Source organism: Desulfobacter hydrogenophilus, assembly GCF_004319545.1.
GTDB lineage: Bacteria > Desulfobacterota > Desulfobacteria > Desulfobacterales > Desulfobacteraceae > Desulfobacter > Desulfobacter hydrogenophilus.
The window spans coordinates 2,475,245-2,590,587 of record NZ_CP036313.1; the positions used below are offsets into that span (position 1 = coordinate 2,475,245).

Genomic DNA, 115,343 nt, shown 5'->3' on the forward strand with positions numbered 1-115,343 from the left:
TAACCCAAAAGACCCAAAATATTTAATGATATTATCAGATCCTGCTGTTTTTCCGCAATGCTTTTTTAAGAAATACTACCTGGCTTATGCTTTGGCCGTGTTTTATATCAGATTAGCGACTATCTATCACATTCGGGAAGAAGAAAATACTGGTTGCTACTTTCCTTGACCGCTACCCGGGGAATGGGTTTGATGAATTGCTGGCGAAGGCTATAGGTGTAGGCCCCCTGGGCCGGAATCATGAGGATATCATTTTCTTTAATGGCCGAACCGAAATAGGCATATCCCCAGACATCATGAGGGGTGCAAAGGGAACCCAGAATATGGCACTTTTTTTCGGACAGGCTGGGCCGGGTTAAATTGAGCACCGGACAGTAATCGGTTTCATACCGTTCCCAACCCACCGCGTTGCCGCCGGCATCGGTGATGACCAGATTTTTTTCCTTGCAGTCCACCACTTGGATGAGGATGTGCATGGCGTCATTGCAGATCCAGCGGCCCGGCTCAAAACAGATCCGGCATTGGGTCAAAGGCAGGATGTGCTCTTTAATGGCACTTGACAGCTCTTTTGCAAACAGATTAATGGGGACCCCCGGGTCAATAATATAGTCCTGGGGCACATTCGATAAAAGCCACTCCCCTTGGGCTGGCCAGTAGCCGCCGCCAATATCAATGAATTGGATCGCATCCAGGAACTGTTTTGGCATGACGGAAAGAATTTCTCCCAGTGTTTTAATAAACGCTGTCTGTCTGTCCGGGTTAAGATTCCAGGACGAGTGAAACTGCAGTCCCTGGAAATCCAGCAGGTCAAGGGCCTGGATCTCTTTGAATGCAGACAACAGGTTTTCCGGCAGCACACCGAATTTGCGCCACAAGCCTTCGGGATTGTTATTTAGCCGCAGTCCAACGGGCATGCGGGTTTGCTTTTCTTCAAGCACGGATGCCAGCCGTTTTGCCTCTCCGATGCTGTCCAGAAGAATCACCACCCGGTCCGGGTATCGGGCCGCAAGTTCTAATTCTGGGATGGTTTTGCCCGGTCCGCTGAACATAATGGATGACGCGCCCAGTTCCAGGGCTACGGACAGTTCTATTCCGCTGGACACATCCAGCCCGAATCCGTGTTTGAGCAGATGCCCGGAAAGATGGGGCAGGTTGTTGCTTTTCATGGCGTAAAAAAAGGCTGTTTCCGGCAGACGATGGCTGAATGCCGCCCTGAACTGGGCTGCTTTTCTTGCCAGGATATCGGTTTCCAGAACATATAGAGGAGACCCGAACGCCTTGGCCATATCCAGGTACACCCCCTTGTTTTTTAAGTACGGGGTTATAAACTCAATTAGTTTTTCCCTGGGCAGAAGGGGAGTTGTGCTTGTTATCTGTGTATTGGCTGTGAGCATTCTAAGTCTAATCCATTTCAATGTCGATACGTTTGGCAAGCAAAAGACACTCTGTTTCGAAAAATCTGTGCCTGTGCGGTTCTATAATCATGTGCCCTAAAAGCCATGAATCATAGTCCTGAGGCGGCATGGTCACCCTGTGCCCCGGGGGATGAATCAGGTGTATTTTTTTTATCCGTTTGTCGTTTTCCACGGCAGCGGTGTTGATGCGTTTTAATACGCCATTTCTGCGGGCATGAATACGAAACGCCACCAGGGGGCTATAGTGACCAGTTTTTTCATTTTTCCAGGCAATGCCTTGTGCCGCATCCAGGGTCAACCCAATTATATCGATGTTGCCTGCCTCCTTGAGCAAAAAGGGCAGGCAGTCTCCACCGGGTCGCGGGGTCATCTCTATGAGCACAGGGTTTTTGTGTCGCAGGATAAAATCCACCATGCAGACGCCGGTCTTAATGCCCAATGTCCTGGCTGCCCTGTGGAACAGGTTTGAAAGTTTTTCATTTGAAGGCATTTTTTCATCATCATCGGTTTCCGGGCAGATCGCATACCCGGAAATGGTACCGAAGGGCCGGCTATCCACTTTTATTTTCTGGGTTTTGCGCAGGATAACAGCCCGGTCTTTTTCCATGAGAAAGTCACAGGAAAATTCAGGGCCTGCGACCCATTCCTCGGCCAGCATCTGGAATGAGCCGGCATCCGTGGGTTTAAACAATGGATTGCCGGTTCGTGCCGCAAGCCCGTCTGTTACCGCATTGAATGCGGTATCACACTGCCTTCGGGTGACGCATTTGAATACAAGTTCGCTGCCGGAACCGCAGAAGGGTTTGAGTACAATACCCGCCGGTACCTGGTCCAGAAAGTTTAATACCTCTATTTCGGTGTTGACCGGGCAGGTTTGGGGACAAGGGATTTGACATTGCCGCCACAATTGTTTTGAGATATATTTATCTCTGCTGTTCCTGATTGTCTCAATATCGGGATAGGGCAGGCCCATCTTTTCTGCGAGAATGGATGTGGTCTCCATGGATTCGCAGTCAAAGCAGGCAATGCCGGAAAGGGTAACCCCGAAGATTTTTTTGTGGTGGTTTAATGCCTGAACTGCGGCGTCAATATCGCAGATGGGGCATAAAATTTCTTCTCCATTGTCCGGACAGGGCTCGGTAGCTTTTTCACGAACCTTGGGTTCTGTCAGAAAAAGTGCCTGTCCGGGACGGATTTTTCTGATCCATTCAATGTAGTCAGATGTGGTACCCACCACCAGTACCTGATTTTTGTCAGGCTCAGACTGCTTTTCGCCCATAATGGCTCCCATGGAAAACCTCCGTGTCCGGCTGGGTGTGAATCTCATATGACGGTCTGGGGCTTAGGCGAAACCGCTCTTTCCAGTTGAAACTGCCACACAGAAAATCCACGGCTTCCATGCGGTTGTGGCAGGCCCATTCCAGGTGGTGCAGGTTAATCACCTTGGCAATACCGGCAAACTCCGAGTGGGTTCCCCCGGCCACAACCGTGTAGGTATTATTGAAAACGGCACCCATATCCACGGCCGCAATTTTTCCTTCCACAATGGCTGTGGTGACCCTGAGCATGCCCATATCCTTCAGATACGCTGCAAACCGTTCAAAGGACCGGTAAAACCGTGCATCGCTGAAGTAGGAATCCGATGTAAATGCTGCCATGTTCAAACGGAACATCTCAGATAGATCCGGCAGATGATTGTATCGCCAGGTGAGTTGCCGCGCCTCAATTTTTTTTACATCTGCCTTGAGTTTTTTTCTGGTTTTCCCCGGGAATGTCAGCCAGAAATTATCCATGGAAAAATCATAAATCCGGGGGTAAAACAGGTATCCGGTTTCATCCGGCCGGGCCTGGGTCAGGCCGTCCATGAATGGGTGCCGGCGCAGGTATCTTAAGTTTAAAGGACCTGGTACCGAGTCGCACAATGCGTTGAACACTTCCGGGGATTGGGCTATGATCCGGTTTTGCTCCAGCCAGGTTTTACCTCTCCAGGTTTCCCCGGGAAAAAATACATATTCCCCGGTTTCTTCGACTATACTTAAGGGAAGAAATCCCACAACCCGGCCCTTGTCTTCGATAAGATGGAAGCTTAAAGGTCTTTTGAATGCGGTGTTAAAACATTGTCTGACGGCCCATAGATCAAATATGTCCTGGACTGGCCAGTATTTTTCCCAGGCCTGCCGGCAACGTTCCGGATCTGTAATGATAATGGTTTTCATTGTTCTCCCACCTAATGCCGGTAAGTCACGTTAAGCCGGGATGTTTTCCCACCGAAATAGTTTTGGGAAAATTCTCGGACCACTTCAGGGTCGTAGACCTTGCATGAAAACACATCCAGATAGGTGACATTGCTCTGGTTGGCAAAGTGTGCGGATATCAACGAGGTTTCAATGAGCTGGACCATTGAAAATCCGGCAACTTTTTCATCTTCTCCAAAATGGACCACCTGGGTTTCGCCGAAGCGCTTCATTTCAATCAGGTCACACAGCTCAACAACAAAGCGTTTGATCAGTTCTGCGTCTCTGATTTTTTCAGGATCGCAGTCGTAGATGTCGATTGCGGAGGCAATGCCCCATACATCAGGGGCGGTTTCAAGTTTGATTACTTTTGCAGCGGTCATTGTTTTTTCCTTTAAATGTAGTCTACCATTTGTCTCTGGTTTCAGTCGGGCGTTTTGATTGTTTGTTCATTTTTTTTCGGCGTTTCTGATCTTCCTGCTTATCTTCCCAGCCATAATCTTCGTCGTAGCTCTCTTTGAATTTTGGGCTCTTGCCTTTGTTCCGGCTGATCTTTTCCTTGGTCATGACTTTTTTCCTCTTTGGTTTTGGACCGGCTGTTTTGGCCGGGTGGAATTTTATGTTTGTATAGCAACCTGTGTGCCAGTGTTATTATAAAAAAATAATATCTATTAATTCAGATAGTTATCGTGTGTGATGTAGTTCTTATACTGGGTTTTTCGGAAAATTTTTGCTGAAATATAAAAATGGTGGCATTTTATGGTTAAATTGGTAATTTTTAGCCGATTTGTAATGTGGATGATTATGGTGTGCCAAGATTTTACATCGGTTATAAAAGTATGTTGCTTGTTTTTTAGAATTTATATATACTTCAGCATCTTATGAAAAATAGTAATATTTTACCGGAAATAAAACGAGCTTTTTATGTTGATTCGCCTGGCATGTGCCATTAAAGAGACAAAGATACGCACCGAGCTTGCGAACAGACTGGCGGAACAGGATGTTCAGCTTCAGTTTTTTAAGCCCAGTACCCTCTTCTGGCAGGCCCTTGCCAGAAGCTGCGCCGACGTGTTTATTGTCAGCAGCTCCACAATTCCCAAGCCTGTTGAATCAAGTATTTCCCTGCTCAATGAATTGCCTGAAGCGCCCATGACCGTCGTGCTGCATAATCGGGAGTCCTCGGAAGAACATGCCAATCTTCTGGCCGCCGGTGTTGATGTAGTGCTTTATTCGGGTATCCCAATAGACAGTCTTTTTGAAGCCCTTGAAACCACACTGGAATCCCGCCGTCAGTTCTATTATGCGGAACGGTTTGACCGGCGGGGGCGCTTTCTGCCCCGGCTTAACGATTTTACCTCCAACAGCCGGGATATGCAGGCGTTTCTGGATGAAACCCGGCAGGTGGTGTCCAGTGACGCCACCATACTGCTGCTTGGTGAGACAGGTGTGGGCAAGGAACATCTGTCCAAGGCCATCCATGCAGACAGCCATAGATCCACAGGTCCTTTCATTGCCATAAATATGGCAGCCATTCCGGAACAGCTGATGGAAAGCGAACTGTTCGGACATGAGCAGGGGGCCTTTACCGGGGCCGTGCGCTCCCGGCGGGGGGCATTTGAACTTGCCCATGGCGGCACTATTTTTCTAGACGAAATTGGGGAGATGCCCCTGCAGATGCAGACCAAGCTGCTTCGGGTGCTGCAGGAACTTGAATTTACGCCGGTGGGTGGTGAAAAACCGGTATGGGTGGATGTCCGGGTGATTGCGGCCACCAATAAAGACCTCGAAGAGGAGGTTGAAAAGGGAACCTTCCGAAAAGATCTTTATTACCGGCTTGGGGTTATTTCATTAACGCTTCCCCCCTTGAGAAAGCGTAAAGAGGATATCCCCTCACTGACCAACCATTTTTTGACCATGAACCAGCAGAAATTCGGCAGAAACCTCAAACGATTTTCCCAGCCGGCCATGGAGGCTTTGTGCAATTACCACTGGCCGGGCAATATCCGTGAATTGATGAACGTTATTGAGCGGGCTGTTCTGCTGTGCAAGTCAGATATGATGACTCTGGAAGAGCTGCCGTCGGTTTTCCATAATGCCAAACCCGTCCGGGTGGGCGATGGTGACTCGACGCTTTCGTTGCCCCGGGAATGGGAATCCATGGCCCTGCCCCAGATCCGGGACGCCGTTTATGATCAGGTGGAAGCGTTGTATCTATCCATGGTGCTCAAGAAAACCCGAGGTAAAATCGGAGAAACCGCTAAAATTGCAGGCATTCATCCCAGGGGCCTGTATGCCAAAATGAAAAAACTGGGACTGGATAAAGCTGAGTTTAAAGCCAAAGGATAAGTGTTCATGTATTCGCCCTTTCATTACCAGATTTCTGAGTATGACTGTGTGCCCACAGCCATTACCAATGCCATTTCCTTTTTGTTTCACCGTAAAGAAATCCCCCCTATGGTTCTTCGGCATCTTTATCTTTATTGCCTTGATACGGTGGGACAAGACTCCCGATTCGGTCTTGGCGGTACCAGTAAATATGCCGTACGTATGGTGGGCAACTGGCTTAATTCTTACCGTAGGAAGTCTTTTTCCGTTGCCACACAGTTCCTGGAAAAAGAACAGGTCTCCCTGGAATCGGGTGGGCAGATCGAATCCTGTCTGTCAGAGGGCGGGGTGGTGCTGTGTAATATCCTTTTGACCCCCCGTGATGAACATTATCTTATGGTCATGGACATGGATGACGAGTGGATATACTGCTTTGATTCATACCGCAGGCAATCCATCCGTGGCATGAAGGGAATGGCCCGGGTGATCAATGACGGTGACGGCCGGTCACCCAATCTGAAAATAAAGCGGGACTGGGTCGGGCAGGGCCAGGTGAAACGGTTTTGTTTGGGACCCATACCGATGCGTGAAAGTCTTTTAATCTGGCGGACATCCTAGTAGAGACATTGATTTTTAATGATATAAAAATATCAAAAAGTAAGGATTTTTCCGATAGATACCTGTCCCAATTGTTGCTATGGATTTGAACAAAAGTTAAGCTCTAAATAAATAACAAAAACAGCAGGGTATCGTTTTGGCTGTATAGAGGATCTGAGTTTCAGTGATGTGACAATAATCACAAAACACCGTTGCACTACCGATATAGCCTTTGCCTCCATCCGACCGAGCCTAAGACTTGCCAAATGTTTGCAAATCCATTAGATTTTACTCATTTTATATAAAAGTTTCAATTGGTTAGTGACTTACTTTCATGTTTCGTTGTGGGTTGAGCTTTGGTATTGATAGATCAAGTCAGCCCATGGCTGTTATTAAGAATACATGCCGTGTCCGGCTCACACAAAACGCTCCAACCGAGGGTGTTTCCGCACGGGAAACGCCACCGCAATACTGGGGTGATATCACGCTTTGGGAGCAAATCAATGCATTGGCAGATAGAGAACCACCGCTGGTCAAAATTGAAGGGCCAAGCCCAAGATTGCCCCAATGGGAAGGTCTTGCAGATTTAAAGCTGTTTCGAGTGCACTCAATGTAACAAAGATAATAGATGAATTGAGTGCACTCATACTCAAATTTGTTTAAGAATTTTTTTTGCCTCATCCGCCCCTTTAAAGTCTTCCTTTAGCTCAAGCGCCTTTTTCAGGTATCGTTTAGCATTTATGTAATCCCACTTTTTGTTGTAGGCCAGGCCTATATGAAAGTTGAAAATCGGGTTTTCAGGTTCTTTTTCAATGCAGTTGGAGAACTCTTGAATGGCAGAATCATAGAGTTCTTTTTTGTAGTAGATCCAGCCCAGGGTATCCATGATGGCCGGGACTTCCCCGCTGAGTTCCTTGGCCTTTCTGGCCAGATCCAGGGCTTTGTTCATTTCTATGTTTTGCTCGGCATAGAAAAAAGCCAGGTTGTTCAAGGCGGGAATGTATTCCGGATTTAGTTCAAGTACTTTTTCGTAATGGGCCTTTGCCTGTTCATTTTTGTTCCTTTTTTCGTAGAAAAGGCCAAGCTGGAAATGGGGTTCGATCTGTTCCGGGCGCTGGGCCAGCAGGCTTTGATAAATCTCAAGCTCTTTCTTATTATTTTCTTCCCGGTGGTATATCCTGGCCAGGGCAAGGTAGGGTTGAGTATATTTGGGATTCGACTGGATGGACAGTTCAAAGGCTTGCTTTGCAGCATCCGAATTCCCAAGGGCCATGAAAAGGTTACCCCTGATGCCCTGGATAATGGAGACCACAACAGGCGAGGGGTCCTGAAGGGCTTCAAGATGGGCATCACACCTGTCAAGGGCAGTCTGATACTCTTTCTCGGCGCTGTACAGCCGGATTATGTTGATGAAAACATCCATAAGGTTTGGGTTAATGGCCAGGGCTTTGTCATAGACCGCCAATGCCTGGTTCGGTTTTTTGTCCATCATAAAAAGATTGCCCAGCCTGAACAGTGCCGCCGGATTTTTGGGATGGTCCTGGATTAAAGCCTCATAAACAGCCTGGGCTTGTTGTGTTTTCTGCTGGGCTGCGTAAATGTTTGCCTTCAGCAAAAGGGCCTCATAGTTTTCAGGTCTCAGGTTTAATGCCTTGTTAATTTCAGACTCGGCCAGAAAATAGTCGGCCTGTTTGAAATAGATATCCGCCATGATGATTCTTGCTTTGAGATGAGAGGGGTTCTTTTCCAGGGTTTTGGCAATATAGGCCATGGCCTGATCTGTTTTTTTGTCTTCCAGGAGCACAGATCCCATCAAAAAATTGTATCGGGCTGAGTCCGGCTCCTCTTCCAGCAGGGACAAGAGAACTTGCTTGGCCTGGGTCAATTTTTTTCGGGAGGTCAAAAGCTTTGCCTTGAGGACTTTTGCCTGGGGAAAGTCGGGCCGGGTTGCCAATACCTCATCAATCATTTCTTCAGATTTTTGATATTCCTGGTGACGGAAATAAAAGTCGGCATAGGCGGTTTTCAAGCCCGCATGTTCCGGATGGATGGCCAGGGCTTTTTTGATAAACTCTTCTGCCTTGTCCGGCTGTTCATTGGCATTGTAGAACCGGGCAATGAGCATGTAGGGCAAAGGATTGTCCGGGGCCAGTTCAATCGCTTTTAAAAAGGATTGCTCTGCCTGACTGTTTTCATCTAGGCCGGCCTGGAAGTTGGCCAGCATGATTCTGGGTTCAACCGCCTTCGGTTTTTGGTCCACCAGATCGTCAAGAACAGCCCGAGCTTTGTCATCGGCCTTTTGGGACAGGTAATACCTGAAGACAACTTGGTTGATGTTTAAGTCATCTGGCGCCGTTGCCAGGGCTTTTTTCAGCATGGCTTCGGCTTTGTCAGAATCCTTTTGGGTCTGGTAGATCCTTGCAAGGACCAGCATGGCTCTGGTCTGTTCGGAATCCAGCGCAAGAATTCGTTCATAAATACCCGCCAGGGTCTCCAATGTTTCTTTTTTGCTGCCCAGGATTCCGGCTTTCAGATAGAGTCCTTTGATGTTGTCCGGGTCAGCAGTAAGGACCTGTGCCACTTTCTTTTCCGCGTCAGACCATTTTTTGGCCAGAAAATAGAACGAGGCCAGTTGGAGTTTGGTATCAAGATTGTCCGGCTCCAGTTCCTCCAGCCGTAAAAATGCATTAAAAGCCTCCTGGGCTTTTTTTCCTTCCATGTAGGTGCGGGCCAGAAGATGGTACGCCTCTGCTGAATCCGGTATCAGGCTTATTGCGTTCTTCAGCTGTATTTCAGCCTTGGCATATTCTTGCTTGTCAAAATACGCTTTTCCTTCCTGGATATAGGTCATAGCGTTCTGCTGGTCAGAGGCGCAGCCTCCAAGGACGAGAATTAGAATTAAAAAAAAAGATAAAAAACGACTCATGTTTTCCTCCTGAAAGGTTGCCCCCTATTATTTTATGAGAAAGTTTGTGTAATTTGCGCGAATCATTCAATTTTTGTTGTGAGTTGAGTCTGGGTGTCGATAGATCTGCTCAGTCTATGATTGTTATATAAGCCTTAATGGCTTTAACAACAAGGTCTTTTATCAGTTTTTCGTATATTGTGGGGGCACGGGGGAGGGCAGGAGAAAAAAAACAGCGGCGGTGCTGTCTGCATCGCCGCTGTTAAAAGTTAACTTTTTATTATTTATCCGTACCGTCGTTTCGGGCGATTGATTTTCACCTCATTGGCGTCGCGGATATCTGATCGTTTAGTTCTTTAATATGTTCGGTACTGAAAGCGATCCCAATGGAAGTACTGTTATTTTGGCATCTTTACCTTTTTCTTCAAGGGCTTTTTCCACAGCCGCTTCTACACTCTCAAAAGGTTTAATGTGTACGGCTTTGATCTCGTCTTCCGGTAGTTCTGTCACGCCCCAAGTCTGAGCCCAGGTATTGATCTCAGCCATTTTACCGGCTTTATGATAACCTAACTTATATTCGATTTTTATTTTCTCAAGAACCTCTTGGGGGGTATCACAAGACGCCATCAGGTCAAAGAAAGTTTTCCCGCCTATGCCCATTCTACATTGTGATACAAATATTAATATGCCGCCCTCTTTAAGCGCAAGTTTACCATTGTCTATCGCTTTTTGAGACTGGTAAAGGTCTATATCCATAGGATAAGGCGCTACAGAAATTACAATGTCAGTTTTTTCTTCTATGTCAACACAAAACACTTTTTTAGCACTGTCTATTGCAGCATAAAATGCTTCTACAAGATCTCCACATGTGGTTTCATATACATTATGGTCTTTATCTAAAATAGTCATAATGGAAAACACTTGAATGTCTTTTAATACATTCATGGCATCCATCATATCTTCATGGACGGGATTGCCATCTAATGCAAGTGCCTTTGCACTTTTATTTAAAGCTAATTTATGGTTTTGCGTTATTGTCTCATAAGATGCTACGCCAGGTAAGAAGCCTTTTCTGCCACCGGTATATCCCGCAAAATAATGAGGTTCCACAGAACCGATAACGATAGTTTTTTTAGCTTCTGCTACAATTTTATTCAGATACATCTCAGTACCGTTTGTAGATTTGCCTAAATATACCATCTCATCATTTTTGGCATCATGTGCCCATATTCTATCTTTTGCTTTCAGGTCTTCATAGATCTCTTTTCCAAAAATGTATTCATATTCTTCATCATTTGGGGCTCTATGGGCACCGGTCGCGATAATGAAATAGATATCTTTATCTTTGATATCATCATAAATTACGCGAAGTACTTTTGCTGTAGGCGTAGGGCGAGTTCCGTCATTGACGATGAAGACGACTCTCTCATCACCTTCCATAAACTCTGCAAAGTTTGCGTTTTCCAAATTTTTTGAAAATTCAGAAGCAAACTCTCTTTTTTCAACATCGTTTGGAAAATATACACCTTGCAGGTTATTATCATTAATTTCAACTTCAATTTTTTCCTTACCGTACGGTATCAGTACTTTTGCCATTATTTTCTCCTTCCTGGAGTTGTTTTAATAATTTCGTCTCGGATTCCCTCTATGACCTATCTGCCTGGCTTTTATTTCGACATCTTTTAATTTGCGTTCTTTGTTCATAAATGGGGGCGTTTACGTTTACGGCGGATAAAAATTAAAATCTTCGGCATATATTAAATATTCCGGGGATTAAGATTCTTATCCGCCGCAGATTCCAAGAAGAGCATCAGCTCATTATTGGACGAAAAGACCATCTATGTGTGGGCTTAATAAAGTTTAGCGTATTGGGCCCATTTGATTTATTTTTTCCATAAAGGTATCAATTTCTGCCTGGCACAACTGTTTGTCGCCATTAGGGATCTGAACCAGATGGATTCTTTCGGGATTTATATCAAGCGTTTCAAGGGTTTCCTTCATTCTTTGTACCCGTTTTTTAGCTGCTTCATTGCCGTTATGGTTACATTCCCCATCCGGACAAACGCCTACCAGAACGCCCCATGCCTGATTAAGGAACGGGGTCAATAAAAGATTTTGATCAAGGCGGCCGCCACACAGATTTACCAGGATTTCATATTCCTTCTCTTCGAGTTCCGATTCCGGCAATCTGGAGTTCTGAATGTCAGGATGGTATGACCAGTTACAGGCATACATAATGACCTTGGCAGACTCACGGGAGTTGAGGAACGCAGCAGCTCTCTTCCCCAGGTCTTCTTTGTCGGTGCCGAATGATAATGGGATGCTTATCGCTTCAATGGGGCAGATTTCAACACAGATGCCGCAGGACTTGCATTTTACCGGATCCACGACAATACCTTTACCGTCAATAAATTCTCTGGCATCGTGGGGACAGGCCCTGACGCACTGCAGGCACCTGGCACAGGAAGGGTCGGTAATCGATGTGGTACCCGGAGTATAGTATCCCAGCTCGACCAGATCCCTTCTGAGGTCCAGCATAATGTCCGTTATTTTAACCCCGGACGAACAGGCTGCTTCACACCGTTTGCAGAAGAAGCAACTGAACGTTTTTTCTGCAATTTCCTGTGTCAATTCAACCTCGCCGCTCAAAAGTCCGTGGGCTAAAATGTTTTTACCCCTGGGTGCATCGGATTCCCACCGGGTGTATTTAAACATGGGGCAGTGCTCGTAGCAGTATCCGCACCGAATGCACTTGGATAGCATGCCTTCCCATTTTTCTAGATTTTTAAATTTTGTTTTTTCTGTCTGCATAACAATAGTCCCTGTGATCCTTTATCAGCTGTTGACAGCATATCTAAGGTTAGTAGCCGTGACCCAGTTATCCGGAGCCTGCTGCAGTTTGCCTGGATTGAGAATGTTGTTGGGGTCCAGAGCCGCTTTGATGGCAGCCATCATTTTCAAGGAATCGTGCTTCTCTGTCTTGAAGGCTTTGGCTTTGGAAATGCCGATACCGTGTTCAGCAGAAGTGGTGCCGTTGACGGAATCTACATATTCATAGATCTCGGCAATGGCTCTCTGGGCGCCCTCCCATTGCTTTTTCTTACTGGTGTCCATCATGATTTTGGTGTGCATGCACCCGGATCCGCAATGGCCATATGCCGTCATAATGATGCCGTTCTTTTCGGCTGCTTCATGGATTTTGGCGGCCATATCCGCCATTTTAGAGTAGGGTACTGCCATGTCGTCAGCCAGGGATGTGGAAGCCATACTGGCGTCAAATTGTGACAGGGCAGGGAATAATTTCTTACGGCCCATGAAGATCTGTTCGCGCTCTTTGGCATCAAAGCTGTACCAGAGGTCGGCACCGTTGTTCTTTTTGCAGATCTCTTCCATTTTTTTAACTTCGTAATCCACGGCTTCCATAACTTTTCCGTCGGATTCAAAAAGCAGGGAGGCTGCCACTTCCTTAAGGCCCAGGTTCATGGTTTTATTTACTGCCTTGATTGCAACGTCATCCACTAACTCGAGCATGGAGGGGATGGTGCCCGAGGCCATGATGTCAGCGATGGCATTGCCGGCATCCCTGAGACTGTCAAAATTGGCAACGCCCAGGCATCTGAATTCGGGGATGGGTACAAAACTTATAGTCGCTTCCACCACAACACCCAATGTGCCTTCCGAACCCACAATGAGTTTTTCAAGCTGGTAACCGGACGCCTCCACCCGGGTATGGGAACCCAGGGTTACCAGGTCGCCATTGGCCAGCACCACTTTCATGCCCAGCACAGCATCCCGGGTAGCGCCGTATTTTACGGAACGAACTCCCGAGGCATTGTTGCCGATTTCACCGCCGATGGTGGCGATACGTGAAGAGGCCGGTGTCGGGGGATAGAAAACCCCGTAAGGTTTAAGTGCTGCGTTGAGATCATCATCCACCACACCCGGTTGCACCCGGCAGTAAACATCGGGCATGTTGATTTCAAGTATTTGGTTCATGTTCTTCATGTCCAGAAGAATGCCGCCCTTGGACGACACTGTCTGTCCGCACATGCCCGAACCGCCGCCCCTGGTGACAACCGGTATTTTTGCTTCATTGGCATAGACCATTACTTTTTGAACCTGACCGGTATTGTCAGGTCTGACAATAACCCATGGTGCGGCATGGTAAACAGATGCGTCTGAGCCGTAAATATACAGGTCAAGCGGATCTATCTTTATGTTTTTTTCCCCGACTATTTGCTTAAGTCTGGGGATATCGACCGTCTTCATTTGATATCCTTTCCTGATGAAATTGTTAAAACCAGTGGGCCTAAAAAGTTTCTATTCTAGTTAATTTACTAATATTTTCACAACTGTTTTAAAAATTCAATCCCCTTTACCTTTACGGGATTAATAAGTATTTGCTTTTCTAAAGAGTTGAATTATTAATCCGATTTTTTTTTGCGTTGGTGGGCGTGCACTAACCTCCCTTTTTTATTAAAATTTTTTGATTTTTGGGGATATGTCATACGCCTGTATCACTAAATTCCCGCCATGGGATATTACCGTTAATGTAGAAGAAAATGCAAGTCTTATCCGCGCGGCTACGGGGCCCGGTGCCTGATATTCTTAATTGAATCGTTTAAAAGAAGGTGTTGAAGGCTCGATTAATTTAATAATACCGGTCGCATGGCTTTGTATTATCGCCGGGGAATCAGGCAAATGCCGTGTATATAAAAATTGGTGGTTTTATGATAATGAGTGGTAAAAATGATGGAAAGTTATTCATTGGAAACGGAGATGTATATAATGGATAAAATCATTGAATGTGTGCCCAATTTTTCCGAAGGAAAAGATAAACAGACGATTGAAGCCATTGCCGATGCCATCGCAGCAACACCCGGGTGCCGCTTGCTGGATGTGGATTCGGGCAAGTCCACCAACCGGACGGTATATACCTTTGTGGCAGACTCTGATTGTGTGGTGGAAGGGGCTCTAGCCGCTGCAAGAGTGGCCCGGGAAAAAATAGATATGCGCCGGCATCATGGGGAACACCCCCGCATGGGTGCCCTGGATGTCTGCCCCTTTATTCCGGTGGCTGGTGTGACCATGGACGAGTGTGTGGAAATTTCAAAACGGTTTGGTAAACGTTTGGCCGATGAGTTTGGCGTTCCTGTCTATTTGTACGAGGCATCTGCCACCCTGCAGTATCGCAGAAAACTGCCTCAGATCCGAAAAGGCCAGTATGAAATCATTCCCAAGCGTATTGTCCAGGAAAAATGGAAGCCTGATTTCGGTCCGGCCCGGTTTGTACCCGAGTGGGGGGCCACAGTAACAGGCGCCCGGTTTTTTTTTATTGCATATAATGTTAATCTCTTAGGCACACCCAATCAGGCCCACCGCATTGCACTGAATCTGCGTGAAGCCGGCAGAGGCCCTGAACAGCCTGGTCGGCTTAAGGAGGTCAAGGGGATGGGCTGGTATGTCGATGACTATAACTTAGCCCAGGTTACGGTGAACCTGAGCAATTATTTGGTCACGCCGCCCCATATCCTGTTTGAAGCTGTTAAAGAGGAAGCTGCCAGGCTTAACGTGGCGGTGGCTGGGTCAGAAATTGTAGGTGTTGTTCCCCTTCGGGCAATTTTACAAGCTGCCGAGTATTATATCGAAAAAGAAGGTCTTTTTATCCTTGACGAAGACCAGAAGGTTCGGCTGGCTGTTGAGCGTCTGGGATTAAATTCCGTTGCCCCCTTTGATCCCAAAACCAAGATTATAGAGTATATTGTTGCTACGGCGCCCAATGAACCCCTGGCTGGTATGAGTGTCCGGGCTTTTATTGAGGAAGTTGCCGGCAGAAGTATAGCACCTGGCGGCGGTTCCGTGTCGGCAGTCATTGCCGCCTTGGGCGCAGGGCTTGATGCTATGGTGGGTAAGCTGACTCTGGGGGTCAGAAGGTTTGACGCTGTTGACGCTGACATGAGAGCGTTGATTCCACCGCTGCATGAAGCAGCTCATGCCCTGATACCCCTGATTGATGCAGATACCGATGCCTTTGCCGATTACGTGGCCGCCCTGGGGCTGCCGGAACATACGGATGAAGAGAACCGGTTCAAAAAGGCGCAGCTCCAGCAGGGCCTGAAAAAAGCCATTGAGGTGCCCTTGTCCATCATGACCCTGGGGGATAAGGTCTGGGACGCCATGATGGGGGTGACGCAATACGGTAATATTGCGTCTCGATCAGATCTTGAGGTGGGTGCACGGGCCCTTGAGGTGGGTATTTGGGGTGCTTATAGAACCGTGGTAAATAATATGGGCGAGATCAATGATCCCGAATACCGTAAAAAAATCATGGAAAAGGCTGATGCCATCAGGGTCAGGGCAGTCGAAAACTGTCAAAAGATACTTGATATCCTTGAAAAAAGACCTGTTTGAATCTCATACGCCTGATGTGGGGCAATGATTTATTTAGTGTCTGAGCGAAAACCTGGAAATTCTGTCGAGTACGAGGCGGGCGCAAATTTTAAGCGGAGTAATACATAGCGTATTTTGAGGCTTAAAATTTTCGTCCAACGAAGTAATCGGCAAAATTTGTGGTTTTCGGTCAGGCACTATTTGGGCCGGGCCGGCATGAGCATGTCTTCATTGATTCTGAAAAAACCTTTAAAGTGCTCCAGCCAGTAAGCGTGGTAAACGATATTATCACTGTTGAAAATCGTAACTTCTCCACGTTTTTTTGACGCATAGATAAAATGCATCCGGCCGCTGGGGTCCACCTGGTAAACCATGGCGGCAAGATCATTTTTCAGCACGATCAGGTCTCCATTTCTAACATCATCCGCCTTAATACGGTGTGTGTTGCCCAGCAAAAGGTCCATTGGCATAAAGGTCTTGTAAATCAAGCCTGCTTTGGTTGCAGCCCCGGCGTAAATGGAGTAAAACAGCCAGGAATTATCCGTGCTTCCTGTCAGTTTAGGGCGTCCACCGACGACAACAGGGATACCAATGAACTGTTCCGCAATTGATGGGATAAACTGGCAGAAAATTACGGCAGGGGGAGAGTCCACTGGTTTCTGAGGATGCTGTGTCTCTATGACGTGGGAGTGGCTGGCCAGGGTCGGAACAGTCCAGATCAGAACCAGAACCAGTATCAGATGTATGGTTGATCTTTTCATTTTTTTTTGTCCAAACGGGAAAACGTGGTTATATGGTTTTAATATCGTTAAAATATGTCGGAAGGTTTGTTTACACTACTTGTTTTTGAAACCTTTCGTCAAGAAAGAAAGTGTAGTTGCGATTAACGCCTTGAGATAATTCTATTGGGTAAACCTCCACCTCCGGTGGAGGACTCGAAAAGTTTGACAGTTCCGGGAGTTGAAAATAAACAACCTTCCTTAAGTTAGCCGCTCAAAGCTATTAAAGGAAGGTTGTATGAAAGATTATAAAAGTTTAAAGCATTCAAAGTGGTATTGCAAGTATCATGTGGTTTGGATTCCAAAATATCGGAAGAAAGTTATTTACGGGCAATTACGTCGGGAACTGGGGTCAATACTACATGGTTTGGCAAAACAAAAAGAATGCGAGATCGAAGAAGGACATTTGATGACAGACCATGTTCATATGCTGATCTCCATTCCACCCAAATTTGCCGTGGCTCAGGTAGTTGGGTTCATCAAGGGGAAAAGTGCTATTCAGATAGCACGTCAGTTTTGTGGTAAAAAAAGGAACTATAATGGTGAAAAATTTTGGGCCAGAGGTTATTTTGCATCAACAGTAGGAATCGACGAACAAATTGTTCGAGCATATATCCGGCATCAAGAAAAAGAGGATCAACGTTGCGAACAGATGAACTTGTTTGATTAAACCGCGCCTTTAGGCGCTTTTAAAAGACCGCTTTGAGCGGTTAACAATCAAGCCCCCAGTTTCACTGGGGGTCATGACTTATAGTGAGTGTAAAATTGATCCTTACTGAAAAAAAGGTTTTTAAAATGAGTTCACATCCAGGCACGAATCCTGCTGTGCTTGCTTGTCGTATTTGTGCTCAACCCGATAAAAAGTCAGAAAGGATAAAAAATGACTTGTATTGATGACATTCAGACCCTTAGAAACCAGGTGATTCCGAACGGCCATGCCTCCGGTACCACTTGCTATGTTGATTCGGCCAAAGGCGCCATAATCACTGATGTTCAAGGTAAACAATATATTGATTTTGCCGGCGGCATTGCCGTGATGAACGTGGGGCACAGTCACCCCAAGGTGGTGGCGGCCATTAAAGCCCAGGCCGAAAAATTCACCCATACCTGCTTTATGGTGAATCCCTATGATGTTGCAGTGCGCCTGGCCGATCGGTTGTGTAAGATCGCTCCGGGCACCTTTGACAAAAAAGCCCTTTTCGTTAACTCCGGTGCCGAAGCTGTTGAAAACGCGGTGAAAATCGCTCGTTATTATACCAAAAGACAGGGCGTTGTGGTGTTTGACGGTTCTTACCATGGCCGTACCTATCTCACCATGGCCATGACCACCAAGGTAAAGCCTTATAAATGCGGGTTTGGCCCCCTGGCCCCTGAAGTGTATCGGGCTCCCTTTGGCGATTCTAAGGCCTTTACTGATTTTTTTATCACCGGTATTAATCCCGAAAATACCGCAGCTGTTGTTATTGAGCCCATCCAGGGCGAAGGCGGGTTTATCGCCCCGCCCGCGGACTTTTTGCCCCAGGTGGCAAAGTTTTGTAAAGATCAAGGCATTGTTTTTATTGCTGATGAAATTCAGTCGGGCATGGGCCGGTCCGGCAAGATGTTTGCCGTTGAGAATTTTGGCGTGGAACCGGATTTGATAACCGTGGCTAAAAGTATTGCTGCGGGGCTGCCTTTAAGCGCGGTGGTGGGCAGAAAAGAGATCATGGATTCCGTACATCCCGGTGGCCTGGGTGGCACATATGGTGCCAATCCCGTGGCTTGTGCCGCTGCCCATGCGGTGCTGGATATTTTTGAAGAGGAAAATCTTCTGGAAAAGGCGCAAGTCATCGGCGAAAAGCTGGGTGCGACCTTTGGCGCCTGGATAGAAAAATTTGATCATGTGGGTGAGATCAGAGGTATTGGCGCCATGCGGGGATACACCATTGTCCATGCCGACGGCACCCCTGACCCGGATGCAGCCAAAAAGTTGTCTGCGTACTGTTTTGACAACGGTTTGATTTCTCTGGTCTGTGGTATTCAAGGCAATGTTATCCGGGTGTTGATGCCCCTGGTCATTGAAGATGATCAGCTGCAAAAGGGGCTTGATATAATGGAAGCGGGCCTGACTGGCCTGGCCGGCTAACAAAGGGAATTAACATGTTAAAATTAAAAAATCCGGATCTTTTATGCCCACAATGTTTTATCCAGGATGAGTGGGTAGACGCAGATAGCGGCAAAACTGTTGACGTGACCAATCCTGCCACAGGAGAGGTGCTTGGTACGGTTCCCTTTTGCGGGGCGGATGAAACGAAAAGGGCCATTGATGCGGCTAATGAAAGCCTGGATGCCTGGCGGTCCAAAACCGCCGGGGAACGTTCGGTTATCCTTCGACGGTGGCATGACCTGCTTATGGAAAACCAGAAAGATTTAGCCCTGATCATGACCGCGGAACAGGGTAAGCCCCTGGTGGAATCCCAGGGAGAGATCGCCTATGCCGCCGCCTTTTTTGAATGGTTTGCCGAAGAAGCCAAGCGGGTATACGGGGATGTGATCCCCCAGACCGTGGCCTCCCAGCGCCTGGTGGTAATCAAGCAGCCTGTGGGCGTGGTGGCCGCCATTACCCCGTGGAATTTCCCCAGCGCCATGATCACCAGAAAAGCCGGTGCCGCTTTGGCCGCCGGCTGTACCATGGTGGTGAAGCCGGCAACAGCCACCCCGTTTTCAGCTTTGGCCATTGCAAAACTTGGGCAACAGGCCGGGGTGCCCAACGGGGTGTTTAATGTGGTGACTGGCTCCTCTTCGGCCATTGGCGGGGAACTTACAGCCAACGCAACAGTCCGCAAACTGACCTTCACCGGCTCCACCCAGGTGGGTAAAAAATTGATGAGGGACTGCGCGGGTACCATGAAGCGGCTTTCCATGGAACTGGGCGGAAACGCCCCGTTTATCGTGTTTGACGATGCAGATATTGATGCCGCCGTGGAAGGCGCCATGGCCTCCAAATACCGCAACTCGGGTCAGACCTGTGTGTGCGCCAACCGGATGTATGTCCAGGCCGGTGTGTATGATGAATTTTGCCGGAAGCTGACAACGGCTGTGGAAGGCCTTAAGGTGGGCAATGGGTTTGATGACGGGGTTCAGCAGGGTCCGCTCATCGATATGGCTGCTGTGGAAACCGTGGAAAGTCACATCAACGATGCGGTGAGCAAGGGCGGAAAAATCCTGATCGGCGGCACACGCCATGCCCTGGGCGGCAGTTTTTTTGCGCCCACCATTGTTGCGGATGTCACCGATGATATGCGGGTGGCCAAAGAGGAAACCTTTGGTCCCCTGGCCCCGATTTTCAGGTTTGATACGGAAGAAGAAGTGGTCCGTAAAGCCAATGATACGGAATTTGGGCTGGCCGCTTATTTTTACACCCGGGATCTGGGCAGAAGCTGGCGCATCGGAGAAAAACTGGAATATGGCCTGGTGGGCATCAATTCCGGTATTATCTCCAACCCGGTGGCCCCCTTTGGTGGTGTCAAAGAGTCGGGCAACGGCCGGGAAGGCTCAAAATATGGGTTAGATGATTACCTGGAAATCAAATACATGTGTATGGCAGGTATCTAATATAATACAGGAATAATCGCCCCATGACGCTTAAAATAAACATAGTGCTGGCGTCCATCCTGGTGGCGATTATTCTTGTTCTGGGGGGGATCACCTATACCTACACCCAGACCATCAGCCGGCACACGGTGGAACGTCACCAGCAGGCCCTGACCAAAGAGGCGGCCAAGATGGTCCAGATGTGGCTGGACCATCGGTTTAAGCTCGTCGATGCATTGGCGCGCACCCTGGAGGATCTCTATTTGACCCAGGGGCAGGATCCAAGGCCCATTTTAAGAATGACCATGGCCGCCGGGGATTTTTCCGATGTTTATCTGGGGCTTTTTAACGGCACCATGATAGATGGGGCCAAGTGGCATGCACCGGCTGATTATGATCCCCGGACCCGTCCCTGGTACAGGCGGGCCATGGAAGAACAAAAATTGACATTAACCCGGCCTTTTATGGATGCGGGGTTCTGGAAGATGGTTATTGCCGTCGTGGTACCCCTGGTCCATAACGAGCAGGTGGTCGGAGTTTTAAGTGCCAATATCATTTTAGATACCCTGCAGGCTTCGGTCATGGATCTGCGTATCGGCAGATACGGGTCTGCCTTTATCATTGACAGTCAGGGCACCGTGCTGGTTCACCAGAACAAAAGCCTGATGATGAACACCAAAATTCAGGAATCCGATCCCGGCCTTTCAACCTTCGGTTCATATTTTCCCGGACGGGATGCGGGCTCTTTCTCCTACAGGGATCGAATGCTGAGTTTTCACAAACTTACGGATACCGGATGGTATCTTTGTACCAACGTGGATCAGGAAGAGGCCATGGCCCTGGCCAAAAACAAGGACATGCTTTTTGCCATGGCCATGGTCCTGAAAATTTTAGGTATTCTGGCCCTGCTGTTGTTTCTCACTGTGGGCGGATCTGCCTTGATTTTGTTTATCTCCAAAAACAGGTTTGAGGCCATTGTATCGGGAAAAGATAAAGATCTGCGAGGGGAAATCATACGCAGAAAAGAGCTTGAGACCCGGTATCGGACCCTTTTTAATATGGCCACCAACGCCATTATGCTCACAAGAAACGGGATCTATATCGAATGTAATCAAAAGGCCTTGGATATGTTTGCGCTTGTCGAAGATAAAATTATCGGCCGGACCATGCTGGATCTCTCCCCTAATACCCAGATGGACGGTACTGCCACAAAGCTGAAATTGACCCAGCTTGAGCAGTCTCACGCGCTGGGTAAATCCGATGTGTTTAAATGGACATTCAACCGGGCGGATGGTTCGGAGTTCCCGGTCGAGATCGGGATCTCAACGTTGAAACTGGACCGGGAAATGGTCAAAGTGTACAGCATCTGGGACATTTCAAAACGGGTGAATGCCGAGCAGAACCTGCGCCAGGCACAGAAAATGGCAGCCATGGGTGAAATGCTGTCTGCCATTGCCCATCAGTGGCGCCAGCCGCTGAATGCCCTGTCATCGTATATTGCCTCCTTGACCCCGGCTTTTTATAACCAGATGATTTCTGCCGCGTTCATTGAAAAACTGGTCCGGGAGTCCGATGCCCAGATTCAGTTTATGTCAAGAACCATCAACGATTTTAGGGAATATTTCAGGCCGTCCAAAAATAAACACACCTTTGAAATCATGGATGCGATCCAAAGTGCCATCAAATTGGTCAAGCCCCAGTTAAGACAGAATAATATCACCCTGGATCTCGATTTGGACGACCCGGCGGTTTCCATGCCTATTTGGGGGTATAAGAATGAATTTGTTCATGTCCTGGTTAATATTATTTCCAATGCAAAAGATGCTATCAATGAGCGTCAGGCCAACTCCCGGAACCGTTCGGTTCACAAGTTAATCAACCTGGCTGTTTTTAAGAACCGCAAAGAAATCTGTCTGGAGATCCAAGACACGGGCTGTGGGATTCCCCCTCATTTGATGGAAAAAATATTTACGCCCTATTTTACCACCAAGGGGACAGCTACAGGCACCGGCATTGGCCTGTACATGGCCAAAATGATCGTGGAAAAGGAGATGAAAGGTAATATTCATGTAGAAAATCGGTCCATGGGTGTCATGTTCCGGATCTGGCTCCCTTTGGCCCTTGGTGAAAACACCCAAAAGGACAACAAAAAGAATCATGATTAATTTCAGCCATTCAAAGGTTCCGGTGGTTCTGGTGGACGATGAATCATCAGAACTGGATGCGTACGGATTTTTGCTCACCTCCATGGGCGTCAACCAGGTGGTTCAGGTCCAGGACAGTCGACGGCTGCCTGGTGTGATGGCCGACCTGGGTGTGTGTGTCCTTTTTCTTGACCTGAATATGCCTCACAAATCCGGTCTTGAGGTCTTAAAAGAGCTCCGGGTGACCCATCCCCACATTCCAGTGGTGATTATCACGGCCAATTCCGAGATCGAAAGTGCTGTTGAATGTTTGAAGCAAGGCGCCCATGACTATCTGGTCAAACCCATCAACATGAACTCCTTTGCCTCGGCACTGCGAAATGCCCTGGAAATCTGCGCATTGAGGAATGAGGTTCTCACCCTTAAAGGGGTTTCCTTTAATCGGAATCTTAAATATCCGGAACATTTCCAGGATATTATCACCCAAAATCCCACAATGATCGGTCTTTTCCAGTATATTGAGTCCATCTCCACCAGCCGGGAGCCGATTTTGATCCTTGGCGAAACCGGCACCGGCAAAGAGCTTATTTCACGCGCCATCCATGACGTATCCGGGCTTGGCGGCCCTTTTGTTACGGTGGATGTGGCCGGACTTGATGACAACCTGTTTTCAGACACGCTTTTCGGTCACAGTAAAGGCGCTTATACCGGGGCCGATAAACACAGGGAGGGCCTGGTGGAAAAGGCGGCGGGCGGTTCCCTGTTTTTAGATGAGATCGGGGACCTTTCTGCCGCCTCCCAGGTCAAGCTGTTGCGGTTAATCCAGGAGGGGATTTTTTACCCTCTGGGATCGGACCGGCCCCGGACCTGCCGGGCGCGGATTATATCCGCAACCAATAAATCCCGCAATGCCCTTGCGGCTGTAGATCAGGACCAGTTCAGGTCCGATCTTTTTTTCAGGCTTTCCACTCATCTGATCCAGGTTCCGCCGTTGCGGGAACGCAAAGAGGATATCCCCCTGATTACCGCCTATCTGAGGGATCAGGCCGCTAAAGCCATGGGCAAACCCGTTGTTGAGACCGGAAAACAGTTTTCGGCTGCTCTGGCAGCCCACCCGTTCCCGGGAAATATCCGGGAGTTGAAAACCTATATCTATGATGCCGTGGCACAAAGTACGGACACAAGTCTTCGTGTTGACACAATTCTGGATCGGCTGACAGATGTTTCAACCGTCTCCCAGTCCCAAGCCGCCAATGCCGCGGCCACCCCTGGCATCACCCTGGAAGATTTAATGGGTGGGTTTCCCACCCTGGCAGCGCTGACCGAATATGCCATTGACCAGGCCCTGGAACGTAGCAATCATAATCAAAGTCAGGCAGCCAGGCTTTTGGGGCTCTCAAAGCAGGCGCTAAGCAAACGATTAAAAAAACGGGACAAAAGTTGACTCTGTCTGTCAACTATAATTGACGACGTCAACTTTGGTTGACTTCAAGCCATTCTTTAACTTTGGAGGTCAGAGAAAGCGCTCACCGACTCTCAACCGATTTCGAACGACTCATTCAGATTATAAAGTTGAACTCTTTTTTTTCGCTTTTTTTACCACGAAGAACACGAAGACATTAACCCTTCGTGTTCTTCGTGAACTTCGTGGTAAATTAAAAGATCAAAATTATTGGCCTCTTGATTTTCAACAATTCGAAGCTTTTGGCACACGCCTTGCTCATGCCCTATTATTACGTTTATGAAACCACGTGCGAAAGATTTAATGATTTGCGCACTATTTTAACATCCAAAAGGAGGAAAAGATGAAATTTAATCGTTTTTGGACCGCAACGGCCGCCGCCGGGCTTTTAATCAGCGGACTTATGTTTACAGGCCCTGCCACGGCAGAAGAAACAACCATCAAGATCGGCAACATTATCCCTTTGTCAGGTCCCTCGGCCTCTGTGGGGCAGCAGGGGAAAAATGCAAGGGAGATGGCCGTTGAGGAGATCAATGCCGGCGGCGGCATCAAATCCTTAGGAGGCGCCAAACTTGAAATGCTCTATGCCGATTCCGAATCCAAGCCGGAAAAAGGCGTATCCGAGGCTGAACGGATGATTAATACCGAAAAGGTCAACGTTCTCACCGGATGCTGGAACTCTGCGGTAACCTATCCCACCACAGCCGTGGCTGAACGCTACGGGGTGCCTTTTATTGTTCCGGTCTCCGTGTCCGACAAAATCACTGAACAGGGGTTTAAAAACGTATTCCGGATTGCTGCCAAGGATTCTTGGTGGACCCGGGATCAGTTCGCCTTTTTAAAGGATATGCAGGCTGAATTCAACACACCCGTTAAAAAACTTGCCTTTGTTTATGAAAATGGCGACTGGGGAAAAGGCATGGCAAGCCAGTGGAAAAAACTGGCTGAGAAAGACGGATATGAGGTGGTAATGGACGAACCCTATCCTTCCACCGCCACCGACCTGAGCCCTGTGGTTCAGAAGATCAGACGTTCCCGGGCAGATGTGCTTTTACTGGTTTCCAATGCCGCGGACGCCATCCTTTTGACGAACACACTGGCTGAGTACAAGGTACGCTTAAAAGCCATTGTGGCCACCGGCGGCGGACATGCTGATCCGTTTTTTATCAAGGCTGTGGGTAAGAATGCCCAATACCTTTTTGATATTGTGGAGTGGGAAGCCGACATCAACAAGCCCGGTGCCAAAGAGACCAACGCAAAATACAAGGCCAAATACGGCTATAACCTCACTGGCGAGGCTGTGGACGCCTATCTCTCCATGTACGTGATCAAAGATGCCCTGGAACGTGCCGCAAGCTTCGACAAAGATGCCATACGCAAAGCCCTGGCCGAAACCAACCTCACCTCGGGTGCCGGCATGATCGTGGGTTATGATGCTGTTGAGTTTGACGAAAGCGGTCAAAATTCCCATGCGTCACCAGTTATTGTACAGATTAATGATATGGGTAACGGTCTTGAAAGAATTACCGTATGGCCCAAAAGCGCCAGACGCGCCGGATACACGCCAGTTTTTCCCAAACCATAAAATCGCCCATCCCAATGTCCCGCTTTAAAAAGGCAACCCTCTTTTTAAAGCGGGACATAACCGTCCGGAGAAAAGAATGATCTATTTAATTGAAGATACAATCAACGGCATCCTTATGGGCTCGATTTACGGGCTGACCGCCCTGGGGTTGACCATCATTTTCGGGGTCCTCAAGGTGGTCAACTTTGCCCACGGGACCCTTTTGATGGTCGGCATGTACGTGGCCTACTGGACCGTTGTCCTGTCAGGGCTTCACCCCTACCTTTCCCTGGTTGTAGTTGTTCCGGTCATGTATGTGTTTGGATACTATCTGCAGGATATTGTGATAAAGCCAATTTTCAAAGCGGAAAAAGATGTCCGGGAGCCCAGTACGGTGATTATCGTCACCACCGGGGTGTGGTATGTGCTGGATAATCTGACCCTGATGATTTTTGGTCCACAATACCGCTCCCTTCCCGAGAATCCGCTTCAGGGCAAAATGATAGAATTCGGGGAGTTATTTATTTCTGTTCCCAAGTTGTGGGGGGCCATTACCGCTGTGGCAACCGCCTTTGGCGTATACTACTTTTTTCAGAAAACACGTACAGGGCGTGCCATCAGAGCATGCAGCCTTGACCGCGATGCGGCCAGTCTGTCCGGCATTAACCAGTACAAGATATACAACATGGCCTTTGGGCTCGGATCGGCAGTAACCGGCATTGCCGCCGTCACCCTGGTTCCCTTTTACAACACCTTTCCTTCCGTGGGCGTTCTGTTTGATATTAAAGGATTTATCATTGTGGTATTAGGCGGGCTTGGCTCCATTCCCGGGGCCATCATCGGCGGGATCATTGTCGGGATCATCGAATCGGTGGGGCCCCAGTTCATGACCGCCACGTGGACGGAGGCCATTGTATACGGTCTGTTTCTTCTGGTCCTTTTTGTTAAACCCTCAGGATTGTTCGGAGTAAAATATGACTGGTAAACCCATGACAGACACAGGGGGCAACAACACCCCTTACGAGACGGACGACGCCTTTCTTGACAGGTCTGCCCTGGCTCGCCAGGTGGTCAAGGATACCATTAACAAGGTGCTGCTCGGGGCGGTGCTGATTCTGGTGCTGGCATTGCCGGCCGTCATCAGCAGTCCCACCTGGCTGCATATTATTGTTTTGATATTTTTTTACGCCTATCTAACCACCTCCTGGAACATAGTGGGCGGGTTTGCAGGCGTTCTGCCTTTGGGGCATGCCGTATTTCTGGGTATCGGCGCATATACCTCAACGGTGCTTTCCCTCCAGTACGGAATCAGTCCCTGGTTCGGTATGTTCGTTGGCGGTATTTTAGCGGTTGCTGCCGGCATGGTCATCGGGCTTCCTACCTTGAAAATGCGCGGGGCCTACTTTGCCCTGGCAACCATCGCTTTTGCCGAAGGCGTACGCGTTATGGTTGAGAACATAGAGTACTTGGGGCCGTTCAAACTTAATGGCCCCCGGGGGTTGCAGATTCCGCCGTTAAATATTGGTTGGGCTGATTTTATGTTTTCATCCAAGGTGCCGTATTATTACATTATCCTGACCATGCTGATGATTATTCTGTTGCTGACCTGGGCGGTTTCCAGATCTAAACTGGGATATTACCTGACCGCCGGTGGAGAGGAGCCCGAAGCGGCCCAGGCGCTTGGCGTCAATGTCTCCCGGGCCAAGGTGATTGCCATGGCGTTAAGCTGCTTTTTTACCGCCCTTGCCGGGACTTTTTATGCCCAGTTCTCTTTGTTTATTCATCCTAAAAGTACGATTTCTCTTGATATATCCTTTGAGATTGCGTTTATCGCGTTAATCGGCGGCAGGGGCTCCATTGCAGGTCCTGTTTTGGGGGCACTGCTGCTCCGGCCGGTCAGTGACCTGTCAAGAATTTATTTCGGAGATATTCTGCCCGGGATGCATCTGGTCATATACGGTGTTGTACTCATTCTTGTGATGATCTATCAACCTCGGGGACTGCAGGAACCTTTAACCCGGATATACGACAGGGTGGTAAACCGTATGGCCGATGGCTTTATCAAAGGAGGGGATAAATGAATCTTCTTGAACTAAAGGATGTGACCAAACAGTTTGGCGGCCTTACGGCGGTGGACAGTTTGAGTCTTTCCATGGAAAAAGGCGAAATTTTGGGTGTCATTGGTCCCAACGGTGCTGGAAAGTCCACGGCATTTAACTGCATTGCAGGAGTGTTTCCTCCCACAAAAGGTGAGGTGATTTTTGACGGGCAGGTGATCAATGGGCAAAAGCCCTGGGATCTGTGCAAAAAAGGGCTTGCCCGCACATTTCAGATCGTGAAACCCTTTGCGTCCAAAAGTGTACTTTATAATGTTACGGTGGGGGCCTTTGTCAACACGTCCAGCAGGGGGGAAGCCGAGGCCAAGGCCATTGACGTGCTGAAATTGCTTAATTTTGACGATAAAAAGGATGCCAAATCATCGGATTTAACCATTGCAGACAGAAAACGCCTGGAGATTGCCAGGGCTCTGGCCACAGCGCCCAGACTGTTGCTTCTGGATGAGGTGATGGCGGGCCTGCGGCCGGCTGAGGTGGATGAAATGGTTGAGATTATAAGGTTTTTGCGTGAGCAGGGCGTCACCATTCTGGTGATTGAACATATCATGCGGGCCATCATGGCGTTATCCGATCGTATTGTTGTCATCCATTTCGGGAAAAAAATCGCAGAAGGAACTCCTGAAACAGTGGCGTCCGACGAAAATGTGATCAAAGCATATCTGGGGGATGAATATGGGGTTTCTTGAGGTAAATAATATTGATGTCAGCTATGGGGATGTCCAGGTTATTTTTGATCTGTCCATGCGCATTGAAGAAGGTGAGGTGGTGTCCATTATCGGCGGCAACGGCGCTGGAAAATCCACATTGCTTCGCACTATTTCGGGGCTGATGAAACCGTCTTCCGGCCAAATCTTCTTTAAGGGCCGTTCCATGCACACCCTGCCCCCTGAACAGATCGTCAATCATGGCATTGTCCATGTCCCGGAGGGACGCCGACTTTTTTCCCTGATGACCATAAAAGACAACCTCATTGTGGGTGCCTATAATAAGGAAGCCGATAAGCACAAAGAAGAGACCCTGGCCCAGGTATATGAGATGTTGCCAAGATTGAAAGAGCGGGAAAATCAAACCGCCCTGACCCTGTCCGGCGGAGAGCAGCAGATGGTGGCCATTGGCCGGGGGCTTATGGCCCGGCCTAAAATCTTGATGCTGGATGAGCCGTCTCTTGGACTGGCTCCGGTGTTGGTCAACAGCATTTTTGAGACCATCCGGAAAATTGCCGACCAGGGCACCACCGTGCTTCTGGTTGAACAGGACGTAAACCATTCTTTGCGCCTGTCAGACCGGGGGTATGTGCTGGAACATGGCAGAATTGCCCTGGAGGGCAAGGCCGATGAACTTTTAGGCAATCCCCACATTAAAGAAGCCTATCTAGGTATATAGTTGTAAATTTTTCTCAGGCCCCCTTTTTGGGGGCTTCCTGAGACCACCCTCGCTGGGGGTGGATATTTTTTAAAATCCCTGTCACAAAAACAAGAAAATACCGTTGCCATAAACCATTCAGGCTCATGGTCAGAATTAAATCTGCCACAGATGCACCGGATTTTAGGTTGCCACCAAGGTGATCAGTGAGTGAGACTTTGAAATGATCTCCTCCCGCCACAATACGTTCCTTAATAGCCACCCCTAATTGTATATGTCGCGCCCATTTACTATATCGACCGGTCACGCCGATCGCACATTTTTTTCCTATTTATTGGCAAGTCAAGGGTATTTTTTAGATAATCCGCACATTTTTTTCATAATTTTTCGTGAATTGTATCAGACTATTCAATTATTCCTTCTCAACACGGTATTGCTCCTTGACTTTGTGCTTCAATTTGGTAGACCATTTCCGATAAGAAAAAGTATCCGATACGATTGTTATAACAGCAATGGGCTGATCTGGTCTATCAATGCCCAGACTCAACCCATAATAAAAATTGAAAGCTCTGAGTAGCTTATACAGACTTTCTTATAAAAAAGTCGCCGGCAAACCCGGGTTGTCACTTTTAACTTTCGTTATGGCCATGCCGCGGTCAAAAATCAAGTTGGCCCGTGGCTGTGATATCGGCTGGCGAAAGTACATCGTCTGACATAACTTTTACCTGGTCCGATGCCGGTACAAATTATGGGGGACATTATGATTCGCAAATTCATTCTGGTATTGAGTATCCTGATCTGTACAACCACGTGCGGCACATCATCGGCCGCGGACTTGGGAATAATCACCGGCGGTACAAAAGGTACTTACTTCCAATTCGGCCTGAACCTGATGGAATTGGGCAAAAAATACGGATATAATATCCATGTATACAACTCCCGGGGATCCGTGGAAAATGTATATGCCGTGTACCAGCGTCCCAAGACCCAGATGGGTATTGTTCAGTCCGATGTCCTGGCATTTGTGCTTAAGGTGAAATCCAATAAAGTCCTAAAGCTCATCGCAAGAAAAATTAAAATGGTTTTCCCTTTGTATAACGAAGAGGTCCATTTGCTGGGTAAAACTTCCGTTGCGTCGTTTGATGACTTGGAAAACAGGCGGGTGGCCGTGGGCAAGGAAGGCTCGGGCACCTATCTTACTGCCAAGCTTCTTTTTGAGGTCTCAGGCATCAAGCCCGCCCAAACTCTGACTGTGGGTACGGACAAGGCTCTGGCCATGCTCAAGGCAGGCACCATCGACGCCATGTTCTACGTGGCTGGATTTCCCGTGGCCCTTTTTTCCGAGCAAGTTACCGCCGGGGACGACCTTCACATCATGCCCATCGGCAACAAGAGCATTACCGAATTTTATCCTATGGCCCAGATTCCGGCCGGTACCTATCCATGGCAGAGTCAAGCCGTATCCACCGTTGCGGTCAAGGCCGTGCTGGTTTCCTTTGATTTCAGGCGTAATAACTGCGACGCCGTGGGAGAATTTGCTAACATTGTCTACGAAAATTTGGACTGGCTCAAACAAAACGGTCATCCGAAATGGAACAGTGTAGACCTGGACTACCCCCTCAAAGGATGGGAACAGTATGACTGCGTTAAAAAATACCGTAAAAACGGCTATTTTGAAGAAACGTTTCAGCCTGTGGAAAAGAACCCCCTGCTGAATGCCATCAAGGAGATCCTCTGATCCCGGCATAGTGGAACAGGCCAATTAAGGACCGCAAATGAAATAAATTGAGCCAAAGGGCAAGTAATTTTGTTTAATTTATAAGATTTGTGGTCCTAAGGGGAGCATGCCATGTACCGTACCCATTTTAATCTGAAAAAAAAACCCTTTCAGCTCAGTTCGGATAATAGCTTCCTGTGGCTGGGTGATACCCACGCCAGGGCTTTAGACCTTCTTAAACGCGGCATTGACGGCCCCCAGCGGTTGCTGGTCCTTACCGGAGATATCGGCACCGGCAAGACCACCCTGATTCATGAACTGCGTCATGGCCTGCCCCAAACGACCACCGTGGCTCATATCACCGATCCCAGCATTGAGCTCCATTATATGTTTCGTTCCATTGCCCAGGGCCTGGGATTTGATGCGTTTTATAGGGAAGGAGAAAAATTTGAACCGGTACTGTCAGCCTTTTTGAGCCGCCGACACCAGGCCCGAAAAAAATGTCTGATCATCATTGACGAGGCTCATTTGATGCCGGAGCGATTCCTGGCACTGCTTCCTTCCTGGGCCAAATTTGCGCCGGACAATACCCTCACTTTCATCCTCGCCGGTCAGTTGGAGCTCCACCAAGTCATGGAAGAAACCCTGGGCCGTTCATGGAAAGAGCAGATGGATGTCCATGCCATGCTCGCCCCTCTGGAAGAAAAACAGACCCGGGACTATATCAATAGACGCCTTGAGTTGGCCGGTGCAACACATAGAATTTTTATCCCCGGAGCTGTCCGGGAAGTACACAGGTATACCAAGGGCTTCCCCCGGCGCATCAATATCGCCTGCGATCAGGCCATGATTGCCGCCTACGCAAAAGATATGCAAACCGTTGATGCCCATACCTTCCAGGAGGCCTTGGGTATTCTGGAAATCCCCCAGGTGCCGCTGGCTGTCTCTCAACCGGCGTCGGTTTCTCAAACGCCGCCGGTCGCTCCAAGGTTCAGGCGGCCGACAAGGGCATTGTCCACCCTGGCCGCAGCCATTCTTCTTGTGGGCATCGCCTATCTCTTTTATTCCCGGACCCTTTCTGTTCCGCCGACTCCCTCTGAACAAATTGCCGCCAAACCCGACAAGACTGCCGATATGGATGAGTTCCTTAAAGAAATCTCTATTATGCATAAGGCCGATTTTATGACCCGGGTTCCGGACCCGCCCTCCGGACTATCGGCCCGTAACACACCTGCACCTGAAATGCCCGCACCTACCTCTGCCGCGCCGTCGACATCTCGCCAACGAGATCCTGACCCTGAGTCGGCCCATGATCCCGCCTCGGTCTCAACCGTCCAACCGGATCCGGATGCCATCATCGACTGGCTTATTAAAGAAAAATCCCGCTGATCTCTCTTCAATAGTCTGGAAAAAATATTCAGTGCAACAAGGGGGGGGGGATACCACGATCTCTTAGGACCTTGGAATCACAAAGTCCCTATATTGCAGATGGGGTTAAGCGTTTACGTTTTATAATAAAATCTGTGTAATATACATTGATTTTTCAACTTTCGTTGTGGCCTGACCTCGGTGAAAGACCAGGTCAGCCATAGCTATTACAAAAAAAATTAAATGGAAACCTTTATGAATCATCTCGAATATGTGGTAAAAATTTGTTATTAATATTCTTAATTTTCGAGTGTTCTCTAATTAGATAAGCGAGTATGAAAGATAAATAGAAATCATAGATTCATTTGTTAACTATATGAAACTGAAATGAATATAGAAAACGGCATTATCTCAAACTGGAATAAAGAAAAAGGGTATGGCTTCATAACGCCAAAGTCCGGTGGGAGGTCCTTATTTTTTCACATCAATGATTACAGCCATCAACATAAACACCCTATTCAAAACCTAATAGTTCAATATTACGCATCAATTGATCAAAAAGGCCGGGTATGTGCAATTGATGTTACGCCATTGAAAGGGCATAAAAATAATGGTAGAGAATTGAGACAAAAATTTTTTTCCTTGGTGATGTTTAGCCTTTTTTCTTTCGTTTTATTTTACTTTTTTGACGCAAAGTTAATACCCAAAGAATTAGTTTTTTTCTATGATAGCAAATGACGGTTGGTATTGATCTTGCTCTTAAGTAGCGAATAAGGATGCCAATTTTTTCGGCAAATCAGGCCGCTGAATTATTTTTTTCATTTCAGGGCTAATTTTTCCATACGTTTTTTGTTCGTCGTTTAATTTTTCAAGAACCATGTTGTAGTCAATTTTTTCGAATCGTTCCTCCAAAGTAGCATTCCCATCAAGGATGGCTTCCATATATTCTGCTTTATCAAGATTCTTGATTAACGGCGTGTCTGTGAGCATGGTTTTGAGCCTTTTATTTAATGATATTGTTCCACTTCTTTTCCGGTTTCTACGTTTAAGTTCCCGGAAAAATCGTTCCAAAATATTGTTTGTGCGTTGAGGTTGGATGTGAACCTGCTGACCATTGGATGTTTCGATTGTAATTGGATCGGCAAAAAGTTTCTCCCAGTAAGTGTCGATCTGTTTGATCATTTTTTTATATGAGTCTGTTTGAGATAATTTCGGGTCTGCCATTATTTGCGCCCTGAATCTTTTCACTTTCTGAGCAATACGTTTTATATTGGTATTATTATCGCCGTCATCATTAAGTCCTTTCTTATTTTCAGAAACGGTTATGGATAAGGCGGTTCGGAGTTGTTTGAAGGTTTCCATCTTTTTTTCAATTTGCTTAGCGGCGCTTCTCAACTGTTGGTCATTGATGATTTTATTGAGAGGCTTCCAAAGATTGAAGAAATGTTTATCGAATTGATTGTAGCCAGAGGTGTCCACCATTTTATACAGGACTTTTAGCCGCTGGTAAAAAATAAAGTGCGGGCAATCAAATGGGAAACCATAACCCTCAAGTTGGCCAGTTGTGTCAAGAGCCCAATGGATCATGACATATGACGACACAATCGCCAGTTTTTCTGCGGGTATTGTGTTCGGCTGATTTTCAGCAATACACTCTAATAGCCCTGTCCCAAGTTGAGTATCGTTTCCCATGAGAGAGTCCAGCGCCTTTGCTTTTGCCCGAAGCACTGTTCTGATTTTATGCTTTGTTAAACGGATTCTAATCTTAGCGTATTCTGCTTCATATAAATCTTTTCCAATATCTCTTAAAAAATGGAAATGGCAGATGAAATCCGGAATACCTTTGAACACAACCTCTACTGCCGATAAAATGCCTTTACCCATATCATGGACCAGAGCAACCGGGTTGCCGTATTGCTTTTTTATTCTTTCTAAAAAGGGGATGATGGATTCTGCTTTTTCCGAGGGCAATTTGATATTATCCAATACTATTTGAGCAATGCCGTCCATACCGGTAAAAAGATGAGGACTGCCGCCTTCGCAAGTGCCATCTATATGCAGAATATAGCCGCCTTTGTGTGACATCAGTTGATTTAATCGTTGCTGTGCCTGCTGATGGGCTATGGCCAGATAAGCAATAAATTTCTTACCAAGGAAACCAATCTCTCGTTGAGAAATGGTTATATTTCTATCTGACAGCAGTGCAATGATTTGCTGTTCTGATAGACAGTGAACAAAAAGTCCATATCCGACAAAAACCAACACATCATACCCATACGTGCACCGATATGGGGTCAAAGAACGAAGCTGTTGACTTTGATGGACCGTGTTATCAATTGGATTGACCAAAACTGTTTCCTTTGCACAAAATGCCCCGATATCCAAAGTCACAACGTTTTTCTTCCTGGTTTTGAGCACTTTCAAATCCCGTTGGCCTACCTCCTGCGGATAAAAGGAAATAGTTGGCTCCTCCGGAAATAGATTCTGCGGACAAATCCCTTCAGTGATTTTGTCGATATACCCTGTGAGACATTTTATGGCTCTGTATCCGAAGTTTTTTTTAAAAGGTCATGGAATTGCAAAAATTGTTTAACAACAACTGGGTCAAAGCGCTCACCCGGAAGAGCAGATTCAATGGCAAGCCGGTCAACTTCAATACCTGGGTTTTTTATTATGTGTACTAAAATTTTAACTGCCTGGGTATCAGTGGGCCAACCATCGGTCTTGTGTCGTTCTGCACCCCTTTTTTGTAGTTGATATTTGTTGGGTGCCGCTGAAAAATAAACAAACCGGCCCTGATGTTTTTCTCGTTTGATTTCGTCGGATTGCTTGATTTGTGAAAAATAGGAACTACTTGAAGGGATCTCAATAATGCTCGAAATATCAGCGGCACTGAGCCCAGCTTCAGATCTTTTTACCAATTCAATAATTGTTTGTTTTAAATTGCCGTGCTTGGAAAATAGAGCAAATTGATATTTCCATAATCCATTATCGTCAAATTCAGGAATTTCGGGCAATGTGTAGTAGCGACCGTTTTGATTTATGCTTGTGAATGTTTTCCACTTTTTTAATCTTCTTCTCACTGTTATCGCAGAGCATTGGAGTAATTGCGCCAGCTTTTCAATTGCCATAATTTTGTCTTGCCTAAACTTTTTCCGAACGTCATATTCATCCATTCCCCCTCCGTGATAAAGTATGTGTAATTGTGAACGAATTACGCATACTTTATCATGGATATGGAAGGGGTTTCAAACTATTTTTCCCTGAAATTTTAGGTCGATAGGCTAAAAATGAACATATTGGAGTGAACTTTAAGGAAAACACATACTTTATCAGTTTCAAGTTCGAGGTAGGACGTCATTATTGATGGGGCTTTTCAAGATTCCAACCGTCATTTGCTGCCATAGGTTTTTTTATATATAATCATGAGTGTTGCTGCATTTCTGATGTATGCAAAAGATAAAAGTGCGGCTGAACAGGGCAATTGGCGTACGGCGGAACGTACATTACATGCCTTGTCATTGTTAGGGGGCTGGCCGGGAGCCAAGATCGCACAAAGTTTTTTAAGGCACAAATCCCAAAAATTATCTTTTCGAATCACGTATTGGGTAACTGTCATAGCAAATTGTAGTGCTCTATATTGGCTGACCACACCAAAAGGAAGTATCTGGTTGAGCCGTTTATTAAAAATATAGAATTGGTTAACCCGTTGTTTAACTTACACCTACAATGACATCGTAGGTTAATGGTAGATACTTTGGTAAGGAATACATATGCAAAAGGATCAAGAATCAATAATTGTTTCTTTTTTAAAGCTGGAATCCACTGGGGGGATACTCCTTTTTTGCTCAGCAGTACTTGCAATTGTGATCGCAAATTCATTTCTTAAGCCGTATTATACGCTTTTTGTTTCGATACCTATGGAAATAAGGATCGGTCCTTTAGAAATCGCAAAACCCTTACTGCTTTGGATCAATGACGGGTTGATGGCAATCTTCTTTTTTTTGGTTGGCCTTGAACTAAAACGTGAATTGATCGAGGGTGAGCTTTCAGAAAAAAGCAAAATAATATTGCCCGGAATCGGCGCCATTGGCGGTATGGTAATTCCGGCATTGATATATCTGTACTTTAATGCCAACGATCCTGTTGCGGTTAAAGGCTGGGCAATACCTGCAGCAACGGATATTGCATTCGCGTTAGGTGTTTTAACATTACTTGATTCTCGAGTTCCTTCCTCAATAAAAATTTTCCTTACGTCTTTAGCTATTTTTGATGATATTGGCGCGATACTGATCATTGCCCTTTTTTATACATCAAAAATTTCTTTTTTTGCCATAGGCACGGTAATTTTTTGTTTGTTAGTTCTTTTTTTTATGAATAAGCGCAATATCACATCGAACAGTCCTTATATTCTCATGGGTGTCATCATGTGGGTCGCCACTTTAAAGTCCGGCATACATGCCACCTTGGCCGGTGTGTTATTGGCAATGTTCATTCCGATGCAGTCAAAACATAATCCAGAGCATTCGCCCCTTAAAAGCATAGAACATGACTTGCATTCCATTGTCGCGTTTTTTGTTCTGCCTGTATTCGCTTTTGCAAATGCGGGAATCAATTTGAGTGGTGTCACGGTAAGTCAAGCATTTCACGCCGTACCAATTGGGGTTGCGTTGGGCTTATTTTTGGGTAAACAGGTCGGCATTTTTGGATTTTGTTGGTTGTTCATTAAATTCAAACTCGCCAAGTTACCTAATGATATGAGTTTGCTTAGTTTATATGGGACATCTGCGCTTTGTGGGATAGGGTTTACCATGAGTTTATTCATTGGCTCTCTCGCCTTTGAAGAAACCGGTGTTAATCTTTTGTTTGATGAAAGACTTGGTATCATATTCGGCTCACTACTTTCAGGTATATTAGGTTTTATTGTGCTCAGGGTGAGCTTGGGAGCTAAACGGTAAAAAGCTGACCAGACCGTTTTAATAGTGCAACTTTTTTGTGTTATACTCTTTTGTATCAAGTGTGCGGCTTTGTCTTGACACAGGTCGTATTTCCCGGGTATTAAAAGAGTTTTTTTTATTAACCCAAACGGTTCAGGACGTCTGGTAATGGCATATAAGATAGCAGTGAACGGATATGGAAGGATCGGACGTTGCGTCGTGCGTGCCCTTTACGAGTCCAGGACATACAGAGAAACGCTTTGTCTTGTGGCTATTAATGAAGCCTGGCATCCGGACACGGTGTTTCATCTGACCCGTTTTGATTCCACCCATGGACGGTTTCCCGGAAATGTGCGGAGGACCGCCCGGGGCATGGCCGTTGAAAACGATGAGATTTGTCTGCTCCAGGAAAAAAATATCGGAAACCTGCCCTGGAAGGATCTTGGGGTGGATGCGGTTCTGGACTGCACCGGTATTTTTAATGACAGACAGGCCGCCAAATTGCATATCTTGTCCGGTGCTGCAAAGGTTATTTATTCCCATCCCGGCAAAGATGAAATGGATGCCACCATTGTATACGGGGTGAATCACAACAGCCTGAAAGCCGGAGATGCTGTTATTTCCAATGCCTCCTGCACCTCTAACTGCCTGATCCCCATTTTAAGTGTCATTGACGCCGTGCTTGGCATTGACAGCGGCTCAATCACTACCATTCATTCTGCCATGAACGATCAGCCTGTGATTGACGCATATAATACGGATTTGCGAAAAACAAGATCTGCCCTGCAGTCCATTATTCCGGTGAGCACGTCCCTTGCAAAGGGGATCGGCAGGATTCTGCCTCATCTGGACAACAGATTTGAAACCCTGGCCATCCGGGTGCCCACCACAAATGTTTCCATCATGGACATTGCCCTTGTGGTGGCGGCGAATACGAATGCAGATCAGATCAACGCCTTGCTTACCCGGGCCGCAGAATCAGATTTAAAAGGAATTTTAGGTGTGAATGATGAACAATTGGTTTCCTGTGATTTTAATCATGATCCCAGATCTGCTATTGTTGATTTGCCCCAGACCCGGGTATCGGGATCTCGGCTTGTAAAAATTCAGGCATGGTTTGATAATGAGTGGGGGTATTCCAGCAGGATGCTTGACACCACAATTGCCGCACTTAATAAATAAAAAAATAAAGGAGGTTGGTTATGGCATTGGATCCAACCAAACATGCGGATTGGGAAATTGCAGAAGATGCAGAAAAACGGATGCCCTCCATTTATAAAATCGGTGAAAAACTTGGATTAACCAAAGAAGAACTTCTGCCCTATGGACATTACATTGGCAAAATTGATTTCATGAAAGTACTTGACCGGCTGAACGATAAGCCCAACGGAAAGTATATTGATGTCACCGCCATTACCCCCACCCCGCTTGGCGAAGGCAAATCTACCTCTGCCATAGGGCTGGTGCAGGGCCTTGGAAAACTGGGGAAAAGTGTTTCCGCTGCCATTCGTCAGCCGTCAGGCGGTCCGACCATGAACATCAAGGGGTCTGCCGCCGGGGGCGGTTTGGCCCAGTGCATTCCTTTGACCCCCTTCTCTTTAGGGTTTACCGGCGACATCAACGCCATCATGAACGCCCATAACCTGGCCATGGTAGCCCTGACGTCACGTATGCAGCATGAAAGAAACTATACCGATGAGCAGCTAGAACGTCTCTCCGGCATGAAGAGAATCGATATTGATCCCACCAACGTTGAAATGGGCTGGGTCATGGATTTCTGTTCCCAGGCCCTGCGTAACATCATTATCGGTATTGACGACGTGAACGGCAAGTTTGACGGTTTCATGATGAAATCCAAATTCGGTATTGCCGTGTCTTCAGAAGTTATGGCTATTTTGTCCTTGGCCACTGACCTTAAAGACTTGCGTGAAAGAATGGGTAAGATCGTTGTGGCATACACCAAAAAAGGCGCACCGGTTACCACCGAAGACTTAAAGGTTGCCGGTGCCATGACCGCCTGGATGGTTGATGCCATGAAACCTTCTTTGATGCAGACCCTGGAAGGCCAGCCTGTTATCGTTCATGCAGCGCCTTTCGCCAACATTGCCATTGGCCAGAGTTCCATTATTGCTGATAAGATAGGTTTGAAACTGGCTGACTACCACGTGACCGAATCAGGCTTTGGTGCCGGTATTGGTTTTGAAAAATTCTGGAACCTGAAATGCCGCTACTCCGGGCTGAAACCTGACTGTGCTGTTGTTGTTGCAACGATCCGTGCCTTGAAGTGCCACGGCGGCGCACCTGTCCCCGTTCCGGGTAAGCCCATGCCTGAAGCGTACAACACCGAAAACGTTGAATGGGTTGAAAAAGGATGTGTTAATCTCATCCATCACATCCGCAACGTGCGTAAAGCCGGTATCTCTCCGGTTGTTTGCATCAATGCCTTCTATACTGACACTGACGCTGAGATTGCCAAGGTTCGTGAGTTGGTCGAGGCTGAAGGTGAAAGAGTGGCGCTTTCCCGCCACTGGGAAAACGGCGGCGATGGTGCCATTGAATTTGCCGAGGCCGTTGTGGACGCATGCGAGGAAAAAACAGAATTCAAGTTCCTTTACATGCTGGATATGCCGCTTAAACAAAGAATCGAGCTTATTGCCAAAGAAGTTTACGGTGCCACAGGTGTTGATTATTCTCCTGTTGCCGACAGGAAACTGGCTCAATTCCAGGATGATCCGGACGTTACTAAGATGGGTGTCTGCATGGTAAAAACCCACCTGTCTTTGTCTGATAATCCTGCGCTTAAGGGCGCGCCCACGGGTTGGCGGCTGGCTATCCGTGAAGTCCTGATTTACAGAGGTGCAGGTTTCATCGTTCCTGTTGCCGGTGATATATCTCTGATGCCGGGTACCTGTTCCAACCCGGCCTTCAAACGTATCGATGTTGATGTTGAAACCGGTAAGGTTCAGGGTATATTTTAAGATCAAGATTTAACCAACCCGGCAAAGGAAACGGCGCTGTCCGTTGTTTTTTCCTTTGCCGGACCATATCAGGAGAAAGTGCATGACCGCAAAAATTATTAGCGGAACCGAAATAAGAAAAACTATTCTGGCTGAAATTAAGGCCGATGTTGAAAAGATGAAGATCAAACACGGCAAAGTGCCTGGTCTGGCAACCATTCTTGTGGGCAAAGACCCAGGATCTGTCAGTTATGTAACCTTGAAAGTAAAAACAGCGTTGTCAGTTGGATTTCATGAAATTCAGGATGACCAGCCCGAAGATATCCGCGAAGCTGATCTTCTGGCGTTGATCGATAAATACAACAATGATCCCGACATCCACGGCATTCTGGTTCAGTTGCCGCTGCCCAAGCATATTGACGAAAAAAAAGTGATTAATGCCATTAATCCGGACAAGGACGTGGATGCATTCCATCCCGCCAATGTAGGCAGTCTGATGATCTGCTGTGATGAAGCCAGATTTCTGCCCTGCACCCCGGCCGGTATCCAGGAGATGATTGTCCGTTCCGGCACGCCAACATGCGGTGCGGAGGTTGTTGTTGTGGGCCGTTCCAACATTGTGGGCAAACCCATTGCCATGATGATGGCCCAAAAAAGTGTTTGTGCCAACGCTACCGTAACCATTGTTCATACAAAGACCAAGGATCTTGCCGCGCATTGCAAGCATGCTGATATCCTTATTGTTGCAGCTGGGGTACCGGGTCTTGTTAAACCTGAATGGATTAAACCGGGTGCCACTGTTATTGATGTCGGTGTTAACCGTGTGGGCATGAATGAAACCACCGGAAAAGCCATTCTCAAAGGTGACGTGGACTTTGATGCAGCCAAGGAAATTGCAGGAAAAATCACCCCTGTTCCCGGCGGCGTCGGACCCATGACCATTGCCATGCTCATGAAAAATACCCTGAGGGCCGCCCAATATGCCCTGGGAGAGTTATAAATTAAAGACACAAAGGAGGAAAAATGGCTCAAGGAGATGGATTTGTAATGAATGAGGCGCAAATCGATGGATCAGCCCCAAAGGGCGCTCTGCCGAGGATAGATTTTTCAAGTTTTCTTTTGTCTTTGTATTCATCTGGTCTTGTACAGCTTGGAACAGTGGAGGACCCCTCCACCGGGAAAAAAATAAAAGACCTGGAAATGGCCAAGCACACCATTGAGATGATTGCAATGCTCCAGGAAAAAACGTCAGGCAACCTGACTGGGGATGAAGAAAATTTGCTTAAAGCACTGCTCAGTGAGCTTCGTATGGCCTATGTGGAAGCCAAGGCCTGATCAGGTGTACCTTTCTCCTGCTAAAATTAATTTGTTTCTTTATGTCACGGGCAGACGGGGGGATGGTTACCACGAGTTGTTTTCCCTCATGGCCCCCTTGACACTTGCCGACCGCCTGGAAATTGTTCGGTCAGGCAATGGCATCAGGGCGGTGTGCAGCCATCCGGATGTACCGGAAGATGATACGAATTTAGCATGCAGGGCCGCAGCTCTTTTCAAGTCTGCAATGATTGAAAAAAAAGGTGATTGTGTTTTTCATCATCTGACCATCCATATTGAAAAAAAAATTCCCGTATGCGGTGGACTTGGTGGAGGTAGTTCCAATGCTGCCTGCGTGCTGCTGGCTTTGAATGAATATAGCCAAACGCCGTTCTCCAGAGACGAACTGATGCGTTTCGGTTTGGCCCTGGGTGCAGATGTCCCTTTTTTTATTGCCAAGGGGCCGGCGTTTGCCTCTGGTGTAGGTGAAAAACTTGTTCCCTGTGGGCAAATGCCGCATCTATCGGTGATTGTTGTTAATCCGGGTGTGGCTGCCTCAACAGTAAATGTTTTCAGAAAGTTGGAATTTGGATTGACATTCACCCCTTCATATACTATAAAACCGAGTTCGAATGCACTGCCATTCGGAAAGAAACTTGATGGCAGGGAAATTTTGCATAACGATCTTGAAGGACCGGCATGCAGTTTATACCCTGAGATCGGGGTTGCAAAAAAAGAGATGGCGTTGTTGCTGCAAAGAAATGTGTATATGTCTGGAAGCGGCTCGTCTCTTTTTGCACTTTATTCGGACCACGATGTGGCCGAAAGGGACTATGAACAGCTTTTGAGGGCGCGGTCGGAAAATATGAAATTTGTTTTTCTTTCCAGAATCGGGTCTTTGGACGGCTGATGTAAAAAGTTTTGGGGCGTCGTCAAGTGGTAAGACACAGGGTTTTGATCCCTGCATTCAGAGGTTCGAGTCCTCTCGCCCCAGCCAAAATTTTAAAGGGCCAGGAATGGTTAGAAAACAAAGAGGTTTATTATGAACGGCCTGTCAATTTTTGCCGGAAACTCCAATGCACCCCTTGCAGAAAGAATATCAGAATATTTGGCCAAGCCTTTGGGGCGATTGAAAGTCAACCGGTTCAGTGACGGGGAGACCCAGGTTGAGATTCATGAAAATGTGCGTCGGCGGGAAGTTTATGTCATTCAATCCACGTGTAAGCCTGTAAACGATAATTTGGTTGAACTTCTGCTGCTCGTAGATGCCTTCAGGCGTTCTTCTGCTGCCCGGGTGACCGCGGTAATCCCCTATTTCGGCTATTCCCGCCAGGATAAGAAGGTTGCTCCCCGGGTGCCCATCAGTGCTAAGGTGGTTGCAGAACTGCTTGAACGAACCGGTGTTGACAGGGTCATCACTATGGACCTGCATGCCGGACAGATTCAGGGGTTTTTCAATGTCCCCGTGGATAATCTTTATGCAGCCCCCATTATTATTGACGATATAAAAATTCGTTTCAGTGATGATATCATTGTCGTTTCTCCGGATGCAGGCGGGGTGGAGCGTGCCAGGGCTTATGCCAAACGGTTGGATGCCGGCCTTGCCATCGTTGATAAACGCCGCAGTGCACCCAATCAGGCCAAGGCCATGGCCATCATCGGAGATGTGAAGGGCAAGATCGCCCTGGTCATTGACGACATGGTGGACACTGCGGGAACCTTGACCGAGGCCGCTGGCGTTATCAGTGAAAAGGGCGCTAAAGAAGTGCATGCCTATTGTACCCATCCGGTACTGTCTGGTCCGGCCATTGATAGAATAACACAATCATCTTTGAGCTCCCTTGTTGCAACGGATACCGTCCCCTTGTCGGAAGAGGCCCGTTCCTGTGGCAAGATAAAGACGCTTTCCATTGCAAAACTTGTCGGAGAGGCCATTATGCGCAGCTACAGGGGAGATTCTGTAAATTCTTTATTTGTATAAAAAGATATATTTGATCAACCAGCCTTTTTGTGTGAAAGGGCGGGTACGAAAGGTTTAAACATGGAACTTATAGAATTAAGTGTCGCGAAAAGAGAGAGCACCGGCAAAGGCGCTGCCAGAAGATTACGGGCAGAAAAAGCTATTCCGGGCATTGTATATGGCGCAAAAAATGAGCCTGTAAAGGTGTCGATTGATGTTATCGCCTTTGATAAGGTGATCCGAGAACACGGTACTACAGGTCTTTTTTTTGATCTAAACATTGAAGGGGAGACCGGCCGAAGTGTTATGCTTAAGGAGATCCAGATGGATCCTTTTGGCTTGCGCTACCTGCATATTGATTTTCATGAAATTGATATGGATGAAACAGTGTCTATTCTCGTTCCGGTTGAAACTGAGGGAGAGAGCGCCGGCGTGAAGGAAGGCGGTATCCTTCAGATTATCCGTCGTGATCTCGAAGTGATTTGCAAGCCTAAAGATACCCCCGAAAGTGTTAAACTCGATATTTCAGCATTGGAGATTGGGGATGCCATTCATGTGGCAGATATTGATTTGGGTTCCGAAATCGAGATTCCTTTTGATACCAATTTTACCGTAATCACCATAGTTCCGCCTGAGAGTGGTTCAGATGAAGACGAAATTGAAGAAGAAGATGAAATCGGTGAAGTTGCTGAAGAAGCCGAAGCCGAAGCTGCTGCTGAATAGATACAACGTTGTTTCTACGTTGCTGTTTTATTCTTTTTTATTTTAAGGCATTTTCTAATTTTAGATTGTTCGTATAAGTCATGGCTGACGCAAAACGATTATTAGCGGGTCTGGGAAATCCTGGAGAACAGTATTCCCGGACCCGTCATAATATTGGCTTTGATGTCGTTGATGCCTTGGCGGCTCGGGCCGGGTGCCGTGTGAATAAGGAAAAGTTTAATGCAGCTTACACCGGCACACGTATGGGGCTTCAGGATATCCTTCTGGTCAAGCCCCTTTCGTATATGAACAGAAGCGGTATTCCCATCCAGAAACTGGCAGCCTATTTTAAAATCGATATGGCAGATATCATTGTGGTCCATGACGATCTGGACCTTGCCTTTGGACAGATAAAGGTTGTGCAGGGCAGGGGACATGGTGGCCATAACGGCATTCGCTCAATTATTGATGCCTTTGGTCAAAAGGCATGTGTTCGAGTTCGGGTGGGTATCGGCCGACCAGGAAGTGATCGGTCTGTGACCGGACATGTCCTGGGTAAATATACCCCGGATCAGCAGGCCTGTCTCGATCAGGTTATTGATGACGCCTGTAACGCCTGCCTCTCTATTCTGGAAAACGGGGTGGTCAAAGCAATGAATCTCGTTAATTCCTCCCGATAACAAATCTTTCCGCATCCTCGCCTGATCATCATTGGTTTTTGTGTATTAAGGACCGCAGATTAAATAACTTGAACGAAATAGTTTGCCTTTTGGCCTATCTACTTCGTTGCATCAAAGGCCCAATAGGCCTGCTATTCAACCTTTAATGCGCCTTGTAGGTGAACCAAAATCCGGTGTTATTTCTGCCCAATTTATTTAATCTGCAGTCCTAACCCATGTCGACCTATAGATATTGGCGAATTCGTGAGCTACGGTATTGCTATAAAATTTGAGAATGGTATTCAGGAAATTTTCTCCAATTTTTTTAAATGATCCCCCTCTTGGAAGGACTGTCTTTTTTGCAACGGATAGTTCCGAGTTCGTTTTAAAAAAAATAATAAATTGACAATATTGTTTAGATGTGGTTTTCTATCTGAGAATGGATAACGTGTATCTTTAAAATAATAAGGTAGGCATAAATGGCAAAACAATCTGGGACAACCAAGGCTAAAGAAAATAGCAAGTCAACCAAAACAGCGTTTTTAAAGGGCGATATGGCGGTCTATCCTGCACACGGTGTCGGCTGTATTGAATCCATCGAAAGCCAGGAGATAAATGGGGATACCATGAATTTCTACATGATGAAAATTGTGGAAAACGGTATGACAATCATGATCCCTACATCCAATGTTGAATCCGTGGGTTTGCGGGAAGTAATTCCTGAGACTGAAGTGCCCCAGGTCTACGAGGTTATGCAGAAAAAAGCCCAAGCCAGTGACAACCAGACCTGGAATCGTCGTTACAGAGAGTATATGGATAAGATTAAAACCGGTTCCATCTATGATGTGGCCGAGGTGTTCAGGGACCTTTTTCAGCTTAAGCTTGAAAAAGACCTTAGTTTTGGCGAAAGAAAACTTCTTGATACCGCTCAGAATCTCCTGGTCCAGGAGCTCTCCATGGCCAAAGATGTTGATGAAGCACACATGATCCAAGAGATTGAAAATCTGTTCAACTAAAGACCTTAATTCTGATAACACGAATATACCGGCAGATATTACCCCCTGCCGGTTTTGTATTTTTCCATGCACATAAAGATAGAAATTCCACCCAAACTGGCTGGCCTCAGACTTGATCAGGCAGTTGTCGTTTTCCAATCCCAAATATCCCGTTCCAGGGTTGCAAGCCTGATCTCCCAGGGTTTGATTCTTGTGAACCATGGGTGTAAACGACCCGGTTATAAAGTCAAGCCAAAAGACTTGGTTGAGGGGGATGTCCCTTTACCAGATCAACAGGATAAGAAAACCCTTCTCCCTGAACCCATCCCTTTGAATATCCTTTACGAGGATGACTACATTCTTATGCTTGATAAGCCTGCAGGCCTTGTGGTGCATCCTGGGGCCGGGAATGCTTCCGGTACCTTGGTCAACGCCTTGATTGCTCACCATTCGGTTTTCGGCGAACAAGGCTGGGACAAGGAACGCCCAGGTATTGTTCACCGCCTGGACAAAGACACTTCCGGGCTGATGGTCATTGCAAAAAATTTGAAATCCCTTGAATTTCTTCAAAAAGAGTTTAAGCAAAGGCGGGTGGAAAAGCATTACCTGGCCCTGGCCCGGGGAGAAAATATTCCGGATGCAGGGGTGATTGAGCGTCCCATTGGCCGGCACCCTCGTCATCGTAAACGCATGGCCATCCTGGATGAGAATGGCAGATATGCAAAAACCCGGTTCCGCGTAATAAATCGTTTCAGTTCAGGGTGTCTTATGGATATCCGGCTTTATACCGGCAGAACCCACCAGATTCGCGTCCATTTTTATGACCAGGGCATGCCTCTTTTCGGCGATTGTATTTACCAGGAGCGACGATTCCGGAAAAAAGACCCTATGGCGACGCGTTTGATGCTTCACTCCCGGACCTTGTCTTTTCGTCATCCCTATTCAGGTGTACGCCTGTCTTTTGAAGCCTCCATGCCTGAAGATTTTAAAACCACGTTGCTGCATTTATCCGATGCATCCTAATAACGGTCATGGCCGACCTGGTCTATCGACACTTAAAGATCAACCCACAGTAAAGCATGATAGTAATTCGATAATTTATTGAACCCATCATTAAAAAAATTAAGGAAAAAACTATGAGCCGGACAAGAATGCATTCTGCCGAGCATCTCTTAAATCAAACCATGGTTCGTCTTCATAACTGTGGTCGATGTTTTTCTGCTCATATCAACAGCAAAAAATCTAAATGCGATTATCATTTTCAAAGGGCTCTGACCACCGAAGAGCTTAACGTGATTGAAGCCAAAGTCAACGAGATCATTGAGGCGGATTATCCTGTAATCACTGAGTATCTGGACCGTGATGAAGCCCGAATAAAGTTCAACCTGGACCGGGTCCCTAGGGGTGAAGACAATGGCCAATTTAGGATTGTGCACATGGGTGACTATGACGCCTGTCCCTGTATCGGCGAACATGTATCATCCACAAAAAAGATTGGAAAGTTCAGAATCACGACAGCAGGTTTTGAAAATCAAGTGCTTAGAATTCGGTTTAAGCTTTTATCATAGATTTTCCTCCTTTGATGAACATCATCAAGAATGTAACGCGTTTTTGTCTGTCTGGCTGACACTTGATAAATATTTAATCTGCGGTCCTAAGCGTGGTCCTATAAATGAAGCCCAATACCTTAAATCGGATAAATACGATCGAAAGCCCCCACTAATGGTCGGCATCCTAATTTATATTCCTGCAAGTTTTGTGAGTTGGGTTGTGGACGAGATTTATCATCTTTACAGGAATATTGACTGCCGATGGTAAAAAAGTTCGAACTGGATGCTGGAGAGTAAATCAGGCTTTTTCCCATTTTTTAAGGGAGAACTTTTTGCGCAAAAGGCATATACCATGATATATGTGATAACTAACGTTTTGTAAAAGTATATACATTGGGATCAGCCCATGGCTTTTTATGAGCGAAACTAAAAATTATATCCGGTACCGGAACTAAAAGAAATCGCTGTTTTGGGAGACGTGATGAAAAAATATTTTACGGTAAAAATAGTGGCCTTAAGTGCCGGCATTCTGTATGCCCTTTATCTGCTTTTGACAGGACTTGTAGCGCCCTGGGCCGGAAAACGAATTGCTGTAAATTCCCTGACCGAAACCCTTGGAAGGCAGACTCGCATTGAATCCATAACTTTTAATCCGTTCACCCTGGAAGCACGGGTTAAAAAAGTTGCCATTGAAAGTAAAATTAATGGGGAGAGTTTGGCCTCAGTTCAGGAAGTTTATCTTAACCTGTCCACAGCCTCCCTGCTTCATCTGGCCCCGGTGATTTCGGATATTCAGGTGACAGCGCCTAAATTTTTCCTTCATTTGAATAAGGACAATACCTTAAACATTTCAGACCTGCTTGAAGACAAAAAGGGAGCCGCCGCATCGGAGTCGGAAATCGCCGAAGATGAGCCCAACGCTTTGTTTGAATTCAAGGCGTCTAATGTAAAAATTGAGGACGCGGCCCTGGTTTTCACGGATCATATCCGTTCCGTCACCCATTCAGTGGCGCAGTTAAATTTTGATATTCCCCTTGTCAGCACCATGGAAAAGGATCTGACTACACCTATCAAAGCAGTTCTGAACTGTTTGGTGGATAAGGCCCGGCTGGATATCAATGTAACGGGTGTCCCCTTTGATGCCACCAGAAAAATGTCGTTTTCACTTAATATGCTGCCTTTGGATCTAAACTATTTTTCCCCCTATATTGATTTGCCTGCGCCTTATAAAATAAAATCCGCAGGTAATCTTATCGTATCCGTTTCAGGCGAATATGAGATCCCGGCGGGAAAAACTGTTGAAGGGCAAAAACTTGCCGTCAACCTGAAGACGTTAGTGAAAGAGTTCGATCTGGACAATGTGGCCGGTGGTGATTTGTTTGCCTGCCCTCAGTTGGAGCTGGATGCCTCATCCCAGAACGTATTTGATATGAATTTTCTGGTGGATAAGGTGTTGCTTGACCAGGCCTCACTGTTTGTTGAACGCAATGCCCAAGGCGGCATCAATCTGCTTCCTGTAGGGCCGGGGGCGAAAGTGGCGCAACCCCAGGAAGTGTCCACACGGATGCCGGAGGTGTCAAACTCTGGTGCCCAGGCAGGTGTCGTCCCTGAACCGGTTTTCCAGGTCGATACGGATGCCGCTGAAAAAGAAACTGCTCCGGCTGATATGGCCCTGTCTGTTTCTGGTGATACGTCCCAAGCCAATGCCGAAAAAGCGCAGACTGTTCAGGATCAGGCGGTCCCGGTGCAAGAAAATAAAGAGCCTGTAAAACCGGTAATCGAACTATCCCTGCCTTTTACTGTGAAAATCAATCAGGCAGCCGTGAAAAATATGCATGTCCGCTTCAGTGATAAGATGGTATCACCGCAGGTGGTCAAAGAAATCTCCAGTCTGGATTTTACCCTCACTGACACTAAAGTCGGTTCCAAGGCCGCAGGAAAATATGACCTTCATATTCTGACCGGCAATGACGAAGAGATAAAAACGGCCGGGAATTTTCATGTTCAAAATGATCTGGATGCCGACGGTACTGTTTCCGTTAACGGTATTAACCTTAATAATTTTCGTTCCTATCTGGCACCCTATCTTGGCGATAATGTCACCCTTGAAAATGTTGCTGCAGATCTGAACTTCAAGGTGGGATTGTCCCAGGCGGGTTTAGGCGTCGAGGTCTCCGACGGCCAGGTGACCCTGGATAAGTTCAGTTTGACGGAGCAGGGCAAAAAAAAGCCCGTGGTGCAGTTCGATCAACTGGCATTATCCCAGATTTCCTGCAACCTTTTAAAACAGGAGGCAGGGGTGGGCCTTGTGAGACTCCATAAGGCCCAGGTTGAGGTTAACCGGGATAAAAAAGGCCGGATGGACCTGTTTGTTGCCATTGAACAGGCCCTAAAAACAGGGGAAAATTCTGGGACAAAGGCTATAACAACAGTCAAACCTGTAGAGGCAAAACAGGCCGCAACGAAACAGGATGAGCTGAACGCGTCCGCACCTGCCTGGATTGCGACAATACATAAAACGGTTTTAGACCAGTGCCGGGTGCAGTTCATTGACCAAGCCAAAAATGAGCCGGTGAACGTGGTTATGAAAGACATTGGTGTTACGGTTGAAAATATTTCCACAAAAAAAGGGGAAAAATCAACCTTCAAGGCTTCCATGACCAATAAGGATAAGGGAAAAATTAACCTTGACGGAAGTTTTGATATTTCAGGGCCTGCGGCAATCGTGAACATTGACCTCAACTTGATTGACGTGAATACGGCAGAGCCTTATTTTACTGATTTTTTAAAAATTTCAATATCCGAGGGATATCTTAACACTAAGGGGACCGTGGTTGTGGCCCCGGCCAAAAAGAAAAGTGATCCGCCAACGATAACATACAAGGGCCAGGTTTCCCTTAACAATTTTTTGTCTAAAAACAAGGTGGACGACACCGATTTCTTTTCATGCAAATCGCTGTATGCCACGGGCATGGATATTTCCATAAACCCCATGGCGATATTGGTTAAGAATATTGCGCTGACCGATTTTTACCAGCGGGCCATACTGAATAAAAACGCCCAGCTCAATTACAAAGAGATCATGGTGGAACAACCCGCAGACAAGGCTGCGGAAAAAGATAAAACCAAAATTAAAGCGGCGTCGGGCAAGGGTGGCAGTGACATGCCCGATATCCGCATCGACGCCATTACGTTGCAAGGCGGTCATATCAATTTTAGCGACTACTTTACCAAACCTAATTTTACCGCCAACATGACTGAGATTGCCGGGAGCCTCACAGGCCTGTCCTCCAAGGGCAGAGAGCCTGCCCAGCTTGTGCTTAAAGGTATACATGGCGGGTATGCCCCTTTGGATATTACTGGCCAGGTAGATCCTTTCAAGGATAATCGTTTTATTGATCTGACTATCTCCTTTAAAAATATTGAGCTGCCTAAATTCAATGTGTATTCTAAAAAGTATCTGGGGTATGAAATCGAAAAGGGAAAATTGATCCTGGATCTGCATTACAATATAGACGGGGATAAGCTTAATTCAAGTAATCGCGTTTTTTTTGATCAGTTGACCCTGGGCAAGAAAGTGGACAGTGAGGATGCGTCCTCTCTGCCCCTGGAATTTGCCATTTCCCTGCTTAAAAATCCCAAGGGCGAGATTGATCTGGATTTGCCCATTACAGGAGATCTCAATGATCCAAAATTTCATTTTGGGATGGTTGTTGGAACGGTACTGAGAAATTTCATTATGGGAATTGTGACAGCCCCTTTTAAATTTCTTGGTGGCCTTGTGGGTGCCGGCAGTGGCCAGGATCTGGGTTATGTGGAGTTTGATCCGGGAAAAAGCCGGCTGGATCAGGCACAGAAAGACAAACTGGACAAGCTTATAACGGTGCTGGGTAAAAAACCGAACCTGAAACTTGAAATCATTGGCCAGTACAATAAACTTTACGACGCCGAGCAATTAAGATATGAGGCTTATGAAACCATGGTTTTGTCCATGGACAAGAAATTGGCTGCTGACGGTACGGTGAAACTGGCTGATTTGGATGAAGAAAAACGTACCCGTCTCATTGAAAGGTCCTATGACAAAGCCTCGTTTCCCAAACCCAGGGACGAGTCCGGCAAAGAAAAGGAACTGACCATAGATGAAAAAGAAAAACTTCTGGTTACCGCCATGCCCCTGGAGGGGGGTGACCTAAGTGATCTTGGGCGGCAGCGGGGCCATGAAATTTCAAGCTACCTGACAGAAACCGGTACGATTGATATAAAACGCGTATTTGTTACAGAGCCTGATCCTGTTGCTGAAGATGAAGAAAAGAATGCCAGGATTAAGGCGACATTTAATTTGAAATGAGGAAGAATGACAAATCCCATAAAAAGAAAACACCCTGTGCAAAAAACGGGTTCTGTCACGATTGTTCGAGCCCGGATAAAATTTATAGTTACTGGACCATTACGGAGAAATCCTTTCAACAGGGCCGGATAAAGATTATACTCGTCAATGAGGACTTGGGGTTCTAATAACGAATATCAAAATGTGTTAATGCCGGATCCACCGAAATCGTTCGAGTGTTTATATCCTTTACCTCTGAAAACGTAGCACCTTTTCGGCACCAGGCCAACATCTCCTGTATATTTTCTTGTTCACCCTGGAACAGGGCTTGGACCGATCCGTCGGGCATATTTCTGACATGGCCCGATAAACGGTAGTCCTTGGCGGCCAGTTGAGTTTCATGCCTGAAGCATACGCCTTGGACCCTTCCTGTAATGGTCACTTCCACAGCACAAAGTGGGTTCACTTTTTGGTCTCCTATGTATTTGTGTGAAAATTTCTGGTTTTTCAGGTTTGCTTTTTTCAGGGCATCCGGGCCGAATTTGGCGAGCACCGAATCCATAGCCCGGTCCACAGCCTCCCATTGTCTGTTATTGATTTGGTTTTCATCTGTGAATAAAGATCGTTGCATGGGCGCTTCGCTATCCTGAAATTCAGATACCCCCACCCCTACCAGGCGGATTTTTTTTGTAATTTTGACATTATAGTACAAGAACAGTGCTTGGTCAAAAATAGCATTGGATGATGAAATCCATGTGTCAAGGGTTTTACTCCGTGTGATTTGGGAAAAATCGGAAAATTTAAGTTTGATGCTGATTTTTTTGCATCTTTGGTTGCCGGTACGCAGTTCATTGCCGACCCTGTGGGCCTGGGCAAGAAGCACGGATTGTACATCCCGGGGATGTGAAATATCACGGGACAACGTGACTTCACCGGAAATGGATTTTCGGGGCCTTTCCGGTTCTATGGGTGTGGTATCAATCCCTTGGGCCAGCTGGAATAACCTTTGTCCTAAGCTGCCAAATTTGTTGTTTAATAGTTTGGGATCGAATTTTCTTACATCGCCCAAGGTTTCAATTTGAAGGCGGTGCATCTGAGCCATGGCCTTGGCACCAACGCCAGGAACCTTGCTGATGGGAAGGGTGTCAATAACCCGGGTCATGGCCTCTGGAGAAATAATGGTCATTCCGTCCGGTTTGTTCATATCCGATGCTATTTTCGCCAGGAACCTGACCGGTGCCGCACCTACAGAACAGGTCAGGGCGAGCTGATGGACAATTTCAGTTTTAATTTTTTTTGCTGCCTGTTCAGGGGTGCCGATCAGTTTTTCACACCCTGTGATGTCCAGGAAGGCTTCATCAATGGAAACAGGCTCCACCAAAGGGGAAAACTGCCTTAAAATAGCCATGATTTTTCTTGAATCCCGGGCATATTTTTCCCGACTTCCCGGCTGGATAATGAGATGTGGGCATTTCTGCCTGGCCTGAAATACGGGCATGGCGGAATGGATGCCGAATTTTCTTGCCTCATAACTGGCTGCGGATACGACACTGCGGCTGGAATGCCCTGCCACAATAACGGGTTTACCCAAAAGGTTCGGGTTGTCTCGCTGTTCCACTGATGCAAAAAATGCATCCATGTCCACATGGAGGATCATGGGGTGAAAACTCCTCTTGGATCGGATTAAAAATTGCTGTATTGTTTTATTTTTTGAAAATTGCTGTCAAGCATTGATTTAATCTTTTTTTACAAGTTAGGGAAAATATAATAAAGGTGCTATCCAGGTGGGTTTTATTTGCAGTATCGGCTATCTTTTTTTTTAACCTTTTAGGGGGACTGTTCGGATGCTCATCTGATCCCCCCCAAAATGCGCCCTCATCCGTCCCTCCTTCCAATGAGGGGCTTGCGCCACTGGTGTATCAAAAATTACCGGAAAATATACAGTGGCTCACCAACGATACAGATCCGGTGTTTGCCTCGGACAATGCTGAAAAAGGCGGGGTGATCCGGGAGGGCATCATGAATTTTCCCATGACCTTCAGGGTGGTGGGGCCGGATTCCAACGGCTCTTTCAGAAGCGCAATTCTGGACAACCAGCTCTCTTTGATCAATATTCATCCTGTCTCTCGGCGTATTATTCCCGAGCTTGCCACCCACTGGGCCTATGACCCTGATAAAAAGACCATGTATTTTAAGCTGGACCCTGATGCCCGGTGGTCGGACGGGGTGCCGGTTACCGCCAGGGATTATTTGTATACCCTGACATTCATGCGCTCTGAACATATTGTGGCACCCTGGTATAATGATTACTACACCCGGGAGGTCGAATCCGTTATCGCCTTTGACGATTTCACCATTGGGGTGAAAAGCACCAAGGCCGTGCCTGATCTTTATCTGAAACTTGGCATCAGTCCAACGCCTGAGCATTTTTTTAAAATTCTGGGTGATGATTTTGTATCTCGGTTCAATTGGGCCGTTGTGCCCAATACCGGGGCTTACCAGATCAGTAATTTTAAAAAAGGGCGGTTTATCCGGTTTTCTCGAAAAAAACAGTGGTGGGCAAAGGACCGGCGGTATTTTAAAAATCGGTTTAACGTGGATTCGGTGCTTTTCACGGTAATCCGTGATTTCAACATGCAGTGGGAATATTTTAAGAAAGGCCGGCTGGATACGTTTGATATGGTGCTGCCCAAATTCTGGCACCAGAAATCCAACACCCCGGTTATTAATAAAGGGTATGTGGAACGTATCTGGTTTTTCAATGACCTGGAACAGCCGTCCAGGGGACTGTGGCTGAATCTGGACCGGCCCATCTTCAAGGATCTTCGGGTCCGGCAGGCCTTTGCCCATGCCATGAACATGGACAAGGTAATCGAGCAGGTTTTACGGGGTGATTATTTCCGGCTGCCCCAGGCTTTTTACGGATATGGAAACTATACGGATTATGCCATAAAACCCCGTGGGTATGATATTTCAAAGGTTGAAACACTGATGACTCAGGCCGGTTGGCAAAGAGGAACAGACGGTATCTGGCACAAAGGGGATATGCGGTTCTCCGTTACTGTAACCTATTACCTGGAAGAGCATATGCCCCGGCTGGCCGTCTTGAAAGAAGAAGCGCTAAAAGCCGGCATTGACCTGGAACTTGCGCGCCTTGATCCCACGGCCATGTTTAAGAAAACCCTGGAAAAAAAGCATGATGTGGCCTGGATGGGGTGGAGTGCCGGCATGCGGCCCTCCTTTTGGGAGGGGTGGCACTCGGACAACGCACATAAACCCCAGACCAATAACATTACGAACACGGATGACCCTGAACTGGACACGCTCATTGACCAGTACCGGGACAGCCTGGATGAGCAGGAACGCATCAATTTGTCCAGAACAATTCAGAATAAGATACATGATATCTGTGCCTATGTGCCATCCTATATGGTTCCCTATGTCCGGCTGGCCTACTGGCGGTGGATGCGATTGCCAAAATTTCACGGCACCCCTGTGTCCGATAGTTTGTTTGATCCTTTTGCTTCGGGTACCGGCGGGCTTTTTTGGATTGATGCGCACATTCAGCAGCAGACCCTTACCGCTGTGAAAGACAAGCAGGTATTCGCCCCTGTCACCATCATTGACGATACATATAAAAGAAAGGCCGAGCCGGAATGAATCAAAAAGATGGTCCACCGCTTTTAGCCGTTAAACATCTTGGGGTTGCATTTCAGACCGACCAAGGACAGGTCCTTGCCGTGGATGATGTCAGCTTTGAACTTGAGTCCGGCCAGGTACTGGGTATTGCCGGGGAATCAGGGTGCGGCAAGAGTGTCACAGCCTTGAGTCTGATGCGCCTTTTGCCACAGCCTGTGTCAAAAATTACAGAAGGAGAGATCCTGTTTAAAGGACAAAACCTGCTTGATTTTTCCATTGGCGCCATGCGTAAAATCCGGGGTAAAAAAATATCCATGATTTTTCAGGAACCCATGACCGCATTAAACCCGGTTCATACCGTAGGTCGGCAGATTGCTGAAAGTTATTCCCTGCATTTTCCGGACATGGGGGAAAAAGAGAAAAATACAGCATCGTTGCAGATGCTTGCAAAGGTGGGTATCCCCGATGCCCGACAGGTCATGAAAAAGTATCCCCACCAATTGTCCGGCGGGATGCGCCAGCGGGTAATGATCGGCATGGCGCTTGCCTGTGAACCTGATATCCTTATTGCCGATGAGCCGACTACGGCCTTGGATGTAACCGTTCAGGCCCAGATTATGGATCTTATTTTTCAATTCCGGGATACAACAGGTATGGCTGTCATTTTAATTACCCATGATCTTGGACTGATCGCAGAGAACTGCGATCGGGTTGTTATCATGTATGCCGGTACCGTGTCAGAGAGCGCTTCTGTGACAACCCTGTTTCATCACCCTTTTCACCCTTACACTAAAAAACTTTTACAATCCATACCGTCTCGGGCGCAAACGGCGAAAGAACCGCTTCCCACTATTCCGGGAAATGTGCCTGTGTTGTCTAAAATGCCTGTTGGATGCCGGTTTGCCAAACGCTGTGAACATGCACTGCCGCAGTGCGAAAATCAACGCCCCCGGATGATGTCCGTATCTTCCGGTCATTTTGCGGCGTGTCATTTGGTTTATGATTGTGAAAAAAAATTAAATTTTGATAAATAATCCTTGATTTTTAAACAAAAGCTAATAATATACATTGAAAGCTGTGAATTGCAGGGCTTTGAAAGTTTCGTTCTAAGGGCTGGACCCCCCGTTTGTTGGCGTGGCAGAACCTGAGTTTGAAACTAAATTTATTCACTACAAGTAAGGAGATAGTCGCAATGGCAAATGGGATCGTAAAGTGGTTTAATGATGCAAAGGGATATGGATTTATTGAGCAGGAGGAGGGACCTGACGTATTCGTGCATCATACCGGTATCAATGCAACAGGCTTTAAATCTCTTAATGAGGGTGACCGGGTCACTTTTGATGTAGAGGACGGACAGAAAGGACCTGCAGCGGTCAACGTAACTGTTCAGTAAGTCAATTCTCAAAGGGTTTTTGAACGATGATTCTGTTCAGGAGCCCTTTTTCTGTGCCTATATTCTTTGTTTTTTCTTCAAAATTCGCAGGCAAATGTGCCTTTGTCAAATAATTGTCTGAGCAGATGGCTTGAATATAACAACAATGTGTATTTGTTTTTTGCGGCTCGCTTCATATGGTTTTTACGACAGCTCAGGGCGAAACGCAAAAGAAAAGCCATGCGGTCCATGTACGGTACCGGCTTGATGTAAAGGGGGCTTGTGTCGAGAAACGTTCGGATGATTTCCGTGGAGACAACGGCAGGGGCGTAAAGTGTGATCACATCACTGAAAAAAAGCAATCCGCAGCTGCCGTGGGAAGCCCCGGAACCAATCTGTTTTTCTTCTATAATCGTGACGTTTGCGCCCTGGGCCATCAGATAATAGGCACAGGCAAGTCCAATGATCCCGCCACCAATGATAATTATGCCTTTTTTGTCTGTGATCACAATCCATGTCTCTATATTTTAAAAAAAGCAAAATAAAACAGATTTTGTAATTTTTCAACCGAAAAAATGTATTTTGTTATTTTATTTTTGGTGGTTATTCCTCTGAAATACGACGTCTGGCGTGGCGTGAATCTACCAGTTGTATTTTGAACATCTACCATGCTATTTTCGGGTATAGACTATTTGCAAAAGCGCGTTTTACGGGAAAGGATGAATGGAACAATCAGACTATGCAGCAAACCTCCGGCCGATTCTGGATATCCAGCATTTGAAAAAATATTTTCCCGTCACCTCGGGTCTTTTTATGCGCCGGACCGGTAATGTTCATGCGGTGGACGATGTCAGTTTTTCTGTTTTCAAAGGAGAAACCCTTGGTGTTGTGGGAGAATCCGGGTGCGGAAAAACTACGTTGGGCCGGTGTATCATGGGGTTGTATCCTTTGACCCAGGGTCGCATTCTTCTGGATGGGAAACCATTGTCCGCCATGACTCCGAAAATGCGTAAAGCGTTTTCAACCCGGGCGCAGATGATTTTTCAAGACCCTTTTGAATCCTTAAACCCCAGGCAGACCGTACGTCAGATCTTGGAAGAAAAGTTTCGTATTCACGGGGTGTCACGACCGAAAACGGCTACGCAGATTGAGTCATTACTGGATCAGGTGGGGCTTGATCCCGGGGCTTTGAGCAAATATCCCCATGAGTTTTCAGGGGGGCAACGCCAGCGTATCGGTATTGCCCGGGCCATCAGCATGACCCCACAAATAGTTATCTGTGATGAACCGGTTTCCGCCCTGGATGTTTCAGTTCAGTCAAAGATTTTGAATTTGTTGCTGGCGCTGCAGTCTGCCATGGGCTTGACCTACCTGTTTATTTCCCATGATTTGTCTGTGGTCCGCCACATGTCTGACCGCATCATTGTTATGTACCTGGGCCGTATTATGGAAATTGCTGATGCCCAAAACGTATATAACCATCCGGGCCATCCTTATACAAAGGCATTGTTGGAGGCAGTTCCCGTCGCCGATCCGGATCATTCTTCAAGCAGAACCCCGCTGAAAGGAGAAATCCCCTCTGCTGAGCATCCCCCTCCGGGCTGCAGGTTTTCTTCCCGGTGTCCTGTGGCCCGATCTTTGTGTTTTGAAAAGACGCCAATGCTTTCTGTCTGTCACCATGACCCGGGGCATCTGACGGCCTGTCACTTCCCCCTATCCGATTAACCTGTTTTTTCCAAGTCCCTTAACAGCCTTAAGCATTGGGTGTTTTACCATGAAGGACATGAAACGTATGAAGAAAATATATCGGAAAATCGATCTCCATGTCCTTTATGCTCTTCATGGTTTTATGGAGCAGGCAATGGTTTTGAGGGGGTTGCGAAAAAACAGGCATAATGCTAAAAGTTTCCCCAATTTAAGGAAACAGGCCATGACGTGTTTCCTCTTCTGTTTTAAAAATGTTAAAGGAAAAATTCCCAAAATAAATAGATATAACGGCTTATGGCAGTGGGTCACAATGGGAATATGAAATGAACGGCATTGCAAATATTTGGTATGACATAAAAGACGTCAATGGATTTCCAAGGAAATTGTTAAGTCCCTTGTCTTTGGGGGCTTTATGGCTTATGGCCGCAAGTATTGTAATTATAATTGGATCCGGATGTACAGATCAAAAAAGAGTTGAAGAAAAAGGCAGTATCATTAAAGCAGGCACCGTGGAAATCAGCCGGGCCGACTTTGCCCGGGAACTGGAGGTCAAACAGGCCAACTATCCCTATGATATCAAAGACAGTCCCAGAGAATACAATGCCATGGTTCTGGATCTTGCTTCTGATCTGTCTGATGAGGTTGTGCTGCTGGCTGCAGCTGCGGCCAAAGGGATTGATGTTAGTGCCAAAGAACTTGCCGCTGCCGTCAACGACTTTAAACATGACTATCCGGAAGACAGCTTTGACCAAATGCTCCTTGAAAGGGCCATATCATATACTGTCTGGAAAAATAGGTTAAAAAAGGATATGGTCATCCAAAAATTAATCATGCAGGATTTGGTGGCGTCCCAGGAAATTCATCCCGAAGACATGATAGCCTTTTATGACCGTTTTGCAGGACAGACCGACGCCCAGGATCATAATAATTCAAACCTGCTGGATGAAAAAAACTTGGTGCTTAAGTTGCGGATGGAAAAAAGTCAGGAAGTCTTTGGCGAATGGTTGCAGGGGATACAGGATAGTTATCCCGTGCACATTGATAGGCGGGTATTAATTACCTTTTTAATAAACGTTGAAAATTAATAAGGCGGATGTATGGAAAAAAAACGAAACATAATTTTAATAATTTTTCTACTTGGTCTTTTTGGGGCGGCAAATTGCCTGGCCCAGGAGGTGGTTGACCGGATAGTCGCCATTGTAAATGACGATATTGTCACCCTGTCCCAGCTTGACATGGCAGCGGCTCCGTACCGGAAAAATATTGATACATCCCAGGAGTCTTCGGCCCGAAAAAAAGAGATGACGGCACAAATGCATACCCAGGTCCTTAATCAACTGGTGGAAAGCAGTTTGGTGATTCAGGAAGCAGAACGAATGGGCATTACCGTGGATGATGCGGATGTGGACAGGGCCGTGGAAAATTTTAAAAAGGAGCATAATCTCGATCAGGAAAGTCTGAAACTCGGTCTGGCCGCCCAGGGTATAACCCTTGAGCAATACCGTGAAAACATCAAGGAACAGATCCTCCAGAGCATGATCGTTTCAAGGGCTGTCCGTGCCAAGATCGTTGTCACGGATGAGGAGATAAAAGCGTATTATGACACCCATTATCAGGAATTTAAGGCCAAGAAAAAATATCATTTGAAAAATATAATCGTAAAGGATGCAACGGCGCTTTCCATGGTCCAGGGAAAATTGGAAAACAAGGTTGATTTTTCACAAGTTGCCAAAGACGATTCAATCGGCTCCAATGCGTCTTCCGGTGGTGAACTCGGTACATTTGACATATCAAGCTTCAGCAATGAGATCAAAGTGGCGCTTGAAGGGGTTGGCAAGGGTCAATACACCAAGCCCGTTGATATGGGAGATTCTTTTCAGATTCTTTATGTGGCGGATATCATTTTATTGGGACAGGGCCCTGTACAGAAAGAGGTGGAAAAGCAGATTCAGGATATTTTGTACCGGGAGTACGGGGAAACCCAGTTCAAAAAGTGGATGGAAGATCTTAAAAACAGTGCACATATTAAAATAATGCTTTAAATGCCTTCAATGCGGTCTGCCTAAAGGAAATTTATCCATGCAAAAAGAACAAATTCTGATACTTGAGAACAGCATTACAAGGTTGCTGCGCCGGGGGGCCAACAAGCAGCTGCTCAATATCATAAAAAAAACCCACATGGCAGACCTGTCCATTGTTTTTGAAAATTTGACCCCCCTGAACCAGGAAAAGTTGTTCAACCTGCTGGACAATCCCGATGATATCGGCCTGCTGTTTTCGCACCTGTCTGAAAAGACCTTTGTGGCGGTTGTCAAAATCGTAGACTTCGATAAACTGGTTACGGTTTTTGACCACATGCCTTCGGATGATGCTGCCGAATTGCTCGGATGTCTGGACGAGGAACTGTCCGACAAGATTCTGTCCAAAATGAAAAAGGAAGAATCGTACAATGTTGAGCAGATCATGAGCTATGAGGAGGATAGTGCCGGCAGCCTCATGGTTAAGGATTATGTGGCTTTGGAAGAAGACGTCAAGGCCAAGGAAGTGATCGAAGCTCTGCAGAACAAATATCTTGATGTTGAGATGCCGTTCTACATCTATGTGATAGATAACTATGGCAAGCTTGTGGGAGTCAGTTCCCTTCGTCAGCTGGTGGTGGAATCCCCTGATAAACCCCTTAAAAGTTTCATGTCCACGGATATTGTATCGGTCAAGCCTTATACGGACAGAGATGTTGTGGCCCGTCTGGTTTCCCGGTATGATTTTCTGGCCATACCGGTTGTGGACGATGACAATCGAATTATCGGTATTGTGACCGTGGATGACGTTATCGACATCCTGCATGAGAGCGCCACCGAAGATATGTTGAAAATGGCTGGTGTGGGCGAAGATTATGTTGAGACCCAATCCATTCTTAAAGGTACGCGGATCCGGCTGCCCTGGATGTTTGCCAGCTGCCTTGGCGGAATCGCCAATTTTTTTATCATCGGTCGGTTTGAGTCCACTTTAGTCCAGCTGACAGTGCTTGCCGCTTTTATGCCCATCATCATGGGTATGGGGGGTAACATCGGTACCCAGAGTGCCACCATTGTGGTCCGGGGGATTGCCACGGGCCGGGTGAATATTCGGGATTTTGTCAAGGTCATTTCCAGGGAACTTGGCGTGGGTTTTCTCTTAGGGATAACCTATGGCGGTTTGATTGCCGCTGTGACCAAGGTCTCCTTTATGGCCGAATCCTTCTCTTGGGCATTGTCCGTGGTCGTTGGATGCTCAATTTTGTCTTCCATGACTGTGGCTGCTTTTGTGGGGACCTCGGTGCCTATGATTTTCCAGCGGCTCAGTATTGATCCGGCTGTGGCCACAGGTCCCTTTGTCACCACCACCATGGACCTTATCAGCGTTTACTGCTATTTCACGATTATAAAACTGCTGCTTGGTTTTTGATAAGAATATGGGCGATTTCAGCACAGACGCCATACTGCTTCGTAAAGTTGAATATGGAGACCATGACCTGATCATCACCTTTCTGACCCGGGACAAAGGAAAGATCTGTGTGATGGCAAAAAACGCAAAAAAGAGCGTGCGCAGATTTTCAGGTGCCATGGATCTGTTTTCGGTGAATCATATCCAGTGCGCCTTTCCCAAAAAAAACAGGGACGCCATGATCAATTTGTGTCAGACGGTCCTTGAAAACGGGTTTTCCCATATCCGGTATGATGTGGTGAATACGGCCTATGCCTCCTACTGGACGGAAATTGTCACCCAGTGGCTGGAAGAGGGTAAAGCCCAGCCCGATATCTTTGAACTGCTCTACACGGCCCTTGAAATGGTGGATGATGGCTTTATCCGCACCGAAGTGATCAGCCTGCTGTTTCAGATCCGCTTTATGCGGTTGTCCGGGTTTTCTCCTGGGCTTGACCAGTGCGATGCCTGCTGTACAGGTATAGAGGCAATTGATTCGGCCAGGCTTTGGTTTGATTTCAAAGCGGGGCGGGTGGTTTGTCCACAGTGCAAAGGCAATATGCCAGGGTCACAGGAACCTGCCGGACCTTTCGGTGGCCGAGCCCAGGGGTGTTGGGTGTCCAAGGGAACCCTGAAGCAATTGTCCTGGATCAATACCGTAGAGATGGCACGAGCAGACCGTATTAAGTTTTCTCCCATTGCCATCAAAGAGGGCGAAATCCTGCTTGAATCCTTTATTCCCTTTCATATCGGTCGACATTTCAATAGTTTGAATTTTTTATACAAAATGAGATCTGAAATATGAATCTTGCACCAATACTTGAAAAAAAACAGATACATGTGTGTGTCCCCTGCCGCATTGATTTCGGCGGTACCCTGGATATTTCCACCTTTTATCTGCCCCTGGCAGACCTTAAGCCGGCGACTTTGAACCTGGCCCTTGACATGCGCACCCATGTTTATCTATCGCCGGGGGAACAAGGGCGGATTAAAATTTCTTCCAAGGGTTTTGATACCATTGACCGCAGCCGGGATGACAAAGGATGGGACGGTCCCATGGGGCTGATGTTTGCGATTTTTCAATATTTTAATGCCCATGGGGTGCATCTGCACATTGAATCGGAATCGCCCGTCCGAAGTGCCCTTGGTGGGTCTTCCTGTGCTGCCGTGGCCATTATTGCCGCCGTTTACACCGCCTTGGAAAAACAGATCAATCCCGAACATATTGCCTGGCTGGCCCATTATCTGGAAGGCGCCGTGGCAGGGGTGCTGTGCGGGATCCAGGACCAGACGGCTGCCGCATTTGGCGGGGTGAACCTGTGGGAATGGAGATTTGGGCAAAAAGGCCCTGAATTTTTGCGCTGCCCGGTGTTTGATTCCCATGAAAAAATAGAAAAATTGAATCACCATCTTCTGGTAGCCTATTGCGGCATTCCCCATGAATCCAGTGACGTTAACTCCCGCTGGGTGAATGATTTTAGATCAGGCCGGGCTTATGATGCATTTGAACAGATCACCCGTCTTACACGGCAGTTCACCCGTGCTTTGGGTGCTTTTTCCTTTGAAGAGGCCGCACAATTGATGAACCGGGAAACCGCCATTCGTTGTGAAATCACCCCGGATGTGCTGGATAATACCGGTATAAAGCTGTGGGAATCAGCAAAGGCTAAAGGCTGCGGGGCCAGATTCACAGGTGCAGGGGGCGGGGGGTGTCTGTGGGCTATTGGGGAGGAAACAGATATTGATAAGCTGAAAACACAGTGGCAGGAAATTCTTGATCCTATAGAGGGGGCAATGGTACTGGATACGGCCATCGACCCCAAAGGAATTTGTGTTCATTAATAAATATAAGGAGACAAAATATGGCAGGATATGATCCCGAACAGGATAAAAAGATAGCCGAGTGGAAAAATGAGGAAACCGGATTGATCATCTCCATTATGCAGTATGGTCAGGGTGAACCCAAACTACAGGTCGGCCCCAGAATTTTGAAGAAAAAGGACGGCTCAGACCGGGCGCCCATGAAGGCGGGTCGGCTCTCTGTGGAAGATGTCATGTGGCTGTATGACATTATTGATGAGGTTAAAGATGAGTTATCCGACATGGTCGGACCTGAATAGCCCTTCAATTGTTCCGCCGTTAGGGCAAAGACAAGCAAAGAGCGTGGGGCCGGCTGCATTGATGGTTAGCGCGGACCCGGACATGGGACTGATCCGCCAGGGATTTGGCAAGTGGCAGTCCCGCGCTTTTTTTAACAGCAGTTTGCTGGTTAAACCAGAAGCCCCTTTGGGGATGAGTGTAACAGGTCCCTATATTGGGGCGCCCTATGGGGTGATGCTGCTGGAGTCATTGATTGCAAAGGGGGCCAGGGCCGTTATTGTTCTTGGCTGGTGTGGCGGACTTTCTCCGGATTTTTTCCCGGGTGATCTGGTGGTGGTGGAAAACGCCTTGGTGGATGAGGGAACATCCCGGCATTATATGGATTTGTCGGGGCCCCTGCCGGCGGTTAAAGCTGATGCCCGTCTTACCGCAACGCTTGCTGCTGCCCTTGGCGCAGCCGGGCTTGAGTCCTATACCCATGCCACCATCTGGAGCACGGATGCCATTTACCGGGAAACACCTGAAAAAGTGTCTTGGTACAAGGATAACGGGGCCTGTGCCGTGGAAATGGAGTGCTCGGCCCTGTTTGCAGCCGCTGCGTTCAGGAAAGTTCCCATTGCCGCGTTACTTGTGGTGTCCGACAGCCTTGGCCGGGCAGACGGTGCCTGGGACCCGGGTTTTAATAAGAAAAGGTTTAAAGTTATGCGTAAACAGGCCTGTGGCGTTGCCATGGCATTGACAGGGAAACTTGCCCATGGATTTTGAGACATGCCGAATTGAGGCGCAAAAATTGCGCCGGGAATTGACGGAACACAGTTACCGCTATCATGTGCTGGATGATCCTGTCATTGATGATCAGACCTATGACATGATGTTGCGGCAACTCATTGACATTGAAACTCGTTATCCTGAGCTTGTCACTGGGGATTCCCCCACCCGCCGCATCGGGGCCCCGCCCTTGACCGCCTTTCACACGGCTCCCCATTCGGTCCCCATGCTCAGCCTGGACAATGCCTTTAATGATCAGGAAATCCTGGATTTTCATGCCCGGTGTCTGAAAATTTCCGGGGCCCATACCCTGACCTATACGGCAGAACCCAAGCTGGACGGCGTGGCTGTGGAATTGACCTATGAAAACGGGGTGCTGGTTTTGGCCACTACCCGTGGGGACGGATACACCGGCGAGGTGATTACGGAAAATATCAGGACCATCCGGTCCGTGCCCCTGCGTCTGAAAGACAATAAAACAACTGTCCCCGATTTTATTGAAGTGCGCGGAGAGGTAATCATCCGGCATAAAGATTTTGCAATGCTTAACCAACGCCGCATCAATGAAGGCGAATCTGTTTTTGCCAATCCCCGAAATGCGGCCGCAGGTTCCCTGCGTCAGCTGGATTCAAAGATAACAGCCCAGCGACCTTTGACCATATTTGTTTATGGTGTGGGTATGGTGCGCGGTCTTGTTTTTTCCACCCAGGCTTTGATGCTTGAATACCTTTCTGATCTGGGGTTTCCGGTGAATCCGCTTATCAAAAAAAGTATCTCAATCCGACAGGTGCTGGAAAATTTCAAGTATCTGGAAAGCCTTCGTCCTGAACTGGCCTATGACATCGACGGCATGGTGATTAAGGTGGATGATATTTTAATCCAGCAGGCCCTGGGTGAAAAAATTAAAAGTCCCAGATGGTCCATTGCTTATAAATTCCCGGCCATGGAAAAGACCAGCAAAATATTGGATATCACGGTCCAGGTGGGCCGCACCGGCACCCTGACCCCTGTGGCGGAACTTGAGCCGGTGAATATCGGCGGTGTCATGGTTTCCAGGGCCACCCTGCACAATGCCGATGAGGTTAAACGAAAAGATATCCGCATCAATGACACGGCATTGATCACACGGGCAGGGGACGTGATCCCCAAGGTAGTGAAAATTATTCCTGCGGCCCGTACCGGCGAAGAGACCGTGTTTGTGATGCCCGACATCTGTCCGGTATGTGGTTCCAGGGTAAGACGCCTTGACGGAGAAGTTGCCGTTAAATGCATCAATATTGAGTGCAGTGCCCAGATCAAGGAGCGTATCCGCCATTTTGTATCCAAAAAAGCGTTTGATATGGACGGGCTTGGCAAAAAACTGGTGGAACAGCTGGTGGATCAAAAACTTGTAAATTCGTTTGCCGACCTTTTTCATCTGGACCGGGATACCCTGGCAGGGCTTGAACGTATGGGGTTAAAGTCCGCTGATAATATCATTGCTGCGGTTGAGCAGTCCAAAAAGATTCCTTTTTCACGGTTTATTTTTGCTTTGGGTATTGATCATACAGGTGAGCATGCGGCCCGGCTTCTGGCCCAAACATTTGAGGATCTTAATGCGCTGATGGCTGCAGATACACAGACCATTAGTACCATTCATGGCATGGGTGACACCACAGCCCGTGCTGTCACCGGATTTTTCTCCATTGAAGAAAATATTAAAACGGTGGAGCATATACTTGATGCCGGTGTCTGCATTATCAATGATCTGTACGGTGAAGCCGATGAAAAGGATAACGCGTTTAGGGGAAAAATCATTGTGCTGACAGGCAGTTTTGAATCGATGACAAGAAATCAGGCCAAGACAAAGCTTCTGGCCTTAGGTGCAAAGGTCACAGGTTCGGTATCAAAGAAAACCGATATTGTTATTGCCGGCGGTAAGGCCGGTTCAAAACTTACCAAGGCCGAAGAACTTGGCGTCACTGTTTGGGATGAAGCCAGGCTTATAGAATTGCTTGGCGGCGGGGATTAAGGACTGCAGATTAACTAAGTTGGGTAGAAATAACGCCGAATTTTGGTTGATCTACAAGGCGCATTAAAGGTTAAATTGAGGCCTATTAGACCTTTGATGCAACGAAGTCGGTGGGCCAAAAGGCAAGCCATTTCGTTCAAGTTCTTTCATCTGCGGTCCTAAGGACATATATCTCAATATGCGTCCTGGGCCGGGCCTATATTACGAAGAAACATTTTGTACAAAATCTGTGGTATTTATTTTTTCCAAATCCCTGACATTTCTTTCCAGTGCGAGCATGACATCTCAATGCAGCTTGCAAGACTTAGGTCACAGCCCAAAAGGCAATCTCATGCGGATGATGAATGCCCCCCACCGTTGCATAAAAATTGTTTTTCTATTCTGTTTCTGGTAATTTACAAAATCCCTTTTTTCAATTTGGTTTAATTTAGTCAACCCCATTTTTGAACTGGAATAATATGGCAATCAATACTAAACCGCTTTTACCTGTTATTGGATGGCGTGAGTGGGTCTCACTTCCTGATTTAGGTGTTACATCAATTAAAGTAAAAGTGGACACAGGAGCCCGGTCATCTTCTGTGCACGCCATAAATCAAAGGCTATTTGAGCGTGATGGAGAAAAATGGGTACGGTTTCAAATCAACCCGTTACAGGACTCAACAGCTAATAAAGTAAATGTTGAAGCCAAGGTTATAGATTTTAGATCTGTTCGAAGTTCAAGCGGTGTTGCCGAAATGAGGCCGGTTATTGCAACCCGTATCGCAATATTGGACCAACTCTGGTCTATAGAACTTACGCTGTCTAACCGGGATGCCATGGGCTTTCGAATGTTACTTGGTCGGCAGGCGTTTCGTAAAAAATTTTTTGTTGATGCTGCGGGGTCTTATTATGGCGGCAAGCCCCAAAAGAAGAAATTGAATAAAAAAAATATATAGGGCATTCAATTGCCATAAAAGGAAAATCATATGAAACTTGCCATTCTTTCACGGAATCTAAAATGTTACAGCACTCGTCGTTTAAAGGAAGCTGCTGAGCAGCGTGGCCATACGGTTAAAATTCTTAATACGCTTAAGTTTGCCATTGATCTTGAACAGGGCCATCCTGATTTATATTTTCGGCAAAAGCAACTTTCAAGTTACGATGCCGTTCTTCCGCGCATTGGTGCTTCCATTACCTATTACGGTACTGCCGTTGTCCGGCAGTTTGAACAAATGGATATATTTTGTGCCAACACAGCGGCAAGTATTTCAAGATCCCGGGATAAGCTTCGCAGCCTGCAGATGCTTAGTCGACATCGTATTGGCATTCCAAAGACAACCTTTGTTCGGGATAAAAGAGATGTCCTCCCGGCCATAGAACGAGTCGGCGGGGCCCCTGTAATTATCAAATTGATAGAAGGGACCCAGGGCATTGGTGTGTTGCTGGCAGAAACGGTAAGTTCTGCTGCGGCAATCGTTGAGTTATTACAAAGCCAGAAGCAAAGTGTACTTATTCAAAAGTTTGTATCTGAAAGTAAAGGTCGTGATATTCGTGCCTTTATCGTCGGGGATCAGGTGGTGGGTGCCATGCGCCGGGTGGCTCGAGGACAGGAATTTCGAAGTAATATTCACAGGGGCGGTTATGCAGAACCGGTGGAGTTAGATGAATCCTACCGGGAGACTGCTGTTCGTGCAGCCCAGATCATGGGTCTTCAGGTGGCTGGTGTAGACTTACTTGAGAGTCAAGACGGTCCTCAGATTGTAGAGGTTAATTCTTCACCAGGTCTTGAGGGTATTGAGGGCTGTACTCGATTAGATATTGCAGGTGCCATTATTGATTATATCAGTGCCAAGGTTAATTTTCCCGAGATAGATTTGCGCCAGCGACTGACTGTCAGTCGAGGCTATGGTGTTGCTGAAATATATATACCTGAAGGTTCTGATTATATCGGAAAAAAAATTTGTGATTCCGGATTAAGGGAAAAGGATATTTCAGTATTAACCTTGTACCGCGATGCCAAAGTCATTCCAAACCCACGATCCCAAAGAGAACTTGAAGCCGATGACAGGCTTTTGTGCTTTGGGAAACTTGAATCCATGAAAGAACTTATTCCGGCAAGGATCAGAAAGAAAAGAAAATCAAAAGTTAAGGCATTACCTGATTTGCCCGTTGCAGAAGAAGCGGTGAATCGTGAGAACGATTATGAAGGCAATTCTATCCAAGAGGAAGATTAGGGTCGCTAATGACAACTGAAGAAAGGCTTGGGATGCAAACTGAGATCACTATTGCTGATACCATTGTAAAACCAGGGACTCGGGCGACTATTCATATTCCTGTACCCCGATTATACACCCATACCCCAATGACCATGCCCATTCATGTTATCCACGGTAAAAGATCCGGGCCAACTCTGTTTATTTCAAGTGTGGTTCACGGGGATGAAATTATTGGTATTGAAATTATCCGTCGTTTACTTGGTTTAAAAAAGCTTAATCAGCTAAAAGGTACTTTGCTGGCTGTTCCTGTTGTGAATGTTTATGCGTTTATACATAACTCACGTTATTCTCCTGACCGAAGGGATCTGAATCGTTATTTTCCAGGATCTGAAAAAGGTTCTTTAACCTCCCGGCTTGCAAACGCCTTTATGAAAGAGATTGTTCAGCGCTGTGATTATGGTATTGATTTGCATGCCGGTTCCAATCACAGAGAGAATTTACCCCAAATTCGGGTAAACTTTGATGATGAGCAGGCTATGGAAATGGCAAGAGCATTTCAAGTCCCGGCAATTATAAATGCAAAAATAAGGGATGGCTCCTTGCGTCATGCTGCTTTTGACAAGAATGTGAGCACGGTTCTTTATGAGGCAGGAGAAGCGCTTAGATTCGATGAAGTGGCGATTAAAGCAGGTGTCCGGGGAATTACAGCGACCATGACGATAATAGGTATGCTGTCCAGACCTGCCCGGAAAAAGAAAATAATAGAAACCCTGTTTGTCGAAGATTCCTACTGGGTTCGTGCCCCTGCCAGTGGTATTTTGCATATGGAAAAGCCCCTTGGAAGCCGGATCACTAAAAATACCCGTATCGGCTTCATTGCAGATCCTTTTGGCGGGGATGAGATTGAGGTGTTTTCTGATGTTTCCGGTATGGTTATCGGGCGTCTTAATCTACCGCTTGTCCACCAGGGCGATGCGATTATTCACATTGCTTCGGTGGAAAAACTCAAAATGATTACACCTGTGATAAGCGATTTTAAAGAAGAGCTTGAGTAGCTTTTTTCTTGAAAATACCTAAATCACATGTGTCGGAATTTGTCCGTATAGGTTAGATATTTCTTTTAACGCCTATTTACATCAACCCCTGATCTTGAAAAATAACTTATTCTCCGTGGTGTTGAAGTTTATAAAATATTAATGATTTTAAATAGTTGACATGGAATTTTCTAAATTTTAATATAGAAGACAGTGTAGAACAGGGCCACGTTTTTTAAACAGATAATTATGAAAAAGGCTGGCCGATTAAAAGATAGAATCAAGGAGCACCTCATGTCACAAATATTAAGAATAAATACCAGGGAAAAAACCTATTCATTTGAAACACCGGCCGAAGATATTGCAAATCTTGGCGGACGTGCCCTGACGTCGAGAATGATTTTAAATGAAGTCCCTGCCACATCCCACCCTTTAAGCAAGTATAACAAACTGGTCTTTGCACCGGGGTTGTTATCCGGCTCTCCTGCTGCCAACTCAGGACGGCTTTCCGTGGGTGGAAAATCTCCGTTGACCGGCGGCATTAAAGAGAGTAACAGCGGTGGTCTTGTTTCCCAGAAACTGGCACGCCTCGGGATTAAAGCCCTGGTTTTGGAGGATAAACCTGAAGATGACGGGTTTTCCATGATTGTTATTAAAAAAGACAGTGTTGAGTTCCTTGCCGCAGACGAATATGCGGGTGTATGCAACGGGGATATGATCACAAAGCTCTGGGACCGGTTTGGAAAACGTGTGGCCACCGCAAGTATCGGGGTTGCCGGGGAACAGCGCCTGACATCGGCATCCATCCAGTTTGCCGATCCCAAGGGACATCCTGGCCGGGCAGCCGGTCGCGGTGGTCTTGGGGCCGTAATGGGGTCAAAGAAGATCAAGGCCATTGTGGTGGATGACAAAGGTACGGACCGTGTGCCACTCCATGACCCAGAAGCCTTTAAGGCCGCCAATAAAAAATGGGTGGAACTGCTTACGTCTCATCCGGTTTCAGGCCAGGGTCTGCCTATCTACGGTACCGCCGTTCTGGTCAATGTCATTAACGAAGCCGGTGCCATGCCGACCAAGAATTTCAGGACCGGACGATTTGAATATGCCCAGGATATCAGTGGCGAAACCATGGCAGCCAACATTGAAAAACGCGGTGGAGTTGCTGCGGAAGGGTGTCATCCGGGCTGTGTGATCAAATGTTCTCAGATTTACAATGACAAGGACAATAACTACCTCACCTCGGGGTTTGAATATGAGACCATCTGGGCTTTTGGCTCCCATTGCCTGATCAAGGATCTGGATGATATTGCCATGATGGACAGACTGTGTGACGATTTTGGCGTTGATACCATTGATACGGGTGTGGCCATAGGCATTGCCATGGAAGCTGGCATTATTCCCTGGGGAGACGGCAAAGCGGCCATAGAACTGCTTAGAAAAGTGGGTACAGGCGATCCCATGGGCAAAATTATCGGAAACGGTGCCGCTTTTACCGGTCAGGCCCTAGGCATTGATCGGGTGCCGGTGGTAAAACGCCAGGCACTGCCGGCCTATGACCCAAGAGCGGTCAAAGCCGTAGGTGTTACATATGCTACATCCACTATGGGCGCAGATCATACCGCAGGATACGGTGTGTGCCAGAATATTTTAGGCGTGGGCGGTTCCATTGATCCGTTGAAAAAGGACAATAACGTGGAAACCTCCAAGACCCTGCAGATCGCCACCGCAGCCATTGATGCTGCTGGGTTGTGTTTGTTCGTGGCCTTTCCGATACTTGACAATCCCGAAGGTCTGCAGATGGTTGTGGATATGATCAATGCAAGGTATGGCCTGAGTCTTGTGGTTGATGATGTAGCAAGCCTCGGTATTTCCATTCTAAAAGATGAGCTGGAATTTAACCGCCGGGCCGGTTTCACCCCAAAGGATGACCGTCTGCCCGATATGTTCAAGGAAGAGGTTGCCCCGCACAATACCACCTGGGATTTCACAGATGAGGAACTTGCCGAAGCCGTAAAATTTTAATTTGTTTTAACCGTTTTCCGGGGCAATGCCGTATAGTCTGCCCCGGAAATTTTTTATTTTAGGTGGTTGTAAATCACATGACCAGTGTACTTTTTAATGCGTTTTCATTTTTACAGAAAAAACTTAAAGCGCAAAATATTCCTTGTGTAAATGCTGTTCTTGATTTAGAGGACGGTCAATGTGTAAAGGATCTTTTAGACGGTCTGGGAATAGCGCCCCAGGAGATTGAAGGGGTATTTGTTAACGGGAAGATCGCCCCCCTTGACACCCTGCTTCATGACGGTGACCGGATTGGGGCTCTGCCGCCGGGTACCCCCGGGCCATATCGACTTCTTTTAGGGCTTGTCTCTTCCCCCAATAAAGAATCAGACGAAAAACCGGACAGCATTAAATGAAAATAGAAATCAGACTTTTTGCCACGCTTGCTTCCTATGCCAGCCATGGGGAGATGGATGCTGACGCTTGTCTCAGTTTTGATGGCCCTGCCACTATACGGGATGCGGTCCAGCGTTTAGGTGTCCCTGAGCAAGAGATTAAGCTGGTGTTTCTCAATGGGGTTGGCGTGTCCCTGGATTCTTCTCTAAAAGACAAAGACCGTGTGGGAATTTTTCCCCCCATTGGGGGCGGATGATGCCAACGGATCATTCACTGGAATCCAGGGCACGGATTGAAAAAGACAGCCGGGGTGAAAGCTGTCGCGTCATTTGTGAACAGGACCTTCTGGAATTGTCTCAAATTTTGAATATCCCGTTGCATCAGATGTATCTGCAAAGCATGGAAAAGGGTATTGTGCCTTTGCGTTATCTTCGCAACATGCCTTCCATCACTTTAAAACAGCAAATCACCCTGCAAACGTCCCAAGTGGCCGTGGTTGGCGCAGGCGGCCTTGGTGGCTATGTTATAGAAGGCCTTTGCCGCCTGGGAATCGGCGCGCTTCACATCTTTGACCCGGACGCTTTTGATGAAACTAATCTCAACCGTCAGGTTTTTGCAAGGCAAAATACTTTGGGCTATCCCAAGGTCCAGGTGATGCAAGAATGCTGTCGCCTGATCAATCCTGCTGTACAGATTACGGCCCATCAAATTGCAGTGAAGGGTCAGACTCAGGATGATCTGTTTGCAGATGTCCAGGTGATTGTTGATGCCCTTGATACACCAGGTGACAGATTGACCCTGGCTGCCATTGCCGGTAAATGCTGTTTACCTTTGGTACATGGGGCCGTTGCCGGATTCGGGGGGCGGGTGATGGTCATCCATCCCTTGGATGGGCGTATGGAAACGCTTTATGGCGGCCAGGAAAACGCCTGTTCAGCCGAACACCTTTTAGGTACGCCGGTTTTGTCTCCGGCATTTATTGCATCATTTCAGATGATGGCTGTGCTCAATATCCTTTTTGGAAAAAATCAGTCCAGAGACAGCCGGATGATCTATGTGGATATGGAGAAGCCATCCCTGGATTTTTTTGAGTTTTAGAATCAGTCATCAAACAGCGCATCGATAAAGCGTTTTGCATCAAATTCCTGCAGATCTTCGATGGCCTCACCCACACCGATGTAGGCAATGGGCAACTTCATGGTGGATGACACTGCTGCCACAATCCCACCCTTAGCTGTACCGTCCAGTTTGGTGACACTCATCTGGGTTAGTCCCACGGCCTTGTGGAAAATATCTGCCTGGGAAAGGGCATTTTGGCCGGTGGTGGCGTCAATGACCATCATTACATCATGGGGTGCACCCTTGTATTTTTTATCCACAGAGCGCTTGATCTTCTTTAGCTCTTCCATGAGATTTTTCTGGGTGTGCAGCCTGCCTGCCGTGTCAATGAGCACCACATCTGCCCCCCTTGCCATGCCCGCCTCAACGGCATCGTAGGCAACTGCGGCAGGGTCTGCCCCTTCTTTGTGCCTGACAATGTCCGCACCGGCGCGCCGGGCCCAGATTTCAACCTGTTCAATGGCTGCGGCCCTGAACGTGTCTGCCGCTGCAATCAAGACTTTTTTGCCTTCGGCTTTATATTTCATGGCCAGTTTGCCAAGTGTGGTTGTTTTGCCGGTTCCATTAACACCTACCATCATGATGACATAGGGTGTGGGAATGGATGGGGCAGGGGGGCCGGGTTCATGGAAAAGGGTGAGCAACTCATCTTTGAGCACCTGACGAAGTTGATCAGCCGTGGACAAACCACGGCTTTTTTTCTTGATCCGCGCCATCATGTCCATGGTGATGTCAATGCCAAGATCAGAGGTGACCAGGCGTTCTTCGAGATTATCAAACAGGTCGTCATCTATGGATTTGGCCGAGGAGAACAGTTCTGTGACATCCGTATTTAAAACAGTCCGGGTTTTGGCCAGACCGGATTTAAGTTTTGAGAGCAGTCCTGTACCTTCGTTGATTTCTGGCTTTTTTTGAACCGGTTCTTCAGTCTGGACATTTTGCTGGTCTATATCCGGTTCTATACCCGGCTCAGGTTCCTTCGCCGGTGCCTTATCCATGGCGGATTCCCCGGGCAAGACCGGCTTTTCCCCCACAAAGTCCTTTGCCTTTTTAGATTCATCTGACCGCAAGTCCGGTCCTATGTCTGGTTGCAAAGAAGGTTCCGGAGAACTTGGCTCTTCTTGGGGTCTATTTTTTTCTGAAACGGGTTCTGTCTCAGGGGTTTTCTTTCTCTTCTTAAAAAAGCTGAATACCACCCTTGTATCTCCTCATTGGGTTTTAGGGACCCGGCGCAAAGTCTGTAGCATTTATTTTTTCCGAGTTCCTAATCATGTGTCTTAATTTGTTGATTTTAAATCCTGATTTGCCAATCGGCTAAAATCCGGGTTAATATGTGGCATCTTTTACAATTTTTAGCAGACGCAATCAAGCCTTGGGTCTGTTAAATTAACTTTACTTTCCTTGTCTCACTGGTTAAAAGTAAGCAACCATTATAAGTCGTTTAAATTTGGGGATACATTATGGCCGAACAACGCGACGATAAAACTGACCAATTACAAGCTGAAATAATTAAATTAAGAACCCAGAAGGATCGCCTGCTCAAGGAACTGGATGCCGTCGAGGCACAGTATGGAAATCTTGATAGCCTTTACAGAAGGTATTTTCCCATTATTTTAGATGTGCTTTCCCGGGATGGAACGGCATTGGGGAACGCCTGCAACCAGCTGGGTGCGGCCATGCGGAAAAAAGCTTCCCCGGCTAAAATTGAGTACATTTTCGGTCAGATCAAAACCGCCATGATCCAGGAAGATATCGGACCTGCTGTTGCCAAAAAAAAGAAAGGTTTTTTTTCCTCTCTTCGGAAAAATTCATCCGAAAATCAGGTGCTGGACAATCTCAGGCAAAGTTACCAGGATGTGGTGAATTATTTGAAATCCAACCTGGATAAAAAATATACCGGAAAATTGGAATCAATTACTTCAAATCTGATTAAGATAGAAGAAATACAAGAGTTTGAAGAGGTTCGGGAAAATATCTTTTCTCTTATTTTTAATTATATTTCAGAAACTAACCAGGATCGGGAAAAGGTGAATGCCTTTATCCGGGATATCGTGGCAAGGATTTTTGAAATTGAAAAGAGACTGGCCTCTTCCTATGAGCACACAAGTTCTCTGCTTTCCTCAAATCAGGGTTTTGAATCCATCTTAAATAACGAAATGGTTGGGATCAAAAATTCATTTGATGCGGCTGAAAGTCTAGATGATTTACGGGTAAAGATTTCTACGGGGCTTTCTTCCATTGAAAAGGCATTGCAGAAAAAGCAGAAAGTGGACCAGGCCATTAGTCGGCTGGCTAAAAAAAGCAAGACCTCCTTTACCTCTGGATTTGCAAAACTCAAGCAAGAGTTGCAGGCTGCCACAAAATATTCCGAAGCGCTGGAGAAAAAACTCAACGAGGATCAACTGACCGGTGCCAAAAACCGCAGGGCCTATGACAAGAAAATTGGGGAGGAGATGGACCGGTTTCTGCGGTATAAAAATATTTTTTCCCTTTTGGTCATTGACGCGGATAAATTTAAAAATATTAATGATACCTATGGACACGCCATTGGTGATAGGTGTCTGCAGGAAATTATTAAACGGACCCAGCCTTTATTAAGAAAAAGTGATATGCTTGCCCGGTATGGCGGCGAAGAGTTTGCTGTCATTATGCCCGAGACAGATACAAAGGGTGCAATGAAGGTTGCGGAAAAAATCCGTCAGACCATAGAAAAAATTGAATTCCTGTATAAAGAGCAAGCCGTTAGGGTTACGGTCAGCATTGGCGTTTCCTGCATCAAGGAAGGTGATACGTCCCCAACGGATTTATTTGAACGGGCAGATATGGCTGTATACAAGGCAAAGGAAAATGGTCGAAATCAGGTTATGGCACAGTAAAAAAATCTGGAGTAATAATGGAATACAACACCCTGAATATCCCCTCCGACCTGCGGGTCCAGGCGATTCAAACCATGAATGAGGACAGCAAGGAAGCCCTGGCAAGACAACGGTTTTCTCCTGAAAAAATAGATATTTTTAATGAATCACATACATCTCTTGAGACATTGAATGAATACCGTTTTTTGAAAGATACCGAGGCCGAACGTATGCTGCCGGGAATTATCAATAATCGCGTACAGCAGGTGATTATAAATCCTAACCCCGATGAAAATGTAAAGTTGGGATTTTCAAAGCCGCGACATATCGGTGTGGTTTTTTCCGGTGGTCCGGCTCCGGGTGGGCACAATGTAATTGCAGGCATCTTTGATGAGATGAAACGTTTCAACAGCGCGTCAAAGATGTTCGGGTTCATAAAAGGGCCTGAAGGGATGCTTGAAAATCGGTATATTGAGATCACTGCAGGGTTGGTGGACACCCACCGGAACATGGGCGGTTTTAACATGATTAAAACCGGGCGGACCAAAATTGATTCCGGCAGCAAAATGGAATTGGCCCTGACTGTATGCAAGGGATTGAAGCTGGATGCATTGGTGATCATCGGTGGGGATGATTCTAATACCAACGCCGCTTTTCTGGCCCAGCATTTCAAATCCTCAGGGATAAAAGTCATTGGTATACCTAAAACCATTGACGGCGATATCCAGGTAAAAACAGAAGACGGCAAGGTCTTGTGCGCCACCTCCTTTGGATTTCATTCTGCGGCCCGGGCTTTTGCACAAAATATTGCCAATCTGGCCAATGACGGCAGCTCCGACATTAAATACTGGCATGTATGCAAGGTCATGGGCCGGGTGGCAAGCCATCTTACGCTGGAGACAGCGCTTCAGACCCATGTGAATATCGCCTTGATCGGTGAAGAGTTAGCTGACTATGTGGACCAGGAGCGTATGTCCAAGGCCCGGGAGCAGGGCGAACAGATTGATTATAACGCCTATGGGATGACCCTGCGCCATCTGTCCCGGATGATCTGTGACATTATTGTCCGGCGGGCCGCATTCGGCAAAAATTACGGACTGATGATCATTCCCGAAGGCATCCTGGAGTTTATCAATGAAATCCAGTTGTTCATCACAAAACTCAATAAAATTATTGCAGATTATAATAGAATCCATGACTTGGATTTCCACAGGTCATTTCCCACCCTGAACGAAAAATTGGATTATCTGCGTAGGATTTCCCAGGGCATGATGGACAAGGGCCGGTTTCCCATATGGAATATCCGGGATGATGAACTGTTCAACCAGCTGCCCGGGTTTTTCAGAGAAGGGCTTCTGGTGGAAAGGGATCTTCACGGCAATTTCCAATTTTCCCAGGTTGAAACCGAGAAGATCATTATGGACATGGTTAAAGAGTATCTGGATGTGCTTCGGGAGCAGGGGCGGTACAAGGTTGGTATTCTTCGGGATGACTATGTTTCGCTTATGGATGATGCGGGCATGGATCCCGAATTGTTTGCCCCAACATTATTTAAGAACCCCCAGGATAAATATGTACTGGTCAAGCCGGATATCATCTCCCTTAAAACTCTGAAGCTTGCCCTGGTCAATGCGGGTATGCTGGATTCTGAAGAAGAAACCCCACAGATTTTTGTAAACATATTTAAAAAGTCCCAGGCCGAATTTAAAATTCAGACCCATTTTTACGGGTATGACGGCCGGGGCACTGATCCAACCTATTTTGACTGTTGTTATGCTTACAACTTAGGACTTACGGCCTTTCATCTGATTGCAGGCGGTGCCACAGGCCAGATGGCGGCCATTATCAACCTGGAAAAAGAGATTGACCAGTGGCAGCCGGCCGGTATCCCCATTGCCCGGCTTATGCACCTTGAGGAACGCAAAGGACGCCTGGAACTGGTCATGGAAAAAAGCATTGTTGACCTGGAATCCAACGCCTTTAAGGTGTTCAAGGCGATCAGGGAGGATTGGGTGGCGGCCTGTGCCTGTCCTGACCGGTTCAGAAATCCGGGGGCCATCGGATTTTCAAAAGAGATGGAAGAGGACCGGCCTTTAACCCTTCAGCTCAACGCCCTGCAATTTCAGGAATAGACCTGATATTGGGGGGGGGCGTGGTCAAGTCGGTTTCCGGAATGACATACCCGCCGTACTCTGTGCCGGGTGCGCCCCAGTTTAAAAGGGCGATCATGGTGATACTAACATTGTCGGAAAAATTATAAACAACCCGGGGTAACAACATGCCTGATCCATCGTGGAGGTTGACGATGGGGGTGATGTTGATGTATGCGTTGACCAGGGGATGGATCTCCAGGTTGACATTGGCACTGGCATACCATCTGCCCAAAGCAAAAAGTTCGCCTCTGTCCAGGCGATCTGAAACTGCCGGGTCCAGCAGTTTTTGGCTGTGATCATTGTCGGAAAGTCCGTTGTAATACAGTTCCACATATCCGTACCAGTTCCTATTGACCCATATCCAGGAATAATCCAGGTTGACCATACCGGAGATGTAAAAAGAGCGTCTCCGGCTCTTTAAGTTTTGACTGGGACAGCCTGGTGATTGTTTCTCCGTCCAGAATAATTTCGCCTTGTTCGAGTTCTCCAGCCCGCCCATCAGATTGAGCAGTGTGGTTTTACCCGACCCTGAAGGCCCTGCAAGCGCACAAAACGCCCCCTTTTCAACACTAAGGACCGCAGGTTAAATAACTTGAACGAAATAGCTTACCTTTTGGCCCATCTCCTTCGTTGCATTAAAGGCCCAATAGGCCTGCTATTCAACCTTTAATGCGCCTTGTCGATGAACCAAAATTCGGCGTTCTTTCTGCCCAACTTATTTAATCTGCGGTCCTAAGGGACACGTGGTCCAAGGCATGAACCAGCACATTGCCCTGTTTATAGATTTTACTGACACTTTTGACTTCAACCATATTCATTGAATGCCCTATATGTCATCTAGCAGTTTGATTTTGAGGCTTATTTTAATATATACTAATTCCCAATTCACGGATAGGAGAGGCTATGCCGAAACGTTCGTTTAGTATTCGCACCAAGCTCATTGCAATTTTTGTATTGATAAAAGGCCTTCCTCTGGTGGCTTTGCCCTGGTTTTCCTGGAATGTTATTTTAGATTTGGCAGATACATTGAAAAAACAGACCGAGCAGGTGGCCCAGGATGCCAATACGCTGGTTGGGGGCATTGCGGAGATGGCGACAAGCAATTCGATTGAGGCATTGGATGACCGCTTGCGGGAAGCCATTGAGCGCCTGACCACAGATACGGCAAGGCATGTGGCCAATTTTTTATACGACCGTGATGTGGATATCCGTTTAGCCGCCCGGATTTGATGGATCTTTATTTGTTTTGAGCATTATTAGAGATATAGAATTTATATATATAGAAATAGATGTCCCATAAGAAGTTAAAAATATCAATGGTCTTTTATAAATGATTTGACTTTACGTGGCGACCCTCCAATAATAATCCATCTGCAACAATAACCCGATGCAGCGAATAAATCATCAACCTTTGCGCTTTAGGGCTGAGTGACTTGTTGCAACCAGATTTTAATTCTATATAAAAAGGAGAGGCGAATGAAAAAAACAAAACCAATTTACTTTGTCATTATGATCATTCTGCTTTGTTTTATTTTGCCAACCATGAGTCCTGCGCAACCGGGCTATGATTCCGGTCGTCACGACGGCCGTGACAAAGGTCGTCACGACCGTCAACTTCAAGAATGCATTGATCGTTGCTATCATAGGAAAAACAAGTGTGTGCGGCACAGCCGCCACAAAAAACACTGCTACGATGAGCTTTATCGCTGCAAAAACAAATGCCTTCACAAGTTCCGGGGAGACGGCCACTGGTACGACGACCGAGGGCAACGAAAAAGATAATTACTCTGATAAGCTTTGGTTTATCCGCTTCTTTTGGCAGTCAGGACGGCTGACTGCCAAAAGATTTAGCGCCAAGACCTCACCCTGCCTGACACCGCGTTTGAACGAAAAAATACCCATCTGCAACTCTGCAGATGGGTGCTTTTTCGTTCAAATACTATTTATTTTTTATGCTGGATCGGCTGGTATGTACACAAAGGTTCCTCGGCCAGGTAATTGCCAGTGGCCTCATATGCCCTGGCCCGGCATCCGCCGCACACCTGTTTGTATTCACAGATTCCGCATTTGGGTTCAAGATTGTTGAAGTCCCGTAATTTGTTGAACACCTCTGAATTTTCCCACACATCCTTAAAGTGCTGGGTCTTGATGTCCCCACAGGTAACGTCTAAAAAACCGCAGGTCTGTACCCGGCCCACATGGGAGATGAAGCAGAAACCGGTTCCTGCAAGACAGCCCCTTGTGACCGCATCAAGTCCATGGGTTTCAAAGCTGACTTTTTTGCCTTCAGCCTTGGCGCGCTGGCGTAAAATCCGGTAATAGTGAGGGGCACAGGTGGCTTTAAGCTGTAAAGATGTTTTATCCCGTTGGTCGTAAAACCAGTTCAGGGTTTCTTCATACTCCTTTGCGTCAATGGCCGTATCCACGATATATTTGCCCCGGCCCGTGGGCACCAGAAGGAAAATGTGGTGGGCCGCAGCCCCTAATGATTCTGCCAGAGCAAGGATAGCTGGAATTTCATCAAGATTGGTTTTTGTGATAACGGTATTGATCTGAAATTCCAGTCCGGCCGCTTTGGCTGTTTTTATGCCGTTTACTGCCCTGTCAAAGGCTCCGTCAAGGCCCCTGAACTCATCATGGGACGCTGCAGTAGAGCCGTCCAGGCTCACGGAGATACGTTTGATGCCGCTTTTTATAAGGCGTTTCACATTGTCTTCATTGAGCAGGGTGCCGTTGGGGGCCATGACCATGCGAAGGCCGATTTTGTCACCATAGGCGGCAATCTCAAAGATGTCATCCCGGAGCAGCGGTTCGCCGCCGGTGAGAATAATGATGGGTTGTCCCACTTCTCTGATCTGATCCAGAAGTTTGAAAGACTCTTCGGTGGTGAGTTCGTCATTGTATGCGTGGTCTTCAGCCGCGGCCCGGCAATGTTTGCAGGTCAGATTGCACCGGCGGGTTGTCTCCCAGGCCACAAGGCGCAGGGTATTGTTTTTACCTGGGGCGTGAGGGGTGCCATGTCCCGGAGGGAATTTTCCGTGGGGGTGTACCATCAGCTATTCAACTCCCTTGCCACATCAATGGCTGAGTAGGTCATGATAATATCGGCCCCGGCCCGTTTGATGGACAACAATGCTTCCATGATCATGGCTTTGCCGTCCACCCATCCCATCATTTCAGCCGCCTTGATGATGGAGTATTCTCCGGATACATTATATGCGGCCACAGGCAGATCAATTTCTTCTCTTACTCTGTAAATGATATCCAAGTAGGAGAGCGCCGGTTTTACCATGATGATATCCGCACCTTCTTGAATGTCCATGGTGGCTTCCCGGATCGCTTCAAGGGAATTGGCCGGATCCATCTGGTAGGTTTTGCGGTTCCCGAATTGGGGTGCGGATTCCGCAGCTTCCCTGAAAGGGCCGTAAAAGGCAGACGCGTATTTCACTGCATAGGACATGATGGGCACATGGGAAAACCCCTCGTCATCCAGGGTGCCTCTGATTTCAGCCACGCGACCGTCCATCATGTCGGAAGGGGCCACCATATCGGCACCCGCCTGCACATGGGAAAGCGCCGTTTTTGCAAGCAGATCCAGGGTGGAATCATTGTCAACGGTGCCGTCATCCATGACCATGCCGCAGTGACCGTGATCCGTGTATTCACACAGGCAGACATCGGTGATCACGGTTAGATCCGGTACCTGTTCTTTAACGGCTGAAATCGCTTTTTGCACGATACCGTCATGGGCATAGGCCTGGGTGCCAAGACAGTCTTTTTTATCGGGAATACCGAACAGCATGATGCCCGGGATGCCTGCATCTTTGGCTTGCTTTGCCGTGGCGACAATGTGATCGCAGGAGAGCTGGAACTGGCCGGGCATGGAATTGATGGGCTTTTTAACGGATTTGCCTTCAACCGCAAAAAGGGGAAGAATCAGATCGTCTCTGGAAAGTTTCGTCTCCCTGATCATCCGTCGGAAATTGGCCGTGGCCCGAAGCCGTCTGCCTCTGTATTCGGGAAACAGCATTATACATTCTCCTTTTTGATCTCTTCATCCGTAAGATAACAGGCAGGATCAGAATCCCAGGGATCATTGGCAACGGATTCGGCCCTGGCCCTGAAATTACCTGCACAGATATCCAGCCACCGGCATTGGGCGCATCTGCCTTTGACGTGTTTTTTCTTTTCTTTCATTTTCATCAAAAATTCGTTTTCAGGATCTGTCCAGAGTTCGCTGAAGGGTCTGTCCTTGATGTTGCCGAAACTGATCTCCCGCCAGAACTGGTCCGGGTGGACTTCACCATCCCAGGAGATGCAACCGATGCCCCGGCCCGAATTGTTGCCTTCGTTCATCTCAAGCAGTTCGAGTACTTCGGCGGCCCGTTTGGGGTCTTCCTTGAGTAGCCGCTGGTACAGGTAAGGACCGTCTGCATGGTTGTCCACGGTAAGGACCTCCTTGGGCTTGTTGCGGTCGTGAAGGTCCTTTGTGCGGTCCATAATCAGGTCAAGTACCTGGCGGGTTTCCTCGTGGTTTAAATCCTCCTTGGCAATTTCCTGGCCGCGGCCGGAGTAAACTAAGTGGTAAAAACAGGCTCTGGGGATATTTTTTTCTTCCAGCAGATCAAAAATGCCCGGGATGTCCTGTACATTTCTTTTATTGATGGTAAATCTCAGCCCCACCTTAATACCTGCTTCCTGGCAGTTGTCAACGGCCTGCAATGCTTTTTTATACGCGCCGGCAACGCCCCTGAATTTGTCATGGGTGGCTTCAAGTCCGTCCAGGCTGATCCCCACATAGGAGAGCCCCACATCTTTGAGCTGCTTTGCCTTCTCTTTGGTGATCAGGGTGCCGTTGGTTGAGATAACAGCCCGCATGCCCTTGGATACGGCATACTGAGCATATTCCACAAGGCGTGGATGCATCAGCGGTTCCCCGCCGGAAAACAGCAGCACCGGTACCCCAAATTCTGCCAGGTCATCCATCATGGCAAGACTTTGTTCGTGGGTCAGTTCATTGTCATAGGCAATATTTTCAGACTGGGCATAGCAGTGAACACACTTCAGGTTGCATCGCCGGGTCATATTCCAGACCACCACCGGCTTTTTGTCTTTTGAGAACTGAAGCAGATGAGAGGGTAATTTGCCTGAATGTCTTGAATAGCGTAACGTATCCGAGGGTTCCACCGTGGCGCAGTAAAGTTTTGAAATTCCAATCATTTTATCTCTTTTCTGATAAGATCGTTGAGGTAAGTTTCGTGGTCGGTTAATGCATCTTTTGACAGGGAAAATCTTGTTTTTCCTGTCTTTTCCCGGATCAGATTAAATCCGTCAAAAAAATCCGTGTATATTTTTGAAAGAATCTCATCCGTGGTCGCGTTGTGCTCTATAAACTGCTGGATGAAAAAATCCGCGGCATCTTCTTCGAACACGACATTTAAATCATAGTTTTTGGATATTTCCAATTCCATCTCTTTGACGTTATCATAGAATTTTTTGACCTGTCTAACCGCATCATCTATTTCCATGACATGGGCCGTATAATACTGAACCACCATTTTTGTGCGAATCTGCGTTAAGGTCAGGCCGTGGCGGATGGAAAAGATTTTCCAGTTCTTTTTTACATATTCATTGATATGATTTGAAAAAAGGATCAACGCATGGTTATATTCGGCCGCGTATTTTTCTTTGTCATTGCCCTGGACAAGATCCTTTAACACTTGTTCGGGGTGTCTCAGCACCTGTTTGGTGACTGCAAATTGACCGACGGATTCGGAAGGTAGTTTTTCTTCAAAGCAGAGCATGGCGTCTTCAATCACGGATACAAGCCCCCGGGCACCGGTATTTTCCTTGTGCGCCCTTTCCGCCAGCTCATCTAACGCCTCGTCGGTGAACAGCAGATCAATCCCATATGATTTAAAATCAAGGCGTTTGCTTAAGATCACCGGGTTGTTGGGCATTTTCAGGATGTCGTAAAGATCTTTTTGGGTCAGTTCGTCCAGGACACAGCGCACCGGTACCCTGCCGATAAATTCGGACTCAAATCCGTAGGCCACCAAATCCTCTGACCGGGTCTCTTTTAAAAGCTCATTGTCTTTTCTGGTATGACTGAGCGAGGCACCGAACCCGATGGCCTGTTTGCTCAATCGTTTCTTCACCACATCCGTCAAACCTGAAAATGCGCCTGACAGGATAAACAGAATATTGGCGGTATTCACCCGTCTGGCCGAACGTTTCCCGGTTCTCTGGAATGCCTCAAGCTCCTGCATCATGGATACGGGATCATGGGGCACCTTTAGATCTACGTCGGTCTCTTCCATGGGCTTGAGCAGGGCCCGCTGGACGCCTGTCCGGGATATCTGAGCACCTAAAACATTGGGGCTGGCAGCTATTTTGTCCACTTCATCTACGTAAACAATACCACACTCAGCAAGTTCAATGTCATCCTTCGCTTCTTTGACCAGATCCCGGATCAAATCCTCGACATCCCCACCCACATATCCGGTTTCGGAAAATTTGGTGGCATCGGCTTTGACAAAAGGCACCCCTATTTTTTTGGCGATAAGTTTGATCAGATAGGTCTTGCCAATACCGGTGGGGCCGAGTAGCAGGATATTGCTTTTAATATTACCCGTGATCTTGAATGGTTCCGTGATCATGGTTTCCTGGTGACGGATTCGGTTGAAATGAGTGCATATTTTTGTGGCAAGTACGGATTTAGCCTTGTCCTGCCGGATAACGTACTGGTCTAAGTAACTGATCAGTTCCTTAGGCTTGATATTAAAATCAATCAGTTTTTTTTTGCCCGACTCAGGTGTTGTGCCGGTAATGGTCTCCTGCTGGGGCTGGATGGAAGGTGTCAGAATTTTAACATTTCCACCAAATCTTTTGTTCAGAAATTCCCCAAGCTCTTTTTCAATTTTTTTCGGGTCAGGCCCGGTGGCATCATTGTGATAAGTCATAATTATTTATAATAAGCTTGTCTGACCATAATTCAAGGAGATAGTGTGACGGCCTATTTCTTTTTTTCCTTAAAGTATTCACAGGGCTTTCCCGAAGACTGGAATACTGTGACACTGGGCAGTTGGCGGCTTTTAAACCCCAATGCCCTGCATCCGTTTGGGTGGGCCGGTTCCCAGGTGACATAAAAAAATCGGCACTTGTAACAATTTCTTTTATCGTCTTCGTTCATAGCAGCCTATAAAAAAAGCCGCGGCATAATTGCCGCGGCTTTGAATTTTTGGTGCCGAAGGGGAGATTTGAACTCCCACGGGTCGCCCCACACGCCCCTCAAGCGTGCGTGTCTACCTATTCCACCACTTCGGCAAAAAAATTGTTTTTATTCATTCTGCTGCCGGTATCTGCTGTCCTGCTGGCGCAGATGCGTCCTTCATGACACTGGACTGTGACTGATGCCCTGACATATAGGCCAAAGTTAGAGATGTGATCATGAAGATAATGGCCACGGCCGTGGTAATTTTGGTCAGGATGTTTGCTGGGCCTGCTGCTCCGAAGAGAGCCTGGCTACCTGCACCACCCATGGATACGCCCATTTCTGCGCCTTTACCGGTCTGCAATAGCACAACAAGTATCAAAAATATGCAAACGCTAACGTGTATTGTCACTAAAATACTAGTCATATTATAAAGTGTCTAAAACCTAATAATTTTATTAAAATCTTCCGGGTTCAGGCTCGCGCCGCCAACCAATGCACCATCTACATCTTCAAGTTGCATCAGGTCTTTGATGTTGCCGGGTTTTACCGATCCGCCGTATAAAATCCGGATTTTTGCAGCCAGATCTTCTGCGTATTTTTCCTTGAGCAGGGTTCTTAAAAATCCATGCACTTCTTTAACCTGCTCGGGTCCTGCGGTCTTTCCGGTACCAATTGCCCATACCGGCTCATAAGCCAGGATAAGAGAATCAAGTTCCTTGAGATCAAAGCCTTTTAACCCATCTGATATCTGTTTGTCAAGAATAAAAAACGTTTTATCAGCCTCTCGCTGGCTTTCCGTCTCTCCGATGCACATCACCGGGATTAGTCCTGCATCAAGGGCGGCCCGAATCTTAAACCCGACAATTTCGTCTGTTTCACCAAAGTACTGTCTACGTTCGGAATGGCCGATAATGACGTAGTCAGCGCCAGCATCCCTGATCATTTCTCCGGACACTTCACCGGTAAACGCCCCTTCCTTGCCTGGGTAAATGTTCTGGGCCCCCAGTCGGACCGGGGAATTTTCACCCAAGGCGGCAGCGACCAAGGGCAAAGACAATGCTGTGGGGGCAATCATAATATCAACGCCTTGAGCCCCCTTGCTTAAGTCTGCCAGCTGTTTTGCCGCAGCAACAGCCTGGGTACCGGTTTTGTACATTTTCCAGTTGCCGGCAATCAATGGAGTTCTGATCGCAGTTTCTGTCATTTTTTCCTCCTTTAAAGGGCGTTGCCCACCATGTCAGCCAGATCAACCATGCGGTGTGAGTAACCTGCCTCGTTGTCGTACCAGGAAAAGATTTTTACCATCTCGCCATTGATGACATCCGTGCAGGCGCCATCAACAATGGAAGACAGTGGGCAGGAATTATGATCAATGGATACCAGGGGCGTGTCGAAATAGCCCAGATATCCCTTAAGGTTGGTTTCAGATGCCTTTTTAAGGGCTTGGTTTATCATTTCCTTGGTCAGACCTTTTTTTTCGGTGGTGATCACGAGATCCACAAGGGATACATTGGGTGTGGGTACCCTCACGGCAAGGCCGTTGAGTTTACCTTCAAGCTCGGGCAACACCAGGGAAACCGCTTTGGCGGCACCTGTGGTGGTGGGAATTATGGACAGGGCGGCGGCCCTTGCCCGGCGCAGGTCCTTGTGGGGAAAATCAAGCAGGCGCTGGTCACCGGTGTAGGAGTGGATCGTGGTCATAAGCCCGCATACAATACCGAAATTCTCCAGTAGCACCTTGGCTACGGGTGCCAGGCAGTTGGTGGTGCACGATGCATTGGACAGAATATGATGGGCACCGGGATCGTAATCTTCATGGTTTACGCCCATGACAATGGTGACATCCGGATCTTTGGCAGGCGCTGAAATAATAACTTTTTTGGCTCCGCCTTCAAGATGCTTGCCTGCGGTTTCGCGATTTCTGAAAAGACCCGTGCACTCCAGAACAATATCTACACCGGCATCCGCCCAGGCAATCTGCGCAGGATCTTTTAACGCGGTTACCAAAATCTGTTTTCCATCCACGGCAATGAACCCTTCTCCATGTCTGATCTCGTTAGGCAAGCGTCCGTGGACAGAGTCATATTTGAGTAAATGGGCAATGGTTTCGGTGTCTGTTAGATCATTAACGGCCGCAACGTCAATTGCATCATTTTCCAAAGCAGCCCGAAAGACCATGCGTCCGATTCTGCCGAATCCGTTAATTCCTATTTTTACAGTCATTATTAGCCTCCTTCAAAAATGAAAATGATGTCCACACCCGAAAGGGGAAAACGAGCATGGTGCAGGTTAGGATAAGGACCGTCTGGTCCCTTTCAGGATGTCGCTGGCAAGGGAAATGCTTTTTTTCCCGTGTTCAATCAGGGCTGCAGTCAATGCTTTAATCTCCATCTTCTCTCGGCTTGTTACGGCTTTGAGAAGAATGGGCAGGTTGACGCCTGAAATCACCTCCACCTTTCCTTCTTCAAGAAAGGCATAGGCCAGGTTTGAAGGTGTACCCCCGAACATGTCGGTTAAAATAATAACGCCATTTTCGCAATAGACCTTTTTAATACCCCGTTTAATTTTATTTCGTAAGCTTTCCGGATCCTGTTTGATGTCTATGGATATGGCTTCAAGTTTTTCTTGCTTGGCCCCCAGAATGAATTCTAGGGTATCAATCAATGCTCCACCCAAATTCGCATGGGTGACAATTAAAATTCCCGTCATAGTTTGCCTGTTATGTTTCTTTGATATCTCTGTCAATATCTCTGTGTTGCAAGCTTGGGTTCAAACCCTTTTTCATCAGCCGTTCAAATACGGCTCGGGAAATGGCGACACTGCGGTGGCGGCCACCGGTACAGCCCAAAGCTAATGTTAGATATGCCTTATTCTCCTTTTCGTATAAAGGAATGAGATAGTCAATGAGATTGTTATATTTTTTTAAAAAGGTTTTTGTCTCCGGATTTTCCAGAACAAATTTTTTTACCGCATCGGATTCTCCGTTATGGATTTTGAGCTCCGGCACAAAATAGGGATTGGCCAGAAACCGCAGATCCACCACAATATCCGCATCCACCGGGATACCGTATTTGTAGCCAAAAGACATTATGTTCAGTTTCATAATGCTTTTGAAACCGGTCTCCTTGGACACAAGACGCTGTATTTCTGCTTTAAGCTGATGCACATTGAAATTAGTAGTGTCAATGATCTGGTGGGCCAGTTTGCGGATGGCAGCCATCCCCTGTTTTTCAGACTTGATGCTGTCCAAAAGGTTCTTTTCATCTCCCAGAGGGTGGTGCCTTCGGGTTTGACTAAACCGTTTGACCAAGGTTTGGGTATCCGCTTCAAGGAATATGATGACCGGAGAAAACCCCATTTCTTCTAAAGCAGAGACGCCTGAAACAAACGTATTTGTAAAGGTTTTTGACCGCATATCCATCACAAAGGCTGCACCCTTAACCTTGGCGCTTTCTCCTAACGGAAGTTCAAGCACCTTTGGCACAAGTTCCATGGGCATGTTGTCAATGCAGTAAAAGGATGCATCTTCAAATGCCTGGGCGACAGTTGTCTTCCCGGAACCTGAGATGCCGGTGATGATATAAACCTTGAGGTTTTCCATTGTCAAAATTCTTCGTCATTCTCCAGAATGATTTGATGAATCTGTTCGGTTGAACCTGCCGATAACAGTCGTTCTTTAAACTGAGCCATTTTCAGCAGCTTTGAAATCTGGGCAAGAACTTTCAAATGCCCCCCTGTGGAATGTTCGGGTGTTAAAAGCAGAAAGAAAAGATGGACCGGTCGGTTATCCAAAGAATCAAATTCGATTCCTTTGATGCTGCGCCCAAATCCCACAGCAATAGATTTCACCGTCTCCAGTTTGCCGTGGGGTATCGCGATTCCACCGCCGATGCCTGTGGAACCTAAATGTTCCCGTTCCAGCAGGACTGCTGTAACATCTTCGATTTCGGCCCCTGCCACGGGTGAAACAGCCCGGGACAGTTCTTCTATAGCCTCCGATTTGTTTTTGGCTTTCAGGTCTGCGATAATAGCGTCCAGCTTTAGAATGTCACTGATTTTCATTGGTTCCGACCATCCTATCCTTGGGGAGCGATTAGTCCCAATTTTCCGTTATTATGTTTATAAATCACATTGACTTGTTCTGTGCGGGCATTCGTAAATACATAAAAAGATTTTTTGCCCGATTCCAGTTCAATCACCGCGTCTTCAATGTCCATGGGTTTTGTTTCAAGAGGCTCTTCAATAATATCGACCACGTCTTTGGGTAGTGGTTCATCTATGCTGAACTCCCGGGTATCGGTCAGGCTTGTCTTATTGCCTGACATGTGTTTTTTTTCTTTTTCCTTGTGTTTTGTGATTTGGCCTTTGATTTTATCCGCTAAAATATCAATGGTGGCATACATGCTTTCGGACGCTTCCTTTGCATGGATGTTAAGCGTCCCGCTGGTTAAGGTGAGTTCGGCAATATGTCTTATTTTTTCAACGCTTAAGACTACATTGGCCTCGGCCGGACCATCCAGCATCTTGTCAAACCGTTTAAGTTTTTTGTGTACATAGGATTTCAGGGAATCAGATGCTTCTATTTTCTTGAACGTGATGGTAACCTGCATAGATTAGCTCTCCCTATAGTTGTTTTCGTTTATTGGACGGCAGAATATTGAGCACCTTTCTGTATTTTGCCACGGTTCGCCGGGCAATCTGAATGTCTGACTCCTGCAGAATTGCGGCGATTTTATCATCACTTAAAGGTGCGTTGGGATCTTCATTGTCAATGAGTTGTACTATTCTCTCCTTGACACTGGCCGATGCCATGGAAGGCCCATCACCGCGCCCTATGGAACTATTGAAAAAATATTTCAACTCAAACAGTCCCTGGGGGGTGTACGCATATTTGTTAGTGGTCACCCGGCTGATCGTAGACTCATGCATTTCAATATCTTCGGCAATATCTTTTAAAATTAAAGGCCGAAGATAGGCAATGCCCTTCTCAAAAAATTCTCTTTGAAATTTTATGATGCTTTCCATGACCAGATAGATGGTTTTCTGGCGTTGATGAATGGATTTTATCAGCCAGGAGGCGGACTGCATCTTTTCATTAAGATAGGTCTTGGTTTCCTTGGGGATTTTTTTGCCGGTGGCCACAGCGTCCCTGTAGAATCTTGAAATTCTTAATTTGGGAAGGCCGTCATCGTTCATAACAATTTTGAAGTCATCACCGATTTTGTAAACGTAAATGTCAGGGGTGATGTAGGCGGGTTCATCTGTAGTAAATTTCCTGCCGGGTTTGGGTTCAAGAAATTGAATAATTTTCACTGCGGCCCGTACATCATCAACGGAAATTTTAAGGGCCTTGGCAATTTTTTTGCTGTTCCTGTTTTCCAGATTTTTTAGATGATCCGTAATGATCCGGGTGATGATCTCGTTTTCAATGCCAAGTTGCCGGACTTGAATCAAAAGCGTCTCGCACAGGTTTCTGGCACACACCCCGGGGGGGTCAAAGGTCTGGAGCACAGCCAGCACCTTTTCAACGGTTTGGATGTCGGCCTTGGCGGCCTGGGCCACTTCCTCCACGTCGGCGCATAAATATCCGTCCCGGTTCAGATTGCCAATGATGACGTGACCAAGGCGTTCCTCTGTGTCCGGCAGATCCGAAAGCATCAACTGCCACTTCAAATGCGCCTCAAGGGTTTGTTTCTCAGAGGTGAAAGCCTCGTAATTGGGGGCTTCGCTGTTTTCAGACTCCGTGTATATTCTACCGGTGGAGTTATATTCATTAATATAGTTTTCCCAATCCGTATCCGAGCGCACCCGCTCTTCAATCGTAACTTCCTTGACAGGGGCTTCGGTTTCGGTTTCCCGGGTTTCGGTTTCCTGGGCAGTGATGGCTTTGTCAGAGGTTTCATCAATGGAGACTTCGTCAAGCGCCGGATTTTGCTCCATTTCCTGCTGGATCATTTCGGCAAGTTCAAGCCGGGATAGCTGAAGCAGTTTGATGGCTTGCTGGAGCTGGGGTGTCATGACCAGCTGTTGAGTCAATGCAAGGCTTTGTTGTAATCCAAGTTCCATGATTAAAGTCTAAAGTTGTCTCCCAGGTAAATTCGTTTGGCTATTTTGCTTGAAATAATTTTTTCCGGCGGACCTGATTCCATAACCACGCCCTGGCTCATGATGTAAGCTGTGTCGCATACGCCTAATGTTTCCCTGACATTATGGTCGGAAATTAATATTCCGATGCCTTTGTTCGTAAGCTGGGATATAATCTGCTGGATGTCAATGACAGCCAAAGGATCAATACCGGCAAAGGGTTCATCCAGCAGGATGAACAAGGGATCTGTTGCAAGCACCCTTGAAATTTCCAGACGGCGTCTCTCTCCACCGGATAAGGAGGCAGCCTTTTGACCGGCTAAGGCCAGTATCCCCAGTTCTTCCATCAGGTTTTCGGCTTTTTGGTTGATATTCGTAACTTTTTTATCAATAACCTCCAGAATGGCCGTTATATTTTCCTTGACGGTCAGTTTTTTGAATATAGACATCTCTTGGGGTAGGTAACCAATGCCCTTTCTTGCCCTCACATACATGGGGTCTCGGGTAATATCCTCCCCGTCAAGATGAACAGTTCCTTTTTCCGGCCGGATCATGCCAACGGTCATATAGAAGGTGGTGGTCTTGCCGGCACCGTTAGGGCCCAAAAGCCCGGTCACCCGGCCCTGGTCCACACTCAAGCTGACCTGATCCACTACGGTTTTACCGCCATAGGTCTTCACAAGATTTTCCAGTACCAATCGACTCATCTATAAAGACCCGTCTTGGTCTTCGGCATCAAAAAAGGCTTCAACCTTGGTTTTTTCTGTACTTTCCACAACCACCCGGTTCTGGACCTTAAACAGGGTGATCTTTTTGCCGGTGATCCAGCTTTTTCCCGTAAGCAGACGGGCTTGTTCCCCGGTGAGTACCAGTATCTCATCTGCAGTGTCATAATCCGCCTGATCTGAGAATGCTTTGCGTTCCCCTTCGGTATATTCCACATTGCCCGTGGCAAGAATTCGTTTAACGTTTGACTGGCCTTCCTTTTTAGTCTTTGAGGTATGGAAAAACACCTTGACCGAATCTGCTAAAAGCACACTGTCTGCCCGAACTGCTTTCACTTTTCCCATGAATTCCACCATGGACTGGTCTTTGCTGGCGATCATTTTATCCGAAGTGATTTTCAGGTCAGCCGGCGGCTGCTGTTTATCAGCGGTTTTGTTTTCCTGGGCTGCCAAGGATACTTGTGTGAAAAGAGACAACAGTATCAGCAATAAACCCAAAGAGATATTATAATATGTTGGAATTCTGACTATTTTCACTAAAATTTCCTTCTACGTGTCCTTTTAAGATGATCAGATTCTGTTCTAGCAGGATTTCCATGCTGTCAGCTTCTATTACGGAATCTTCGTCATCAACTGTAACCCTTAAATCTGAGCGTATTATATGTGCTTCTTTGGCATAATGCAATGTTTCACTTGTCAGGGTGTAGTGCTGATACTGGATAGTGACATGCCTTGAAAAGGTCATGTCATGGGTCTTGGTGTTGAGCTCTCCCTGGTCTGCTGTGAGGTGAACTTGGGTATTCTGCTTTGTGTAGAAAATAATGTCCACATCTTTGAGTACAGCCTTGTTTCGGTCTTTGAGCAGGGTGGCACTGGATGCTTTGAGCTTCCATTCGGTGATGCCGTTTTTTTTGGAGATCTGTTCAAGTGCGTTAAGTTTAAGCGCAGCTTTGTCATCCACCTCAATATTTTCAAGTTCAATGGGTGTGGTGAGCAGGTGGTTGATGTAATAATAAAGACCTAACCCCGCAAGAATGAGGCCTAAAAGCAGAACTATGGGAAGTATCAGCTTTTTTTTGCCGCCGCGGCTCATGATAGAAACCTTGAAACAGACGTCTCCCAAAGGCCTTTGGCTTTGAGGATGGCTTCACAGACCTGGCGGACAGCCCCTTTTCCCCCGGGCAGATCCGTAATCATATGTGCCTGGGTTTTAACTTCAGCCGGGGCGTCGGCCACGGTAAAAGCAAATCCGGCCCGGGTCATGGCCGGCAGATCGATCAGGTCATCTCCCATGAATGCAATCTGTGCCAGGCTTATTTGGGTGCTTGCAGATATGGATGCCAATGCCTTGGCCTTGTCGCTGGTACCGTCAAAAACCAGGGTGATGCCTAAATTGTCGCACCGATGGCGCAGGGCTCCGGAGACCCTTGCCGTTACAATCCCGACGTTAATGCCTGCCTCCATGAGCAGGCGGATGCCAAGGCCGTCTTTGGCGTTAAAGCTTTTGATCTGTTCCCCTGTGTCTGTATAGGTGATGCTGCCGTCGGTGAGCACCCCGTCCACATCTAACAGCAGCAGCCGGATATTTGCCAATTGTGTTGTCATAGGGATTGTCCTGCAGCTTTTCTAATATTGACCAGATGGGTCAAAAGGTTTTTCATCTGATCCAGGGGAATGGAGTTCGGTCCGTCGCACAGGGCTTTGTCCGGATCGGGGTGGGTTTCCATGAACAGGCCGTGGGCACCGCAGGCCACTGCGGCCTTAGCAAGGGGGGCGACAAACTGTCTTTCCCCTGCCGATGCATTGCCGCTGCCGCCGGGAAGCTGAACGCTGTGGGTGGCATCAAAAATCACGGGCATGCCCAATTCCCGTAAGGTATGTATGGATCTGAAATCCACCACAAGGTTGTTATACCCGAAACAGGTGCCGCGTTCCGTAATGGCAATGTCCCGGTTCCCTGTGGATTTGGCTTTTTCAACAATATTCTGGCAGTCGGCCGGCGCAAGAAACTGGCCCTTTTTGATGTTCACGGGTTTGCCTGTCCTGCAGGCCGCTAAAATCAGGTCTGTCTGGCGGCATAAAAAGGCTGGAATCTGGATGATGTCGAGCACTTGAGCCGCTTTTTCAGCCTGGTCAGGCAGGTGGATATCCGAAATGACGGGGATGCCCAGTTCTGTTTTAATCTGTTTTAGGATCTTAAGGCCATGTTCCGGGCCAGGTCCCCTGAAGGACTGGATGGACGTGCGGTTGGCCTTGTCATAGGAGGCTTTGAAAATATAAGGGATACCTAAGTCGCTTGTGACCTGTTTCAGGTATTTTGCAATGCCAAGGCTTGTGTCTAAGTCCTCTATTACACAGGGGCCGGCAATGAGAAAAAAATAATTTGGGTCGTTCCGGGTCAGGTCAAAAAAAAAGTTTGTCATAGGGCATATCCTTAAAACGAGAAAAATAATGATCACCCTAATTATTATTCGTCCGGGTAAATGTCAAGATGGATCAGTGCCAGGGAAAATTCCTTGATAAGAAAGGCGTTTGCTGATATCTTAAGTTGATTTTTAATGTAGCCGTCTAACGTCTTGAAAAGTAAGGTTGTTTGATGAAAAGAATACTGTTTCTGATTATATTTCTGGTAATTGTCGTGCCTGTGGGCTGGGTTCTGTTTTGTAAATATGAGGGAGAGCCTCCCATCGCAGACATCAGTCTGCCCTCCCAGTATCTTAAACAATCCTATGAAATAAATATGACCGCAACGGATAACGGCGCAGGTTTAAAGCATGTAACGGTCTCCCTGGTGCAGAAGGATAATGAAAAAGTCCTTTTGGATAAATCTTATCCCCCCTCTTCCATTCTGTCTTTGTTCAGCGATAATATTACCCTTTCAGACAACTTTATTATTCCCGTTGAAACGCGTAAATACGGCATGAGCGACGGCCAGGCCGTTATCCGGATTGTTGTAACGGATTATGCCTGGCGTAAATGGGCCAAAGGCAACCGCTTTTACGAAGAGCGGCCGGTGATCATTGATACGGTGGCGCCACGACTCCAGGTTCTGACCTCCCAGCATAATATATCCAGGGGCGGTGCCGGCCTTGTGATTTACAAACTTGATGAAGAAAATGTTCAAAGCGGTGTCAGGGTGGGGGATAACTTTTTCCCCGGATATTCCGGTGTGTTTAATGACCCCATGGTGGTCACGGCTCTATTTGCTCTGGATTATAACCAGGGGCCGGATACCCGTATTGTCGTAGAAGTCCGGGACCCGGCCGGAAATGAGACCAAACGCGGATTTTATCATTATATCAAAGATAAGAATTTTCGACCCGACACCCTGAACATCTCAGACGGTTTTCTGGAATTCAAAATGCATGATTTTGACCTGGGCCCCAAGGAACCGCAATTTTTGACGGAACAGAATCCTTTGCTGGCAAAATTCTTATATATTAACGAGACCCTTCGTCAGCAGAATGTGGAAACCGTAGCTAAAGTACCTTCGGACACCCGTGCCGAATTGATGTGGGACGGTCGTTTCAACCGTCTTCCCGGGGCTGCCAACCGGGCGCGTTTTGCCGATAAGCGTACATATAAATATAATGGAAAAGTGATTAGTCACTCCACCCATTTAGGCATTGATCTGGCTTCCACCGCCAATGCGCCGGTGGGCGCGGCCAACAATGGACGGGTGATCATGGCGGAAAATGTCGGCATTTTCGGCAATACCATCATCATTGACCACGGGCTTGGTCTTGCCAGCCTTTATGCCCATTTAAGCCAGATGAACGTGGCTAAAGGCGATATGGTTAAAACGGACGATATCATTGGCCGAACAGGCTTAACCGGGCTTGCCGGAGGAGATCACCTGCATTTTTCCATGATGCTTCACAATGTGTTTATCAACCCCGTGGAATGGTGGGATGCGGCCTGGATAAAAAATAATATCACCTCAAAAATTGAGTCTGTTAAAGAACAGATTCAGTAAACGTATAACTTTTTTAGAAAATCAGGACAATTCAAATCATGAGCACCTGTCAGGTGAATAAGACCTATGAAGAGATAAACGCCAAAATTGCGGCCGGCCAGGCCGTTGTCGTAACGGCGGAAGAGATTATTGATATTGCGGAAAAAGAAGGCATTGTGGAAGCGGCCCGCAAAGTGGATGTCGTGACCACAGGAACTTTTGCGCCCATGTGTTCTTCAGGTGCATTTATAAACATCGGCCAGTCCACGCCTGTGATTCGTACGACCAAAACCTGGTTTAACAATGTACCGGCCTATTCGGCCATTGCAGCGGTGGACTGCTATCTGGGGGCTACGGCTGTTTGTGAAGAGGATCCCCTGAATAAATATCACCCAGGAGAGTTCAATTACGGGGGCGGGCATGTCATCCAGGATCTTGTGGCCGGCAAACAGGTGCATTTGAGGGCAGAGAGCTATGGTACGGATTGTTATCCCAATCTCGCAATTGAGAAAACAGTCACCTTAAAGGATTTGCCCAATGCCATGCTGTGTAACCCGAGAAACGCATATCAGAATTATAATTGCGCCATCAACCGGTCGGACAAGACAAAGTACACGTATATGGGCACCCTTAAACCCAATGTGAGCAACGCCAACTATTCCACGTCCGGTTGTTTAAGCCCTTTGTTCAACGATCCCTATTTGAAAACCATCGGGTTGGGTACAAGGATTTTTCTGGGCGGAGCCCAAGGGTACGTGACCTGGACCGGTACCCAGCATAAAAAAGATGTGGACAGAGGCCTTAACGGTGTGCCCTTAAGCGGGGCCGGGACCTTGTCCGTTATCGGAGACCTGAAGCAGATGTCACCTGAGTGGCTGGTCGGGCAGAGCATCCGAGGCTATGGGGTGTCCCTGTCTGTGGGACTTGGCATCCCCATTCCCATCTTAAATGAAGAGATCCTCAAATATACGTCCGTGTCCGACGAAGAGATTTTTACCCAGATTATCGACTACGGCCATGATTACCCCAAGGGCATCTCCAAGTCCTACGGCCAGGTCAGTTATGCCGAACTTAAAAGCGGGACCATCACCATCAAAGGCGAAAGTGTTCCCACAGTGCCTTTGTCCAGTATGGTCAAGGCAAGAAAGATTGCCAATATTCTGAAAACTGAAATCCAGAAATCCAGATTTTACATTGGAGTCCCCCAGCATCTGTTCTGTTAAACGACTTGGGGATAGTTAAAATTATGTGCTGCCTTTCCACGATAAAAGGAGGAGTGCGTAAGCGCTCTTCGGTCAAAAATAATTTACAAAAAAGAAGCAAAAAATGAGTAAAAAAAAGAAAAGCACCTGGCGGGAGAATATTGAAGCAATTCTCATTGCCATTGTGATTGCTTTGTTTATCCGTACCTTTCTTGTTCAGGCCTTTAAGATCCCTTCCGGTTCAATGCTTGAGACGCTTCAGATCGGTGACCAGATTCTTGTAAATAAATTTATTTACGGGGTGAAAATTCCCTTTACCAACGGAAAGACCCTGATTCCGGTGAAAAATCCCCAGCGCAACGATGTTGTGGTGTTCAAATATCCGGAAGATCCGTCCAAGGATTACATCAAGCGGGTGATTGCCGTTGCAGGCGATACCCTGGAAATTGTGAATAAAAAACTGTATGTTAATGACCAACTTGTCACTGACCAGCCCTGGGCCCAGTACAAGGATTCCCGGATTTTGCCGGGTCAGATCACCACCCGGGATAATTTAAGAAAAATCACCGTGCCGTCCAACAAGCTTTTTGTCATGGGAGACAACCGGGACAACAGCCATGACTCGCGATTCTGGGGCTTTGTGGATTTGAGTGAAGTGCGGGGCGAAGCCATCATTATTTACTGGTCCTGGGACAAGGCGAATTTCAGCGTCCGTTTCAGCCGGATCGGCACACTGCTGTTTTAAGGAATATATACACATGCGGTTTGAAAAAAAAGATATTCTGGATATTGATTCCCTGAGCCGTGAGGAAATCGCTTATGTCCTGGACACGGCCCGGGGGATGAAGGAAATCTCCCAGCGGGCCGTTAAAAAAGTGCCCACCCTTCGGGGCAAAACCATTGTGCTTTTTTTCCAGGAGCCGTCAACCCGGACCAAGCTGTCCTTTGAACTGGCCGGTAAGCGTCTTTCCGCAGACACGGTGGCCATATCCAAATCTTCCTCCAGCATTGTCAAGGGGGAGACGTTAAGAGATACGGTCAGGACCCTTGAGTCCATGAAGCCTGATATCATCGTGATGCGGCATTCATCTTCGGGCGCGGCGTACCAGGTGGCAAAATGGGTAAAATGCTCGGTTATCAACGCCGGAGACGGTACCCATGCCCATCCCTCCCAGGCCCTTTTGGATATGATGACCATCCAGGAAGAGAAGGGCAGCTTTGAGGGGTTGAAGGTTTCCATTGTGGGCGATATTTCCCATTCCAGGGTGGCCCGGTCCAATATTATCGGTTTGTCCAGAATGGGGGCAAAGGTTACCCTTTGTGCGCCCGGGACCATGATTCCCGTCGGTATTGAGCAGATGGGATGCACCGTAGCCCGGGATATGGATGCCTGTGTGGCAGGTGCGGATGTGGTTATGATGCTTCGGATTCAAAAGGAACGCCAGGGCAGCCAACTTTTTCCAAGTGAGCGCGAGTATGCGGCGCTTTACGGGTTGAATCAGGCACGCCTGGACCTGGTGGCAAAGGATGCTTTGATCATGCATCCGGGACCGTTGAACCGGGGCGTTGAAATTTCAAGCCTGGTGGCGGATGGTGAACAATCCGTAATTTTAGACCAGGTGACCAATGGGGTGGCCCTTCGCATGGCTCTTTTTTATCTGGTGTCAGGAGGTAATAAAAATGCAGATTCAAATTAAAGGTGTCCGGGTTATTGATCCTGGTAACATTGAGGGTATCAGGGACATCAGTATAAAAGACGGGCTGTTTGAGGCGGTGTCGGAACCGGGACAGTTGCCGGAAGTTGCCAAAGCGTCGGAAGATGTCAAAGTGATTGACGGTCAGGGCCTGATTGCCGTGCCGGGACTCATAGACGTGCATGTTCATTTGCGGGAGCCCGGGCAGGAATATAAAGAAACCATAGAGACCGGTTTAAAGGCTGCGGCTGCCGGCGGAATTACCGCGGTCTGCGCCATGCCCAATACCAACCCTGTGAATGACAATGCCCAGGTGACCTCCTTTATCCTTTCCCAGGCGAAAAAGGCAAATGCGTCCAGGGTATATCCGGTGGGGGCCATTTCCAGAAATCTTGAAGGGGAAAGGCTCAACGACATTGCGGATATGAAAAAAGCCGGAATTTGGGCTGTGACCGATGACGGCATGCCGGTTACCGATTCCCAGCTCATGCGACGGACCCTGGAATACTGCAAGTCCCTGGATATCCCTGTGCTCGTTCATGCCGAAGACAAGCGCCTTGCCGATGGCGGATCCATGAACGAAGGGCTGCCGGCCACGGTGATGGGGATAAAAGGAATTCCCAATGCCTCGGAATCCGTCATGGTCATGCGCGATATTGCCCTGGCAGAACTGACAGGTGCCAGGGTGCATTTTTGCCACATGAGTACGGCCCAGTCCATTGAGGCCATCCGGGCGGCCAAGGCAAAGGGGGTGCATGTCACCTGTGAAACCGCCCCCCATTATTTTACCCTCACGGATGCGGATATTCCGCCCTATGATACCAATTTTAAGATGAATCCGCCCCTGCGCAGTGAGACGGACCGGGGCGCCATTATTGCGGGACTAATTGATGGCACCATTGACATAATTGCCACGGACCATGCTCCCCATGCCGAGGATGAAAAACAGGTGGAATTCGACCAGGCCGCATTCGGTATTGTGGGCCTTGAAACCTCGCTGGGGTTAAGCCTGGATCTTGTGGCCCAGGGTCATTTGACCCTGGTACAGCTGGTGGAAAAAATGGCCAAGGCCCCGGCAGATCTTATCGGGATCAACAACGATATTGTGCCGGGAAATCCGGCGGATCTCACCCTCATTAATATGGATACTGCATGGACTGTGGACCCCAATATTTTTGTGAGCAAAGGACGCAACACGCCTTTTGCGGGCCGCAGACTGACGGGTGCTGCTGTTTTGACCATTGTTGACGGCCGGATTGTTTACGCTATGGATGATTAGAATTTTCATGGCCCTTACCTTTCCCTTTGTCCAAAAATGCGATCTTTTTAAGGAGGTCCTTCTTGACGAGCAAAGATCAATGTAGTAACATTGCTACATCCTATGGGAAGGAGGTCAATATGAGTATTACAACAATTTCCAGCCGAGAATTAAATCAAGACATAGGTCGTGCAAAAAGAGAGGCTAAAAAAGGTCCGGTGATCATTACAGATCGCGGTAGACCTTCTTACGTCCTTATAACGGTTGAGGAATATCAAGTGCTCACAGGGACGCAACAAAATATTCTTGATTTACTGGCTATGCCTGGTTTAGCGGATACAGACTTTGATCCTCCCAGCTTAAAAGACTCTCTTTGCCAAGCAGCGGATTTGTCCTGATGTATTTACTTGATACGAATGTACTCTCTGAACTTAGGAAAGCAAAAACCAATAAGATAAACAAAGCCGTCGAAGCTTGGGCAGGCAATGTACCTGCTTCAACCCTGTATTTATCGGTTATTACTGTTTTAGAAATAGAATTAGGGGTGCTTCTAAAAAAGAGGAAAGATCCTCGGCAGGGAAATATACTTCGTGTTTGGTTCAACGATCATGTAATACCGACATTTAGAGCACGTATTCTTGATGTTGACACATCAATAGCCGTGAAATGTGCGATATTGCATGTTCCTGAGCCTAAATCATACCGCGATTCTCTTATTGCTGCGACGGCTATAGTACATAAACTGACAATTGTAACAAGGAATGTGTCAGATTTTATTCAGACAGGTGTTAATATAATTAATCCTTGGGACGGATAGTATGACTTTAGCAGAAAAGCTTAAATAGTAGATTTTTTAGCCCACTCTTATAAACGTGGTCCGGCCCCTATTTTATTGGGGATTCTAAACATTGAGTATTTTATTTCACCATGAAGGACATGAAGCGCATGAAGAATATACCTGGAAATCAATCTTCATGTCCTTCATGGTTTTAATTCAAAAAATATTTTAATTTTATGACATTAACCAGGGATTGACCCGGGATAAAATCTATGGCAGACGCACACCGCATTCTGGTGGTAGACGATGAACTGAGCATGCGCCAGTTCCTGGAGATGCTTCTGTCCAAAAAAGGGTATAAAGTCAATCTTGCCAAAAATGGCAAACAGGCCTTAAGCAGCATTAAGCAGAGAAAATACGATCTGGTGCTCACCGATATCCGTTTAGGCGATATTACAGGCCTGGATGTGTTGCGGGCCGTGAAAAAAGAGCATCCGGACACTGTGGTAATCATGATCTCCGCCTATGCCACAACGGAAATCGCTGTGGAGGCAATGAACGAAGGGGCTTACGATTTTGTGCCCAAGCCCTTTGACAACAATGAGCTTTGCGCCACCATCGCCAAGGCCCTGGCACTTTTGACCCTGGACCAGGAAAAAGCACTTCGTTCGTCTGAGCTTAAATCCCATCTTCATTTTAACCGAATCATCGGCAATAGTCCCGGCATGCAGGCAATTTATCAGCGAATTCGCCAGATTGGCCCCACCAAGACCAATGTGCTGGTCACCGGTGAAAGCGGTACCGGAAAGGAGCTCATCGCCCGGGCCATCCACGATAATTCCGAGCGTAAAGACAGGCCCTTTGTGGTGGTCAACTGCGGCGGAATCCCGGATACGCTCATGGAAAGCGAATTTTTCGGTCATGTCAAAGGTTCGTTTACAGGGGCTGTGGCTGACAAGCCGGGATTGTTTGAGGCTGCCGATACCGGCACTATTTTTCTGGATGAAATCGGCGAGTTGTCCATGTTTCTGCAGGTAAAGCTCTTGCGGGCCGTCCAGGAAACCCGGTTCAAGCCTGTGGGCGGTACCCGGGAAATTGATGTGGATGTCAGGATTATCTCTGCCACCAATAAAAAGCTGGAGCAGGAGGTCATAGACGGCAATTTCAGGGAAGATTTATTTTTCCGCCTTAACGTAATCCCCATTAAGGTGCCGCCGCTGCGGGATAGAAAAGGGGATGTTGACTTACTTGCGGCCCATTTCGTGGAAAAATATTCGAAAAAACTGGGCAAGGATATCGTAAAGCTGTCGTCCTATGCCATTGATTTTTTGAACCAGTACTCCTTCCCCGGCAATGTCAGGGAGCTTGAAAATCTGATCGAGCGGTCTGTGGCCCTTTCCGCAACCAATATTATTCTGCCCGAAAGCCTGACCATCTCTTCTCACAAACGGCGGCGCTGGATAGAAGGCGTTAAAGATAACCGCTATGATCTGGAAGATGTGGTTTCCGGCGTGGATTTGGACAAGATTATGTCCGACATTGAAGGTGCATATGTCAAAAAAGCCGTGGAAATATCCCAGGGCAACAAGAGTAAAGCAGCCGAACTTTTAAATTTAAGCTTAAGGTCTTTCAGGTATCGCCTGGACAAAACCATACCGGTCAAAAATGAATCCGGGGATAGTGATGCCGGGTAAAAGAATCAGGGTTGACATTTTTTGTCAATCGGATTATCGTTTTTGTTAAATTTCAGCGAAAAATCGTTTTCATCGTTTTTGTAGTGTTTTAGTTCATGAAAATAAGTCTTTTTAAAATTAAGTAGTTATAAATAAATATAAGTTGTTTTTCGTCCTGGCATTGCTGTTGCAGTAAGCATTGTCATTCATAAAATGAAAAAAGTTTGTCACATCATTTAATTTAACAAAAGGAGAGTAAAAAATGACTAAACTTATTAGAAACAACCAGAACGGTTTTACCCTGATCGAATTGATGATTGTTGTGGCTATTATCGGCATTTTGGCTGCTATTGCGATTCCTAACTTTCTGAACTATCAGCTTAAGGCAAAAACCGCTGAGGCAAAAGTAAATCTTGGTGCAATTGCAACATCTCAAGAGTCTTATCGTGCAGAGAATGATACTTTTCATGCTTGTGCTGCTACACCTGCTACCAATGGTGGACAAGTGAAAGTAGATTGGGCAACTGGTGGTATCGCAGACTTTACTGTAATTGGTTTCGCACCATCCGGTCAGGTATATTATTCATACACGGTAGAACCTGATGCTACTAGTACCTTAACTACTATTGTTGACGGTTTTGTTGCTACGGCAGAAGGTAACCTTGATGGTGCCGGAGTAGTCCCTGGTGGTCTGGCTACTGCCGGAACTATTGGTTCTGGTGCAGCTACTGCTACAAATGGTTTATTTTCAATAGATGCTAGCAGGGCATATCAGGATGAAAATTCTGGTGTATGGTAAGGTAAATTCGGGGGGTAAATTCGGGGGACACAAATTCGGGGGACACGATAGTTAATTATTAAACAAAATCCTGATCCGAAAATTAAAATGGGGGGGCTCCTTGGGGCCCCTCTTACTTGTTCAATAATCAAGGCCCCCCCATCTGACCTGAAAGGGTGAAATAGTGCCGACTATTCTTGTAATTTTAGGATGGAGATTGTTCTTTTACGCAAATGAAGGAAACGAGCCCATTCATGTGCATTGCCGGAAAGAAGATATGGAATGCAAGTATTGGTTAAATCAAGATAATTTTGACCTTGGGGAAGCTTTCGCGTATAATATGTCATCAAAGGATAAAAGGCAGATTAAAAAAATAAAAAAATAATCTACGAACACTTTGAATACATTGAACAACAATGGAACGATTTCCAGCAAAGGCGGTAACGATGGAAAAATTACATGAAATTAAAGATATTGAGTTTGAGGGTAATTTCCTCGTCATCACCGTTGACGGAGAAACAAAGCGTTTTGAATTAAAGGCTGTGTCACCTGTTCTTGAAAAAGCATCAGCAGTAGAGCGCTCCTGCTTTAGAATCTCTCCGTCAGGCTATGGGATATACTGGCCTCTGCTGGATGAGGACCTTTCCATAGATGGCCTGCTTGGGATTGTTCATGCACCCCAATGGAGCAAAAAGACTGCATAGTCGTTTTGACAGGCATACAATGTTTCTTGTGGGACTTGTTGCTGAACAAATTAATAATTTACAATATTCCCTGTTGTCAAAAAACAGAAAAAAACAGGCCTAAAAGGACTCCGGAAAAAAACGGTGATTTTCTATCGTGCCACCTGAATTCAGAAAAATAATGTTTCTTGTTCTCCTGATCCCGATTCTTTTTTATTTGATTGAGACCCTGGATGAAAAATATCCTGTCAGGGAAGTGGAAACTTTTTTGTATCTGCCTTCGGGAACATTTCTAAAAGGGGCTGCACTGGGGTATGATGAGATGCTTGCGGATCTGCTCTGGATTAAGGCGGTTGGGTATTTTGGCGGGCATTCCCGAACGGATCGCAACTACACGTGGCTTGCGCATCTGCTGGATGCGGTAACCACCCTGGATCCGTTGTATCAATACCCGTATGAATTCGGCGGGGTGGTTCTGGCCGCTGAAGTAGGGGATGTAGACAAAAGCATTGCGCTGCTGAAAAAAGGGATGAAGAATGTTTCCCGGGATGATCCACGGTACTGGTATTTCCCCTTTTTTCTTGCCTATGATTATATGTACCACAAAAATGATTATCTGACTGCAGCTCACTATCTGGAACAGGCCACAAAGTTCCCCCAAAGCCCCTCTTATCTGCCCCAACTGGTGGCACGACTTTATGCCAATGCCGATTCTCCGGAAGTGGCCGTGGCTTTTTTGCAGGAGATGATAAAATCCACGAAAAAACAGGCGTTAAAAGAGCGTTTGATCGAACGACTCCACCAGGTGATCCACCGGGCCAATCTAAAGCTTTTGAACCAGGGACTTGACGCCTTTTATCTAAAATTTCAGTATTATCCGACCGCTTTAGAGACGTTGGTTAAGTCCGGCATTATTCCCGGCATACCGATTGATCCCCGGGGTGGGAAATATTATATTTCCATGGACCATAAAACTGTTACAAACACAATACCCGAGGCCGATTTGAGAGTGCACATCAACGAGAAAAAGCAGCCCTCCGCAGACGATGTCCCCCTGCCCATGCGGGTGCCGGAACAAAATTAAAAAAGGAACACAATGGTGACCGATTCCGTGGCAATTAATATCAAAGGGTTGAGCAAAAGTTTTTCCAACGGCTGGCTGGGGAAAAAACAGGTAATCCGTGATTTGGATTTCCAGATCCGGGACAATGAGGTGTTTGGCTATCTTGGGGGCAACGGAGCCGGCAAGACCACGACATTCAAGCTGATGCTGGACCTGATACGACCGGACAAAGGGGATATCTCTTTTTGGGGGGGGGCGGCAAAGGATAGAACTAGCCGGGCCATGATTGGATATTTGCCGGAACAACCCTATTTTTACGCTTACCTTACCGGTGCCGAGGCCCTTGATTTCTATGCCAGCCTGTTTGATCTGACAGGGGCTGAACGTAAAAAGCGGGTCAACCATTTGCTCGATCTTGTGGGACTTGCCCATGCCGGGGATACCCAGTTGCGCAAATTTTCCCGGGGCATGCTCCAGCGCATCGGTATTGCCCAGGCCCTGGTCAATGATCCGAAACTGCTGATTTTGGATGAGCCCATGTCGGGCCTGGACCCCATGGGCCGCAAATCCATGCGCGACATTATTCTTTCCTGCCGGGACCAGGGTAAAACCATTATTTTTTCGTCCCACATCATTTCGGATGTGGAGATGATCTGCGATCGTGCCGGCATCCTTGCTAATGGGGAACTTAAAAGTATCATCACCATGGACGATGCCATGTCGTCTCAGGATTCCACCTGGGAGATTACCTGTCAGGGCGGGCGCTTGGACTTGTCAGGCATTGAGGGTCAAAGTAGCATTAAGCAAGTGGTTCGTGGAAACCGGCATATTATTTCAACGGGAGATAAAGAGATCGCAGACCGGGTGATGGCAGAAATTAACCGCCAAGGTCTGGTGCTTGTCTCCTTTTCAACGGCACGCAAAAGCATAGAAGATATTTATATCAAAAGTGCGGGGCAAAACACCCGCCCTGCAGGCAGTCAACAGGATGAATATTGATGAACAAAGTGCTGGCCATCGGCCTTAATACATTTAAAGAGTCTATCCGGGATAAGATTTTTTACAGTCTTTTATTTTTTGCCGTAATTTTAATTTTATTTTCCATTGTATTAAGCAAGCTGACCCTTGGCGATCCCATGAAGATCATCAAGGATTTCGGGCTTGGGTCCATATCCATCGGCGGCACCCTTATCGCCATTTTTGTGGGCATTGGTATGGTGTACAAGGAGATGGAAAAGCGCACCATTTACATTATTCTTTCCAAGCCGTTGGCCCGGTGGCAGTTTCTCATGGGCAAATATTTAGGACTCAGCCTGACCATTCTGGTGGAAGTTGCGGTGATGACAGTGTTGTTGTTTGCCCTTTGTTTCGTATATGAGAAAATAGTGCCATGGCCTCTGTTAACAGCCATTGTGCCCATTTACATTGAAATATTGGTCATCCTGGCCTTTGCTCTTTTTTTCTCCGCCTTTTCAAGCCCGTTTTTAAGCGGCATGTTTACCCTGGCTATTTTTATCATCGGGCATTTTACCCAGGATTTAAGACTGCTTGCCAAAGCATCCGAAGACACTGTGTTTAAGGCCCTGGCAGATGGGGCCTATTATATCCTGCCCAATCTTGAGCGTCTAAACTACAAGACCCGGGTGGTCCATGATCTGGCCATCCCGGGTCAGGAACTTGGGTTAAGCTTTGTTTATGCGGTCAGTTACATTGCCGTTGTGCTGATTACGGCAGTCTTTATCTTTGAAAATAAAGATATATCGTAATTTTTACAATTATTTCCAGTAGAGTATCTGCCTTCTGGTGGTTGTTGGCAGAAAAATAAGCAGTCTCTCTGTTTCGGCATTTAACCCTTCGGACCATGTCGTTCTTCTGTTGTCATTTTTAGTGAAGTCTGTCTCCTTATACTGTGCTGAGTATCACCACCGAGGCAGACGGCACGGGACGGGGTAAAATGCCTAATACAAAAATCCAAACAAATATAAAAAAATAATCCCCCGCACTTATTGAGAATTTACAATATATTCTGTTAGTTTATTGATAAAATTATAAATTATTTCAACACCTTTTATAGGTCTGTTTCAAAGGAAAGAGTTGATAGTTTTTTGTACAAATAGTAATAAAAGGTATTACTTCTCTTACTAAAAATGGAGGATAATTGGCCTTTTTTCTTTTTTAAAGTATATGAAAAAATGCCTTTTTTAAACTGGAGAAATAGCCATGAACCAGCAGCGGCAAGAAAAAAAATGGATGAGCCCGGAAGAATACCTTGCATTTGAAAAAAACTCAGAGATCAAGCATGAGTTTTTTGACGGCGAGATGTTTGCCATGACCGGGGCCAGTTTAAACCACAATCGGATCAGTAGAAATATAGAACGAGAATTGGGGGTGCTGCTAAAGGGATCTTCATGTGAAAATCTATCCAGCGACATGCGGGTTAAAATCCAGGCAAAGGAACAATATACTTATCCTGATATTGTCATTGCCTGTGACGATCTCCTTTTGGAAGAAATTAATGGGGTTGAGACCCTGCTTAACCCTGTCGTTATTATTGAAATTCTTTCGGACTCAACTGAAGCATATGACCGGGGGAAAAAGTTCTCCCGTTACCGGCTCATATCTTCGCTTCAGGAGTATATCCTGGTCTCCCAGAACCATTGCCAGGTTGAAAGATTTATTCGTGGAGATGATAGCTGGAGATACTTCTCCTATGAGGACATGAAGCAGAACGTTAGGATTGATTCTGTTGATGCTGAGCTGCTGTTATCAGATATATACTACCGGGTTGAGTTTGAAGTTGGTGGGGACTCGATTTAAATAGCAAAACCCAATATATGACAACCAAATCGTCGATGCCTCTCAAGGAAACTGTATAGTGGACCCCGGAATCTTCCCTGGTAAGCCCGGAAAAAACGGTGATTTTGTATTGTGCTACCTGAATTAAAAAAATAGCGGATACCACATAATCACATTGTAAAAATCACAAATCAAGGTTTGACTCCTGCCCTTCTTAAATATAATCCTCCCAGATGTCTGTTACCGGCTTGATAACTTCGTCCGGCGGAACAAGCAGTTTGGGTTTTTCAGAAAGTTGGTTGCGCCAGTCCTGTTTTTTGATGGGGCTTAAATATGCCACTTTTTTTTTGTTATGGGTGACCACGATCTGCTCACCGGATTCAACCCGTTTTAATATTTCAAAAAGTTTTCCCCTCAGGCTGGTTGCTGAGATATTAATCATAGTCATCTCCCTCTTTTTTTATATCCAGAAGGTTTTCACATCATACTGATTTATGGTTTCATCCTTCGTCACAAGTAGGCAATTCCTGTTTAACGCCTGTGCGATCAACAGCCGGTCAAAGGGATCTTTATGCAGATCTGGAAGATTAACGGATTCAATCATTTCCCCGGCTCCGGGAGCCATCAATTTTATGTTGGAACAATCCATCACATTTGACTGCCATTTAGTGACATCTGCCAATTGAATATGACCTTTCTTGACAAGCAGAGCAATTTCCCAAAAAGAAATTGGCGAAACATAAAGATTTTCCATTTCATTTTGTTCATCAAGAAACGAGACGAATTGATTGGAAATATTTTCTTTGTTGACCCAGAAAATCAATGCATGGGTATCTAACAGATAGCTGTCCACTAATCCTCTCTCCTCATTCTCATATTATGTACATGGTTATATAATAATATGTACATATGTATGTGTCAATTACCTGACTGCCGCCCATTATTTGGAACAGGCCACAAAGTTCCCCAAAAGTTCCTCTTACTTGCCCCGTCTGGTGGTACGGCTTCATTAGGTGATCCATCGCCAATATGAAGAGGCTGAAACAGGGGCTTGATGCATTTGTTTTAGGCAAGCTGACCCTTGGCGATCCCACGAAGATCATCAAGGATTTCGGGCTTGGGGCCATATCCATCGGCGGCACCCTTATCGCCATTTTTGTGGGCATTGGTATGGTGTACAAGGAGATGGAAAAGCGCACCATTTACATTATTCTTTCCAAGCTATTGGCCCGGTGGCAGTTTCTCATGGGCAAATATTTAGGGCTCAGCCTGACCATTTTGGTGGAAGTTGCGGTGATGACTGTCTTGTCGTTTGCCCTTTTTTTCTCCGCCTTTTCAAGCCCGTTTTTAAGCGGTATGTTTACCTTGGCCATTTTTATTATTGGGCATTTTACCCAGGATTTGAGACTGCTTGCCAAAGCATCCGAAGACTCTGTGTTTAGGGCCCTGGCAGACGGGGCCTATTATATCCTGCCCAGTCTTGAGCGTCTAAACTACAAGACCCGGGTGGTCCATGATCTGGCCATCCCGGGTCAGGTAAATTGGGTTAAGTTTTATTTATGCGGTCTGCTACGCCGCTCTGATTCTTACGGCTGCTGTGTTAATTTTTGAACGGCGGGATATTACATAAATCTCGCCCCGGATTTTTTGATTTTAAAATCAGTTTAAACTGGATTTGTACATTTGTCTTTGACGCTTGGGTAAAAGGTTCAGAGCTTTTTTAATACCCTTTCCTTTGTATACAATGACTCTATGTGTAATCCAGAGGCCATCCTTTCCCTGGGTTTTCATTTCCACGGTAACCGGAATTCCTTCCTTGATATTGGCTGTGCCGGTTCGGGTTAAAATGGCATTCCCGGATTTGTCATAATTGCCTGTATCAAGGAATATAGCGTTTATGGTGCCAATTCCAATATCATCAATCTGCATATACCGGCTTGAAGCGGACCATTCCTGGACAAGGGCTGTGAATGTCCAGTAGTCAGTCTTTTCCGCCTGCCCGGCCATGCTTAAAGGGCTGCCTGCGGCAAGTATTCCTATAATCATACCGATGATGAACAATTTGCCTGGTTTCATGACCATATCCTTATGAGTTATATTTAAATCGTCAATATTAATAGAATAGGAGATATTCCTAATAGCTGTCAGCTAACAGCCCGCCCTAAGGGCGTTAATTTAAGTCCTGTTGCCACGACTTTAGCGTGGTGTCCTGATCCGGCAGATTTACCTGGATTAGGCCGGGATCACCATCATCATCATCATCATCATCTGAAGAAAGGGGCGCTTCTCCGCTGAGCAACCCTCCTGTCCCACCCACAGCAATATTATTGCCGTAAATGGCAATGGTGTCAGAGGGTCTACCACCGCCAAGATAGAACCCGACGACTTGGTGTTTATCGCCGCTGTCGTCCTCAACTGTTTTATCCGCGTCATCAATGGTCCCGTCTCCATTAATATCAAAGACCGGGTCGCTCAGGGTTTCCCCGGTTTCCCAGTCCACGGCAAGTATCCATGCATCGCCGTTTCCTTCACATACATCTCCGTCGGGAACAAAGGTAACGATAAAGACAATACCTGAGGTAATCAGTGGCTGGGTGATGATACGCTCACTCGGATTGCCGGAGGATGACGTATACAGTTTTATTGCCCAGGGTTTTTCATCGGTTAATGCCGAGTGTGTTGTTGATGGATTGCAGTCCCCGTTTGTGTCAGGGGAACTGCATGAAATGGTCCGGTATGTGTATTTGTCGCTGTCCACATCACCGTCACCATCCATATCAACTCTGTCGCCGTCGGCATCCAGGGAATAGGCTTCCACAATATCTGTTTCCAGCAAGGCCAGGTTGCTTAAGGTATAAGGTGCTGAACCGTCGTCATTGATTGCCGCATTTTTATCATACAACCCGTAAAAATACTGCTGGCTGGTGCTGACCTTGTCCGCCTGTTCCGAGTATTGACCCGTACCGAAATATACCCATAGATTACCGTCACTGTCATATGCGTATGACGGTGTAGCCGATATCGGTGTGCTGTGGTCTGTGTTGCCTGAATTAAAGAGAATGTCGGAATCCGGAACTTCGTTGAACCCAATTCCTGATACACGGTAAAGATTGCCGTATAGATTGCCTATGTAAATATTGTCGTAAATATAGTCGTCATTGTGAGTGTCCACAACAAGGGGGGATGAGGTTTTATCATCAAGGAGGGTGGTAGGTGACAATTTTACCTTATAAATATCGTTACCGTCGGTATCCACCCATACACTGGATTCATTGTAACTTTTTACTGCAAACAGATAGGCCTCTTTGTTGGATTGGTCAGAAGTGCTTTCAGCTTCCCCGGAACCAAAAAAGGTGACCCACCCCGTGGACGGGGTACCGTTTGAAACTCTGGCGGTTACCGGATCGGAGGTGGCAAGTCCCAGCTCGGTATCCGTAAACTCCCATAGAAATTTTGATTTGATATTATCTGCTGCATCAAAATCTTCGCTATGGGTAATGTCAAGGCTGAAAAACGCGCTGCCGCCTTTGCCAAGGCCGGTGGTCAGGATTGTGCGCCACCCGGTGGTTGAATTCACATAAATATCTGCCAGCTCGGGTGAGCCGTCCAGAAGAAATTGGTGGCAGTAAGAGGATGAACACATATCTTGGGCAGGATCGCTTTCAGCATTGGCCAGCTTTGACGCCACAGCATCGGGATAGAATCTCCATTTTTCAACACCGTCTTCCAATTGGAATGCATGGAGTGCTCCGTCGTTGGCCCCGATATAGACCATGGCAGCACGATTGTATACCGTCGAGTTGTATTTGAACGTAAAATAGTCGTCAAATTTGTAATAATAGGGGGGGACACTGCTGACAATGGCCGGGGCTGAATTGATAATATCCCCTAAGTCCTTGCACAAAAAATTGTCCCCTTCAATGGAAGCATCCGTATATTTTGAAACATACCCGCTGGATGAGCTGTCATAGATAAACCCGTTAATGGTGGCAGGCAACACATCCGCAGCCTTCCAAAGGTAATCGCTTTCCAGAACGCCTGTAAATGCGTTGAATTTAGTGGCTGAAAGGTTTCCTGTCCAGTCAGTGGCATCAAAAGAGGCATTTAAAAGGATTGCACCGTCTGTTGCTGAGGTGGAAAGGGCCGGAGATGCGCCATGGAACATCTGGGCTTTGACACTTGATACAATATCGGTCATGGCTGCGATGAATTCTGCCTCGTTCTGGGCCATGAACGGAACAGCTGTGCCGTCTTCCTCTTCGTGCAGATGATACAGGTAGTCGTCTTCACTCTCCTCTCCGGCCGTCTGCATTTTTTGAACAATTCGATCCAGCTGGGTGGCGTTGCTCAGCCCAAAGCCCACGGTAACGACAGTAATCCCTTCATCAATCAGATCTTCCATCACATCGTCTATTTTAGTATTGTTTGTGCCGGTGTTGCCTATGCCGTCCGTTATGATAACAAGTATCCGGGGTTGGCAGGAAACTTGTGTAAAATATTCTTTGTAATAATTGTCTTTTCTGGTTGCCTGAAAATATTCCAGGCCTGCACGCATACAGGGAACCAACGGGGTCCAACCGTTTGCATTGCCGTCATCGGCTTTATCCTGTAACGCGGTTTGGTGGTCGTCATCATGGGTGTGGCAACCGATCCGGTAGTTGGTGTAATAGTTGGATGAGGTGCCGTCGTCGCTAGACGATCCATTTCCTCCGGCCCAGGTGGCAAACCCCCATTCAATGGTCTGGTCTTCGAACAGCTGGGCCAGCACATCTTCTGCAATGGCAATACGGGATTTGTTTTGACCGTTTCCAACACTCATTGAGCTGGACATACTGCCGGATGTGTCCAACTGAACCATGATGGCAGGAGAAACGATGTTTTCTGCAAATAAAGGGATTGAGCCACATGAAGAGGTGGTTGGGACATGTTGAACCGTCAATGAGATCGTCACGGTCAGCGGCGCATTTAACACCGAGCCACCGGAACTTGTAAATGTTATCACCCCGGTATGATTACCTGCTGAAAGGCTTGTGGTATCGAAAGTAACGGTCACGGTATGGGATTCACCGACCTCCAGGGCCGGGACGGGATCGGATACTGAAAGCCAGGTGGAATCGCTGGTTGCAGTGCCTGTGCTGGTGGCATCGGACACCCCGGAATTCGTGATGGTAAACGTTATATCTGCTGCATTATAGGCCTGGTAGCAGGAGGCCTCAATGGTGGTGGTGTCTAAGGTCCATAAAGCACCGGAATCGTCGGTTGACGGATCTATTTCGGTTTTGTTTGCGACCGTGCTGTCATTCAGACTGGAATAATAATTGTTGGTGATGAAAAAGCCGTCTATAATGGAATTGGACTCCCGCATGGCGATTTTTAATGTGTGATATCCTGCTGTGTCAACGGTGATGGTGTTATTGCTGCCCACTTGCATGGATTTCGTCCAAACAAAGGAATCGTAATGTCCACCATAGTTCCAGGCCTTCCATGTGTCATCATCCACCGTAAAAAAAATAGAGTCTGCATTGCCGTTGTAACCAATACCGCGCATCCACATGTAGTATGTGTCAGCTTCTGGAAAATATACCCTGTATTCTTTTACTTCGTTGCCGGGAGTGTTGGCAGCATAGCCGGAATTACCAGCTTTAAGAACCTTGCCGCCTTTGGAGTTGCGTATGTTGGTTTTTTTCTGGAAACGGGTGTTCGTATTTGGATTGCTGGCCAGATCCTGGGAACCGGAGTAATTTTCTGCTTCAATATAAGTCCCTTCAGGATCAATAATGGACGATGCCGTTACCGTTTGGGGGCAGACCCCGGCCAAAACAGCTGATAGAAAAATAAAAGATAATAGACGGCGGATGATATACTTTTTTTTCATAGGTTATCCCCTTATGTTTTGCAGATACAATGGTTAGTATCCGACTTGGAATACTTTTTGGACCTGTGTAATCACCTGGGCCTGCCCGTTGGCGTTGCATGTGACTTGATATTGAAAGCTTCTGTATCCTGATGAAAAACCCTGGGCCGGTGCATCAGAATCATAAACAATCTGATACCAGTAGTTCATGTTGTTGATCACCCCGTCTGGGGGCGGGTTCGTGGAAAAATCGTCGTTTGTATTACCGTCTGAGCCGTCGCCGAAATTTCTGACCGTATCATAGTCGATCAGCGTTTTGTTGACTGCATCCGGGGGGGCGTTCAGTGCATTCAAAAAGGGACCGGCCTGTTTCCACCCGGAGTCGGCGATGATAAACCGCTGCCTTGCCATACGTTCATTACCTGTAATTTTAAGTTCAAAACTGGTGGTGTTGATGGCTGCTGTACCCATCATCGTTAAAAGGGCAAGGACAAGCAGGGTAATGACCAGGGCAAACCCCTGCTCATCCTTTAACTGATCATGGATTAACACACGTTGCATCAGTAAACCTCACTTTTTAAGAAGTTGACGGTCAGGGTTTTTGCGGTAGCATCTGTGTAGGTCATTGTCAGCGTTACGAATTTAATGTCGCTTTCATCATCCTCGTCTGTGGTGCCGTCCCCGTCATTGTCCACAGTGTCTGTATTGGACCATTGGGTGACGTTCCAGGTGGCTGCGGATATGGATCCGGGTAGAACGAATCCGGTCAGTTCACTGATCGTATGAGCACCGACGTCAAACACTGCATCAGAATAGCTTTGGTTGGTCAGGGTTTCATATATGTTTTCTCCGGTAGACCCTGCAATGGTCAGTTTGTTGGCGGATGCATTGCCACGGGTGGAACTGATATGCATGGTATTGATGGCTAAAATGCCCACAGCCAGGACCATCATGGCAATCATAGCCTCAATCAGGGTGAATCCGTTCTGGTTTTTTATGATTGTTTTCATGGCACATCCACTCCTATAATCCTAAATTGCGGCAGCGAATTCTAAGTGTTCGGAGCCGGCGCCTGTAATTGTCGTTGTACGGCCCCCACGTCTGCCCGGAGGGGGACGGGGGTTTATATTGGGTTGTATTGGTAAAACTTGTGTCTTTTTTTGGGGATGCGGCAAGAATAGTGATCTGTACGCTTCTAACGTCAGAAGGAGTGGCCGTCACTGCTTCATTGCTGTCTATGTAAAGGAATTCTACGGCCTGGATCTGTTCGGCAATGTCCTGATACCCGCCCCCGCCAGCCTTAATGACAATATTCACAGGGTCTGGTACTCCGTCCCCGTCACTGTCTGCTTCGGGAATACCGTTCCCGTCCGCATCGACGGAGGGTTCCAGGCCAATAACAAAGGTTTCATCCGAATC

At 46.9% G+C, this 115,343-nt stretch carries 110 protein-coding genes, 2 tRNA genes and 1 pseudogene (1 of these 113 cut by a window edge); 71 read left to right on the top strand and 42 right to left on the bottom strand.

The window, feature by feature from the left end:
* Positions 1-119: 119 nt before the first annotated feature.
* Genes EYB58_RS10920 through EYB58_RS23185 form a run of 5 tightly spaced genes read right to left on the bottom strand, consistent with a single transcriptional unit; the run spans position 120 to position 4,216 of the window.
* Positions 120-1,394 carry a diaminopimelate decarboxylase family protein gene (locus EYB58_RS10920; protein WP_111959519.1) on the bottom strand — a complete coding sequence of 425 codons (1,275 nt, stop codon included), beginning with the start codon at positions 1,392-1,394 and terminating at the stop codon, positions 120-122.
* A gap of 7 nt (positions 1,395-1,401) precedes the next feature.
* Positions 1,402-2,706 carry an ATP-grasp domain-containing protein gene (locus EYB58_RS10925; RefSeq protein ID WP_242637626.1) on the bottom strand — a complete coding sequence of 435 codons (1,305 nt, stop codon included), beginning with the start codon at positions 2,704-2,706 and terminating at the stop codon, positions 1,402-1,404.
* Positions 2,675-3,631 (bottom strand): GNAT family N-acetyltransferase, encoded by a 957-nt coding sequence (locus EYB58_RS10930; protein WP_111959517.1) that lies wholly within the window; start codon positions 3,629-3,631, stop codon positions 2,675-2,677. Before EYB58_RS10930 ends, EYB58_RS10925 begins: the two co-directional genes overlap by 32 nt.
* An 11-nt stretch (positions 3,632-3,642) precedes the next feature.
* Complete coding sequence (gene speD, locus EYB58_RS10935; RefSeq protein WP_111959515.1) at positions 3,643-4,032, bottom strand: S-adenosylmethionine decarboxylase; 390 nt, start codon at positions 4,030-4,032, stop codon at positions 3,643-3,645.
* A gap of 22 nt (positions 4,033-4,054) precedes the next feature.
* Positions 4,055-4,216, bottom strand: coding sequence for a hypothetical protein (locus tag EYB58_RS23185; protein ID WP_165477762.1), 162 nt, complete (start codon positions 4,214-4,216; stop codon positions 4,055-4,057).
* Positions 4,217-4,573: 357 nt separating this feature from the next.
* Between EYB58_RS23185 and EYB58_RS10940 the strand changes: the two genes are divergently transcribed.
* Positions 4,574-5,995, top strand: a complete 1,422-nt coding sequence (locus tag EYB58_RS10940; protein ID WP_111959513.1) for a sigma-54 interaction domain-containing protein — start codon at positions 4,574-4,576, stop codon at positions 5,993-5,995.
* A 6-nt stretch (positions 5,996-6,001) separates the two neighbouring features.
* Positions 6,002-6,592, top strand: coding sequence for a hypothetical protein (locus tag EYB58_RS10945; RefSeq protein ID WP_111959511.1), 591 nt, complete (start codon positions 6,002-6,004; stop codon positions 6,590-6,592).
* A 628-nt stretch (positions 6,593-7,220) separates the two neighbouring features.
* Here the strand turns inward: EYB58_RS10945 and EYB58_RS10955 are convergent.
* From EYB58_RS10955 to EYB58_RS10970, 4 genes are all read right to left on the bottom strand, one after another.
* The gene (locus tag EYB58_RS10955; protein WP_111959507.1) at positions 7,221-9,497 is read right to left on the bottom strand and encodes a tetratricopeptide repeat protein; all 2,277 of its coding nucleotides are present in this window, start codon (positions 9,495-9,497) and stop codon (positions 7,221-7,223) included.
* A 327-nt stretch (positions 9,498-9,824) separates the two neighbouring features.
* Positions 9,825-11,072 (bottom strand): lactate racemase domain-containing protein, encoded by a 1,248-nt coding sequence (locus EYB58_RS10960; protein WP_111959505.1) that lies wholly within the window; start codon positions 11,070-11,072, stop codon positions 9,825-9,827.
* A gap of 264 nt (positions 11,073-11,336) precedes the next feature.
* Positions 11,337-12,287: a hydrogenase iron-sulfur subunit gene (locus EYB58_RS10965; RefSeq protein ID WP_111959503.1), complete on the bottom strand. Its 951-nt coding sequence runs from the start codon at positions 12,285-12,287 to the stop codon at positions 11,337-11,339.
* A gap of 24 nt (positions 12,288-12,311) precedes the next feature.
* Entirely contained in the window at positions 12,312-13,745 is a 1,434-nt protein-coding gene (locus EYB58_RS10970) for an FAD-binding oxidoreductase (RefSeq protein WP_111959501.1), read from the bottom strand.
* A gap of 519 nt (positions 13,746-14,264) precedes the next feature.
* Here EYB58_RS10970 and ftcD point away from each other — a divergent pair.
* Entirely contained in the window at positions 14,265-15,887 is a 1,623-nt protein-coding gene (gene ftcD / locus EYB58_RS10975; protein WP_111959551.1) for a glutamate formimidoyltransferase, read from the top strand.
* A 176-nt stretch (positions 15,888-16,063) separates the two neighbouring features.
* On the opposite strand, the gene EYB58_RS10980 is transcribed toward ftcD, so the two are convergent.
* Positions 16,064-16,627, bottom strand: a complete 564-nt coding sequence (locus EYB58_RS10980; protein ID WP_111959499.1) for a C40 family peptidase — start codon at positions 16,625-16,627, stop codon at positions 16,064-16,066.
* Positions 16,628-16,883: 256 nt separating this feature from the next.
* On the opposite strand from EYB58_RS10980, the gene tnpA reads away from it, so the two are divergent.
* The 10 genes from tnpA (at position 16,884) to EYB58_RS11030 (ending at position 28,888) form a co-directional block, all read left to right on the top strand.
* Positions 16,884-17,315 carry an IS200/IS605 family transposase gene (gene tnpA, locus EYB58_RS10985; protein ID WP_131071982.1) on the top strand — a complete coding sequence of 144 codons (432 nt, stop codon included), beginning with the start codon at positions 16,884-16,886 and terminating at the stop codon, positions 17,313-17,315.
* 210 nt (positions 17,316-17,525) lie between these two features.
* A complete protein-coding gene (gene gabT / locus EYB58_RS10990) occupies positions 17,526-18,770 on the top strand; it encodes a 4-aminobutyrate--2-oxoglutarate transaminase (RefSeq protein ID WP_111960366.1) in 1,245 nt (414 codons plus the stop codon).
* 14 nt (positions 18,771-18,784) lie between these two features.
* Positions 18,785-20,239, top strand: coding sequence for an NAD-dependent succinate-semialdehyde dehydrogenase (locus EYB58_RS10995; RefSeq protein ID WP_111960364.1), 1,455 nt, complete (start codon positions 18,785-18,787; stop codon positions 20,237-20,239).
* A gap of 23 nt (positions 20,240-20,262) precedes the next feature.
* Positions 20,263-22,383: a cache domain-containing protein gene (locus EYB58_RS11000; RefSeq protein WP_111960362.1), complete on the top strand. Its 2,121-nt coding sequence runs from the start codon at positions 20,263-20,265 to the stop codon at positions 22,381-22,383.
* The gene (locus tag EYB58_RS11005; RefSeq protein WP_111960360.1) at positions 22,376-23,806 is read left to right on the top strand and encodes a sigma-54-dependent transcriptional regulator; all 1,431 of its coding nucleotides are present in this window, start codon (positions 22,376-22,378) and stop codon (positions 23,804-23,806) included. The genes EYB58_RS11000 and EYB58_RS11005 overlap by 8 nt, the downstream gene beginning before the upstream one ends.
* A gap of 361 nt (positions 23,807-24,167) precedes the next feature.
* Positions 24,168-25,409, top strand: coding sequence for an ABC transporter substrate-binding protein (locus tag EYB58_RS11010; RefSeq protein WP_111960358.1), 1,242 nt, complete (start codon positions 24,168-24,170; stop codon positions 25,407-25,409).
* A 76-nt stretch (positions 25,410-25,485) separates the two neighbouring features.
* Positions 25,486-26,373: a branched-chain amino acid ABC transporter permease gene (locus EYB58_RS11015; protein WP_111960356.1), complete on the top strand. Its 888-nt coding sequence runs from the start codon at positions 25,486-25,488 to the stop codon at positions 26,371-26,373.
* Positions 26,363-27,469 carry a branched-chain amino acid ABC transporter permease gene (locus EYB58_RS11020; protein ID WP_111960354.1) on the top strand — a complete coding sequence of 369 codons (1,107 nt, stop codon included), beginning with the start codon at positions 26,363-26,365 and terminating at the stop codon, positions 27,467-27,469. Before EYB58_RS11015 ends, EYB58_RS11020 begins: the two co-directional genes overlap by 11 nt.
* Positions 27,466-28,191, top strand: coding sequence for an ABC transporter ATP-binding protein (locus tag EYB58_RS11025; protein ID WP_111960352.1), 726 nt, complete (start codon positions 27,466-27,468; stop codon positions 28,189-28,191). The genes EYB58_RS11020 and EYB58_RS11025 overlap by 4 nt, the downstream gene beginning before the upstream one ends.
* On the top strand, positions 28,178-28,888 hold the full coding sequence (locus EYB58_RS11030; RefSeq protein ID WP_111960350.1) for an ABC transporter ATP-binding protein: 711 nt from the start codon (positions 28,178-28,180) through the stop codon (positions 28,886-28,888). Before EYB58_RS11025 ends, EYB58_RS11030 begins: the two co-directional genes overlap by 14 nt.
* 13 nt (positions 28,889-28,901) lie before the next feature.
* On the opposite strand, the gene EYB58_RS11035 is transcribed toward EYB58_RS11030, so the two are convergent.
* Positions 28,902-29,108: a hypothetical protein gene (locus EYB58_RS11035; RefSeq protein WP_111960348.1), complete on the bottom strand. Its 207-nt coding sequence runs from the start codon at positions 29,106-29,108 to the stop codon at positions 28,902-28,904.
* Between the two features lie 519 nt (positions 29,109-29,627).
* Here EYB58_RS11035 and EYB58_RS11040 point away from each other — a divergent pair.
* The 3 genes from EYB58_RS11040 to EYB58_RS11050 all read left to right on the top strand — a co-directional run bounded on the left by EYB58_RS11040 (position 29,628) and on the right by EYB58_RS11050 (position 32,690).
* Positions 29,628-30,605 carry a TAXI family TRAP transporter solute-binding subunit gene (locus EYB58_RS11040; protein WP_242637627.1) on the top strand — a complete coding sequence of 326 codons (978 nt, stop codon included), beginning with the start codon at positions 29,628-29,630 and terminating at the stop codon, positions 30,603-30,605.
* A 111-nt stretch (positions 30,606-30,716) separates the two neighbouring features.
* Positions 30,717-31,973 (top strand): AAA family ATPase, encoded by a 1,257-nt coding sequence (locus EYB58_RS11045; protein WP_111960344.1) that lies wholly within the window; start codon positions 30,717-30,719, stop codon positions 31,971-31,973.
* Between the two features lie 366 nt (positions 31,974-32,339).
* A complete protein-coding gene (locus EYB58_RS11050; RefSeq protein ID WP_111960342.1) occupies positions 32,340-32,690 on the top strand; it encodes a cold shock domain-containing protein in 351 nt (116 codons plus the stop codon).
* 21 nt (positions 32,691-32,711) lie between these two features.
* Here the strand turns inward: EYB58_RS11050 and EYB58_RS11055 are convergent, their stop codons facing one another.
* Positions 32,712-34,376: a transposase gene (locus EYB58_RS11055; RefSeq protein ID WP_111960817.1), complete on the bottom strand. Its 1,665-nt coding sequence runs from the start codon at positions 34,374-34,376 to the stop codon at positions 32,712-32,714.
* A gap of 110 nt (positions 34,377-34,486) precedes the next feature.
* On the bottom strand, positions 34,487-35,128 hold the full coding sequence (locus EYB58_RS11060; RefSeq protein WP_111960815.1) for a hypothetical protein: 642 nt from the start codon (positions 35,126-35,128) through the stop codon (positions 34,487-34,489).
* A 249-nt stretch (positions 35,129-35,377) separates the two neighbouring features.
* On the opposite strand from EYB58_RS11060, the gene EYB58_RS11065 reads away from it, so the two are divergent.
* The 15 genes from EYB58_RS11065 to EYB58_RS11140 all read left to right on the top strand — a co-directional run bounded on the left by EYB58_RS11065 (position 35,378) and on the right by EYB58_RS11140 (position 51,374).
* A complete protein-coding gene (locus tag EYB58_RS11065) occupies positions 35,378-35,647 on the top strand; it encodes a DUF1294 domain-containing protein (protein WP_111952812.1) in 270 nt (89 codons plus the stop codon).
* 78 nt (positions 35,648-35,725) lie between these two features.
* Complete coding sequence (gene nhaA / locus EYB58_RS11070; protein ID WP_111952815.1) at positions 35,726-36,910, top strand: Na+/H+ antiporter NhaA; 1,185 nt, start codon at positions 35,726-35,728, stop codon at positions 36,908-36,910.
* A gap of 147 nt (positions 36,911-37,057) precedes the next feature.
* Entirely contained in the window at positions 37,058-38,071 is a 1,014-nt protein-coding gene (locus EYB58_RS11075) for a type I glyceraldehyde-3-phosphate dehydrogenase (protein WP_111952818.1), read from the top strand.
* Positions 38,072-38,091: 20 nt separating this feature from the next.
* Positions 38,092-39,867: a formate--tetrahydrofolate ligase gene (locus EYB58_RS11080; protein ID WP_111952821.1), complete on the top strand. Its 1,776-nt coding sequence runs from the start codon at positions 38,092-38,094 to the stop codon at positions 39,865-39,867.
* Between the two features lie 82 nt (positions 39,868-39,949).
* The gene (gene folD, locus EYB58_RS11085; RefSeq protein WP_111952824.1) at positions 39,950-40,846 is read left to right on the top strand and encodes a bifunctional methylenetetrahydrofolate dehydrogenase/methenyltetrahydrofolate cyclohydrolase FolD; all 897 of its coding nucleotides are present in this window, start codon (positions 39,950-39,952) and stop codon (positions 40,844-40,846) included.
* A gap of 23 nt (positions 40,847-40,869) precedes the next feature.
* Entirely contained in the window at positions 40,870-41,181 is a 312-nt protein-coding gene (locus tag EYB58_RS11090) for a DUF1844 domain-containing protein (protein ID WP_111952827.1), read from the top strand.
* Between the two features lie 4 nt (positions 41,182-41,185).
* A complete protein-coding gene (gene ispE / locus EYB58_RS11095; protein ID WP_242637628.1) occupies positions 41,186-42,070 on the top strand; it encodes a 4-(cytidine 5'-diphospho)-2-C-methyl-D-erythritol kinase in 885 nt (294 codons plus the stop codon).
* A 12-nt stretch (positions 42,071-42,082) separates the two neighbouring features.
* Positions 42,083-42,157, top strand: a tRNA-Gln gene (locus tag EYB58_RS11100).
* A gap of 45 nt (positions 42,158-42,202) precedes the next feature.
* On the top strand, positions 42,203-43,141 hold the full coding sequence (locus EYB58_RS11105; RefSeq protein ID WP_111952833.1) for a ribose-phosphate diphosphokinase: 939 nt from the start codon (positions 42,203-42,205) through the stop codon (positions 43,139-43,141).
* A gap of 60 nt (positions 43,142-43,201) precedes the next feature.
* Positions 43,202-43,843 (top strand): 50S ribosomal protein L25, encoded by a 642-nt coding sequence (locus EYB58_RS11110; RefSeq protein WP_111952836.1) that lies wholly within the window; start codon positions 43,202-43,204, stop codon positions 43,841-43,843.
* Positions 43,844-43,923: 80 nt separating this feature from the next.
* Positions 43,924-44,502 (top strand): aminoacyl-tRNA hydrolase, encoded by a 579-nt coding sequence (pth, locus tag EYB58_RS11115; protein ID WP_111952839.1) that lies wholly within the window; start codon positions 43,924-43,926, stop codon positions 44,500-44,502.
* A gap of 458 nt (positions 44,503-44,960) precedes the next feature.
* Positions 44,961-45,497: a CarD family transcriptional regulator gene (locus tag EYB58_RS11120; RefSeq protein ID WP_111952843.1), complete on the top strand. Its 537-nt coding sequence runs from the start codon at positions 44,961-44,963 to the stop codon at positions 45,495-45,497.
* A gap of 66 nt (positions 45,498-45,563) precedes the next feature.
* Complete coding sequence (locus EYB58_RS11125; protein WP_111952845.1) at positions 45,564-46,499, top strand: RluA family pseudouridine synthase; 936 nt, start codon at positions 45,564-45,566, stop codon at positions 46,497-46,499.
* A 113-nt stretch (positions 46,500-46,612) separates the two neighbouring features.
* Positions 46,613-47,044 (top strand): alanyl-tRNA editing protein, encoded by a 432-nt coding sequence (locus tag EYB58_RS11130; RefSeq protein WP_111952848.1) that lies wholly within the window; start codon positions 46,613-46,615, stop codon positions 47,042-47,044.
* Positions 47,045-47,507: 463 nt separating this feature from the next.
* Positions 47,508-51,374: a DUF748 domain-containing protein gene (locus tag EYB58_RS11140; protein WP_111952854.1), complete on the top strand. Its 3,867-nt coding sequence runs from the start codon at positions 47,508-47,510 to the stop codon at positions 51,372-51,374.
* A gap of 163 nt (positions 51,375-51,537) precedes the next feature.
* On the opposite strand, the gene dinB is transcribed toward EYB58_RS11140, so the two are convergent.
* The gene (dinB, locus tag EYB58_RS11150) at positions 51,538-53,010 is read right to left on the bottom strand and encodes a DNA polymerase IV (RefSeq protein ID WP_111952857.1); all 1,473 of its coding nucleotides are present in this window, start codon (positions 53,008-53,010) and stop codon (positions 51,538-51,540) included.
* A 257-nt stretch (positions 53,011-53,267) separates the two neighbouring features.
* On the opposite strand from dinB, the gene EYB58_RS11155 reads away from it, so the two are divergent.
* The 3 genes from EYB58_RS11155 (at position 53,268) to EYB58_RS11165 (ending at position 56,385) form a co-directional block, all read left to right on the top strand.
* Complete coding sequence (locus tag EYB58_RS11155) at positions 53,268-55,013, top strand: extracellular solute-binding protein (RefSeq protein WP_242637629.1); 1,746 nt, start codon at positions 53,268-53,270, stop codon at positions 55,011-55,013.
* A complete protein-coding gene (locus EYB58_RS11160) occupies positions 55,010-56,026 on the top strand; it encodes an ABC transporter ATP-binding protein (RefSeq protein ID WP_111952863.1) in 1,017 nt (338 codons plus the stop codon). The genes EYB58_RS11155 and EYB58_RS11160 overlap by 4 nt, the downstream gene beginning before the upstream one ends.
* Before the next feature lie 158 nt (positions 56,027-56,184).
* The gene (locus EYB58_RS11165) at positions 56,185-56,385 is read left to right on the top strand and encodes a cold-shock protein (RefSeq protein WP_004071947.1); all 201 of its coding nucleotides are present in this window, start codon (positions 56,185-56,187) and stop codon (positions 56,383-56,385) included.
* Positions 56,386-56,462: 77 nt separating this feature from the next.
* On the opposite strand, the gene EYB58_RS11170 is transcribed toward EYB58_RS11165, so the two are convergent.
* Positions 56,463-56,873, bottom strand: coding sequence for an FAD-dependent oxidoreductase (locus EYB58_RS11170; RefSeq protein ID WP_163354592.1), 411 nt, complete (start codon positions 56,871-56,873; stop codon positions 56,463-56,465).
* 214 nt (positions 56,874-57,087) lie between these two features.
* On the opposite strand from EYB58_RS11170, the gene EYB58_RS11175 reads away from it, so the two are divergent.
* The 16 genes from EYB58_RS11175 (at position 57,088) to EYB58_RS11250 (ending at position 73,136) form a co-directional block, all read left to right on the top strand.
* The gene (locus tag EYB58_RS11175) at positions 57,088-58,089 is read left to right on the top strand and encodes an ABC transporter ATP-binding protein (protein ID WP_111952869.1); all 1,002 of its coding nucleotides are present in this window, start codon (positions 57,088-57,090) and stop codon (positions 58,087-58,089) included.
* 305 nt (positions 58,090-58,394) lie between these two features.
* The gene (locus EYB58_RS11180) at positions 58,395-59,156 is read left to right on the top strand and encodes a SurA N-terminal domain-containing protein (RefSeq protein WP_111952875.1); all 762 of its coding nucleotides are present in this window, start codon (positions 58,395-58,397) and stop codon (positions 59,154-59,156) included.
* 12 nt (positions 59,157-59,168) lie between these two features.
* Entirely contained in the window at positions 59,169-60,113 is a 945-nt protein-coding gene (locus tag EYB58_RS11185) for a SurA N-terminal domain-containing protein (protein ID WP_111952878.1), read from the top strand.
* Between the two features lie 37 nt (positions 60,114-60,150).
* Positions 60,151-61,515, top strand: a complete 1,365-nt coding sequence (gene mgtE / locus EYB58_RS11190; RefSeq protein WP_111952881.1) for a magnesium transporter — start codon at positions 60,151-60,153, stop codon at positions 61,513-61,515.
* Between the two features lie 7 nt (positions 61,516-61,522).
* Positions 61,523-62,338 (top strand): DNA repair protein RecO, encoded by an 816-nt coding sequence (recO, locus tag EYB58_RS11195; RefSeq protein ID WP_242637630.1) that lies wholly within the window; start codon positions 61,523-61,525, stop codon positions 62,336-62,338.
* Complete coding sequence (locus tag EYB58_RS11200) at positions 62,335-63,375, top strand: GHMP family kinase ATP-binding protein (RefSeq protein WP_111952887.1); 1,041 nt, start codon at positions 62,335-62,337, stop codon at positions 63,373-63,375. The genes recO and EYB58_RS11200 overlap by 4 nt, the downstream gene beginning before the upstream one ends.
* Before the next feature lie 20 nt (positions 63,376-63,395).
* The gene (locus EYB58_RS11205) at positions 63,396-63,653 is read left to right on the top strand and encodes a hypothetical protein (protein WP_020587528.1); all 258 of its coding nucleotides are present in this window, start codon (positions 63,396-63,398) and stop codon (positions 63,651-63,653) included.
* A complete protein-coding gene (locus tag EYB58_RS11210; RefSeq protein ID WP_111952890.1) occupies positions 63,622-64,398 on the top strand; it encodes a nucleoside phosphorylase in 777 nt (258 codons plus the stop codon). Before EYB58_RS11205 ends, EYB58_RS11210 begins: the two co-directional genes overlap by 32 nt.
* Positions 64,388-66,412 (top strand): NAD-dependent DNA ligase LigA, encoded by a 2,025-nt coding sequence (gene ligA / locus EYB58_RS11215; RefSeq protein ID WP_111952893.1) that lies wholly within the window; start codon positions 64,388-64,390, stop codon positions 66,410-66,412. Before EYB58_RS11210 ends, ligA begins: the two co-directional genes overlap by 11 nt.
* Before the next feature lie 458 nt (positions 66,413-66,870).
* Positions 66,871-67,347 carry an ATP-dependent zinc protease family protein gene (locus tag EYB58_RS11220; RefSeq protein ID WP_111952896.1) on the top strand — a complete coding sequence of 159 codons (477 nt, stop codon included), beginning with the start codon at positions 66,871-66,873 and terminating at the stop codon, positions 67,345-67,347.
* A gap of 30 nt (positions 67,348-67,377) precedes the next feature.
* Entirely contained in the window at positions 67,378-68,625 is a 1,248-nt protein-coding gene (locus EYB58_RS11225; RefSeq protein ID WP_111952899.1) for a RimK family alpha-L-glutamate ligase, read from the top strand.
* 8 nt (positions 68,626-68,633) lie between these two features.
* Positions 68,634-69,662, top strand: coding sequence for a succinylglutamate desuccinylase/aspartoacylase family protein (locus tag EYB58_RS11230; protein ID WP_111952902.1), 1,029 nt, complete (start codon positions 68,634-68,636; stop codon positions 69,660-69,662).
* A gap of 273 nt (positions 69,663-69,935) precedes the next feature.
* Positions 69,936-71,663 (top strand): aldehyde ferredoxin oxidoreductase C-terminal domain-containing protein, encoded by a 1,728-nt coding sequence (locus EYB58_RS11235; protein WP_111952905.1) that lies wholly within the window; start codon positions 69,936-69,938, stop codon positions 71,661-71,663.
* A gap of 77 nt (positions 71,664-71,740) precedes the next feature.
* Positions 71,741-72,058 carry a MoaD/ThiS family protein gene (locus tag EYB58_RS11240; protein WP_111952908.1) on the top strand — a complete coding sequence of 106 codons (318 nt, stop codon included), beginning with the start codon at positions 71,741-71,743 and terminating at the stop codon, positions 72,056-72,058.
* Positions 72,055-72,294 carry a MoaD/ThiS family protein gene (locus tag EYB58_RS11245; RefSeq protein WP_111952911.1) on the top strand — a complete coding sequence of 80 codons (240 nt, stop codon included), beginning with the start codon at positions 72,055-72,057 and terminating at the stop codon, positions 72,292-72,294. Before EYB58_RS11240 ends, EYB58_RS11245 begins: the two co-directional genes overlap by 4 nt.
* Positions 72,291-73,136 carry a ThiF family adenylyltransferase gene (locus EYB58_RS11250; protein ID WP_111952914.1) on the top strand — a complete coding sequence of 282 codons (846 nt, stop codon included), beginning with the start codon at positions 72,291-72,293 and terminating at the stop codon, positions 73,134-73,136. The genes EYB58_RS11245 and EYB58_RS11250 overlap by 4 nt, the downstream gene beginning before the upstream one ends.
* A gap of 2 nt (positions 73,137-73,138) precedes the next feature.
* Here EYB58_RS11250 and ftsY read toward each other — a convergent pair whose 3' ends face one another.
* Positions 73,139-74,227, bottom strand: a complete 1,089-nt coding sequence (gene ftsY / locus EYB58_RS11255; protein ID WP_242637631.1) for a signal recognition particle-docking protein FtsY — start codon at positions 74,225-74,227, stop codon at positions 73,139-73,141.
* A gap of 390 nt (positions 74,228-74,617) precedes the next feature.
* On the opposite strand from ftsY, the gene EYB58_RS11260 reads away from it, so the two are divergent.
* Together EYB58_RS11260 and EYB58_RS11265 are read left to right on the top strand one after the other, a co-directional pair.
* Positions 74,618-76,033 carry a GGDEF domain-containing protein gene (locus tag EYB58_RS11260; RefSeq protein ID WP_111952920.1) on the top strand — a complete coding sequence of 472 codons (1,416 nt, stop codon included), beginning with the start codon at positions 74,618-74,620 and terminating at the stop codon, positions 76,031-76,033.
* A gap of 17 nt (positions 76,034-76,050) precedes the next feature.
* Positions 76,051-78,144 carry a 6-phosphofructokinase gene (locus EYB58_RS11265; RefSeq protein ID WP_111952923.1) on the top strand — a complete coding sequence of 698 codons (2,094 nt, stop codon included), beginning with the start codon at positions 76,051-76,053 and terminating at the stop codon, positions 78,142-78,144.
* Here EYB58_RS11265 and EYB58_RS11270 read toward each other — a convergent pair.
* Positions 78,119-78,679, bottom strand: a pseudogene (locus EYB58_RS11270) (hypothetical protein); the annotation flags it as partial. The gene EYB58_RS11265 and the pseudogene EYB58_RS11270 sit on opposite strands and share 26 nt — an antisense overlap.
* Positions 78,680-79,068: 389 nt before the next feature.
* Here EYB58_RS11270 and EYB58_RS11280 point away from each other — a divergent pair.
* Both EYB58_RS11280 and EYB58_RS11285 read left to right on the top strand, forming a co-directional pair.
* Positions 79,069-79,395, top strand: coding sequence for a hypothetical protein (locus EYB58_RS11280; RefSeq protein ID WP_242637329.1), 327 nt, complete (start codon positions 79,069-79,071; stop codon positions 79,393-79,395).
* A 246-nt stretch (positions 79,396-79,641) separates the two neighbouring features.
* Positions 79,642-79,947: a hypothetical protein gene (locus EYB58_RS11285; RefSeq protein WP_111952925.1), complete on the top strand. Its 306-nt coding sequence runs from the start codon at positions 79,642-79,644 to the stop codon at positions 79,945-79,947.
* Positions 79,948-80,108: 161 nt separating this feature from the next.
* Here the strand turns inward: EYB58_RS11285 and ahbD are convergent, their stop codons facing one another.
* Genes ahbD through EYB58_RS11305 form a run of 4 tightly spaced genes read right to left on the bottom strand, consistent with a single transcriptional unit; the run spans position 80,109 to position 85,127 of the window.
* Positions 80,109-81,218: a heme b synthase gene (ahbD, locus tag EYB58_RS11290; protein WP_111952927.1), complete on the bottom strand. Its 1,110-nt coding sequence runs from the start codon at positions 81,216-81,218 to the stop codon at positions 80,109-80,111.
* Positions 81,218-82,195, bottom strand: coding sequence for a porphobilinogen synthase (hemB, locus tag EYB58_RS11295; protein WP_111952929.1), 978 nt, complete (start codon positions 82,193-82,195; stop codon positions 81,218-81,220). Before hemB ends, ahbD begins: the two co-directional genes overlap by 1 nt.
* Positions 82,195-83,385, bottom strand: a complete 1,191-nt coding sequence (gene ahbC / locus EYB58_RS11300; protein WP_111952931.1) for a 12,18-didecarboxysiroheme deacetylase — start codon at positions 83,383-83,385, stop codon at positions 82,195-82,197. The genes hemB and ahbC overlap by 1 nt, the downstream gene beginning before the upstream one ends.
* On the bottom strand, positions 83,382-85,127 hold the full coding sequence (locus tag EYB58_RS11305; RefSeq protein ID WP_111952933.1) for an AAA family ATPase: 1,746 nt from the start codon (positions 85,125-85,127) through the stop codon (positions 83,382-83,384). Before EYB58_RS11305 ends, ahbC begins: the two co-directional genes overlap by 4 nt.
* A gap of 45 nt (positions 85,128-85,172) precedes the next feature.
* On the opposite strand from EYB58_RS11305, the gene EYB58_RS23190 reads away from it, so the two are divergent.
* Positions 85,173-85,313 carry a hypothetical protein gene (locus EYB58_RS23190; protein WP_163354367.1) on the top strand — a complete coding sequence of 47 codons (141 nt, stop codon included), beginning with the start codon at positions 85,173-85,175 and terminating at the stop codon, positions 85,311-85,313.
* 93 nt (positions 85,314-85,406) lie between these two features.
* Here EYB58_RS23190 and EYB58_RS11315 read toward each other — a convergent pair.
* The 14 genes from EYB58_RS11315 to kdsA form a co-directional block, all read right to left on the bottom strand.
* A tRNA-Leu gene (locus EYB58_RS11315) sits at positions 85,407-85,491 on the bottom strand.
* A gap of 17 nt (positions 85,492-85,508) precedes the next feature.
* Positions 85,509-85,805 (bottom strand): preprotein translocase subunit SecG, encoded by a 297-nt coding sequence (gene secG / locus EYB58_RS11320; protein ID WP_111952937.1) that lies wholly within the window; start codon positions 85,803-85,805, stop codon positions 85,509-85,511.
* Positions 85,806-85,817: 12 nt separating this feature from the next.
* The gene (tpiA, locus tag EYB58_RS11325; RefSeq protein ID WP_111952939.1) at positions 85,818-86,585 is read right to left on the bottom strand and encodes a triose-phosphate isomerase; all 768 of its coding nucleotides are present in this window, start codon (positions 86,583-86,585) and stop codon (positions 85,818-85,820) included.
* 11 nt (positions 86,586-86,596) lie between these two features.
* A complete protein-coding gene (gene gap / locus EYB58_RS11330; RefSeq protein ID WP_111952941.1) occupies positions 86,597-87,604 on the bottom strand; it encodes a type I glyceraldehyde-3-phosphate dehydrogenase in 1,008 nt (335 codons plus the stop codon).
* A gap of 66 nt (positions 87,605-87,670) precedes the next feature.
* The gene (locus EYB58_RS11335) at positions 87,671-88,090 is read right to left on the bottom strand and encodes a PTS sugar transporter subunit IIA (RefSeq protein WP_111952943.1); all 420 of its coding nucleotides are present in this window, start codon (positions 88,088-88,090) and stop codon (positions 87,671-87,673) included.
* 10 nt (positions 88,091-88,100) lie between these two features.
* A complete protein-coding gene (gene rapZ / locus EYB58_RS11340) occupies positions 88,101-88,982 on the bottom strand; it encodes an RNase adapter RapZ (protein ID WP_111952945.1) in 882 nt (293 codons plus the stop codon).
* 2 nt (positions 88,983-88,984) lie between these two features.
* Positions 88,985-89,443 carry a PTS sugar transporter subunit IIA gene (locus tag EYB58_RS11345; RefSeq protein ID WP_111952947.1) on the bottom strand — a complete coding sequence of 153 codons (459 nt, stop codon included), beginning with the start codon at positions 89,441-89,443 and terminating at the stop codon, positions 88,985-88,987.
* Positions 89,444-89,457: 14 nt separating this feature from the next.
* A complete protein-coding gene (gene hpf / locus EYB58_RS11350; RefSeq protein WP_111952949.1) occupies positions 89,458-89,991 on the bottom strand; it encodes a ribosome hibernation-promoting factor, HPF/YfiA family in 534 nt (177 codons plus the stop codon).
* Positions 89,992-90,004: 13 nt separating this feature from the next.
* On the bottom strand, positions 90,005-91,447 hold the full coding sequence (gene rpoN, locus EYB58_RS11355; protein WP_111952951.1) for an RNA polymerase factor sigma-54: 1,443 nt from the start codon (positions 91,445-91,447) through the stop codon (positions 90,005-90,007).
* Between the two features lie 2 nt (positions 91,448-91,449).
* A complete protein-coding gene (lptB, locus tag EYB58_RS11360; protein ID WP_111952953.1) occupies positions 91,450-92,172 on the bottom strand; it encodes an LPS export ABC transporter ATP-binding protein in 723 nt (240 codons plus the stop codon).
* The gene (locus tag EYB58_RS11365) at positions 92,173-92,727 is read right to left on the bottom strand and encodes an LptA/OstA family protein (RefSeq protein ID WP_111952955.1); all 555 of its coding nucleotides are present in this window, start codon (positions 92,725-92,727) and stop codon (positions 92,173-92,175) included.
* On the bottom strand, positions 92,696-93,283 hold the full coding sequence (gene lptC, locus EYB58_RS11370; protein ID WP_111952957.1) for an LPS export ABC transporter periplasmic protein LptC: 588 nt from the start codon (positions 93,281-93,283) through the stop codon (positions 92,696-92,698). Before lptC ends, EYB58_RS11365 begins: the two co-directional genes overlap by 32 nt.
* On the bottom strand, positions 93,280-93,795 hold the full coding sequence (locus EYB58_RS11375) for a KdsC family phosphatase (RefSeq protein ID WP_111952959.1): 516 nt from the start codon (positions 93,793-93,795) through the stop codon (positions 93,280-93,282). Before EYB58_RS11375 ends, lptC begins: the two co-directional genes overlap by 4 nt.
* A complete protein-coding gene (gene kdsA / locus EYB58_RS11380; protein WP_111952961.1) occupies positions 93,792-94,613 on the bottom strand; it encodes a 3-deoxy-8-phosphooctulonate synthase in 822 nt (273 codons plus the stop codon). Before kdsA ends, EYB58_RS11375 begins: the two co-directional genes overlap by 4 nt.
* 173 nt (positions 94,614-94,786) lie before the next feature.
* Here kdsA and EYB58_RS11385 point away from each other — a divergent pair, with 173 nt between their 5' ends.
* The 15 genes from EYB58_RS11385 to EYB58_RS11455 all read left to right on the top strand — a co-directional run bounded on the left by EYB58_RS11385 (position 94,787) and on the right by EYB58_RS11455 (position 108,091).
* Positions 94,787-96,166: a M23 family metallopeptidase gene (locus tag EYB58_RS11385; protein ID WP_111952963.1), complete on the top strand. Its 1,380-nt coding sequence runs from the start codon at positions 94,787-94,789 to the stop codon at positions 96,164-96,166.
* Between the two features lie 38 nt (positions 96,167-96,204).
* Positions 96,205-97,368 (top strand): homocysteine biosynthesis protein, encoded by a 1,164-nt coding sequence (locus EYB58_RS11390; RefSeq protein ID WP_111952965.1) that lies wholly within the window; start codon positions 96,205-96,207, stop codon positions 97,366-97,368.
* Between the two features lie 103 nt (positions 97,369-97,471).
* On the top strand, positions 97,472-98,092 hold the full coding sequence (gene lepB / locus EYB58_RS11395) for a signal peptidase I (RefSeq protein WP_111952967.1): 621 nt from the start codon (positions 97,472-97,474) through the stop codon (positions 98,090-98,092).
* A gap of 13 nt (positions 98,093-98,105) precedes the next feature.
* Positions 98,106-99,044 carry an aspartate carbamoyltransferase catalytic subunit gene (locus EYB58_RS11400; RefSeq protein WP_111952969.1) on the top strand — a complete coding sequence of 313 codons (939 nt, stop codon included), beginning with the start codon at positions 98,106-98,108 and terminating at the stop codon, positions 99,042-99,044.
* Positions 99,028-100,320, top strand: a complete 1,293-nt coding sequence (locus EYB58_RS11405) for a dihydroorotase (RefSeq protein ID WP_111952971.1) — start codon at positions 99,028-99,030, stop codon at positions 100,318-100,320. Before EYB58_RS11400 ends, EYB58_RS11405 begins: the two co-directional genes overlap by 17 nt.
* 119 nt (positions 100,321-100,439) lie before the next feature.
* Positions 100,440-100,697 carry a type II toxin-antitoxin system Phd/YefM family antitoxin gene (locus tag EYB58_RS11410; RefSeq protein WP_111952973.1) on the top strand — a complete coding sequence of 86 codons (258 nt, stop codon included), beginning with the start codon at positions 100,440-100,442 and terminating at the stop codon, positions 100,695-100,697.
* Positions 100,697-101,116 (top strand): type II toxin-antitoxin system VapC family toxin, encoded by a 420-nt coding sequence (locus tag EYB58_RS11415; RefSeq protein ID WP_111952975.1) that lies wholly within the window; start codon positions 100,697-100,699, stop codon positions 101,114-101,116. The genes EYB58_RS11410 and EYB58_RS11415 overlap by 1 nt, the downstream gene beginning before the upstream one ends.
* Before the next feature lie 233 nt (positions 101,117-101,349).
* Positions 101,350-102,771 (top strand): sigma-54-dependent transcriptional regulator, encoded by a 1,422-nt coding sequence (locus tag EYB58_RS11420; protein ID WP_111952977.1) that lies wholly within the window; start codon positions 101,350-101,352, stop codon positions 102,769-102,771.
* A 241-nt stretch (positions 102,772-103,012) separates the two neighbouring features.
* Positions 103,013-103,549 carry a type IV pilin protein gene (locus EYB58_RS24445; RefSeq protein WP_111952979.1) on the top strand — a complete coding sequence of 179 codons (537 nt, stop codon included), beginning with the start codon at positions 103,013-103,015 and terminating at the stop codon, positions 103,547-103,549.
* A 235-nt stretch (positions 103,550-103,784) separates the two neighbouring features.
* Positions 103,785-103,913: a hypothetical protein gene (locus EYB58_RS24720; protein WP_242637655.1), complete on the top strand. Its 129-nt coding sequence runs from the start codon at positions 103,785-103,787 to the stop codon at positions 103,911-103,913.
* A 61-nt stretch (positions 103,914-103,974) separates the two neighbouring features.
* Positions 103,975-104,232 (top strand): DUF2442 domain-containing protein, encoded by a 258-nt coding sequence (locus EYB58_RS11435; RefSeq protein WP_111952981.1) that lies wholly within the window; start codon positions 103,975-103,977, stop codon positions 104,230-104,232.
* 160 nt (positions 104,233-104,392) lie between these two features.
* Entirely contained in the window at positions 104,393-105,295 is a 903-nt protein-coding gene (locus EYB58_RS11440) for a tetratricopeptide repeat protein (protein WP_111952983.1), read from the top strand.
* A 12-nt stretch (positions 105,296-105,307) separates the two neighbouring features.
* Positions 105,308-106,273, top strand: coding sequence for an ABC transporter ATP-binding protein (locus EYB58_RS11445; protein ID WP_111952985.1), 966 nt, complete (start codon positions 105,308-105,310; stop codon positions 106,271-106,273).
* Positions 106,273-107,040: an ABC transporter permease gene (locus EYB58_RS11450; RefSeq protein WP_111952987.1), complete on the top strand. Its 768-nt coding sequence runs from the start codon at positions 106,273-106,275 to the stop codon at positions 107,038-107,040. The genes EYB58_RS11445 and EYB58_RS11450 overlap by 1 nt, the downstream gene beginning before the upstream one ends.
* Positions 107,041-107,494: 454 nt before the next feature.
* Complete coding sequence (locus tag EYB58_RS11455) at positions 107,495-108,091, top strand: Uma2 family endonuclease (RefSeq protein ID WP_111952989.1); 597 nt, start codon at positions 107,495-107,497, stop codon at positions 108,089-108,091.
* Positions 108,092-108,284: 193 nt separating this feature from the next.
* On the opposite strand, the gene EYB58_RS11460 is transcribed toward EYB58_RS11455, so the two are convergent.
* The gene (locus tag EYB58_RS11460) at positions 108,285-108,512 is read right to left on the bottom strand and encodes a type II toxin-antitoxin system Phd/YefM family antitoxin (protein WP_163354369.1); all 228 of its coding nucleotides are present in this window, start codon (positions 108,510-108,512) and stop codon (positions 108,285-108,287) included.
* A gap of 18 nt (positions 108,513-108,530) precedes the next feature.
* Complete coding sequence (locus EYB58_RS11465; protein ID WP_111952993.1) at positions 108,531-108,923, bottom strand: type II toxin-antitoxin system VapC family toxin; 393 nt, start codon at positions 108,921-108,923, stop codon at positions 108,531-108,533.
* A gap of 176 nt (positions 108,924-109,099) precedes the next feature.
* Between EYB58_RS11465 and EYB58_RS11470 the strand changes: the two genes are divergently transcribed.
* Positions 109,100-109,681, top strand: coding sequence for an ABC transporter permease (locus tag EYB58_RS11470; protein WP_111952995.1), 582 nt, complete (start codon positions 109,100-109,102; stop codon positions 109,679-109,681).
* A 48-nt stretch (positions 109,682-109,729) separates the two neighbouring features.
* Here EYB58_RS11470 and EYB58_RS11475 read toward each other — a convergent pair whose 3' ends face one another.
* The 5 genes from EYB58_RS11475 to EYB58_RS11495 all read right to left on the bottom strand — a co-directional run.
* On the bottom strand, positions 109,730-110,146 hold the full coding sequence (locus EYB58_RS11475) for a hypothetical protein (RefSeq protein ID WP_111952997.1): 417 nt from the start codon (positions 110,144-110,146) through the stop codon (positions 109,730-109,732).
* Positions 110,147-110,240: 94 nt separating this feature from the next.
* A complete protein-coding gene (locus EYB58_RS11480) occupies positions 110,241-113,945 on the bottom strand; it encodes a PilC/PilY family type IV pilus protein (protein ID WP_111952999.1) in 3,705 nt (1,234 codons plus the stop codon).
* Between the two features lie 33 nt (positions 113,946-113,978).
* Complete coding sequence (locus tag EYB58_RS11485) at positions 113,979-114,485, bottom strand: pilus assembly PilX family protein (RefSeq protein WP_111953001.1); 507 nt, start codon at positions 114,483-114,485, stop codon at positions 113,979-113,981.
* Entirely contained in the window at positions 114,485-114,934 is a 450-nt protein-coding gene (locus EYB58_RS11490; protein WP_111953003.1) for a type IV pilus modification PilV family protein, read from the bottom strand. Before EYB58_RS11490 ends, EYB58_RS11485 begins: the two co-directional genes overlap by 1 nt.
* A 13-nt stretch (positions 114,935-114,947) precedes the next feature.
* Positions 114,948-115,343 carry the 3' portion of a PilW family protein gene (locus EYB58_RS11495; protein WP_111953005.1) on the bottom strand. The gene runs 294 nt beyond the window's last position, so 396 of the gene's 690 nt are visible here — the last part of the coding sequence; the start codon falls outside the window, past its right edge; it ends in the stop codon at positions 114,948-114,950.

Excerpts from the sequence above, each read along its gene's own strand:
- ahbD (WP_111952927.1), bottom strand. The coding sequence starts at position 81,218 with ATGGTACACCCCCACGGAAAATTCCCTCCGGGACATGGCACCCCTCAC.
- EYB58_RS11485 (WP_111953001.1), bottom strand. The coding sequence starts at position 114,485 with ATGCAACGTGTGTTAATCCATGATCAGTTAAAGGATGAGCAGGGGTTT.
- EYB58_RS11110 (WP_111952836.1), top strand. The coding sequence starts at position 43,202 with ATGGAACTTATAGAATTAAGTGTCGCGAAAAGAGAGAGCACCGGCAAA.
- EYB58_RS11075 (WP_111952818.1), top strand. The coding sequence starts at position 37,058 with ATGGCATATAAGATAGCAGTGAACGGATATGGAAGGATCGGACGTTGC.
- EYB58_RS10955 (WP_111959507.1), bottom strand. The coding sequence starts at position 9,497 with ATGAGTCGTTTTTTATCTTTTTTTTTAATTCTAATTCTCGTCCTTGGA.
- EYB58_RS10940 (WP_111959513.1), top strand. The coding sequence starts at position 4,574 with ATGTTGATTCGCCTGGCATGTGCCATTAAAGAGACAAAGATACGCACC.
- EYB58_RS11045 (WP_111960344.1), top strand. The coding sequence starts at position 30,717 with ATGTACCGTACCCATTTTAATCTGAAAAAAAAACCCTTTCAGCTCAGT.
- EYB58_RS11400 (WP_111952969.1), top strand. The coding sequence starts at position 98,106 with ATGCGGTTTGAAAAAAAAGATATTCTGGATATTGATTCCCTGAGCCGT.
- EYB58_RS11305 (WP_111952933.1), bottom strand. The coding sequence starts at position 85,127 with ATGACTTATCACAATGATGCCACCGGGCCTGACCCGAAAAAAATTGAA.
- EYB58_RS11375 (WP_111952959.1), bottom strand. The coding sequence starts at position 93,795 with ATGACAACACAATTGGCAAATATCCGGCTGCTGCTGTTAGATGTGGAC.
- EYB58_RS11175 (WP_111952869.1), top strand. The coding sequence starts at position 57,088 with ATGGAACAATCAGACTATGCAGCAAACCTCCGGCCGATTCTGGATATC.
- lptC (WP_111952957.1), bottom strand. The coding sequence starts at position 93,283 with ATGAGCCGCGGCGGCAAAAAAAAGCTGATACTTCCCATAGTTCTGCTT.
- EYB58_RS11410 (WP_111952973.1), top strand. The coding sequence starts at position 100,440 with ATGAGTATTACAACAATTTCCAGCCGAGAATTAAATCAAGACATAGGT.
- tnpA (WP_131071982.1), top strand. The coding sequence starts at position 16,884 with ATGAAAGATTATAAAAGTTTAAAGCATTCAAAGTGGTATTGCAAGTAT.
- EYB58_RS11080 (WP_111952821.1), top strand. The coding sequence starts at position 38,092 with ATGGCATTGGATCCAACCAAACATGCGGATTGGGAAATTGCAGAAGAT.
- pth (WP_111952839.1), top strand. The coding sequence starts at position 43,924 with ATGGCTGACGCAAAACGATTATTAGCGGGTCTGGGAAATCCTGGAGAA.
- EYB58_RS11205 (WP_020587528.1), top strand. The coding sequence starts at position 63,396 with ATGGCAGGATATGATCCCGAACAGGATAAAAAGATAGCCGAGTGGAAA.
- EYB58_RS10960 (WP_111959505.1), bottom strand. The coding sequence starts at position 11,072 with ATGGCAAAAGTACTGATACCGTACGGTAAGGAAAAAATTGAAGTTGAA.
- EYB58_RS11240 (WP_111952908.1), top strand. The coding sequence starts at position 71,741 with ATGACCAGTGTACTTTTTAATGCGTTTTCATTTTTACAGAAAAAACTT.
- EYB58_RS11180 (WP_111952875.1), top strand. The coding sequence starts at position 58,395 with ATGAACGGCATTGCAAATATTTGGTATGACATAAAAGACGTCAATGGA.
- lepB (WP_111952967.1), top strand. The coding sequence starts at position 97,472 with ATGAGTAAAAAAAAGAAAAGCACCTGGCGGGAGAATATTGAAGCAATT.
- folD (WP_111952824.1), top strand. The coding sequence starts at position 39,950 with ATGACCGCAAAAATTATTAGCGGAACCGAAATAAGAAAAACTATTCTG.
- EYB58_RS10970 (WP_111959501.1), bottom strand. The coding sequence starts at position 13,745 with ATGAAGACGGTCGATATCCCCAGACTTAAGCAAATAGTCGGGGAAAAA.
- EYB58_RS11280 (WP_242637329.1), top strand. The coding sequence starts at position 79,069 with ATGCCGAAACGTTCGTTTAGTATTCGCACCAAGCTCATTGCAATTTTT.
- EYB58_RS23185 (WP_165477762.1), bottom strand. The coding sequence starts at position 4,216 with ATGACCAAGGAAAAGATCAGCCGGAACAAAGGCAAGAGCCCAAAATTC.
- ftcD (WP_111959551.1), top strand. The coding sequence starts at position 14,265 with ATGGATAAAATCATTGAATGTGTGCCCAATTTTTCCGAAGGAAAAGAT.
- EYB58_RS11285 (WP_111952925.1), top strand. The coding sequence starts at position 79,642 with ATGAAAAAAACAAAACCAATTTACTTTGTCATTATGATCATTCTGCTT.
- hemB (WP_111952929.1), bottom strand. The coding sequence starts at position 82,195 with ATGCTGTTTCCCGAATACAGAGGCAGACGGCTTCGGGCCACGGCCAAT.
- EYB58_RS11420 (WP_111952977.1), top strand. The coding sequence starts at position 101,350 with ATGGCAGACGCACACCGCATTCTGGTGGTAGACGATGAACTGAGCATG.
- EYB58_RS11140 (WP_111952854.1), top strand. The coding sequence starts at position 47,508 with ATGAAAAAATATTTTACGGTAAAAATAGTGGCCTTAAGTGCCGGCATT.
- rpoN (WP_111952951.1), bottom strand. The coding sequence starts at position 91,447 with ATGGAACTTGGATTACAACAAAGCCTTGCATTGACTCAACAGCTGGTC.
- EYB58_RS11450 (WP_111952987.1), top strand. The coding sequence starts at position 106,273 with ATGAACAAAGTGCTGGCCATCGGCCTTAATACATTTAAAGAGTCTATC.
- EYB58_RS11405 (WP_111952971.1), top strand. The coding sequence starts at position 99,028 with ATGCAGATTCAAATTAAAGGTGTCCGGGTTATTGATCCTGGTAACATT.
- EYB58_RS11260 (WP_111952920.1), top strand. The coding sequence starts at position 74,618 with ATGGCCGAACAACGCGACGATAAAACTGACCAATTACAAGCTGAAATA.
- EYB58_RS10995 (WP_111960364.1), top strand. The coding sequence starts at position 18,785 with ATGTTAAAATTAAAAAATCCGGATCTTTTATGCCCACAATGTTTTATC.
- recO (WP_242637630.1), top strand. The coding sequence starts at position 61,523 with ATGGGCGATTTCAGCACAGACGCCATACTGCTTCGTAAAGTTGAATAT.
- tpiA (WP_111952939.1), bottom strand. The coding sequence starts at position 86,585 with ATGACAGAAACTGCGATCAGAACTCCATTGATTGCCGGCAACTGGAAA.
- EYB58_RS11490 (WP_111953003.1), bottom strand. The coding sequence starts at position 114,934 with ATGAAAACAATCATAAAAAACCAGAACGGATTCACCCTGATTGAGGCT.
- EYB58_RS11435 (WP_111952981.1), top strand. The coding sequence starts at position 103,975 with ATGGAAAAATTACATGAAATTAAAGATATTGAGTTTGAGGGTAATTTC.
- EYB58_RS11015 (WP_111960356.1), top strand. The coding sequence starts at position 25,486 with ATGATCTATTTAATTGAAGATACAATCAACGGCATCCTTATGGGCTCG.
- EYB58_RS10980 (WP_111959499.1), bottom strand. The coding sequence starts at position 16,627 with ATGAAAAGATCAACCATACATCTGATACTGGTTCTGGTTCTGATCTGG.
- EYB58_RS10930 (WP_111959517.1), bottom strand. The coding sequence starts at position 3,631 with ATGAAAACCATTATCATTACAGATCCGGAACGTTGCCGGCAGGCCTGG.
- EYB58_RS11130 (WP_111952848.1), top strand. The coding sequence starts at position 46,613 with ATGAGCCGGACAAGAATGCATTCTGCCGAGCATCTCTTAAATCAAACC.
- EYB58_RS11025 (WP_111960352.1), top strand. The coding sequence starts at position 27,466 with ATGAATCTTCTTGAACTAAAGGATGTGACCAAACAGTTTGGCGGCCTT.
- EYB58_RS11000 (WP_111960362.1), top strand. The coding sequence starts at position 20,263 with ATGACGCTTAAAATAAACATAGTGCTGGCGTCCATCCTGGTGGCGATT.
- secG (WP_111952937.1), bottom strand. The coding sequence starts at position 85,805 with ATGACTAGTATTTTAGTGACAATACACGTTAGCGTTTGCATATTTTTG.
- EYB58_RS11220 (WP_111952896.1), top strand. The coding sequence starts at position 66,871 with ATGGCAATCAATACTAAACCGCTTTTACCTGTTATTGGATGGCGTGAG.
- EYB58_RS11230 (WP_111952902.1), top strand. The coding sequence starts at position 68,634 with ATGACAACTGAAGAAAGGCTTGGGATGCAAACTGAGATCACTATTGCT.
- EYB58_RS11440 (WP_111952983.1), top strand. The coding sequence starts at position 104,393 with ATGTTTCTTGTTCTCCTGATCCCGATTCTTTTTTATTTGATTGAGACC.
- mgtE (WP_111952881.1), top strand. The coding sequence starts at position 60,151 with ATGCAAAAAGAACAAATTCTGATACTTGAGAACAGCATTACAAGGTTG.
- EYB58_RS11105 (WP_111952833.1), top strand. The coding sequence starts at position 42,203 with ATGAACGGCCTGTCAATTTTTGCCGGAAACTCCAATGCACCCCTTGCA.
- EYB58_RS11060 (WP_111960815.1), bottom strand. The coding sequence starts at position 35,128 with ATGGATGAATATGACGTTCGGAAAAAGTTTAGGCAAGACAAAATTATG.
- EYB58_RS11210 (WP_111952890.1), top strand. The coding sequence starts at position 63,622 with ATGAGTTATCCGACATGGTCGGACCTGAATAGCCCTTCAATTGTTCCG.
- EYB58_RS11480 (WP_111952999.1), bottom strand. The coding sequence starts at position 113,945 with ATGAAAAAAAAGTATATCATCCGCCGTCTATTATCTTTTATTTTTCTA.
- EYB58_RS11245 (WP_111952911.1), top strand. The coding sequence starts at position 72,055 with ATGAAAATAGAAATCAGACTTTTTGCCACGCTTGCTTCCTATGCCAGC.
- EYB58_RS24445 (WP_111952979.1), top strand. The coding sequence starts at position 103,013 with ATGACTAAACTTATTAGAAACAACCAGAACGGTTTTACCCTGATCGAA.
- ahbC (WP_111952931.1), bottom strand. The coding sequence starts at position 83,385 with ATGATTGGAATTTCAAAACTTTACTGCGCCACGGTGGAACCCTCGGAT.
- EYB58_RS11250 (WP_111952914.1), top strand. The coding sequence starts at position 72,291 with ATGATGCCAACGGATCATTCACTGGAATCCAGGGCACGGATTGAAAAA.
- gap (WP_111952941.1), bottom strand. The coding sequence starts at position 87,604 with ATGACTGTAAAAATAGGAATTAACGGATTCGGCAGAATCGGACGCATG.
- EYB58_RS11030 (WP_111960350.1), top strand. The coding sequence starts at position 28,178 with ATGGGGTTTCTTGAGGTAAATAATATTGATGTCAGCTATGGGGATGTC.
- EYB58_RS11185 (WP_111952878.1), top strand. The coding sequence starts at position 59,169 with ATGGAAAAAAAACGAAACATAATTTTAATAATTTTTCTACTTGGTCTT.
- EYB58_RS11120 (WP_111952843.1), top strand. The coding sequence starts at position 44,961 with ATGGCAAAACAATCTGGGACAACCAAGGCTAAAGAAAATAGCAAGTCA.
- nhaA (WP_111952815.1), top strand. The coding sequence starts at position 35,726 with ATGCAAAAGGATCAAGAATCAATAATTGTTTCTTTTTTAAAGCTGGAA.
- EYB58_RS11460 (WP_163354369.1), bottom strand. The coding sequence starts at position 108,512 with ATGATTAATATCTCAGCAACCAGCCTGAGGGGAAAACTTTTTGAAATA.
- kdsA (WP_111952961.1), bottom strand. The coding sequence starts at position 94,613 with ATGACAAACTTTTTTTTTGACCTGACCCGGAACGACCCAAATTATTTT.
- ligA (WP_111952893.1), top strand. The coding sequence starts at position 64,388 with ATGGATTTTGAGACATGCCGAATTGAGGCGCAAAAATTGCGCCGGGAA.
- EYB58_RS11390 (WP_111952965.1), top strand. The coding sequence starts at position 96,205 with ATGAGCACCTGTCAGGTGAATAAGACCTATGAAGAGATAAACGCCAAA.
- EYB58_RS11415 (WP_111952975.1), top strand. The coding sequence starts at position 100,697 with ATGTATTTACTTGATACGAATGTACTCTCTGAACTTAGGAAAGCAAAA.
- EYB58_RS11020 (WP_111960354.1), top strand. The coding sequence starts at position 26,363 with ATGACTGGTAAACCCATGACAGACACAGGGGGCAACAACACCCCTTAC.
- dinB (WP_111952857.1), bottom strand. The coding sequence starts at position 53,010 with ATGATCCTCCATGTGGACATGGATGCATTTTTTGCATCAGTGGAACAG.
- EYB58_RS11010 (WP_111960358.1), top strand. The coding sequence starts at position 24,168 with ATGAAATTTAATCGTTTTTGGACCGCAACGGCCGCCGCCGGGCTTTTA.
- EYB58_RS11385 (WP_111952963.1), top strand. The coding sequence starts at position 94,787 with ATGAAAAGAATACTGTTTCTGATTATATTTCTGGTAATTGTCGTGCCT.
- gabT (WP_111960366.1), top strand. The coding sequence starts at position 17,526 with ATGACTTGTATTGATGACATTCAGACCCTTAGAAACCAGGTGATTCCG.
- EYB58_RS11160 (WP_111952863.1), top strand. The coding sequence starts at position 55,010 with ATGAATCAAAAAGATGGTCCACCGCTTTTAGCCGTTAAACATCTTGGG.
- EYB58_RS11475 (WP_111952997.1), bottom strand. The coding sequence starts at position 110,146 with ATGAAACCAGGCAAATTGTTCATCATCGGTATGATTATAGGAATACTT.
- EYB58_RS11345 (WP_111952947.1), bottom strand. The coding sequence starts at position 89,443 with ATGAAAATCAGTGACATTCTAAAGCTGGACGCTATTATCGCAGACCTG.
- EYB58_RS10965 (WP_111959503.1), bottom strand. The coding sequence starts at position 12,287 with ATGCAGACAGAAAAAACAAAATTTAAAAATCTAGAAAAATGGGAAGGC.
- EYB58_RS11050 (WP_111960342.1), top strand. The coding sequence starts at position 32,340 with ATGAATATAGAAAACGGCATTATCTCAAACTGGAATAAAGAAAAAGGG.
- EYB58_RS10920 (WP_111959519.1), bottom strand. The coding sequence starts at position 1,394 with ATGCTCACAGCCAATACACAGATAACAAGCACAACTCCCCTTCTGCCC.
- EYB58_RS11165 (WP_004071947.1), top strand. The coding sequence starts at position 56,185 with ATGGCAAATGGGATCGTAAAGTGGTTTAATGATGCAAAGGGATATGGA.
- EYB58_RS11040 (WP_242637627.1), top strand. The coding sequence starts at position 29,628 with ATGATTCGCAAATTCATTCTGGTATTGAGTATCCTGATCTGTACAACC.
- EYB58_RS11125 (WP_111952845.1), top strand. The coding sequence starts at position 45,564 with ATGCACATAAAGATAGAAATTCCACCCAAACTGGCTGGCCTCAGACTT.
- EYB58_RS11455 (WP_111952989.1), top strand. The coding sequence starts at position 107,495 with ATGAACCAGCAGCGGCAAGAAAAAAAATGGATGAGCCCGGAAGAATAC.
- rapZ (WP_111952945.1), bottom strand. The coding sequence starts at position 88,982 with ATGGAAAACCTCAAGGTTTATATCATCACCGGCATCTCAGGTTCCGGG.
- EYB58_RS11235 (WP_111952905.1), top strand. The coding sequence starts at position 69,936 with ATGTCACAAATATTAAGAATAAATACCAGGGAAAAAACCTATTCATTT.
- EYB58_RS11225 (WP_111952899.1), top strand. The coding sequence starts at position 67,378 with ATGAAACTTGCCATTCTTTCACGGAATCTAAAATGTTACAGCACTCGT.
- EYB58_RS11005 (WP_111960360.1), top strand. The coding sequence starts at position 22,376 with ATGATTAATTTCAGCCATTCAAAGGTTCCGGTGGTTCTGGTGGACGAT.
- EYB58_RS11470 (WP_111952995.1), top strand. The coding sequence starts at position 109,100 with ATGAAGAGGCTGAAACAGGGGCTTGATGCATTTGTTTTAGGCAAGCTG.
- EYB58_RS11335 (WP_111952943.1), bottom strand. The coding sequence starts at position 88,090 with ATGACGGGAATTTTAATTGTCACCCATGCGAATTTGGGTGGAGCATTG.
- EYB58_RS10925 (WP_242637626.1), bottom strand. The coding sequence starts at position 2,706 with ATGGGAGCCATTATGGGCGAAAAGCAGTCTGAGCCTGACAAAAATCAG.
- EYB58_RS11090 (WP_111952827.1), top strand. The coding sequence starts at position 40,870 with ATGGCTCAAGGAGATGGATTTGTAATGAATGAGGCGCAAATCGATGGA.
- hpf (WP_111952949.1), bottom strand. The coding sequence starts at position 89,991 with ATGCAGGTTACCATCACGTTCAAGAAAATAGAAGCATCTGATTCCCTG.
- EYB58_RS10945 (WP_111959511.1), top strand. The coding sequence starts at position 6,002 with ATGTATTCGCCCTTTCATTACCAGATTTCTGAGTATGACTGTGTGCCC.
- EYB58_RS11265 (WP_111952923.1), top strand. The coding sequence starts at position 76,051 with ATGGAATACAACACCCTGAATATCCCCTCCGACCTGCGGGTCCAGGCG.
- EYB58_RS11065 (WP_111952812.1), top strand. The coding sequence starts at position 35,378 with ATGAGTGTTGCTGCATTTCTGATGTATGCAAAAGATAAAAGTGCGGCT.
- EYB58_RS11200 (WP_111952887.1), top strand. The coding sequence starts at position 62,335 with ATGAATCTTGCACCAATACTTGAAAAAAAACAGATACATGTGTGTGTC.
- lptB (WP_111952953.1), bottom strand. The coding sequence starts at position 92,172 with ATGAGTCGATTGGTACTGGAAAATCTTGTGAAGACCTATGGCGGTAAA.
- speD (WP_111959515.1), bottom strand. The coding sequence starts at position 4,032 with ATGACCGCTGCAAAAGTAATCAAACTTGAAACCGCCCCTGATGTATGG.
- EYB58_RS11445 (WP_111952985.1), top strand. The coding sequence starts at position 105,308 with ATGGTGACCGATTCCGTGGCAATTAATATCAAAGGGTTGAGCAAAAGT.